This window comes from Pseudarthrobacter sp. 902506025, assembly GCF_040702325.1.
In the GTDB taxonomy this organism is placed as follows: domain Bacteria; phylum Actinomycetota; class Actinomycetes; order Actinomycetales; family Micrococcaceae; genus Arthrobacter.
Genome location: NZ_JBFBKW010000008.1, coordinates 57,086 through 172,428, shown reverse-complemented (window position 1 = coordinate 172,428; position 115,343 = coordinate 57,086). Strand labels below are relative to the sequence as shown.

Here is a 115,343-nt window from a genome sequence, read left to right as displayed (position 1 = left end):
CCTTGCGCTGGATGAGTTCCACGAACCGGCCGATGCCGTGCTGTTCGTGGACCACGTGGTCCCCTGCCACCAGCTGCAGGGGGTCGACGGCGTTGCGCCGCTTGGAGGGCATCCGCCGCATGTCCTTGGTGGACCCGGCAGAGGTACGGCCCAGCAGGTCGGCCTCGGTGAGCAGGCCAAGTTTGAGCCCGTCCAGGACAAAGCCGCGGCCGACGGCGGCGGTGGTCACTTCGATGATGCCGGCCTGGGGCTCGTGGTCCAGGCTGTCCACCCGGGCGCAGGGGATGTCGTTTTCGTGGAAGAGTTCCGCCAGGCGCTGCGCGGGCCCCGGGCCCTCGGTAGCCACCACGATCCGCCACTGGTCGCGGACGTGGGAGCCGATGAAGTCCATCATCTCCGCAACGTCGCCCTGGTAGCCGCGGGGTTCCCGGGCGTGCAGGTTCAGGACGTCGATCTCAGGCAGCAGCTCCGCATCCTGGGCCAGCGAGGTGATGGACCACCAGGAGACCCCGTGCGCCAGGGCTGAGCCGCGGGTTTCGGCCAGCGACCGGAAGCTCGCCGAATGCAGCGCGGCCGACGCCTGTGAGCTGAGATCCAGGGGTGCGGCCCCGCCGTCGGACGCGGTGGACCACGCCGCCTCAAGGAACTCCTCGTTGGTGGCAGCGAGGTCGTGCGCACGGGTCCGCACCTTCTCGGGTTCGATCACCACGGCGATGGAATCGGCCGGCAACTGGTCCACGAAGGGAACCATCGCGTCCACCAGGACAGGTGCCAGCGATTCCATGCCTTCCACCGCGATGCCGCCGGCGATCTTCTCCAGCATGTCGGCGGCGGCCGGAAGCTGGGATTTCAGCGTAGCCGCGCGGGACATCACCGAGGGGGTGATCAGGATTTCACGGCACGGCGGGGCGTGCAGTTCGGTGGGGTGGTGGATGCCGGGGGCGGACAGCGAGCGCTGGTCAGCCACCGCGAACCAGCGCATCTGGTCCACCTCGTCGCCGAAGAACTCCACCCGGATGGGGTGGTCCTCCGTGGGCGGGAAGACGTCGATGATGCCGCCGCGGACAGCGAACTCGCCGCGGTGCGTCACCATGTCCACCCTGGCGTAGGCGGCGTCCGCCAGGCTCTTCACCACGCTGCTGAACGGAACGTCCTGGCCAACCTTGAGGGTGACGGGGACCAGGTCGCCGAGGCCGGCCACCACGGGCTGGACCACGGCGCGGACGGGCGCGACGACGACGCGCAGCCGGGCCGCCGTCGAGCTTTCCGGGTGTGCCAGGCGGCGCAGCACGGACAGCCGGCGGCCCACCGTGTCCGAACGCGGCGAAAGCCGCTCGTGCGGCAGGGTCTCCCAGCTGGGAAACTCGGCCACCGAATCGGCAGGCAGGTAGGCGCGCAGGGCTGCGGACAGATCCTCCGCCTCACGGCCGGTGGCGGTGACGGCAAGCACGACGCCCGGCTCCACGGACTGTGCTGCTGCGGCCGCGGCGAGGCCGTCCGCCATCTCCGCCAGCAGCACGGGGCGCAGGCCCGCGGGCGCACTGATCTGGTAATCCTGGCCGCGGACGGCAAAGCCACGGGCGGCCTCGGCCTGGACCCGGGCGAACGTCTGGTCCGGTTCAAGGGCGCGGCGGAGTCCGTCCAGCGTCGGGAGCGCGGCGGACTTGCCTGTGCTGGATGTGCCGGCGGCGGACTGGCCGGGAAGACTCATGGCGGAAGCTCCTGTGGTGTTCATCGAAGACAAGCAGGCAACGCGAAAACCCGAAATTCGCTGCGAATCCCGGGTTCTCCCAGCCTACCGCGCAGGAACGACATGGCGGCACGGCGCCTATCACCGCGGGAATGGATCTAGGCTGGCAATGCCGATCCATTTCCGCAGCCTTTTCGCCGGGCAGCCGTCCTCATGGGCGGCCGCTGCGAATTGCTTGGGACGAACAGGAGCCAGCATGACCGCAATGAGTGCCCAGCCAACACCGAAGACCGTCCTCGTGACCGGTGCTACCGGCTACATCGGCGGGCGGCTGGTGCCCAGGCTGCTCGAGGCAGGCCACACCGTGAAGGTGCTGGTCCGCTCCCCCGAGAAAATCGCCGGGGTCCCGTGGCGGGACAACGTGGACGTCGTGCAAAGCAGCCTCGACGATGGCGATGCCCTCCGCGAAGCCCTGGCCGGCGTCGACGTCTTCTACTACCTGGTCCATTCCATGGCTGCCGGGGCCGGGTTCGAAGCGAAGGAAAAGGCCATGGCCAGGACCGCCGCGGACGCTGCCGCCGCCGCGGGAGTGCACAGGATCGTGTACCTGGGCGGCCTGCACCCGCAAGGGGTCGAGCTGTCCACCCACATGCGGTCCCGGGAGGCGGTGGGCAAGGTGTTCCTGGACAGCCCCGTGGACGCCGTGGTGTTCCAGGCAGGCGTGGTGATCGGTTCCGGCTCCGCGTCCTTCGAAATGATCCGCCATCTCTCCGAAACACTGCCGCTGATGCCGGCGCCCAGCTGGGTGCGCAACCGGATCGAAGCCATCGCCGTCCGCGACGTCCTGTACTACCTGGTGGCTGCCGCGTCCTTGGAGGGCACCATCAACAGGACGTTCGATATCGGCTGCCGGCAGGTGCTGACCTACGCCAGGATGATGCAGGAATACTCTGCGGAAGCAGGCCTGCCCTACCGGGTGGTGCTGGCGCTGCCCATCCCTGCGCCTAAGCTGGCAGGCATCTGGGTGGCGCTGACCACGCCCATCCCGTGGTCCATGGCGGTCCCGCTGGTCCAGTCGTTGCAGCATGACGCGGTGTCCAACGAGCACGACGTCGACGAGTACATCCCGCAGCCCGACGGCGGCCTGACCCCTTACCGGACAGCGGTGGCGCTGGCACTGGGCAAAGAGCGGGACGGCCAGGTGGAAACCACGTGGGCCAATGCCGGCGCCGACTCCGATCCGTTGCCCAGCGACCCCGACTGGGCCGGGCACAAGGTGTACATCGACGAGCGGACGTTCCACGGCGACGTGGATCCCGCCCATGTCTGGACCATCATCGAAGGCATCGGCGGACGCAACGGCTGGTATTCGCTGCCCCTGGCCTGGCAGGTCCGCGGCTGGCTGGACAAACTCACCGGCGGCGCAGGCCTGCTCCGCGGCCGCCGGCACCCGCACACGCTGGTGGCGGGGGAAGTAGTGGACTGGTGGCGGGTGGAGAAGATCGAACACGGCAGCCTCCTGCGGCTGCGGGCGGAGATGCGCGCGCCGGGACGGGCCTGGCTGGAACTGTCCGTTGAGCCCGACGGCGGTGGCAGCCGCTACCGGCAGCGCGCCATTTTCTTTCCCAAGGGCCTGAGCGGACGGCTCTACTGGCTCGCCGTCCTCCCCTTCCACAGCCTGATCTTCCCGGCCATGGCACGGAACATCACCACGGCCGCGCAGAAACTGGCCGATGCGGACCGCGCCCAGCTGACCCCGTAGGATGTTGGAGGCGTAAATCCTTTCCCGACGTCCCAGGAGGACCCATGGCGCTGAGCGCAACCACCACCCTTCCGCACTCCGTTGACAGCGTTGCCGCTGTGCTGGTGAACGAGGATTTCCAGCGCCACGTCAGCCAGCTGGTGGGCGGCACCCTGGAATCATTCACCGTGGACGGCGACATCGCAGGGGCCTTCAACGCCACCTCCGTACGCACCCTCCCCACCACCCGGCTGCCCGAAATCGCCCGCAAATTCGTGGGTGAGCACCTCAAGGTGACCCAGGTGGAGAACTGGGAAGCCCCCGCGGCGGACGGCTCCCGCCAGAGCAACATCTCGCTGAAGATTGCCGGCGCCCCGGTGGACGTCACCGCTGTCCAGCGCCTGGTGGCAGACGCCGGCGGAACCCGCGTTGAGCTGGAAGGCGCCGTGAAGTCTTCCGTACCCTTCCTCGGCGGAAAGATCGCCGACGCCGCCGAGCCCATGGTGGCCAAGGCACTGAACCTGCAGGCTGCCCAGGCGCAGGCCTGGCTGGAAAGCCACTAGCCCCATGCAGCTTCCCGTCTTCGCCGCGCTGGTCCTGATCATCGCCGGCGTCTGGTCCCTGGTAGTCTGGCCGCAGTTCCTTCGCCGGGTCATGAAGGATCCGCGCGCCAGGGATGCCGCCGGCAAGGCAACCAGGTTCCTGACCGTGCACGTGGTGCTGGTAAGCATCTCCATGGTGCTCGGACTGGCCACCGCCGTAATCGGCGTCCTCGGCCTGCTCGGCTAGGCTGCCGGACCACGCCAGGCGCCGTCTGCGCGAAACAGCCCAGGCCTTCCTCCTGCTGGAGGAAGGCCCGGGCTGTTTGCTGTCCGGCTCAGGCCGCCTGGTTGAGCGCGTCCTCGGCCGCCACCCAGGAAATCATGGCGCACTTCACCCGGGCTGCGTAGCGGGCCACTCCTTCGAACGCAGCGGCGTCCCCCAGCAGTTCGGGATCGGCGTGGACCTTGCCCCGGGAGCGCAGCACCTCCCGGAAGCTGTCGATGACTTCATGCAGCTCGGCCACTGTCATGCCTTCGGCGAGGTCGGTGAGGACGGATGCGGAGGCCATGGAGATGGAGCACCCGGCCCCGTCCCACGCAATCTGGGCCACCTTTCCCTCCTGGACGGCGAGCCGAAGGGTCACTTCGTCTCCGCACACCGGGTTGAGCTGGTGGGACTGCCCCGTGGACGTGCCTTCGGGCGCTTCCGTGGCGGCCAGCCCGCTGCCGTGGCGGGCCTTGGAATGATCCAGGATGATTTGCTGGTACAGCTGGTCAAGGCTCATGGTGTCACCTTTCGTCTTCTCCGCTAGGCGCGGAAGTAGGCCCGGACGCCCGCGACGGCTTCGAGGAAGCGGTCCACGTCGTCAGTGGTGTTGTAGAGGTAGGCGCTGGCGCGGGTGGTGGCTGTCAGGCCAAGCCTTCGGTGCAGCGGCTGGGCGCAGTGGTGCCCCACGCGGACGGCAATTCCCCGTGAGTCCAGGAACTGGCCGACGTCGTGGGCGTGGACACCTTCGACGTCGAACGCGGCAAGGCCGATCCGCTCCTGCCCGGCGGCCGGACCCAAGACCCTGATACCGGGAATGCCCTCCAGTCCCACCACCATGCGCTGGCCCAGCTCTGCCTCCCACCGGTGGATGCGGTCCAGCCCCGTCTCGGTGAGGTAGTTGGCGGCGGCGGCCAGGGCAACTGCCTGGGAGATGCGCTGCGTCCCGGCCTCGAAACGCTGCGGCGCCGGAAGGTACTCGGCCCGTTCCATGGTGACAGTGGTGATCATGGATCCGCCCGTCAGGAACGGCGGCAGGATGTCCAGGAGCTCCTGGCGCCCGTAGAGCACTCCGATCCCGGTGGGGGCAAGCATCTTGTGGCCGGAGAAGACCGCGAAATCCACGTCCAGCTCCTTGACATCCAAGGGCAGGTGCGGCGCGGACTGGCAGGCATCCAGGACAACCAAGGCGCCCACGGCATGTCCCAGGGCCGTCAGTTCCCGTACGGGGTTGATGATTCCCAGGACGTTCGACGCGTGGGTGAAAGCCAGGACTTTGGTGCGCGGGCCGATGATGCTTTCCGCCTGCTCCATGCGGAGGCTGCCGTCATCCCCAATGGGGATGTAGCGGAGCGTGGCCCCCGTGCGGAATGCCAGCTCCTGCCACGGAATCAGGTTGGCGTGGTGCTCCATTTCCGTCACCACGATTTCGTCTCCGGGCTTCAGGGCCAGCCCCCTGAGGGCTTGGTCGCCGCGCCCCTGGGCAGCCCACAGCCCGGCATTGGAGAGCGCATAGGACAGGAGGTTCAGTCCTTCTGTGGCGTTGGACGTCCAGATGGTTTCGGCGTAGTCGGCACCAATGAAGTCGGCAATGGTCTGCCGGGCGTCTTCGAAGACCTCCGTGGCCTCCACCGCAAGATGGTGGGCCCCGCGGTGCACCGCAGCATTGCGCTGCTCGTAGAACTCCTGCTCCGCTTCGATGACGCTCAAGGGATTCTGCGACGTGGCCCCGGAGTCGAGGTAGACCAGCGGCTGCCCGTTGACCAGCTGGTTAAGGACCGGGAAGTCATTGCGGATGCGCAGCACCTCGGCGTTGTCCATGACAGGGACGGCATGTTCCAGTGTGGCTGGCGTTGATACTACGGCCAAAACGAACTCCTTGGGCTGCCAATGTCTGACACCCAATTGTCCCACACACGGCTGTGGCGGCCGCCCGGGAGGGGCAGCCGCCACCGCTGCCCCGGGCTTCAGCCGAGGGAGCAGAGGGCCGGCGACGGCTGGGGGGAGAGTCTCGGTCTCAGAAGACTCTGACGTCGCCGGCCCCGTCTATGCCCGGCCCCGTGGGGACCGGAAGTTGAGAGGGCCTCAATGTCCTGTTCGGCCTGCTCCGCGGCTTCCAGCCGGCCGCTTTGCTTTGCCTCCTTAAGTAAAGCCTGCGGCGGCCTCCCGTACACGAGTAGGAAGTACTCGAATCCCCCGGGGAGAACTACCGGGGCGCGGCCCTCCTACGCGGCCGGCGACCCGTGGGCAGCGGGAACCTGCGTCCGGCGGGCAGCGGCTACCCGCACGAGGGCGCACAGGACCTGGGAACGGACAGCTATGCGGAAAACAGCGCGCGCGGCGGCCGGGACCTACTTGGGGAGGGCGGACTCCAGCTCATCGCGGCTTCGGACCCCAAGCTTGACGTAGGTGCGGTACAGGTGGCCCTCCACCGTCCGTACGGAGACCATCAGCCGCTGCGCAATCTCCCGGTCGGTCAGCCCCTGCACTGCCAGCTCCACGATGTCCTGTTCCCGCCGGGTGAGGCGGACGGCCGGCGCCGCTGCAATGAAGCGGCCTTCCCGGAACCGTTCCCCGAGTTCGTGGTCGCACTTCTCGCGCTGGGCAACGGCTTGCCGGGACCGGCGGCGTTCGCCGGCCTGTTCCAGTACCGTGCAGGCGCGGGCATACGCTTCCCGGGCCAGGTTGACAAAGCCTGCCTCCTCCAGCGAGCCAGCCGTTGCCATGAGGGTATCGCCGTCGGCGTTTTCCCAAGCGGTGGCCAGGGTCAGCAGGGCTTCCGCCCAGCGGCCTTCCACCCCGCGGGCGGCCGTCTGCACCATGGGGACAACCGAGGGGTCACCGAGGTCCCAGCACATGGCGAAGACTTCAAGGAGGTTTCCGGTCCGGGCGGACGCCTCCGTGGTGGTCATCAGCGTCTGTAAGGCGGCCAGGCCCTTGCCGTCCCGGGCAAGGTATTCGGCAGCCGCGGACACGTAGGCTTCAGCAAGGAGATCATGCGCGGGCCAGCCGGCACCGGCATCTTTGTGATCCTGTTCCAGGCGCTTTGCCTGTTCCGAGTCCCCCAGCCTGGCGGCAGCGTAGAAGCCCAGTGCGGTGCCGAACCGGTACAGCTGCAGCGGGTCATTGAGCCTCAGCGCCTCGACGGCGGGCAGCAGCACCTGGTAGGCGCGCTCCATTCTCCCCTGCCGCAGCAGCGAGTAGCCCTGGAGCAGCTCAAGGCTTCCGTTGAAGGTGGCGGCCCCGGGTGCATTTCCGGCGGCGTAGTGGTTGAGTTCCCGCTCAGCCGACTCCCATTCACCCATGGCCAGGTAGTCGGAGACCAGCCGCCCCAGCACGAACTCCGGGAAGAAAAAAAGGCTGCCCTGCAACGGGGGAAGCTCCGAGGCTGCCAGCAGGGCAGCCTCCAGGCCCTGTACGGGGCGTCCGGCGGAAGCCAGGGCATGGGCCAGCAGCCCCTCGGCCATGGCACGGAGGGGTTCGCCGCCGGAGCCTGCGCGGCGCTTCCGCATGGCGTCCACGTAGTCGTTCAACGCCTGGACGTTGACCTCGGCAGCCAGCTGCAGCAGGTGCAGGAGTTCTTCCTGCCAGCTCTTTTCGCCGCCGGAAGGTGCGGCGTGCTTTTCGACGTCCTCCGCCACCACGCCAAGGGGGTGGCCGAGGGCCTGGTGTGCCGAAACCCGGAGCAGCAGAACCGCCGGACCCTCGGTGTCCCCCGCCAGCGGGAGCCAGCAGGCGTCCAGGAGGGCCGCGGCCTCCGAATAGGAGCCTTCGTTGTACAGTGCCCGCGCCTGGATGGCCTGGGCCATCGGAACCAGCGGAGGATGGTGGATGCGTGCCGCGATGGAACGCGCACTGTGGTTGCGGAACCTCAGCAGGGCCTCTTTGGCTGCCGACAGCAGCTCGTCGTCACTGACCCGGAGTCCGCACTCCAGGGCCCACTCCACGGATCGCAGCCGGCCCTCCCCCTGCAGCAGGGTGGGGTCCTGGTGGGCCTTGACCTTCTCCAGCAGCTGGAGGCTGCGGGAGACGGAGACAGTATTCCTGATGGCGCCGGCAAAGAGCCCGTTCCAGATGGCAAGCTCGGCCGGGATGCCGGGCGCTTCAACGATCATTTGCTGGTCCAGCAGTGAACGGACCACCGCAGCCCCGCTGATGTCTTCGATGACTTTCCTGCCCACCGGCCCTGCGAGGGCGATGAGCTTCAGGGCTTCCTGTTCCTCGGGCCCGCGCCGGAGGTGGTCCTTGGCCACCACCGCTGCGAGGCGTGGCCCGTCCGCGGGCAGGGAGCCCAGCAGCATCCAGATTCCGTTGCGTTTAGCGAGGACGCCGGCCTCAGCAGAGTCATGGAGCAGGGCATCGAGTATCCGGGGGTTGCCTCCCGACGCATTCCAAATGGCGTCCACAGTCGCTCCAGGGACTGTCCCGTCAAGGGCGTGGGCCAGGACCTCTTCAATCTGTTCGCGGTTGAGGGGACGGAGGTCCACGCGCTCGGCAAGACCGTCGAACCACAGCTGGTCCAACGGCTGCGGCAGGCCGGGCCGGGGACGGGCGGCCGCCACCACGGTGGCCCAGCCGGCCGAGATCACCTCGGCCAGCACGCCTGCCGATGCGTCGTCCAGGTGGTGGGCATCGTCCACGGCAAGCAGGACAGGAGCTCCGTTGCCGCCCTTCAGCTTCTCGAAGTATGACCACATGGAACGGAGCACCGCGACGGGTGAGACGGACTCCTCCGCCGTGAGCTCCCCCGTATAGGGAGTCAGGACCCCGAACGGCACCCCTGCCAGGGCCGAGCTGGCGTGGATGCGCAGGATACTCATGCTCCCGGCGAGGCGCTCCGTCACGGCGTCAGTCACTGCCGACTTTCCAATGCCCGCGCCGGCCATGATGAAGACGGCCTGGTGGGTGCCGTTCCGCACCATGTTGCAGATCCGGTCCACCGGCTCCCGGCGGCCGGTCAGGAGCCGGTGCGCAGCCGGCGGCTTGTGGCCATTAGACGAGTCCAGTCAGATCACCCCTTGAAGTCACGCCCAGCTTAGTGAAGACCTGGTACAGATGGCCTTCAACGGTGCGGACTGACACACCCATTTCCATGGCGATGTCACGGTTTGAGGCGCCGCGGCCGGCCATGCGGGCAATTTGCCGTTCCCGGCTGGTCAGCAGCGGGCTCCCGCTGCTGGGCACGATCGGCAGGTTGGAGACTGTGGCGGCCAGGATGTCCAGCCGTGCCTGCGCCGTCCGTGCAGAGAGGGCGTCCCCCTCCTGGCGGGCGAAATCCACCGCAAGTGCCATGCATCGGGCTTCCACGGCGTCGAGTTCGAGCGTGGCCGCGAGTTCGCCGCCAGCGAGCAGGGCCTTGGCATCCTTTGTCCTGCTTCCGACGGCGATCAGCCGTGACACTTCCGCCAGCGGGCCCTGCCGGTGACCGGCGATGTCCTCCAGAAGACGGAAGTCGGTATCGCTGCCGTTCACGGTTGCTGCCAGCAGGTAGAGGCCGGCGATGGTGTGCCTGCCCGCCTCCAGGTTACGGCGGGCACCCTGCTTGAGGCCGGCCACCGCTTCCGAGTCTCCCAGCCACCGGCCGGCGACCAGCGCACAGAACTCGATGATGCTCTCCGTGGCAAATCCTGCCTTGCCGGAAGTCCGTTGCAGCTTGGTGAGGTACTTGCGGGCGAACGCAGCGTTGCCGGTCTGCGCATAAGCCAGCGCCGTGGCCGCGTACGCGGTTCGCAGCGCCGCCTGGACCGGTTGCAGCTCCAGCTGGGCTGCAGCGGAGATCAGGGGCTCCAGGGCGGCTTCGCCGCGGCCGGAAAAAGCAAAGGCCACCCCGGCAGCGAGCTCGGTGGCGGCGCTGCGGTACGGCAGCCGGTGGGGCTGGCCGGCGCTGAAGGGCGTGAGGAGATCGATGCAGCGCCGCCACTGCCCCGCCACCAGCAGGACGAAGTAGGCCTCCCTGATGTAGCGCTCACGGAGGCCGACGATGTGCGAGGCGTCGGTGAGCTGGCCGCCAAGCTGCCGCATAAGGCCCAGTGCGTCCATCTCGCGACCGGTCAGCGCGAGGGCGCCCATCAGGGTGATCGAGGACTGGAGCCGGAACTCGGTGTCCGGGTTGACGGCGGGATCGGCCGCACGTTCGAGCGCGGGGATCATGGCAGCGTACTCACCGGCATGGGCCTGGTATTCGAATTCACTCAAGGAGATGCGGTTCGCCGCCACTGCTGCCGGCGCGGGCCAGGAAGACCCCTGGGCCGTCCGGTCCAGCCGTTCCCGGGCGGAGGCGAGCAATTCCGGGACCTTGGCCGCCTGCTCCGGAAGGGAGCGCATGACCCGCGCTTTGGCGGCAACTACCTGGGCATATTCCTCAAAGTCCAGGGCCTCAAGTTCTGGCTGGGAAATATCCTCCAGGGCGGAGAGGGCCTGGACCGGCAGGTCCAACTGAAGATACGCCGCGGCCTTTTGCCGCTGCGCGGACGCCCACCCGGCGTCGGTCCTCTGCACCATATCCGCGTAGGTCAAAGCAAAACGGGGATCGAAGAGCTGGACCGCGGCCTGGGCCGCCGCCAGCGCCAGCGCCGGAGCCAGCTCGGCCTCGCACTCGTGGGTCCAGGCGGCAAAGGACATCAGTTCCTCCACCGTCATGGCTGCCGGATCCGGCTCCCGGCCGCCCAGCAAAACGTTGCGAAGCTCCCGCCGCCGGGAAATGCTCAGCCAGGTCCTCACGACGTCCCCGATGTATTTCTCCCGCAGCGACACCCAGCGGTGCTCGGAGTCATCAATCTCCAGCAGGCCGCCGTCTTCCATGTCAGCGACCACGTCCGCGCCGTAAATGGCGGTGAGGCTGGAGAGCTCCACCCGCCGGGCGCAGGAGAGCATCTCGATGACCTCGCGGGTTCCGGGTGTTTCCCGCGACCACCGGGAACGGACGATGTCATCAAGGCTGGCAGCGCCGTCGAGAACCACCTTGTCCCGCAGCGTCCAGACGGAATCAGACAGGACAAGGTTTCCGGAGAGCTGCTGTTCGGTGACCAGGGCTTTGAGCAGCAAGGGATTTCCACCCACCATCTGGTGGTAGGTGCTGACCAGTGAGGAAGCGACGCGGTGGCCCAGCAGGGACAGCAGGACCTGCCTGGTCTGCAGCTCGTTGAGGTTGCTGAGCCGTACTTCGGTCAGCTTCCGTTCCGTGAGCAGCCAGTGGAAATCCGCCGGCAAGTCACTGGAATTGGGGGCAACTGCAACAATTTTCGCCGTACCGGTCAGCAGGACGTTCAGCAGCACGCCGGCGCTCATGTCGTCGATGCTGGTGGAGGTGTCCAGCGTGATGACGCAGGGCCTTCCGGCGGCGTCGCTGCGGATAAGCGAGGTGATGCCGCGCAGGATGGCGGTGGGCGACCCCATGTAGGCCTGCGGCAGCCGGGCCAGCAGGAACGACAGGCAGCCGTACGGGGTGGTGGAGCCCGAAGGCCCGCTCCGGAGCTGCAATGACCAGACGTCCGGACCGAGGTCCGCAACTGCTGCGCGGGCCAAGGAGGACTTACCCACTCCCCTGGCACCGGTGATCACAACACCCAGGGAGTTTTCGCTGGTCAGGGCGGTGCGGACGGCGTCGAGGTTGGCGCTTCGTGCAGGCATGGACCATTGCTGGCCCTCCGGGGCCCCGGAGGTCGGCGTGGGCAGCCCGTCACCTTGCGGCGTTGACCCACGTCCCCAGCTGAGTGGCTCGATCGACATGAACTTTTCCCCTACATCCTGCAATAGCGGGATGTAGCCCCATTGCTCCCCCGCATAGGAAGAAGAGTACCCTGTGCCACAGACACGGAAACAGGGCCGGAGGGAACTTTTACGTTTCTGTCTGTGGTGAGGCCGCTTTGGCAGGGTGGAATTTCTGCTGGGCGGCAGTGAGCCCGTCACGGAGGAGGGACTCTACGGCATCGGCTGCGTCGTCCAGCAGGAAGGGCAGTTCCTTGAGCTCCGCGGTGCCAAAGTCTCGCAATACGTAGTCGGCGGTGTCCATCCTGCCGGGCGGACGGCCCACCCCTACACGGACCCGCAGGTAGTCCTTGGTGCCGAGCGCCTTGGAGATGTCCCGCAAACCGTTGTGGCCGCCTTCCCCGCCGCCGAGCTTGAGTTTGACCGTGTTGAACGGGATGTCGATCTCGTCGTGTACCGCGACCACATGGTCTGCGGCGATGCCATAGAAGTTGGCGAGGGCGGAGACCGGCCCACCGGAAACGTTCATGTAGCTCATCGGCTTCGCCAGGACCACCCTGGGCCCACCAATGCCCAGCCGGCCTTCAAGGACCTGGGCCCGGGCCTTATGGGTCTTGAAGCCGGCCCCGATGCGGCCCGCAATTTCATCGAGCACCATCTGGCCTACGTTGTGCCTGTTGCCTTGGTACTGCGCGCCGGGGTTGCCGAGGCCGACGATCAGCCAGGTGTCTGTCATGGGTTCAATCCTAGGGGGACGGCGTGGACAGGATGGCAGCGCATAGAAGGACGCGGCCTGCGGACATGGCAGTGGCCGGACCCCTGGAGGTCCGGCCACTGCGGGAAACGGCGGAGTGGTTACTCGGCTGCTTCTTCTTCGGCTGCGGGAGCTTCCTCTGCTGCGCCTTCTGCGGCAGCTTCGGTTTCTTCGCCTTCCTCGGCGATTTCGACGGCCTCGGAAATGTTCACCACGAGTGCCTCGGCGTCGGTCAGGAGGACGGTGCCCTTGGGCAGGACCAGGTCGGAGGCGTGGATGTGCTCGCCGGCGGCGCGGCCTTCGATGCTGACCTCGATGGCGGTGGGCAGGTGGGTGGCCTCGGCCTCGAGGGAGACGACCGTCAGTTCCAGGTTGTGGACGGTGCCGGGGGCCGATTCGCCTTCAACGTGGACCGGAACGTCAACCGTGACCTTCTCGCCCTGGCGGACGGTCAGGAGGTCGATGTGCTCGATGATCTGCTTTACGGGATCGCGCTGGACGTCCTTGACCAGGGCCAGGTGGCCTTCGCCGTTGATGTCCAGGGACAGCAGGGCGTTGGGGGTGCGGACGGCCAGGGTGGTGGCCTTCGCAGGCAGGGTCACGTGGATGGGGTCTGCGCCGTGGCCGTAGATGACGGCGGGGATCAGGTTGGCCATCCGGGCGCGGCGGGCGTAGCCCTTGCCGAATTCGGTGCGCAGTTCTGCTGCGAGCTTCTGCTCAGACATGGAAATCTCCTTGAAGACTAAACGGGGTTCAGCAAGGGCGGAGGTCTGGTGTGACCTTCAACGCCGGGCGGCCGGAAGGCGGCCCTTCAAGAAGGCAGTCCCCGTAGGAGGGACGCAGACCCAGTCGATAACGGAGGTTATGCCCTCCCTCGCCAAGGTATCGCCTAAAAGCCTACCAGTGCGGGGACCATTTCCTTTAATCCGCACCGCCCCCTGAGCTCGCAAGCTCAGGGGGCGGTGTGGGCCGAAACCCCGCCGGCTCCTGCCGGCGGGGTTTCGTGAAGTACTGTCCTAGGCCTTGCCGTCGAAGAGGCTGGTGACCGAACCGTCGTCGAACACCTCGCGGATGGCCCTGGCGATCAGTGGCGCGATCGAAAGGACCGTCAGCTGCGGGAAGCGCTGGGACGAACCGAGCGGGAGCGTGTTGGTGACCACCACTTCGCGCGCGCCGGACTCCGAGAGGCGGCGGGCGGCGGGGTCGGAGAAGACGGCGTGGGTGGCCGCGATGATGACATCCTTGGCGCCGGCGTTCTTCAGGACGGTGACGGCGCCGGAGATGGTTCCGCCGGTATCGATCATGTCGTCGATCAGGACGCAGGTGCGCCCCTCGATCTGGCCCACGACGGTCTTGGAGACGGCCTGGTTGGGGACGGTGAGGTCGCGGCTCTTGTGGACGAAGGCAAGGGGTGCCCCGCCCAGGCGTTCGGCCCACTGTTCGGCAACGCGGACGCGGCCGGTGTCCGGGGACACAACTGTGATGTTGTCCGAGCCCACGCGGGTCCGGATGTAGTCGGCCAGCAGCGGAATGGCCATCAGGTGGTCAACCGGGCCGTCGAAGAAGCCCTGGATCTGGGAGGTGTGCAGGTCCACGCTCATGATGCGGTCGGCGCCGGCGGTCTTGTAGAGATCCGCCACCAGCCGGGCGGAGATGGGTTCGCGGCCGCGGCCCTTCTTGTCCTGGCGGGCATACGGATAGAACGGCGAAACCACGGTGATCCGCTTGGCGGAGGCCCGCTTCAGCGAATCGATCATGATCAGCTGTTCCATCAGGTGGTTGTTCAGCGGGGCGGGGTGCGCCTGGATCACGAAGGCGTCGGTGCCGCGGACACTCTCGCCGGCGCGGACGTAGATCTCGCCGTTCGCGAAGTCGTAGGCATCCAGCGGGAGGAGTTCGGTGCCAAGCTCCTTGGCGATTTCCCGGGCCAGCTCCGGATGGGCCCGCCCGGAGGCAAGCACCAGCTTCTTCTCGCCGTGCGCCGTAATTTCGCTCATTGTTACTTGCCCTCTTCTGTAGATGCCGGGGTACTTGAGGAGTCGTTGGTGGCCGCCTGGGCCAGTTCGGCGGAGCGGGTTCCGGGGCGGTGCGCCGGAACCCAGCCTTCGGTGTTGCGCTGCGCGGCGATGCTCAACGCCAGGGCACCGGCCGGTACGTCTTTGCGGATCACCGCGCCGGCGCCGCTGTAGGCGCCGTCCCCCACGGTGACCGGGGCAACAAAGACCGTGTTGGAGCCTGTCCGGACACCCGAGCCGATCACCGTGCGGTGCTTCTTCTCGCCGTCGTAATTGGCCGTGATGTTGCCACAGCCGATGTTGGTGTCCTCGCCGATTTCGGCGTCCCCGGCATACCCCAGGTGGGACAGCTTGGAGCCACGGCCGATGGTGACGTTCTTGGTTTCGTAAAAGGCGCCGATCTTTCCCTTTTCGCCCAGGACGGTGCCGGGGCGAAGGTAGGTGAAGGGGCCGACGGCGGCGCGCGGGCCGATCACCGAGCCGGAGCCATGGGTGCGGACCACCGTGGCGCCCTCGCCGACCTCGACATCAGTCAGGGTGGTGTCGGGGCCCACGACGGCGTCCCTGGCCACCGTGGTGGTGCCGTGCAGCTGGGTGTTGGGCAGGAGCCGGACGTCCTCGTCCAGGGTGACGGAGGAATCGATCCAGGTGGTGGAGGGGTCCACGACAGTGACGCCGGCACGCATCCAGGCTTCCACCGTGCGGCGGTTCAGCTCGGCGCCGAGGGCGGCGAGCTGAACGCGGTCATTGGCGCCCTCCACCTGCCAGCGGTCAGCGGTGACGACGGCGGCAACGCGGCCGCCTGCCTCGCGTGCGAGTCCCAGCACGTCAGTGAGGTATTTCTCCCCCTGGGCGTTGTCGGTGGTCACCTTGGCCAGCGCCTCGCGGAGCACGGCGGCGTCGAAGGCGTAGATCCCGGAATTGACTTCCCGGATCAGCTTTTCGGCCTCAGAGGCGTCCTTGTGTTCGCGGATGCCGGTGACGGAGCCGTCCTCACCGCGAAGGATGCGGCCGTAGCCGGCGGCGTCGTCCAGGACCGCCGTGAGGACCGTGACGGCGTTGCCTTCGCGTTCGTGGGTGGCAACGAGTTCCTTCAGCAGGTCGCCGGACAGCAGGGGCACGTCACCGTAGGTGACCACCACGGTTCCAGCCAGGTCCTCATCCGCGTGCAGGGCATGCAGGGCGGCTTCCACGGCGCGGCCGGTGCCGGGCACGTCGTCCTGGTCTACAATGACGGCGTCGGGGTCGAGGGCCGATACGTGGCCGGCCACCAGGTCGCGTTCGTGGCGCACCACAATCGCAAGCCTTTGCGGGGCGATGCCGCGGGCCGCACGGAGGGCGTGGCCCACCATGGAGAGGCCGCCGATCTCATGCAGGATCTTGGGGGTACGCGACTTCATCCGGGTACCGGCGCCTGCTGCCAGAACGATTACAGCGGCCGGGCCGGCATTCTCGGGGATCACGTACGGGCTCTCCTTGCTTGATTGTGCTGGCGCTTGACGGCGTCCGGCGGGCCAGGCCGCCGGGCACCGGGTGCCATCCTCATGATCGCGCCCCGCGCAGCAGTTCCGCCCATAGGATTCGAACCTATACTCCACGGCTCCAAAGGCCGGGGTGCTGCCGTTACACCAGAGCGGACCGTGCCGGAGGACTCAAGGCCCGGGGCACAAGTCCCTATTTTGCCACGTGTTCAGGGCCCCGCGCGACACGGGGCGCTCCGCTCCCGCCCGCCCCGCTGAATACCGCCGCCGGCGGTGGGGCATGATGGGAAGGTGAGCAACAACCTTCCGCGGATGCGGATGACTGGCCTGCAGCGCCGGAGCCAGCTGATCGACGTCGGCCGCGGCCTTTTCGCCGTCCGCGGGCTGGACGGGACCACCATCGAGGAGATTGCAGCCTGCGCGGGAGTGTCCAAACCGGTCATCTATGAACACTTCGGTTCCAAAGAAGGCCTCTACACCGAAGTAGTGGACTGCGAATTCCACATCCTGCTGGACGCGGTCAACGGTGCCCTCACCGAGGAAGCCAAGCCCCGCGTCCTCGTGGAACGCGCCGCCCTGGCCCTGCTTACCTACATCGAGGAACGCACGGAGGGCTTCCGTATCCTGATGCGCGACGCTCCGCCCTCACAGCCCGAGGGCGCCTTCTCCACCCTGCTGTCCCACGTCACCGCCCGGGTGGAACACATCCTTTCCGACGAATTCTCCCGCCGCGGCCTCAGCGGCGAAGACGGCGCCATGTACGCCCAGATGCTCGTGGGCATGGTGGCGATGACGGGGCAATGGTGGCAGGACAGCCGCCAGCCCGACAAGCAGACCGTTGCCGCGCACCTGGTCAACCTCGCCTGGAACGGCCTGACCGGCCTCAAGAAGGACCCTGAGCTGCAGTCTGAACCCTAAGCCTTGCCGTGGTTCCGTCCGCGGCGAAGGGGGTCAGTCGCCCAGGAGTTCCGAGGACTCCAGCCACTCCAGTTCCAGGGCGTCCTTTTCGTCCGTGAGGTCTTTAAGCTGCTTGTTCTGGTCGGCGAGCTTGTCGAAGTCGCCGGCCTCGGTGGTTTTCACCATGGCGTCATGGAGTTTCTTTTCCTCCTGGTCGAGCTTCTTGAGCTGGCGCTCGATCCTGTTGAGGGCTTTGCGGGCGTCGCGCTTCTCGGCCTCGGAGGGGCCTGCACCGGTGCCCCCGGCAGCCTGCGCCTGCCCGGCGCTGGTGACTGGGTTTCCGCCGCCGGTCACGGTTGAGCCGGCCAAGGCTGACTCGCGCAGTTCCAGGTACTGGTCCACGCCCCCGGGCAGGCCGCGCAGCTTGCCGTCGCCGAGCAGTGCCATCTGGTGGTCGGTCACCCTTTCGAGCAGGTAGCGGTCGTGGCTGACCACCACCAGGGTGCCCGGCCAGCCGTCCAGGACGTCCTCGACGGCGGCGAGGGTATCGGTGTCGAGGTCGTTGGTGGGCTCGTCGAGCATCAGCACGTTGGGTTCGCCCACCAGCAGCCGGAGGAGCTGCAGGCGGCGGCGCTCACCGCCGGAGAGGTCCTTCACCGGCGTCCACTGCTTCTGGTTGGTGAACCCGAGCTGCTCCACCAGCTGGCCGGCCGTGAATTCCTTGCCGCCCACGTTGAAGGAACGCTTTTCCCGCTCAATGACCTCAATGACGCGCAGGTCAGCGACGTCGTCGAGCTCCTTGACCTCCTGGGTGAGGACCGCGGTGACCACTGTTTTGCCGCGCTTCAGCTTCCCGGCGTCGGGCGCGATCTCGCCGTTGAGCAGTTTCAGGAGGGTGGTCTTGCCGGCGCCGTTGACGCCCACCAGGCCCAGCCGCTCCCCCGGGGCCAGCCGGAGGGTGATGTTGTCGAAGAGCTTCCTGCCGTCGTCGCCGCCCTGGAAGTTCAGGGACACGTTCTCAAGGTCCAGGACGTCCTTGCCCTGGCGGGCGGTGGCCATCTTGCTCAGCGCCATGGAGTCACGCGGAGCCGGCACGTCGGCGATGAGCGCGTTGGCTGCCTCGATCCGGAACTTCGGCTTGGCGGTCCGGGCAGGGGCACCCCGGCGCAGCCAGGCGAGTTCTTTCTTGACCAGTTGCTGGCGCTTGCCCTCCACCACGGATGCCATCCGGTCCCGTTCGGCCCGGGCCAGGACGTAGGCGGCGTAACCGCCTTCAAAGGGGTCCACGATCCCGTCGTGGACCTCCCAGGTCTTGGTGCAGACTTCGTCGAGGAACCAACGGTCGTGGGTAACCACCAGGAAGGCGCCCTGGTTGGGCCGCCAGCGCGTCTTCAGGTGCCGGGCCAGCCAGGCAACGCCCTCGACGTCGAGGTGGTTGGTGGGTTCGTCGAGCATGATGACGTCGTGGTCCTCGATGAGCAGCTTGGCCAGGGCCACCCGCCGCTTCTGGCCGCCGGAGAGGGCGTGGACATTGGCGTGCCAGTCGACGTCGGACACCAGGCCGCCCATGATTTCCCGGATGCGGGGGTTGCGGGCCCATTCGTAGTCCGCCTGGTCCCCTACGATCGCAGCACCCACCGTGAGGTCGCCGTCGAGTACGTCGCTCTGGTCCAGGTATCCCACGTTGACGTCGCCGCGTTTGGTGACACGGCCGGAGTCCGGGGTGGAGCGCAGGGACAGCAGGCGCATCAGGGTGGACTTGCCGTCACCGTTGCGGCCCACCATGCCGATCCGGTCCCCCTCCTCCAGTCCCAGGGTGATGCCGTCCAGGACGGTGCGGGTTGCGTAGGAAACCGTGAGGTTTTCGCCGCCAAGAAGGTGTGCCAAAGGGAACTGCTTTCTGCTGCCGGACTGGAAGTATTAAAGGAGGGTGTCGGAGATGATGCGCGCGCCCGGGACCGGGCCGTGGACGGCGAGTGCTGTCAGGCCGTAGCGCTGCAGGTCCTCTGCGAGGGCAGCGGCTGCCACGGAATCCTCGGCCAGCAAAGCCACGGTGGGGCCGGATCCGGAGACCATGCCCGCCATGGCGCCGTGGGACTCGCCGATTCCCAGCGTATCGCGCAGCGCAGGCGAGAGTTCAATGGACGCCCTTTGCAGGTCGTTGACCAGCACGCGGCTCAGGGACTCCGCATCGCCGCCCCGCAGCGCCGCCAGGATCTTCGGGTCAACACCGGTGGGTTCCCCGGCGTCGATTCCCTCGGCGTCGCGCAACCGGTCCAGGGTCCGGTACACCTCGGGAGTGGAGAGGCCGTAGTCGGCCACCACCAGGACCCAGTGGGTCTGCGCCTTGGCCAGGGCCGGAGAGAGTTCGTCGCCCAGGCCAAGTCCGACGGCGGTTCCACCCAGGAGCGAGAAGGGGACGTCGGCACCCAGTTCCGCTGCAAGGTGTGCCAGTTCCTCGCGGGACAGCCCGCTGTTCCAGAGGGCGTCGCAGGCCAGGAGCGTGGCAGCGGCGTCGGCCGATCCGCCGCCCATGCCGCCTGCCACCGGGACCCGCTTGGTGATCTCCAGGTGCACGCCGGTGGCGTGTTCGGAGACGTCGGCCATGATGGCGGCCGCCTTGTACGCCAGGTTGCTGCTGTCCAGGGGGATGTCGACGGCGTCGAGGTCCAGGGTGCTTTCGGGGCTGAGGCTGATGGTGATTCCCGGGGCGGCGGTGCTGGTGGCTGCCACTTCCTCATAGAGGGACACTGCGAGGTAGACGCTGGCCACCGAGTGGTAGCCGTCGGGCCGCAGCGGCCCAACGGCCAGGGACACGTTGACCTTGCCGGGTGCCTTGACGCGCACCGTCCTGGCCGAGAACCGCCCCCTGGCCGCCCTCTCAAGTCCCGCGTTCACGGGCGGTTTTCCCTGGCTTCGGCGATCCTGGCGAATGCGGCGATGTCGATGACCTCGCCGCGTGCGGTGGGGTCGACGCCGGCTGCCAGCAGGCAACGCTCAGCTTCCGGCGCTCCCCCGGCCCAGCCTGCCAGGGCGGCCCGGAGCGTTTTGCGCCGCTGCGCAAACGCGGCGTCCACGACGGCAAACACCTGTTCGCGGGTGGCGGTGGTGGCGGGGGGTTCGCGGCGGGTGAAGGCCACAAGCCCGGAATGGATTTTGGGGGCCGGCCAAAAGACGTTCATGCCGATCACGCCGGCCTTGCGCATCTGGCTGTACCAGGCGGCCTTGACGGAGGGAACACCGTAGGTTTTGGATCCGGGTCCGGCTGCCAACCGGTCTGCCACCTCGTCCTGCACCATCACCAGGCCGTGCTGCAGGCTGGGGAAATGCTGCAGGAGGTGCAGCACCACGGGAACTGCCACGTTGTAGGGCAGGTTGGCTACGAGCGCTGTGGGTTGCACCGGCAGTTCGGTGACCTTCATGGCATCGGCGTGCACCAGGTGGAACGCGTTGGCGGCGGCGGGGCGCCATTCCTTCACGGTTTCGGGGAGCTTTGCGGCGAGGACCGGATCGATTTCGACGGCGACGACCGCCGCTGCCGCGTCGAGCAGCCCCAGCGTCAGGGAGCCCAGCCCCGGACCGACCTCGAGCACTGTTTCATCCGGCCCCACGCCTGCCGCGGCCACAATCCGGCGGATGGTATTGCCGTCAATGACAAAGTTCTGGCCCAGGGTCTTGGTGGGCCTGACCCCGATTTCCTCTGCCATCCGGCGTATGTCGGAAGCACCGAACAACGGTGCGGGAACGGCGGGGATCGGTTCAGTCACCTAGGTATCCTATCCCGCGCGGCACTTTGCCCTCCCCCGTTAACGGCTGTGGCCGGCCCCGGAGTACCCGGAGCCGGCCACAGCTGTTTTTTACGCTGATCAGCGGCTGGCGGCCCAGCCGCAGCCCCACGGTGACAGGCCACGCTGTGCGTAGACGCGGTTGGCGATGTCGATCTGCTGCGCCTTGGTGGCCAGGCTGGCGTTCGGCGCGTAGGCGCCGCCGCCGGCGCCGATCCAGGTCTGGATGTCGAACTGCAGGCCGCCGTAGTAGCCGTTGCCGCTGTTGATGCTCCAGTTTCCGGTGGACTCACACTGGGCAATCTTGTCCCACATGGCTTCGTTCATCATGGCCGGTGCTGCTGCGCCGGTGTTGGCGGCCGCGGGGGCTGCTGCGGCCTGGGGTGCAGGCTTGGCCTTGGTGCCCACGGTGACCTTCTCGGTGACCGGCTGGACCGCTACGTTTTCCGAAACCAGGGTGCGCGAAGCCTCCCGGCCGTCAACGAGCACCAGCTTGAAGGTGCGCTCGATCTTTCCGGCGGCCCCGGCCTGGGTCACTTCCTTCTCACCCTTGAGCATGTCCGCGCTTTCAGCGGTGACGGTGTCAAAGGGAACGTCTTCGCTGGTGACGGCGGTCTGGCCGGTGTCAACCCGGGAAACCTTGATGACCATGTTGTTCACCACGTTGGCGTTGGCCGGCTGGGAGGTGCGGTCGTTGGCGCCGAGGCTCACGCCGGAGTCTTCGAGGACCTTGCCGACCGTGGGGGCGGTGGTGGTGGCGGTGTTCACCTTGCCGTCGGCCACGATGCTGACGGTCTTGGGCGTGGAGATGGAGACGTAGGAACCGGCCAGCGAAAGGGTGGCATCCTTGGGCGCCGAAACCGACGAGGCGCTGGCCACACCGAGTTCAGTCACCAGGTCTTCGACGTCCTGCGCCGTGGTGTTGACCGTCTTTTCGGCCCCGTCAAGGCTGACCTTGACTTCTTTGGCTTGGTTGATGTTGATGACGGTGCCGTTCTGGACGGTGGCGTCAAGGGAGGGGGAAACGCGGTCGCCGGGCTTCAGGTCCAGGTTGGCGCTCTTGACCACCTGTTCCACTGTTCCACCAAAGGACTGCACGGACGACGCTTGGCCGTCCACGTTAAGCGTGATTGTTTTGTTATTGCCCACGAAGGCTACGAGGCCTGCGACCAGGCCGCAAAGCACCAGCAGCTGGGCGCCAACCTTTATAAAGCTGAACTTGCCGTCCGATGTGAAGAACTTGATCACGATTGCCCGTAACTCTCGGTCCATCCGGGCACGGGGAATGCGCAATAAAATGCCCGGAGCAACCTCAAAAAGGAGAGTCCGGGCACCAGTGCGCCACCACACTCCGCGCAGCGGCAAGGCCCGATGTTGGACAGACGGGCCCGGCTGCACGTGGAGTGAAATTACCCGTTGGCCTTCCCCGACCCCGGCTAATAGTTTCCCACTGTAACCGTAGCGTTATAAAGCAGCCAACATTTTTGCATACCAGGTATGCGATCGCGGGTGTCGCAGAAGGGTGGGATTAAGCCCAGGATCCGTATGCCCGCACGGTATTTTCGCTGATGGAGGTGCATAGTGCGGCGAGGTCGGAGCCTGTCAATTCTGCCATGGCCCGCACGGTGTACGGGACCATATAGCTCGCGTTCGGCCGCCCCCTGTGCGGGTGCGGCGTCAGGAAGGGAGCGTCCGTTTCCACCATGACCAGCTCCCGGTCCGCGACCGCGAGCGCGGCACGGAGGTTGGCGGCATTCCTGAACGTCAGGGTGCCGGCAAAAGACATCCACCAGCCCTGTTCGTTACACGTCCGTGCCAGGTCCTCGTCACCGGAGAAGCAGTGGAACACCACCCTTTCCGGTGCACCCTCCTCCCGGAGCACACGGACCACGTCGCTGTGCGCGTCCCGGTCATGGATCTGCAGGGTGAGGTCGAGGCGCTTGGCGATGTCGATGTGCCGCCTGAAGGAGTACTCCTGGTGCCGCAGCCCTTCGCCTTCGGTGCGGTAGAAGTCCAGCCCGGTTTCGCCGATGGCCCGGATGCGGGGATGCGCGGCCAGCTGTTCGATCTCGGCAAGGGCCGCTTCCAGTCCGCCCCGGGCGGCGTAGTGCGGAGCATCGTTGGGATGCAGTGCCACAGCTCCCAGGAGCCGTTGGTCCTGGTCCACCGCCTCCGCCGTGAACCGCGAGGACTCCAGGTCGCAGCCCACCTGCACCGCACCCTGCACGCCCACGGCCTCTGCCGCATCCAGTGCAGCTTTGATCCCGACGGGACCCTTTCCTTCCGGGAAGTCCAGGTGGGTGTGGTTGTCCATGACCGGTACTGGCAGGGGCTCCGGCGCAGGCGGGAAATCCTTCCGGCGCCCGGCGTCCGCTTCCGGTTCCGCGTCTGCGGCGGGCACCCGGTAGGCGGCGGGAATCGACGAATTGCACATCCAACCAGCCTAACGGCCCAAGGCTCCCCTATATTTGCCGGAACTCTCTGTCAGGCACGGCAGTTGTGTTAGTAGTCTGGAACGAAGACACGCGCACGCCCACCGAGGGGCGAAGGCAGGCTTGCTGTCACGTCCAGGTGAAACCCGGGCTGAAAGGTTGCCGATGGAACCCCACCGACGCACTGCCAACAACGCAGGCGCACCGAACCTGAACCTGGCCGGCGTCGCCGATTCCGTCAGCCACCTGAACGGCCACCGGCCTGCAGCCATGGATTCCGGTGCCTTCCACGCAGCAGCGCAACGCATCCTGACCACGGTCAATACCGTCATCGACGGCAAGTCCGATGCCGCCAAGCTGGCGCTCACCGTCCTCCTCGCCCAGGGCCACCTGTTGGTGGAGGACGTGCCCGGCGTCGGAAAGACCCTGCTGGCAAAAACCCTCGCGCGGACCATTGACTGCACCGTCAACCGCATCCAGTTCACCCCGGATCTCCTCCCCTCCGACGTGACCGGGGTGTCCATCTACAACCAGGCCTCCAGGCTCTTCGAATTCCGGCCCGGCGCGGTGTTCGCCAACATCGTCATCGGCGACGAAATCAACCGCGCGTCCGCCAAGACCCAGTCGGCCCTCCTGGAATGCATGGAGGAGCACCAGGTCACGGTGGACGGCACGTCCTACAAACTCGATGAGCCGTTCATGGTGGTGGCCACCCAGAACCCCATCGAAATGGAAGGGACATATCCGCTGCCGGAGGCGCAGCGGGACAGGTTCATGGCCCGGATTTCCATGGGCTACCCGGACAAGGACGCAGAGATCGAGATGCTGGAGACGCACCAGGCAGTCTCGCCGCTGGCCACCGTCACCCCCGTGGTCACCGCTTCCGATGTTGCCGCCATGATCGCCACCGTCCAGCAGGTTTACGTCTCGGATCCCGTGAAGGAATACACGGTCTCGATAGGGAGGGCCACGAGGGAAAGCCCGCTGCTGCGGCTGGGCGCGAGCCCCCGGTCCATGCTGCAGCTGCTGCGCGCCGCCAAGGCCACCGCCGCCTTGGACGGGCGCGATTTTGTGCTTCCGGACGACGTCGGTGATGTGGCCGAAGCCGTCCTGGCGCACCGGATCATCCTTGACCGGAAAGCTGCCGGCGCAGGCGAGACCCCGCACAGCATCCTGCGCAGCATCCTGTCCCGGCTGCCCGTGCCCCAGGCGGCCCCGGGGCAGCCCAACCGGGCAGCGGCGGCCGCCGGCAGCAGGAACCGCTAGGCGCACACCATGGCCTTCCTGCACAAGCTCCCGAAGCACCTGTTCACCAGGCGCGGATGGGGCATGCTGGCGGCCGGTGCCTTCACGCTGGCTGCAGCCCAGGTCATGGGCCGCCGCGACCTCCTGACGCTGGCCCTGCTGCTGCTGGTGCTTCCGCTCGTCTCCCTCGCAGGCGTTCGCCTGGTGAAACCCCGCTTCCGGGTCTACCGGGAATTCAACCCCTCCCCGGTGGAAACGTCGGCACCGGCCACGGTCAACCTTGCGGTGGCCAGGACCGGCCCGGGCAGCGGGCGGGTGGTCATGGAAGAGCGGCTGCCGGCACAGTTTGGCCAGGCACCCGCGTTCCGGTTCCCGTCCCGTTCCGCCACCGGCGGCACCAGCCGTTACGAATACCACCTGACGTCCAGGTATCGCGGGCAGTTCAGGATTGGGCCGGTAACGGCAGAGTTCACCGACCCCTTCGGCCTTTCGCTGCACCGGCGGCCCATTGACGACGGCGACGTCCTCACCGTGACGCCGGCCGCCGTCGCTCTGCCTGCCACCGGGCTGGGCGGAGCGCGGGGCAACGACGGCGTCACTGCCACCCGCGTGCGCGCGAATCCCAGCGACGACGATGTCATGACCCGCGAATACCGCCATGGGGACCCCATGCGGAGGGTCCATTGGGCGGCGACGGCCAGGCACGGGGCCCTGATGGTCCGGCAGGAGGAATCGGTCACCACGCCGGAAGCGACCATCATCCTTGACCATCGTTCCAGCGCGTTCGCCGGCGGCCTTGGAACATCCATGCCGGGGCTTCCCGGCCACGATGGGCATGCGCCCGCCACCAGCGACACCTTCGAGTGGTCCGTGGTTGCCGCCATGTCCGCCGGCGCCCACCTGGCTGAACGCAATTACAGCCTTCGACTGCTGGATGCCGGCGGCGACCCGGCATTCCTTCACTCGCCCTCCTCTCCGGAGCCTGGGGCGGAGGAGTACAGCGGCGCATCCGGCCTGCAGTCGATCGCCGAGAGCCTGGCGGCCATCCATCTCTCCGGCACGCTCCACCCGCGGCGGGACGGAGCGCACCCGGAGCTGCCCGGCAGGAACATAGAGCGGCGGGCTGCTGCCGGGGCGCGGACGCACGTGGGCAGCGACCAGGGGCCGCCGGCATTTGATGACCGATTGATGGACAAGCTGTCCGCGCACCGCATGCGGGGGCCGCTGATCGCAGTGTTGGGCCGGATTACCAAGGAGGAGGCAGCAGCCCTGGCACCGGCTGCCGCGTACGGGACCGATGCGTTCGCACTCCTCGCCGTGGAACGGCCCGCGGAGTTCCAGGATGTCCTCGACGTGCTGCGGCAGGGCGGCTGGCGGGCCGTAGCCGCGGCGCCGAAGACCCGGCTTGCTGCTGCCTGGGGCCAGTTCGCCCAGGACCCCGCCCTGCCCGTCGCGCCCGCAGCGGAGGTCCGCCGGGGAGCGGGGGTGGCGAAATGACCATCGCACCGGCCCGGACGACGGGTTCAGGACACCAGGCCCGGGACAACCCGCGGATTCCTGCGGGGCGCACCGGTGCCGGCGCCTATCCCTGGGCCATGGCGGCAGCAATCTCCTTGGCGGTCTGCGGAGCGGCCCTGTCCCTGAACGGTGTCCTTCGCGGCTGGAACTGGTACTGGCCCGCCATGACCACCGTGCTGGCGGTGGCCCTCACGCTTGCCGCGCTCCGTTCCGTCCGCGCCCAGCCGCTGCTGGTCACCGCCGGAGGGTTCGTGGCGCTGGGCGGCGTCCTGACCATGACCTTCTTCCGCGGTTCCAGCTTCCTTTGGGTGGTCCCCACCGGTGCCACGCTGCCTGAGCTGGACCGGCTGATCCAGCGCGCCAGCGAAACCGTGCTGGCGGAGACAGCGCCCGTGGCGCCCAACGCCGGAATTGTCATGGTGGTCTGTGCCGTGCTCGGCCTGGCGGTCATTCTGGTCGATGCCCTCGCGGTGCCCCTGGGGATGCCGGCCGCCTCCGGCACCGGCCTGCTGGCCCTGCTGGTGGTCCCGGCCATGATCAAACCCCAAAGCGTGGGAGTGGGGAGTTTCCTTGCCACCGCGGCGGGATACCTGCTGATCCTTGCCGTCAGCCAGTGGTTCGCCCCGGACGGCAGGCTGCAGGGCGGACCGGCACGCAGTCCCGGGCTGCTGCGCCGCGCCGCGCTGACCGGGGCCGTGGCCCTGGCCGCCACCCTGGTGCTGCCACTGGCCATTCCCGGCTTCGACCGCGGCACCTTCCCTCAGGGGTCCAGGCTGAATCCGTGGGGCGCTTCCACCGGCCTCAACCCGATGATCACGCTGGGCAACAGCCTACGCACCCCCGACGGAAGCGGCAGGATCACGTACGCCACCAATTCACCGACGCCCCTCTACCTGCGCTCGGTGACCGTGGACAATTTCGACGGCGACTCCTGGGGCCCCGACGACCGCAACGCATCCCGGGTCTCCCTTGACGGCCGGATCGACCCCGGCTATCAAGTTCTCACCGACGAGCAGGTGCGCCTGGTCACCGCCGTCGACGCCGGTTCCTTCACCAGCCCCTACCTGCCGGTCCCCTATGCCCCTGAAACCGTCCGTGGCCTGGGCGGCCAGTGGACCTGGGATCCGGCCACGCTGAGCATCAAGGGCACGGACACCACCACCCGGCGGCAGGAATACCTGGTGACCTCTGCCGTGCCCAAGCTCTCCGCAGCCCTGCTGGCCCAGTCCTCGGCCCCGGCGCGCGGCATCCCCGACGTCTTCACCAGGATTCCGGGCAATGTGCCGGACATCGTCAAAACCACTGCACAGACTGTGGCCGGATCCGCCGGGACGCCGTACCAGAAAGCCATGGCCATCCAGAAGTACCTGCGCTCGTCCGAGTTCACCTACTCGCTGCAGTCACCGGTGCAGGGCGGCTACGACGGCAACGGGCTCTCCGTCCTGGCCGATTTCCTGCAGCAGAAGAGCGGCTACTGCGTCCACTACGCCTCGGCAATGGCCGTGATGGCCAGGCTGGAAGGCATTCCGAGCAGGATTGCCGTGGGCTACGCCCCCGGCAGGCTCACAGGGGCCACCATAACGGTGGCCGGCCAGGGGTCCCTCCCTGAGTACGAGGCCGATGCCCGCGACGCCCACGCGTGGCCGGAACTGTACTTCCAGGGCCTGGGCTGGGTGCCCTTCGAACCGACCCCTTCGCGGGGAGTGGTCCCTGACTACGCCACGGAGACCTCCGCACCATCAGTGGCGGAATCGCTGGGCAACAACGACGGACTTATTCCCGACACCGTCCCGGTACCAGCACCGTCCCCCAGTGCAACGGCACAGGCCCTCCCTGGCGCAGGCGGAAGCGGCTCCGGCGGCGGCGTGCCCCTGATGCCTTGGCTCCTTGGGACGGCCGGAGCGGTGGGTCTGGTATTCCTGGCCGCCGCGCCGCACCTGGTACGCGCCGGCGCCCGGTCCCGGCGGCTGCACCCGAAGCGCCCGGACCTGGCCGTCCCGCTGGCATGGAGCGAACTCCGTGACCTCGGCACCGACTACGGGCTGCCCGCCGTGAACAGCGAGACGCCGCGGGCCTACGCGGCCCGGTTCCGCAGCACCCTGCTGGGCGAGCCCGGCGGTATGGACCAGGACGCCCACGGGGCGGTGGCCTCCCTCACCTCAGCCTTTGAGCACCACAGGTATGGACGTCCGGGCACCGCCAGTTCCGCCGACGCAGCAGTCCAGGACCTTGCAGCCGGCATTGCCGCCGTGGAGGCGTCACTGCGCGCCAATGCCCCGATGCCAAGGCGTTGGGCTGCTTCGTGGGTCCCGCCGTCGGTCACCCTGCGGCTGGGCCGGCTGCTCAGGATGCCGTTCAGCGCAGCCGGCCGTGCCATCCGGCGGCTGCCGCACGCCCGGGCACGCTTCAGGTCAGCGCCGGACGACGGCGGCGGCAGGGCAGGCGGGGGCTGAACACACAGGTGCCGGCCGGGAAAGTCCCGGCCGGCACGTGTGGTCTTGCGGACTGCCGGGGCTAGCCGGCGTAGGGGTCGGCGATGCCGATGTACTGCGTGTAGAGGTACTCCTCGATGCCTTCGAGGCCGCCTTCGCGTCCCAGGCCCGACTGCTTGACGCCACCGAAAGGTGCGGCAGCGTTGGAGATGACGCCGGCGTTCAGGCCCAGCATGCCGGTTTCAAGCTTTTCGCCCATCCGGATGCCGCGGTTGATGTCCTTGGTGAAGACGTACGCCACCAGGCCGTATTCGGTGTTGTTGGCCAGCCGGACGGCCTCGTCCTCGCTGCTGAAGGTGATGATCGGGGCCACCGGGCCGAAGATTTCCTCGGACAGGATCCGGGTCCCCTCGGAAACGCCGGACAGGATGGTGGGCTGGTAGAAGTAGCCCGGCCCCTCCACGGGAGCGCCGCCCAGGACTGCCTTGGCACCGGAGGCGAGGGCGTCGGAGACCAGCTCGTGCACCTTGTCCCGGCTCTTGCCGTCGATCAGCGGGCCCACCTTGGATTCGGGTTCGGTGCCCCGGGCGGTGGTCATTTCCTTCATCTTCGCGGCGAACTTCTCGGCGAATTCGGCCGCCACCGACTCATGGACGATGAACCGGTTGGCAGCGGTGCAGGCCTCGCCCATGTTGCGGAGCTTTGCGGCCATCGCGCCGGTGACGGCAGCATCCAGGTCGGCGTCTTCGAAGACCAGGAACGGGGCATTGCCGCCCAGCTCCATGGAGGTGCGCAGCACGTTTTCGGAGGCGTCGGCCAGCAGGCGGCGGCCCACCTCGGTGGAGCCGGTGAAGGACAGCTTGCGGAGGCGGGAATCCTTGATCAGCGGTCCCGTGGTGGCCCCGGCCGTGGAGGTGGGGATGACGTTGAGGACACCGGCGGGCAGGCCGGCCTCCTGCATGACGGCGGCGAACAGCTGGGACGTCAGCGGCGTGAGGTTCGCGGACTTCAGCACCATGGTGCAGCCGGCAGCGACGGCGGGCGCGATCTTGCGGGTGGCCATGGCCAGCGGGAAGTTCCACGGGGTGATCAGCAGGCAGGGGCCCACCGGCTTCTTGGCCACGAGGAGGCGGGATTTGCCGTCCGGAGACACCGAGTAACGCCCGAAGGCACGTACTGCTTCCTCAGAGAACCAGCGCAGGAACTCGGCCCCGTACGTCACTTCGCCGCGGGCTTCGGCCAGCGGCTTGCCCATTTCCAGGGTCATCAGGAGGGCGAAGTCTTCAGCCCGTTCCGTCACCAGGTCGAAGGCCCGGCGGAGGATTTCCCCCCGTTCGCGGGGCGGTACCTTCGCCCAGGACTCCTGGGCTGCCGCGGCAGCGTCCAGGGCCGCCGCACCATCTTCGGGGCCGGCGTCGGCAATGCTCAGCAGCACCTTCCCGGTGGCGGGATCCTCGACGTCGAACGTCTTGCCGGACGCGGCGTCGCGCCACTCACCGTTGATGAGCAGCCCAGTGGGAACGGAGGCCAAAAGCCGGGTTTCGCGCTCGGCGGTAACGGCCGGCTGTGCAGTGACAGTCACGATGACTCCCTCGTCGGTAGGGTTGTGGCAGCCCGTCGCCGCGGCCGGAGTGACCGGGATCATGGGGCTGATTAACTGCCAGACTACTGCGGGCCACCCCCATGGTCTACGCCGTTGCGCACTGCGGAATCGCCGCCGTGCTGTGCAGCTGCACAGCACGGGCGCAGCGCGTCACGAACGGCTTCGCTGCCCGCTACCGTGCGGCCAGGACCGCCGAGTAGAGCTCCCGCTTGCTGACCCGGGCATCTTCGGCGACGGCGGCTACGGCCTCCTTCAGCCGGATACCCTGGGCCACCAGTTCATTGACGGCCGCAACGTGGTCCTCCGGGGTGCCGGCTGCCTGTTCGGGGGCGCCGCCAAGCACCACGGCAATCTCGCCGCGGACCTCGTTGTCCTCAGCCCACTGCAGGAGCTCGCCCACGGTGCCGCGGATGACTTCCTCATACGTCTTGGTCAGTTCCCGGCACACTGCGATGGGCCGGTCCGGGCCGAACCTCTCCCGCAGGGCCCGCAGCATGGCTTCAAGCCGGTGCGGTGCCTCGAAGAACACCATGGTGCGCCGCTCCCCTGCAAGGTCCGCGAGGCGCGAGGCCCTCTCACCGGCCTTGCGGGGCAGGAACCCTTCAAAGCAGAACCGGTCAGTGGGCAGGCCGGACAGGGCCAGCGCCGTGAGGACCGCGGAGGGCCCGGGGACAGCGGTCACGGGAAGCCCCGCGGCGATGGCCCCCTCCACCAGCCGGAAACCGGGGTCGGACACCGCGGGCATCCCGGCGTCCGTAACCATGAGAAGGGTGCTGCCTGCACGGACCTGGTCCAGGAGCTCGGCCGTCCGGGTGGCCTCATTGTGCTCGTGGTAGCTGATGACGCGGCCCGCAACGGCGACACCCAGGCTTTGGACCAGGCGGTGCAGCCGCCGGGTGTCCTCTGCCGCCACGATATCCGCGGTGCCCAGCAGTTCCACCAGCCGGGCGGAGGCATCGCCGGTGTTCCCGATCGGAGTGGCGGCAAGGACGATCCGTCCCGCCGTCGAAGGGGCCGGCTCGGGAAGGGGGCTGGGGTTCGGGTCCACCCACCAAGCCTACTGCTGCCGGGTCTTCCAGCCGCAAAAGGTAGCATGGGGCTCGTGACGCAGACCTCGACGCGGCCCGCCGGGGCCGGGAAACCCAGCCCGGCGGCATCCCCAGCCGGCACCGGCGCCACTGCAGGGGAACCCGGGGGGAAAGCAGTCCGGCCCTGGATCAGCCGGCCGGACGAAGCGTTCACCGCCGAGGCGCTGACGACCCGGCTGATCGGTACCGGACTATCCTGGCGCGACTATCCGCCGTCGCTGCGGCTCTGGTACATCCTGGTCCCGGTGCTCACGGCGGTGGCCGGCGGCCTCCTCCGGTTCATCCGCCTCGAAGTGCCGCACAAGCTGGTGTTCGACGAGACGTACTACGTCAAGGATGCCTACTCCTACCTGATCAGCGGCTACGAACGCAGCTGGCCGGACAAAGCCAATGATTCCTTCAACGCCGGGAATCCCGACGTCCTGCTGAACACTCCGGAATATGTGGTCCATCCGCCGGTCGGCAAATGGATGATTGCGGCCGGCATGTGGCTGTTCGGGCCGGAGAACCCCTTTGGCTGGCGCTTCGCGGCAGCACTTATGGGCACGCTCACCGTGCTGCTGGTCTCCCTGATCGCCCTGAAACTGTTCCGCTCGCTTCCCCTGGCGGGCGCGGCGGGGCTGCTCCTCGCCGTCGACGGCCACCACCTGGTGATGTCCCGGACGTCGCTGCTGGACATCTTCCTCACGTTCTGGATCCTTGCCGCCTTCGGCGCCCTGCTGATGGACCGCGACGACGGGCGCCGCCGCCTGGCCGCACGGCTGGCACGCGCCGCTGCCGCGAACGGCGGACAGCCACCGGCCGGCACGCTGCTGGCCGGCCCATGGCTGGGGGTGCGCTGGTGGCGGGTTGCCGCCGGGGTCTGCATGGGCCTGGCGGTGGGCACCAAATGGTCGGGCCTGTTCTTCCTGGCCGGTTTTGGCCTCCTCACCGTGCTCTGGGACCTCAACGCCCGGCGGGTGGCGGGCATCCGGGGCTGGATCAGCGGCGGAGCCATCCGGGACGGCATCCCGGCGTTCCTCGGCATGGTCCCCGTGGCAGGGATCGTCTACTCGGCGACCTGGACAGGCTGGTTCCTGTCGGACAACGCCTACTTCCGCCATTGGGCGGAAAGCAACCCGTCGGCGGAATGGGGGTGGCTCCCCGACTCCGTCAGGTCCCTGGTCCACTACCACCTGGAGGCGTACAACTTCCATCAGGGCCTGAGTTCGGAGCACCCCTACCAGGCCAGCGCCTGGAGCTGGCTGGTAATGGGGCGGCCCACGTCGTTCTTCTATGAGTCCCCGCCCCAGGGCACCCCGGGCTGTGACGTGGAGAAGTGCACCTCCGCCATCCTGTCGGTCGGGAACCCGCTGATCTGGTGGCCGGCGGCCATCGCGCTGGTGGTCCTGCTGTTCTGGTGGGCGGGACGCCGGGACTGGCGCGCCGGGGCCGTGCTGGCCGGCGTGGCTGCGGGCTACCTGCCGTGGTTCATGTATCCGGAGCGGACCATGTTCTACTTCTACGCGGTCTCCTTTGAACCGTTCCTTGTCCTGGCCCTGGTGTACTGCCTGGGGCTGGTGCTGGGAAGGTCCTCGGATCCGCCGTGGCGCCGTCGCTCCGGACTGTACCTGGTGGTCCTGTTCCTTGCCGCGGTATTGCTGCTGTCGGCTTTCTTCTACCCGATCTGGACGGCCGAAGTGATCCCGTACGTCGACTGGAAAGTCCGGATGTGGATGCCATCCTGGATCTAGGGCAGGATGGCAACAGAGACCTGATGGAGCCGCTGCCGCGGCGTGGCAGCGGAAACGGAGACCTGCTGTGAGAGAAGCGAGTACCGAACTGCTGGTTGAGCTTGACGCCGACAGCAACGTAACGGACCTGCTGCTGGAGCAGCACGCCGCCAACCCGGCCCACGCCCTGTACCGGCGGAAGGGCCCCAACGGCTGGGTGGATGTCACCGCGCAGAAGTTCCTGCAGGACGTCAGCGCCCTGGCCAAAGGTCTCATCGCCGGCGGCCTGGAGCCCGGCGACACCGTGGCCGTCATGTCCCGCACCTCCTATGAGTGGACGCTGGTGGACTTTGCCATCTGGTTCGCCGGCGGCGTCACGGTACCCATTTACGAGACGTCCTCCGCAAGCCAGGTGCAGTGGATCATCCAGGACGCAGGAGTCCGCCGCGTCTTCGCCGGCGACCGCGCCACGGTGCAGCTGGTCACCGGCGTGGTGGCAGGTTCCGCCGAACTCAGCGACCGCCTGGTCAACGTGGTGCGGATGGATTACGACGGCGAGGCCCCGGACCTTGCCAGCCTCGCCGCTGCAGGCACCGGAGTCAGCGACGCCGAGCTGGAGCGGCAGCGCAGCCGCGCGGGGCTGGCCGACCTCGCCTCGCTGGTGTACACCTCGGGCACCACGGGAAAGCCCAAGGGCTGCGAGATCACGCATGGGAACTTCGCCCTGGTGGCCAGGAACATCGTTGCGTTCCTGCCCGAAATCCTGCAAAAGGACCAGGCCCGCACCTTGATGTTCCTGCCGCTGGCCCACGTGCTGGCCAGGGCCGTCCAGGTGGTCTGCCTGGCCGCAGGGGCAACCCTGGGACACACTCCGGGCGCGGCGCAGCTCCTGGAAGACCTCGGCACGTTCCGGCCCACCTTCCTGCTGGTGGTGCCGCGCATCTTCGAAAAGGTCCGGGCAACGGCGGCGCACAAGGCCGCCGTGGCAGGCAAGGGGAGGCTGTTCGATGCCGCGGCAGCAGCCGCGATCGCGTACTCCCGGGAACTGGACCGGCAGAGCCGGGGTGAGGGTCCGGGCCCCGGCCTGCTGGTCCGGGCCCGGCATGCGGTATATGACCGCCTGGTCTATCCGCGGCTGCGCCAGGCGCTGGGCGGAGAGGTGGGATATACCGTTTCCGGGGCCAGCCCGCTGGCGTCCGAGGATGCACACTTTTTCCGTGGCGTGGGGATTCCCGTCCTGGAGGGTTACGGGCTGACCGAGACCACGGCGCCCTGCACCGCCAACACGCCGTCCCGCACCAAGGTGGGAACTGTTGGGATCCCCATTCCGGGCACCACCATTCGCGTGGCTGAAGACGGCGAAATCCTGGTGAAGGGAATCGGCGTCTTCAGGGGCTACCACGGCAACCCGGCGGCGAACGCCGAGGCGTTCGTGGACGGCTTCTTCCGCACCGGTGACCTTGGCGTCCTGGACAAGGACGGCTTCCTCACCGTCACGGGCCGGAAGAAGGACCTGCTGGTCACTGCGGGCGGCAAGAACGTGGCGCCGGGTCCGCTGGAGGAAAAGATCCGCGCCCACCAGCTGGTGGGCCATGCGGTGGTGGTGGGCGACGGCAAGCCCTTCGTCTCGGCCCTGCTGACGCTGGACCCGGAAGGCGTTGCCGACTGGCGGTCCGAGCGTGGCCTGCCTCCGCTCCCCCTCAGTGAAGCTGCCGGCGACCCCCAGGTCCTGGCCGCCCTTCAGGAGGCAGTGGACCTTGCCAACCAGATGGTGTCCAAAGCCGAGTCGGTACGGACGTTCAGGCTCCTTGACGCCGAATTCAGCGTGGAGTCCGGGCACCTGACGCCGTCACTGAAACTGAAGCGGGCCGCCGTCGTCAAGGAGTTCCAGGCGGAGATCGCCAAGATCTACGGCTGATCCACCTTTTCCTGCTCCCCGTCCACGCGCTTTTCCTGCAGCGCAACACCGCGGCGGCGGCGGGTGGGCCACGTGAGCACCAGCGTCACGATGGATGCCAGGAGCACCAGTGCACCGATGCCGATGCCCGCGTCGATCCAGAACTGGCTGGGGAACAGCCTGATCAGGGTGTCGTCCAGGCTGAACGTCCAGGACCCGTCAGCGAAGAAGATCCGGTGGAACTCGGTGAAGAACTGCTGCCAGCCCAGTGCCGCCAGTGCTCCCAGGCCCAGGATGAGGACCAGCGTGATGATGGAGCCGGCGAAGAGGCCCCGCCGGACTCCCCCGGTGCTGCGCCTGCGCAGGTACAGGATTGCGATCAGCGCCAGGAGGAGCAGCAGCGCACCGGCGCCGAAGGTGGACAGGATGACCGTTTTGACGTCGGCCATGTGGCTGACTTCGCCGTCCTTGAAGAGCTTATCGCCGCCGCGCTGCACCAGATCGCCCAGGTACCTGGGGCCGGACCAGTTGAGGAGGTAGTCCACGGCGTAGGAGCCGTAGGTCATCCTGTCGTCGGTGCTGAAGCCGTAGCCATCGCCCGGGAAACCGGGACGGTTGTACTCCACCCAGAGGAAGAGCGGGGTGGTCACCGCCCGGACGGCAAGGATCAGGAGGATGAACGGGTAAATGATGGCCAGCAGGACCTGCATGACGCGGGGTGCCACAGGCTTGGCGTTCGCGGCGCTTTCACGCTGGGCGTTGCGGCGCTCCACTTCCTCCTCAGGGGGACGGACGTGCAGGGCCGAGGTGGGAAGGGGCTCCTTGAAAACCGGCGAGGCACTGCTGCCGGCATGCCCGTCCGTGGAGGCGGTGGCGGTCGACGGGCCGGAGCCGGGCCGGCCGGCAGCGGACGGGACGGGAGCGGGATTCCCCGTGGCGGAGGATTCGACGGCGGCTTCCGCAGCCCTGCGGTGGGCACGGCTTTCGGGTTGGACGGAGTTGCCTTCTGCCGCGGACTCCTGCCGGGCAGGCCTGTCCCCGAGCGGTTCTGCCCCGTCGGTCGTGTCGCCGCCGGGCTTCTCTCCGCCGGACTTGTCGCCGTCGGTGTTGTCGCCGTCGGACTTGCCGCCATCAGTGGGCGTCAGCCAGGAGAACGCGGGCTCGTCGGAATCCCTGGACGTATCCAGCAAAGGTTCCGGCTGCGGCGCAGCGCTTTTGGCGCGGACCGGTGTTTCGTCATTCACAGCAGCGTCACTTCCGTTGGGTTCCGCACCGGCCCCATGCCGCCGGTGCGATTGATTCTGCTGTCGAGCCTACCGTCAGGGACTTCCGCTGGGCGAGGAACCACCCCGGCAGGATTACAACGATTCAGGCAGCGATTTCCGTGTAGCCCGCGTCTTCCCGGCGGAGGTCCCCGCGTTCCCCGGCGAGGAATGCGCGCCTGCCCCCCACCAGGACGTAGATCCAGTACGCGGCGAGGACGGCCGCGCCGATGCCGATCCTGGCCCAGGCAGGCAGCGGGCTGGGCGTGACAAAGCCTTCCACCAGCCCCGAGACGAACAGTACGAGGACCAGCCCCAGGGCCACCGTGACCAGCGACCGGCCTTCTTCCGCGACCGCCCGCCCCCTGGTCCGCGGCCCGGGCGAGACCATGGCCCAGAAAATCCGCAGTCCCGCGGCCGAGGCAACAAAGACGGCGGTCAGCTCCATCAGCCCATGCGGCAGGATGTAGCTGAAGAAAACATCCGATTTGCCGGCGGACGCGAAGATTCCGGCGGCAATGCCCACTCCCTGGGCATTGCCGAACAGGATCATCGGCACCCAGACCCCGGTGATCCCCAGGGCCACGGCCTGAGCACTGATCCACGCGTTGTTGGTCCATACGGCTCCGGCGAAGGACGCTGCAGGGTTCTCCGAGTAGTAGTTGATGAAGTCCTGCTCCACATACTGGGCGGCATCGGTCTCGGAGGCTACGGCCCGGAGTGCCTCCGGTGACGTCCCGATCCATGCCGCATACGCCGCGGCGATGAGGACGAAGGCTGCTCCACACGCCAGCGTCAGCCAGGTCAGTCGGTACAGCGCAGCCGGCAGTGCCACCACGAAGAACCTGGCAAGGTCAGCCATGGCATTGGACCGTGCACCGGTAAAACGGGTCCTCGCCTGGGCCAGCGTGGCTGAGAGGGATGCCGACAGCCCGCTTTCCGGGGCCACGGAACGGACCAGCGACAGGTGGCCGGACGTCGACTGGTACAGCGCCAGCAGCTCGTCAGACTCGGCGCCGGTGAGCCTGCCTTTTCCCGCGAGCTCCTGCAGCCGCGCCCATTTGTCAGCGTTAACGGCGGCGAAGGCATCCATGTCCACGGCTACAGCCTAGCGCCCGGCATTAGACTTTGACCGTCCGCACCATCGGACGGTCCATACCAGCAGCTGCGAAGGGCGGGGACGCAGTGTGAGCCAGATCATCACCGGCGAGGCAGTAGTACTCGAGCTGCGGCCAGCGAGCTTCGCGGCCCGGGCCCTTGGCCTGGTCATCGACGTCGTCGTCCATGTGGCCCTGCTCGTGCTGATCATGATTGGCCTGTCCGCCGCCGGCGCTGACCTGGACGATGCTGCCGCGCGCGCCCTGGGCCTGGCCGCCGTCGTTTTTTGCCTGGTGGTGGTGCCGGTGGGGGTGGAAACACTCAGCCGGGGCCGGTCGCTCGGCAAACTGGCCACCGGCCTGCGGGTGGTGCGGGAGGACGGGGGCGCCATCCGGTTCCGGCACGCCGTGATCCGCGGGCTGACCGGATTCCTTGAGATTTACCTGACGTTTGGCGGCCTTGCCCTCGCCGTGGCGCTCTTCAACGACAAATCCCGGCGGCTCGGCGACCTGCTCGCCGGCACGTACGCTGTGCGCAGCCGGGTTCCAGCGGACGGGGCCGTCCGGGTTTTCGTGCCGCCGTACCTGCAGTCCTGGGCTGCCGCGGCGGACATTGGGCGCATCCCCGACGCCACGGCGCGCAGGGCCGCCCAGTTTATCCGCCAGGCCGGGCGGATGGCTCCGCTTTCCAGGGCAGGAATGGCCCAGGCGATCGCCGAGGAACTGTCGGCCCATGTGGCACCCGCCCCGCCGGCCGGGACCGGTCCCGATGACTACCTGGCCGCCGTCGTCGCTGAACGCCGGAACAGGGAGTACACCAGGTTGACGCAGTCACGCCGGCGGAACACGGAGACGGGACGGCGGCTGCAGCGCCTGCCCTTCGCCGAGTGACTTAGTTGTCGTACTCGCTCCAGGGAATGTTCCAGTCGCCATACCCGTCGGTGTTCGCCGCGTAGTCACCCTCTGTGTTGATGATCTGGACGACGTCGCCGGTTCCCATGTTGTCGAACACCCAGGCTGCCCCGTCCGGAAGGAACCCGATGCAGCCGTGGGACACATTGGTGTTCCCGATGTACGGATAGGCGGACTCGAGTGCCTGGTGGATGTAGGCGCCGCTCAGCGTGAGGCGGATGGTGTATTCGACGTCGGCCTCACCGTAATAGGCGGGGTCATCCGGTTTCAGGCCGATGCTGGCAGCCCTGAAGTGGTCGAACCGGTTCTTCTCCATCAGCACCGCGTATCCCTTCGCGGACGGGAAGCGCTTGTCCCCCATGCTGACGGGCAGCGTCTTGACGGGCTGGTCGTTGACGCTCAGCGTGAACGTGTGGGCTGTGGCGTCCGCGATGGCCACCTTCTTGTCCCCAATGTTGACGTTCACCTTCTTATTGAAGTTCGCGATCTGCCCGTTTCCAAGGTCGACGCCGAAGAGCTGCATGTCCATGGTGATGGTGGAGTTCGCCGCCCAGAAGTTTTCGGGCCGGTACCGGACCATCGTGTCGCTGTACCAGTGGAATGCCCCGGCCTGTCCTGCCGTGGTGGTGACCTTGATGGCCTTTTCGACGGCGGCACGGTTGGTTACGGGCTCGCTGAAGATAATCTGCAGGGGCTGGCCGACGCCAACCTTCATGCCGTTCAGCGGATAGATGGCGGCGTCCGCCTCATGCGAGCTGGAGACGGTATTGAAGGACTGGGTGGTGCTGGTCTCGCGCCCTGCAGAGTCCTTGACCACGTACGTGTAGCTGTACTCGGTGTTGAACTCCAAGGGAGCCGTGGCGGACCACGACGTCCCACTGGCGTCAATGCTGCCGTCAATGGTCTTCCCGGCGGTGCTGGCGAGGGTGACACGCTGGATGATCCCGTTGCCTACCTTCAGCGACACCGGGGCGGCGGGATTGACCTGCTTGGCACCGTTGGCCGGGGCCGCGTCAAGCTTGACCGGCGGCACAACGGGCGATGCAATGCCCGGCGATGTCCGCAGTGCGGAGCCTGCCTCGGATTCCAGGGGTCCGCCCGCAAGGCCTGGAGCGACGGCTGCGAAAACCCCGCCAACGGCAGCCAGGACACACACGGCGGCCACGGCAAGGACTTTCTTGGCGCTCCCCCTGCGGCGGGGCTTTACATCAGGCTCCATGTTTTCGATCCTACGTGCAGAAAATAACGGCCCGGGCGCTTGAACGCGCCCGGGCCCTTACGTCTCAGTAACGATAGTGCTCCGGCTTGTAAGGGCCGGCCACATCGATGTCCAGGTACTCCGCCTGGTCCTTGCTCAGCTCGGTGAGCTCCACGCCCAGGGCTTCCAGGTGCAGCCGCGCCACCTTTTCATCCAGGACCTTGGGCAGGACGTAGACCTTGTTCTCATACTCGTGCTGGTCCCGTTTGGTCCACAGCTCGATCTGGGCAATGGTCTGGTTGGCGAAGGAGTTGCTCATGACGAAGGACGGGTGGCCCGTGGCGTTGCCGAGGTTGAGCAGACGGCCTTCGGACAGGACAATGATGGACCGTTCGGTGGCGGTGCCTTCGTCGAAGACCCACTCGTGGACCTGCGGCTTGATTTCGACCTTTTTGACGCCCGGGATGCGTCCCAGCCCGGCAATGTCGATTTCGTTGTCGAAGTGGCCGATGTTGCCCACGATGGCCTTGTTCTTCATGCCGGCCATGTGCTCGGCCAGGATGACGTCCTTGTTGCCCGTGGTGGTGATGAAGATGTCGCCCTGCGCCAGGACGGATTCCAGCTTGGCCACCTGGTAGCCGTCCATGGCTGCCTGCAGCGCGCAGATGGGGTCGATCTCGGTGACGATCACGCGCGAACCCTGGCCGCGGAGGGCCTCGGCGGCGCCCTTGCCCACGTCGCCATAGCCGCATACGACGGCTACCTTGCCGCCCATGAGCACATCCGTGGCCCGGTTGATGCCGTCGGGCAGGGAGTGGCGGATGCCGTACTTGTTGTCGAACTTGCTCTTGGTCACGGAGTCGTTGACGTTGATGGCGGGGAAGAGCAGCTTGCCCTGGTCAGCCAGCTGGTAAAGGCGGTGGACGCCGGTGGTGGTTTCCTCGCTGACGCCCCTGATCGTGGCAGCGGTCCGGGTCCACTTCTTCGCGTCCGCGGCCAGGGAACGGCGCAGCACGTCGAGGAAGATGCCGTATTCCTCCGAATCCTCGGGATCCGCGGAGGGAACGTTGCCAACGGCTTCGAACTCGACACCCTTGTGCACCAGCATGGTGGCGTCGCCGCCGTCGTCCAGGATCATGTTGGGACCGAGCTCGGGGTTGGTCTCAGCTCCGGGCCAGGTGAGGATCTGCTCGGCCGTCCACCAGTATTCCTCAAGGGTTTCGCCCTTCCAGGCGAACACCGGCACGCCCTGCGGATCCTCAACGGTGCCCTTGCCTACCACCACAGCCGCGGCGGCTTCGTCCTGGGTGGAGAAGATGTTGCAGGAGGCCCAGCGGACCTCGGCGCCCAGTGCCGTGAGGGTTTCGATCAGCACGGCGGTCTGCACCGTCATGTGCAGGGAACCGGCAATGCGGGCGCCCTTGAGCGGCTGGGTGGGGCCGAACTCCTCGCGGAGGGACATCAGGCCGGGCATTTCGTGCTCGGCCAGGCGGATCTGGTGCCGCCCGGCTTCCGCCAGGGAGATGTCGGCAACTTTGTAGTCAAAAGTCATGGGTGGTCCTTTGCTTGGTCCGGGTCCTGGTCCAGTCCCCGTGCTGCTGTTTCTGTGCGTGCGGAGGCAGGTGAACTAGTGCCCTGCCGCAGCGGGATCGTGCTGGTCGGAACCTGCCGAGGCTGCTGCAGCCAGCAGCTCCGGAGGCAGCAGCAAAGGGATCCCGTCCTCGATGGCGTACCGGTTCCTGACGCCCGTATCCCCGGCGGCGGTGGCCACCAGCTCCTCCCCCTCCTGGACCAGGGGCGAGCCGGTCACGGGGCAACGCAGGACGGACAACAGCTCGGGACTGATCTTTGGCATTTGTTCATGCTCCCTGGCGGGCGCGCTCGCGCCGGTAGCGGAAAAGATGTGCAGCTTCCAGCCTACCGCCAGATGGGGCTCAGGAAGGTTCCCGGAGGACCCGCAGGTGCCCCCGACGTGCGCCTTCGGTGCCGGCCGGAGCTTCCAGGGCGGAATGGTGTGCCCGCTGGGCAGGCGCCTGGGGCTCCGGAGGGAGGGCTGCTGCGTCGCGAACAGCGTTGGCCAGCGCCAGCAGGTCATCGGGTCCAGGCTGCTGCGGGGTGGACGGCATGGCAAGGCGCAGCACCTCCCAGCCGCGGGGCACCGTCAAAGAATCAGCGTGCTGCTCGCAGAGGTCGTAGCAGTGCGGTTCGGCATAGGTGGCGAGCGGACCCAGGACGGCGGTGGAGTCCGCGTACACGTACGTCAGGGTGGCTACCGCCGACTGGCGGCAGGCAGACCTTGAACATTGACGGATAGCTCCCACGACATCACAGACTACCCCTTCGGCACCCAAAACCCGTGCATTGCGGGCAGGGCCCGACGCGCCCCCGGAGCAGAGGGGATGTATCGCGTAAATGCTCCCCCGGGTTTACAGTCGATGTATGCAGTCATCGAACCATGAATCAGGTTTTTCGGTCCGGTTGGCTGGCCCGGATGCCCCCGCGGCATCGGGCGTGGAAACCGCCGGCAGGAGCTTCTCCAGGCGGCGCCGGAACCGGCACGGCCGCGGCCTCCGCGGCGAGGTGATGCTGCCCACCCATCCCGGATACCGCACGCGCGCCGACCGCTTCGACGACATGGTGCTGGACTCAGCCCAGCGGCTGCACGACATCTGGGGCAAGACCCTGGACGGCGTACGGTTTGGCGTGGATGAAATCCCGCCGGACCTCGAGCAGCTGGCGGCGAATGCGTCCACGCCACCTATGGGCTCCTACACCCCCGCCGCAGGCGAGGACGGACCCATGATTACGGTGTACCGGCGCGTGGTGGAACAGGCGTGCTCCAGCGTCGAAGAGCTGCAGGACCTGGTCCACGACGTGGTGGTCGAACACACGGCGGAAATGCTTGGCGTGGCACCGGAGACCCTGGATCCCGTGTACCGCCGCCGCTACTGAACCGGCCCCACGCAGAACCCGGACCTCTGCCCCGGCCTTAGCAGCCGGGGCCGCCTTAGTAGCCCAGTGTGACCGGCACCGTTTCCTGGCCGGCAGCAGCAGCCAGGAAGGCCAGGGAGGAAACATCGTTGCGGCCATCCTGCCCCACGAGCACCGCTCCATAGGCGGCGTCACCGGAGGCGGAGACCACATAGCCAACGACGTCCGCGCCCTCGGCCTGGGCAGGAATGCTGATGGAGGCCGTGGTGCCGCCCGCTATGTCGGCGGAGGCCGCGGCACGCACCTTTCCGTCAGCCGTGATGGGGGCATAGGTAATGGTGGCCCTGGTATCCAGGACCCCGAACACCAGCTGGCGCTGGCCGCCCTTGGGGACGGGAACCACGTGCTGGCTGCCGAGCCGCACTGCCGATGCCGCCCACGCCACATCCGAGGCTTGTCCCGCCTGGAGCCCGCGGCTCATCCGTGCGGCGGCGAGGAAGGAGACGTCGGATGAGGCGGCAACCGTGTACTGCCCGGCGGGAACCCCGGCCAGCGACACCTCGGTGGTTGAACCGGCTTTTGCGGTGATGACCCCGCCGGAGGGAAGCGCGTGCTGGCCGTCCCGTCCGTACAGCTTGATTTCCACCACAGCATCGGAGGCGCCGGGAACGGTCAGTTCGAGGGCCGGCCCGGCGTCACGGTAGCCGGGCTGTGCCGTCAGGGCAGCGAGTCCGGCGGGGTCCTGGATGTCCACTCCTGTCATCACCTGGCGGACCGCGGGGGCAGTCCCGGGGCTGATGTAGTCCACCCCGCCCGGGGTAAGGCCGCGCAGGAAGCTTTGCTGGATGGAGGCTGCAACCGGTCCACCGGCGCTGCGGACGTGCACGCTGAGCTGGGACTCGTTGGGTGCGAGGCCGGCGAGGACTACGCTGCGTGTGGTGCCGGGTGCCACCAGCAGGCCCCGGCTGCCGGGCGCCTGGATTTGGCCGCCCGAACCGAACAGTTCAAGGCTCACCGTGGCTGGTGTGCTGGAGGCATTGGTCAGCGCGAGGATGGAGGTGCGGCCAACGGTGGTGCTGGCACCCGCCAGCCATTGGTCGTTCGAGGGTTGCACGCAGGTAGCCGCAGCACTGCCCTGCAGGTCGCCGTCGGTGGCCGTGTATTTCATGGCGCCCGCGGCGGACGCATTCTGGTTTGCCACGGCGTTGGCGCTCAGGACGTTCACCTGGTCCACGGTGCGGTCCGCCACCACTGCGGCACGGAGCTCCTGGGGGGCTCCGGGGGTGGGCGCCGGACCCGGGTCCTTGGCGATGTCGACGGCGGCTGTCCCATCCAGGTGCGCCAGCCGGCTCCCCGGCAACACACCTCCGGCGCTGAGCACTGCCGCACTCACCCGGGTTGCCGCAGTGGCCGACTCGGGCCGGAACTGGGCATCGGTGCCGGCCTCGGTGCCCTCCAGCAGCCGTGCAGGGCCCGGGCACACGCCGAGGCTGGCCCCCGCGGGAACAGCGGCTTCGGCCGCCGGTACCGTCCGGCTGGAGGCGGGCTCGGGCATCAGCGATCCGGCGGCCACTACAGCTCCGCCGCCGGCAAGAATCAGGACGCCTGCCGCCACTCCGGCGACGGAAGCGGCACGGCCTTTCCCGCCCGGCATGCGCGTGGAGCCGCGGCCGGACGGTTTCCGGCCCTGCCCGGCTCCGGTTTCCGCTACGGCAGGCTCAACGGCGGAAGCGGGTTTCCCTGCCGGTGCCGGCTGTTCAGCGGGCAGCGACGGTTCGGCAGCATCCGGTGCGCCGGCGCCTGCCCCCGCCTTGGCAGCCGGTGGGGTGTGCTCATGCATGTTGGTGTTCCTTACGCAGGGAGCCCTCGTCCCGTGAGAGGCCGGTCCGCGGCCGCCGGGCGGGCATGGGGATTGCGAGGATGACGGTGAGCCCTATCACCACGATTTGGCCGGCAGCAGCCCAGAACGACCACGGGTTCTCGTAGCGGACCGTCAACTGGCCGGCGGTTGCGGGGAGGGTGAAGGCCTGCGCCCAGCCGGAGGTGGTGGAGGTCAGCTTGCGCCCGTCGAGCCAGGCGCTCCACCCGGGATCCGCCCGCTCGGCAAGCACTGCCAGGCGGCCTTCGGGCCCCGCGGGGACAGCCGCATCGACGTCGTCGGTGCCGGAAGCGACCAGCGCTGTGGCCGAACCGCCGGCGTCAACAATACGGACACGGTGGGCCACGTCGGCAGCCTGGAGGTTCCGCTGGTTCAGCGGGCTGATCCGCCACAGCCAGCCGACGTCGGTCTGCCCCACGGCCACCAGGCCGGGGACTGCGTCCATCCGGCTTGCGGTCAACTGGGCTGCGGTATCCGCGGAGCGGAGCACCACGAAGCCAACACCGAGCTGTTCGAGGTCGGAACGGGGATCCACGCCCTGCCCCGCAACCATGGTGGCGACAACGCGTCGGACGGCTGCGGTGACATCGTCGTCGTCGCGCACTTTTTCAGCACCGGGGGCACCGATGATGTTTCGGGCTGAGGCGATGGCGGAGAGGCTGTCCAGCGTGGTGCCGGACCCGCGCATCAGCGATGCGCTGAAGGTGCCGTCGTCTCCGGTGCTGAGCAGGAGGGTGCGCGTCTGTTCCGGACCGGTTCCGCGGTCGATGGCGGTGGCGGGAAGGGAGCGTCCGGTCGCGGCCTCGACCAGTCGCGCAGCACCCAGCGCTCCCCCGTCCCCGGACGCCGCCGCGGATGGAGCGGGTGGGCCTGCCTGGGCTGCGGGTGCGGCAGTGGTGGCCGGACGCAGCAGGTTCTGCGCGGACCAGGCGGCCATGCCTGCCAACGGCCCGGCCAGCAGTACCACCAGGCCGAGCGCCAGGACGGTGCGGGCCGCCGTCGCGGTCTTCGCGCCATCGCCGGAGGCCCGGTCGGCCGCGGACAGCAGTTGTTCGGCACCGAGGAGGGCGGCTGCCAGGAGGGCAAAGGATGCGGCGGACACTGAGGGTCCGGGGAATGGCGTCACCATGACATCAGCGCTCAGCCCGGTGGCAACGTGGCCTGCCAGCCATCCACCGGCCAGGGCAATGATGGACCCGGTCCAGAACCATCTGGCTGTCCGGGCGCGGCGTCCGGCGCTGAAGAGTCCCACAATGGCAAGGATCACCACCGGCCCTGCAATGAGCACGGCCAGCAGCAGGGCCCAGGGCACGGTCCCGCCCGTGAAGACCGCCAGTCCCTGGAGGCCGCCGGCGGGGTCGAATGACAGGGGCTGGCCCAGGATCTGCTGCCACAGCGGAGCGGCGTCGAATCCCAGTGGGAGTCCCGGGTCGGCCAGGAGTGCACGCGGCCTGTCGAGTGTGGACAGGGCAAAGGGGACAAACAGGGCTGCGCTGGGCAGCAGCGCCCACCACACTGTCCGTCCGCGCCGTCCCAGCAGGAGGCCGCACAGCACAATGACCACGGTAGCGGGGATGAGTAGGGAGGGGGCCGACGCGGTGGTGACCGCCAGCGCCAGGCCGGCAGCTGCGGCCGCTGTCCACGACGGCACTCCGTTGATGCCCGCCTTGGCCGGGAGTTGCTCGCCAGCCGGATAGATGGACGCCGCGGTGGCGCTGAACCGTCCGTGTCCAACGGCCGATCCCGTAGCGCGCAGCAGACCCAGGACCACCAGCGGCAGCATGATGTGCGCGATCAACGCCCCTGCCCGGCCCTGGTTCAGCGCGGCCTGGAGCGCCGGTGCGGCAGCCCAGAAGATCGCGGCCGCGAAACGGAGCCGGCGGCGTTCGGTCACCCCGCCCGCGGCGAACCACGCGGTGAGTCCGGACAGCGGGGCACCGAGCAGAAGCAGCCAGGCCATGGCGGCGTTGGCATCGCCTCCGCCGGCGAGGCCGATGACCCACAGGACATAGTCGAAGGGATCGCCGCGGCCGGGAAGGCCCGCACCCAGGCTGATCCACCAGCTGTTGGCGTTGTGCCAGATGTCCCCCAGCCCCGCAGACACGGGGATCAGGGCGCCGCCGGTGACAGCCTGGGCCCGGAACAGTCCTGCCAGCGCCAGCAGCGAGGCCACTGATGCCATGATGACGGCGGCCAGGGCACCGTTGCCCACCCAGCCGCGCTTGCTGGTGGCGAGGGCGGCGAAGTCGTCCGCGGCGTCGCCGGTGGGCTGGTGCGCGAGCGGATCCTGCACGAGGTGGTCGGCGCCCGACCCGTCGGATCCCAGCGCCTCCATCAAGGACCGGCGGTGGCTCCACACCTCACGGCGCGGAGTCTGGAGCTTGCGGATGACGGAGCGGCGGATGCGCCGCGTACGTTTGGCTGCCCGCCGGGCCTTGGCCACGGCCCTGGGCCGGCCCAGGGCGGCGGACGTGGCAACAAGCTGGGAGATGCCGTGGCCGGGGTCTTTGACCACGATGCTCAGGACCAGCTTGAAGAGGCTGCCGAGCAATGCGCCGAGGCCATGGATGGGAACCATCCACAGCGGACTGTGCTTCAGGCGCAGGTGGACCTGCGCCTTGCGGGCTGCGGACGGGTTGCCCAGGGCGTGCGGCCGGTGCGCCACATGGAACATTCTGGCGGCGGGCACCACCACCACGCGGTGTCCTGCCAGGCGGTTCCGCCAGCAGAAGTCGACGTCGTCGCCGCTGCCCGGGAGGGCGGGATCGAAACCGCCCAGGTGTTCCCAGACGTCGCGGCGGACCAGCATGCCGGCGGAATTCACGGCGAAGGTGTCGGTGCGTCCGTCGTACTGGCCCTGGTCCATCTCATCGGCGTCGATGAGGGTAAGCCGCTCGGCCCACCTGCTGGTGGAAAGGCCCACGTCCATGAGTTTCCGCGGGGAATGCCAGTCCAGTTGCTTGCAGCCGGCAACAGTCACCGAGGGTGCGCGCTCCACGGCGCCCAGAAGTTCCGCGAGGGCTTCGGGCGCGGGCGCGGCGTCGTCGTGCAGCAGCCAGATCCACTCCGTGCGGCCACCGTCAGCGTTTCCGTCGAAGGGCACCAGCGCTGAAAGCGCGGCGGAGACGGCGGCACCCATGCCGCCTTTGCCCCGGGGTTGGCTGACAACGGCGGCGTCGCCCAGGGCCTCCCTGAGGAGGCTGCAGGAATCGTCGCCGGAGCCGGCGTCGACGCCAACGGTACGGTCAGCCGGGCGGGTTTGGGCCGCCAGGGCTGAAAGGGTTCTGGGCAGATAGGCACTGCCGTTGTGGGCAACCACAACGGCAGTGACATGGACATCCTGAAGAATTAGATTGCTCGCTTCCTTAGCCGCCGGCGCTCACGCTCGGAAAGGCCTCCCCAGATACCGAACCGTTCATCATTGGCCAACGCGTACTCAAGGCACTGGGACCTCACGTTGCAGGCGCCGCACACCTTCTTGGCATCGCGGGTGGAGCCGCCCTTTTCGGGGAAGAAGGCTTCCGGATCCGTCTGTGCGCACAGAGCGTCCGTCTGCCAGCCCAGTTCACCTTCGTCGTCGAAGTCCTGTTGGAGCGGCAGCCCGATCCAGACCGGCTGGGCCGTCCCGGCGGCAGCAATTTCCATGGGCGGATCGAGGTCGTCTTCCGGCTCCGCGCCGCCGTCCAGGAGGGCTTCATGCGCTGCAAGGAACGCCGTAGCCTGGTCTTCGAGGACGCTGGTGGAATTCCTGTTGTACCGCTCCGCAGCATCAGGATCGGCGGGATCCACGTACCAATCGCTGGGCACCCCCCGCGCACGGTACTTTGCCGTTGCCTGACCGGCCACGACGGCATCTTCCTGGATACGCTCTGCTTGCCCCACGGCGACCCTCCTGATGTTTCAGCCACTGCCTGGATACGTGGACACTCGGTTGTGTGCCGGTATTTACGCAATTGCTTTAGTTACCTAATTACACGTGTGTAACTAGGGCTAGTCAAGCCGTTGCCGGGATAATAGACAGTCCCGCTTCAGAAGTTTGCGCACGCCACGCCCGGGATTTTTCCCGGCCCCGGCGTGGCGTGGACGGCAGCCCGGCCTCCAGGGCCTAAAACCCCTCAAAAACACAAGGCTGGCGGGGAAAATACCCGGTCTTCGCTGAAATAGCAAGCACGCTTAGCAACCATAGTGATTAACATCACTTAAGGCTGCGTGCGAAGAAAAGGCAGCTGCCGCCGGATGACCGGGGCAAACCGGAGTGGCAGGATGAACCCATGAACACAACCCCCGCAATCGACCTGATGGGCACCCTTCGCTCGGGCAACTCCACGGCCCCACGCCTCACGTGGTACGGCCCAGACTCGGAGCGGGTGGAATTGTCCGGACGGGTCCTGGACAACTGGGTGGCAAAGACCAGCAACCTGCTGCAGGACGAACTGGATGCGGAGCCGGGCATGCGGCTGCGGCTTGCCCTTCCGGCGCACTGGAAAGCCATGGTGTGGGCGCTGGCCGGCTGGCAGCTTGGCCTGGAAACAGTATTCGACGGCAGCCCGGCCGACTTCCTCGCCACAGACGATCCCACTGCGGCGACCGGGCAGCACGACGCTGTCATCGCCGTGGCGCTCCCCGCACTCGCCATGCGGTGGGCCGGCGGTCTTCCCGCGGGTTGGATCGACTACGCGGCCGAAGTGCGTTCCCACGGGGACGTGTTCATGCCGCACACCGATCCGGATCCGGCAGACTGCGCCCTCCGGACCGCCGACGGGAATGCCATCCCCCACCGGGACTTGTTGACCGGTTTTGCCCTGCAGCATGAGGAGGGCGCCAGGGTTCATATCCCCGCAGACCGGGGACTCGAATCAGCGTTGTCCAGTGCGCTGGGTGCCTGGCTGCGGGACGGGTCGGTGGTGCTGACCCATCCCGAGGTGGCCCTCACTGACAAACTGCGCGCGGACGAACGCATCCACGGCAGCTAGCAGTGCTGAACGCTAGGCCTGCGGGCCGCCGTCGGCGGAAGTGGGCGCCGGACGCTCCGCCGCGCGTGCGGGCTCGCGGTGCGGGTGGGCTTCGATGATTTCGTGGTCGTGGGAGAATTCCGGCTCCTGGTCCAGTTCCTGGTTGAAGACCAGGAACCGGTACGCGAAGAAGCGGACAACCGTGGCCACCAGGATGCCGGCCACACCCGCCAGGAACAGCAGGTTCTTGTCGTCGATTCCCATCCAGTACTTGGCCAGTGCCGTAAACCCGGTGGAGATGCCGATGCCAATGCCGTTGATGATGACGAACATGATGAACTCGCGGAGCACGTTGGCCTGCCGGCGGTGCCGGAAGGTCCAGAAGCGGTTTGCCACCCACGAGAAGACCGTGGCAACGGTCGCGCCCACAAATCGCGCCTTCGCCTCGCTGTCCGACATGGGGCCGTGCATCAGGTAATAGGTCAGGCCGTTGTCAATGACGAACGCCACACCGCCCACCGCACCGAACTTGGCCACCTCGCGCCAGAAGAGTGAGGCGAGCCCCCGGATACGATCTGCAAGTGCACTAAACATGACCCTCCATGGCCGCGACGAACTGTGGGCCACTCGGCCAAAGGTCCATTTTAGCCCCCAAAGCTTTGAGCCGCCCCGCAGAAGCAGGTGACCTATGTCCTGCCCGTGGAAAATACCGTTCACCCGCCGGGACGTAAAAGCGGGATCGGGCCCGTCTTCGGTAGGCTGGCAGATGTGACTTTTCCAGTGATAGGCGTGGTTGGCGGCGGCCAGCTCGCGCGAATGATGGCCCCTGCCGCTACAGCACTCGGCTTTGAACTGCGTGTCCTCGCCGAAGGCGAGGACGTTTCGGCAGTGTCGGCCGTCCCCGCCACACCGGTGGGCGATTACAAGGACCTGCAGACACTCCTGGACTTCGCAGAAGGCCTGGATGTCATGACGTTCGACCACGAGCACGTGCCGACGGACCACCTCCGCGCCCTGCAGGATGCCGGAGTCAACGTCCAGCCCGGACCGGATGCCCTGGTCCATGCCCAGGACAAGCTGGTCATGCGGGCCGCCATCGACCGGCTGGAACTGCCCAATCCCGCGTGGGCGTCCGTGGCGGACGTTGACGCGCTGGTCCGCTTCGGCGACGAAACAGGCTGGCCCGTAGTGCTGAAAACCCCCCGCGGCGGCTACGACGGCAAGGGTGTGCGGATCGTCGCCTCAGCGGAAGAGGCCGCGGAAGCCGCCGACTGGTTTGCCGCCATGAGTCCCCTGCTGGCCGAGGCGAAGGTCGAGTTCACCCGCGAACTTTCCGCGCTCGTGGCCCGCACCCCCGATGGCGAGGCCCGCGCGTGGCCCGTGGTCCACACCATCCAGGTGGACGGCGTCTGCGACGAGGTGATCGCACCCGCGCTGGACATCCCGCTGGAGGTTGCTGCCGCAGCTGAGGACGCAGCATTGCGCATCGCCGCCGAGCTTGACGTCACCGGCGTCCTTGCCGTGGAACTGTTCGAAACCCCGGGTACGGGGGCCGGCTTCCTGATCAACGAACTGGCCATGCGCCCGCACAACACCGGCCACTGGACCCAGGACGGTTCCATCACCAGCCAGTTCGAACAGCACCTCCGCGCGGTCCTGAACCTGCCGTTGGGTGCCACCGACGCGCTGGCACCCGTGACTGTGATGAAGAACTTCCTGGGCGGAGACAACCAGGATCTGTACTCCGCCTACCCCATGGCGCTGGCCACCGAACCCGCTGCCAAGGTGCACTGCTACGGCAAGTCGGTGCGGCCCGGGCGCAAGATCGGCCACGTCAACCTGATGGGCAGTTCGACGACGGAGGTGGACTCCGTCCGCCGCCGGGCCACGGCCGTGGCGGGCATCATCCGCGACGGGCGGGTTACCACCGAAGAACCTTCCGCAATTTTCGAGGAGAACGCATGAGCGCCGAAGCCACCCCCGCCGCCGGTTCCGCCGCGGGCCCCCTGGTGGGCCTGGTCATGGGCTCCGACTCTGACTGGCCGGTCATGGAGGCTGCGGCGGACGCCCTGGCCGAATTCGGCATCCCATTTGAAGCGGACGTCGTCTCCGCCCACCGGATGCCCACCGAGATGATCCGGTACGGCCAAACCGCGCACGAGCGCGGGCTGCGCGTCATCATCGCCGGTGCCGGCGGCGCGGCCCACCTGCCGGGCATGCTTGCCAGTGTCACGCCCCTGCCGGTGATCGGGGTTCCCGTTCCCCTGAAAACCCTCGACGGGATGGACTCCCTGCTCTCCATCGTCCAGATGCCGGCAGGCGTGCCCGTGGCCACGGTCTCCATCGCCGGTGCCCGCAACGCAGGGCTCCTGGCCGTGCGGATGCTGGCGTCCGGCACCGATGAACTTGCCGCGTCCCTGCGCTCCGATCTCCTCGACTTCGCCGCGGACCTGAACGCCGTCGCCACCCGCAAGGGCGCGAACCTGCGGCAGAAAGTCAGCGAAGTCTTCCCCGGCGGCTCCAGCGCCCTTCGGGGCAGCCGTTAGGGCGCCGGGCATGGCCAGCAGCAGCAGCGTTCTCAATACCGGCCCCGGTCCGTCACTGACGGACCCGGTCCGCTATCCGGTCAGCGCTTCTCCCGCGGTCAGGACCAAGCGTGCCTTCGTCCTGGTCCTGCTGACCCTCCTGGTACCGGGCAGCGCCCAACTCGTGGCAGGCGACAGGAAGCTGGGACGGACTGCCCTGCGGGTAACGCTCTGTGTGTGGGCACTCCTGCTGCTGGCAGTGGTTCTCTTGCTGGTCAACCGGAGCCTGGTCATCAGCATCGCCACCAACCCGGTCACCTCGCTGCTGCTGGTGGTGGTGATGTCGGCGCTGGCCCTCGGCTGGGCCCTCCTGTTCCTGAATACCCTGCGCCTCATCCGCCCTGTCCTGCTGGCGCCGCGGGCCCGCCCCGCCGTCGGCATAGCCTTGGTGGTGGCCCTGGTCCTGGGCAGTGGCTCCATGGGGTATGCCGCCTACCTGCTGAACGTAGGCCGCAACGCCATCGGCAACATCTTTTCGTCCGGTCCCGCCATCGAGCCGGTGGACGGGCGCTACAACTTCCTCATGATGGGCGGCGACGCCGGCGATGACCGCACGGGCCGCCGGCCGGACAGCCTGTCGATCCTGAGCGTGGACGCCCAAACGGGCCAGACCGCCATTATTTCCGTCCCCAGGAACTTCCAGAACGCGCAGTTCAGCGAAGACTCCCCCATGCGGGCCCTCTACCCCGACGGCTACGACTGCGGCGACGAGTGCCTGATCAACGCCATCAACACCGAGGTCACCAATGAGCACGCGGACCTCTATCCCGGTGTGGCGGACCCCGGAGCGCAGGCAACCATGGAGGCCGTTTCCGGAACGCTGGGCATGAAAATCCAGGCTTACGTGCTCGTTGACATGGAGGGGTTCTCCACCCTGATCGACGCCATGGGCGGCATCCGGATCAAGGCCGGCGGCTGGGTTCCCATGAGCGGCTACTTCGACGAGGCCACCAAGACCCACGGGATGCCCCTCGGGTGGATTCCGGCCGGAGACCAGACGCTCAACGGCGCCCAGGCCCTCTGGTACGGACGCTCGCGCGAGTACGTGGACGACTACTCCCGCATCCAGCGCCAGCAGTGCGTGCAGCAGGCAATGCTGAAACAGCTTGACCCCGCCACCCTGCTGTCCAAGTTCGAGGACATCGCCGGCGCGGGAACCAAGGTGGTGGAATCAAACATCTCTTCCGCCCAGCTGGGCAGTTTCCTGGACCTCGCGATCAAGGCGCGAGGCAAGGACGTCAAACGGCTGACCATCGGCCCTCCGGACTTCGATGCGTCGTTCTCCACGAACCCCGACTTCGACCAGATCCACGAACGGGTGGACCAGCTGCTGGCATCCGCATCCGCCAAGGGTGCACAGTCGGCAGGAATTCCCGACGACGGCACGGCAGTTCCGCAGGCAGGCGCCGGACACGTCCAGGCGGCCGGGGCTGTCCCCGCCACCCTGCCCGCCGCGGGCAGCGCTGCCCGGCAGCCCTCGCCGTCGGACTTCACGCCGGTGACCACCACACCCGACGGCGAGCCGATCACCGAAGAGATGCTGACCCAACTCAAGCTGGAGGGCAACGAAGAGGCCATCCGCCAACTCGTGGCCACCAACGGTCAGTGCGCCCCGCTCTAGGGCCCACCCATCAGCTCCCACCCATCAAGGAACGGAACGGTTTTGTACGAGATTGACAACGTCCTGCGGGACTACGCCTGGGGTTCGACGACGGCGATCGCGTCGCTGCTGGGCCGTCCCGAGTCGGGGCGCCCGGAGGCTGAACTGTGGATCGGCGCGCACCCTGACTCGCCGTCCGTGGCGCACCTGCCGGAGGACGGGACCCGGAGCCCACTGGATTTCCTGATCTCCTCCGACCCCGAACATTTCCTGGGCGCGGAATCTGTGGCGGCCTTTGGCCCCCGGCTGCCGTTCCTGGCCAAGATCCTTGCGGCCGCGCAGCCGCTCTCCCTGCAGGTCCACCCGAGCCTGGACCAGGCCCGGGAAGGATTCGCCCGGGAAAACGCAGCCGGGCTGGATGCCCATGCTCCCAACCGGAACTACAAGGATGACAACCACAAGCCCGAGATGATCTTCGCGCTCACGCCGTTCGAGGCATTGTGCGGATTCCGGCCGGCGGCCGAGACCCGGAAGATCCTGCATCACGTTGCGGCTGCCTTCCCCGCGGGCGGCCAGTCCCCGGAGCTGGTCCAGGCCCTGATCGAGGATCTTGCCGCCCCGGATGAAAGCGCAGGACTGCGCCGGGCTTTTGAACGGCTGATCGCCGGCGGCCAGGGCGTGGCAGAGGACACCGCCCTGGTGGTGGCAGCCCTCCTGTCCGGGGCACCGCTTGAGCCCTACCAGGCCGAGCTGGGCACTGTCATCAGCCTCAACGAAAAGTATCCCGGTGATCCCGGCGTGCTGATCTCACTGCTGCTGAACCGGATCTCCCTGAAGCCCGGTGAGGCGGTCTACCTTCCCGCCGGAAACGTGCACGCCTACCTGCACGGGCTGGGCGTGGAGGTCATGGCGTCCTCCGACAACGTCCTGCGCGGCGGCCTGACGCCCAAATTCGTGGACGTCCCGGAACTCCTGAACACCATCGATTTCCATCCTGTAGCTGTTCCGATGCTCGGCGCGGAAAGGACGGTGATGGACCAGGAACTGTTCCGTCCCCCGTTCGGGGAGTTCCAGCTGCAGCGCATCGAACTAGGGCCGGACGCCGCTCCGGTCCCGCTGGCGCAGGCAGGCGCGGCAGTGGTCATTGTGGTGGCCGGCGCCGTCTACCTCGACTCCCCCAAGGGCGACCTGGAACTCGCACAGGGCGGCAGCGCGTTCATCGCCGCGGCCGAGGCACCGGTCAACGTCCACCGGGTAGCCGGCAGCACCGGGCCTGCGCTGGCCTTCGCCGTGACCACCGGTCTCTAGCACTTCCGGCAGCCCGCAACAGCAAAAGGGCGGCTGCGGCACTTTCGTAGGTGCCGCGGCCGCCTTTTTTGGCCTTGCCCGGGTTAGGCCCTGCGGCTAGCTGCCCGGACGCAGTTTCCGGACCAACGGGCGGACCTGCCCGGCGGCCCCTTTCAGCAGCCGGCGCGCCTGCTGGAGGCCCTTGCGGGCGAGCGGCATGGCCTTCGAGTAGGCGGGGTAGAACGGCGACAGCGGCCTTTCCCACGTTCCCATGAGCATGTTCTCGTGCTTGGCGAACTGCTTCTTGAAATCGGAAATGCCGTCGTTCAGGAGGCCGTTGAAGTCGTAGCGGCTGCAACCGTCTTCCCGCATGGCCTGCAGCGCGGCCCACTTCACGCCGTAGTTCACCCGCTGCTTCTGGCCTTCGGCGGAGACGCCGCCGTAGAGCTCGAAGGCGGTGGCGCCGCTGCGCGAAAGCCAGGTGAAGGCAAGCATCTGCTCGCCATCGAACGCGGCGATGATCGGTGAGGAGTCGCCGAGGTTCCGGAAGATGTCCCGGTAGTACTGGTCCTCGTGGATGCCGAAGCCTGCCCGCTCGGCAGTCTGGTGGTAGATGGCCAGCACCTGGTCCAGCTCGGAATCGTTTTTGACCTTGCGGAATTCAACGTCGCTGCGCATGGCCTTGCGGATGTTGGCCCGCGTGGACTTGGACATCTCGGCCATCAGCTCGTCGTCGGAGCGGCTGAGGTCCAGGATGAGCGTGCGCGGAATGAGGACGGTGTTGGTCGATTCGCGGAAGCCCGCGGCGGCCACGGCACCGGTGAATGCGGAATCCCGGTCCCAGTCCGGTTCGATGCTGAGGGCCACGCCCCGGTGGCAGAGGGCGGCGTGCTCGGCCAGCCGGTTCAGGACCACCTGCGCGTTCTCCACTGAGCACATGGGTCCCCGCGGAATGTAGACCAGGGCACGGAAGGGGACGGGCAGCCGGCGGACCAGGAGCTGGGCACAGCCGATAGTTTCGTCCCCGGCCTTGACCAGGACCCGGTCAACGGCCCAGCCGTGGGCGGCCTTGGTCTCGCCCCAGCCCCACAGCTGTTGCGGATGCCCCTGGAACCGGTCAACGTGCTCGTCCCAGAGGGCGCGGTCAGTACAGGGCACAACAGCAGGAATCATGGCTTAAACCCTATACCAAGGCCTTAACGCCAAAGCCCCCGGCGAGTGTGTGGCGCACCGGGGGCTTTGCAGTCAGCAGGACCTGGCGGTCAGTTCTTGCGGGCGTAGCCTTCCCACTTGCTGGCCTGGTGCTCGCCCTCCACGAAACGGATGGTTCCGGACTTGGAACGCATCACGATGGACTGGGTGAGGACCTTGTCCTTGGAGTAGCGCACGCCCTTGAGCAGGTCGCCGTCCGTGATGCCGGTGGCGGCGAAGTAGCAGTTGTCGCTGGAAACGAGGTCGTTGGTGGAAAGCACCCGTTCGAGATCGTGCCCGGCGTCGATGGCCTTCTGCTTCTCTTCGTCGCTGGTGGGCCACAGGCGGCCCTGGATGACGCCGCCCAGGGACTTGATGGCACAGGCTGCCACGATGCCCTCAGGGGTGCCGCCGATGCCCATGAGCGCGTCCACGCCGGTGCCGGAGCGGGCCGCGGCAATGGCGCCGGCGACGTCGCCGTCCATGATGAATTTGGTGCGGGCACCGGCTTCGCGGATCTCCTCCACCAGCGGGCGGTGGCGGTCGCGGTCGAGGATCATGACGTTGAGCTGGTTGACTTTCACGCCCTTGGCCTTGGCGATCAGGTGCAGGTTCTGCTTGACCGGCAGGCGCAGGTCCACCATGTCTGCGGCCTCGGGGCCGGTGACGAGCTTTTCCATGTAGAACACGGCGGAGGGATCAAACATGGAGCCACGCTCGGCAACAGCCAGGACGGCCAGCGCGTTGTTGATGCCCAGGGCGGTCAGGCGGGTTCCGTCGATCGGGTCGACGGCGACGTCCACCTCGGGGCCGGTGCCGTCGCCAACGCGCTCACCGTTGAACAGCATGGGCGCTTCGTCCTTCTCGCCCTCGCCGATGACCACGACGCCGTTGAAGTGGACGGTCTGCAGGAAGGAACGCATGGCGTCGACGGCGGCGCCGTCGGCGGTGTTCTTGTCACCGAAGCCAACCCAGTGGCCGCCGGCGATGGCCGCGGCTTCGGTGACGCGGACAAGTTCAAGGGCAAGGTTGCGGTCCGGCTCGTCGTGGCCCACCGCAAGGGACGGCGAAATCGTGGAGTACTTCTGGGTCATGGACGCTGGTGACACGTGAACCTCTTCTTCGAGTGGCGATCATTGAACCCGCCCGCCGGTGCAGCAGAACGGTGATTCCTCTGTTATCGATCATAGTCGTGGCGCCGCGCTGGGGGTGGCCCGTGACGCAACCCCGAAATGTGCCTGGCCGCCGGCCGGGGCCCGCGGACCAGCCCGAATGGAACTCCGGCTCCGGGATGGGCGACTATAGAGGGGTGAATGACATGCAGGAAGCCACCAGTCCCAGCTCCGGCCCGGCACAGCCCGATGGCCGTCCCGGCGCCGCGGGCAACAGTGCCGGCACCCCGGTGAAGCCCGTCATTCCGGCGGCCGCGGCCAAGCGCGCCAATGCTTCGGTGATCGGCATGATCATTGCCCTGGTGCTCAGCATCGCGGCGTTCCTGCCCGTTGTCCTCATGAATCCGCAGCCCAAGAGCGAGGGGTACCGCCCGGACATCGATGTGGCGTCGGTGGCCCGGAACGCCGCAGATGTGGCGGGATTCACACCCGTGGCACCGGACACCGGCAACGCCTTCCGGGCAAATTACGCCCGGTGGGAAGCGGGGACAGGCAGCGGGGTGCCTACCTGGGAGGTCGGCTACGTGACTCCCAAGACATCCTTCATCGCTTTGGTGCAGACCACGCAGGCCAACCCCACCTGGCTGCTCCAGCAGACCAAGAACGCTCCCGTTACCGGCTCGCGGAATGCCGGTGGCCGGGATTGGGAACTGCGGGACACCGGCAAGGGCGAAAAGTCGATGGTCCTGAACTACCGCGGCAGCACCGTTGTCCTCTCCGGCGCAGCGCAGCTGGAGGAATTCTCAACCCTCGCGGCCGCCGTCGTCACTTCTCTTGACGCCAACCCCGCCGTCACAGTTTCCCCTTCCGCCACTGCCGCGCCTTAACGTAGTAAGCATGGCTACTAACCTGACCCCTGCACTGGCCTGGCGCCGCCTGCGCGAAGGCAACGAACGTTTCGTAAACGGCGAATCCTCCCATCCCAACCAGAACGCTTCACGGCGCTCAGAACTGGTCGAGACGCAAAATCCCTTCGCCGTTATCTTCGGCTGCTCCGACTCCCGGCTCGCTGCCGAAATTATCTTCGACGTCGGCCTGGGCGACGTCTTCGTGGTCCGCACCGCCGGACAGGTGATTGACGACGCCGTCCTGGGCTCCCTGGAATACAGCGTCGCGGTGCTGGGGGTGCCGCTGATCGTGGTCCTTGGGCACGACAGCTGCGGCGCCGTAACCGCCACCCGGGACGCCGTGGAGACCGGTGAAATGCCCGCAGGCTTCATCCGCGACCTCGTGGAACGCATTACGCCTTCCGTCCTGACGTCCCTGCGGAACAACCAGCCCGAGGTCAACGACATGGTGGTGGAGAACGTCAAGCAGATGTCCCATCGCCTTGCGGACAGCTCGCGTGTGATTTCCACCGCAATCGAGGAGGGCCGGACCGCGGTCATCGGCCTGTCGTACCGTCTGGCAGAAGGCCGCGCCGACCTTGTTTCCGGAATCGGCGAGCTCTAGGAACCCTGCGCCGGCGGCCCAGCGGACCGCCGGCGATGCTCCCTTAACGGTTTTCGATGGGGCGCCCGGGAGCCATAAGCTAGCCCCATGACTTCCACTGAAGAGTTCCGCATTGAACATGACACGATGGGCGAAGTCCGCGTCCCCGTGAACGCACTGTACCGCGCGCAGACGCAGCGGGCAGTAGAGAATTTCCCCATCTCCGGCAAGACCCTGGAGCGCACCCACATCGAGGCGCTGGCACGGGTCAAGAAGGCTGCCGCCCAGGCCAACGCAGAACTGGGCGTGCTCGACGGCGAGCTGGCCAAGGCGATTGCCGATGCTGCCGATGAGGTGGCTGCCGGCAAGTACGACGGCGACTTCCCGATCGACGTTTTCCAGACCGGCTCCGGCACGTCCTCGAACATGAACACCAACGAGGTCCTGGCAGAGCTGGCCACGCGTGCGCTGAAGGCCGCAGGCAGCGACAAGGTGGTCCACCCCAACGACCACGTCAACGCCTCGCAGTCCTCCAACGACGTGTTCCCCACGTCCGTGCACGTTGCCGCCACGTCCGCCCTGATCAACGACCTCATTCCCGCCCTGGGCTACCTGGCAGAGTCGCTGGAACGCAAGGCCGTTGAGTTCAAGGACGTCGTCAAGTCCGGCCGCACCCACCTCATGGACGCCACCCCGGTCACCCTGGGCCAGGAATTCGGCGGCTACGCGGCGCAGGTCCGCTACGGCATCGAGCGCATCAACGCCTCGCTCCCCCGCGTGGCTGAGGTGCCCCTGGGAGGCACCGCCGTGGGCACCGGCATCAACACCCCCGCCGGCTTCCCCGAGCGCGTCATCGAGCTGCTCGCCACGGACACCGGCCTGCCGCTGACCGAAGCCCGCGACCACTTCGAGGCCCAGGCCAACCGCGACGGCCTGATTGAAGCGTCCAGCCAGCTGCGCAACATCGCCATCTCGTTCATGAAGATCAACAACGACCTCCGCTGGATGGGTTCGGGCCCCAACACGGGCCTCGGCGAAATCGCCATCCCCGACCTGCAGCCCGGCTCCTCGATCATGCCCGGCAAGGTGAACCCGGTCATCTGCGAGGCCTCCATCATGGTGGCCGCCCAGGTCATCGGCAACGACACCGCCATCGCCTGGTCCGGCACCAACGGCGCCTTCGAACTCAACGTGGGCATCCCCGTCATGGCCGCCAACCTGCTGGAGTCCATCCGCCTGCTGGCCAACACCAGCCGCGTCATGGCGGACAAGATGATCGACGGCATCACCGCCAACGTGGAGCGCGCCCGCTTCCTGGCCGAGGCTTCCCCGTCCATCGTCACCCCGCTGAACAAGTACATCGGCTACGAGAACGCCGCCAAGATCGCCAAGACCGCCGTCAAGGAGGGCCTGACCATCCGCCAGGCCACCGAGAAGCTCGGCTTCGTCGGCGAGGGCGACGGCAAGGTCTCCGAAGCTGATCTCGACAAGGCCCTGGACGTCACCACCATGACGGCCCCGGCCCACAAGGCCTGACAAGCCAAACAAGGCCCAACAGGCCAAAACGTCCGGCGGCCGGCACCTTTCGCACGAAAGGCGCCGGCCGCCGTCGTACTTTAAGGCAACTGCAGGTCGGCAACTGAAGTTTGCACTCCAGATGCTTTAGTGCAAAAATTTACTTTGTGACTGATAGTGCAACTTCTGACGGCCTGCGTGAGCGCAAGCGCGCAGCCACCCGCGGCGCCATCACCTCGGCTGCCCGGACCCTGACGGCTGAACGCGGACTCAACGGATATACCGTGGAGGAAGTGTGCGAGGCCGCGGGCATCTCCCGCCGGACCTTCTTCAACTACTTCCCCACCAAGGAAGACGCCATCATCGGCCACGCGGACGACGACATCCCGTCCGACATCATCGAGGAGTTCGTTGCCGGCGGAGCCGGATCACCGGCAGGACAGATCTCCCCCACCCTCTTCCGGGACCTGGTGACACTCTCCCTGCGCCTGGCCGAGGACATGTCGGCCTCGGAGGAAGACACCCGGCAGCTCATCGGGGTGGTCCGCAAGGAACCGCAGCTCATCCTCAGGATCATCGGCGTCACGGAGCAGCGCGAGGCCCAGTTCGCCCGGGACGTTGCCCGGCGTGAAGGAGTAGCCGCCGACCACCCGGTGGTGCAGATGGCCGTGGTGCTGCTCAGCACCATCGCCCGCAAGAGCAGCATGGCCTACTTCTCCGACGGCAACACCCGCAGCTACCCGGACCTGCTGCTGGAGAACATTTCCGCCGCCAGCGTCCTGTTTTCACAACCGTTCAACACCCCTGACACCACCGCAGCAGAAGGACAATCATGAGTACCGCCACCACCACGGCGCCGGCAGGGCCCCTGCTGTTGACGCAAAAACGCATCTGGATCATCTTCTCCGCGCTGATCGCCGGAATGCTGCTCTCCAGCCTGGACCAGACCATCGTCTCCACGGCCATGCCCACCATCGTGGGCAAGCTTGGCGGCGTGGAGCACCAGGCCTGGATCACCACCGCATACCTCCTGGCCACCACCATCGTGATGCCGATCTACGGCAAGTTCGGTGACATCCTGGGCCGACGCAACCTCTTCCTCGTGGCCATCGCGCTCTTCACGCTCGCGTCGGTGGGCTGCGCCCTGGCCACCGATTTCTGGGGATTCGTCATCTTCCGCGCCATCCAGGGCCTGGGCGGCGGCGGGCTCATGATCCTCTCCCAGGCGATCATCGCCGACATCGTTCCCGCCAAGGAGCGCGGCAAGTACATGGGTCCGCTCGGTGCCATCTTCGGCCTCTCGGCCGTGGCCGGCCCGCTGCTGGGCGGCTTCTTCGTGGACCACCTCACCTGGGAATGGGCCTTCTACATCAACATCCCGGTTGGCCTGGCCGCCTTCGCCATCGCCTGGTTCGCCCTGACCCTGCCCAACAAGAAGGCGGAAAAGCGGATCGACATCCTTGGCGTCGTCCTGCTGTCCGCCGCCACCACGTGCCTGATCTTCTTCACCGACTTCGGCGGCAAGAAGGACCAGGGCTGGGATTCGCCCCTCACCTGGGCCTTTGGAGTGGGCCTGCTCGTGTCCGCGGCCGCCTTCATCATGGTTGAGCGGCGCGCCGAGGACCCCATCATCCCGCTGAGCCTGTTCCGGAACCGGATCTTCATCAACGCCACGGCCATCGGCTTCACCCTGGGCCTGGGCATGTTCTCCGCCATCGCATTCGTCCCCACGTTCCTGCAGATGTCCTCCGGCACGTCCGCCGCGGAATCCGGCCTCCTCATGCTCCCCATGATGGCCGGCCTCATGGGCACCTCCATCTACTCCGGCATCCGGATCTCCAAGACCGGAAAGTACAGGATGTTCCCCATCCTGGGCGCCGTCTTCACCATGGCCGCCATGCTCTGGATGACCACCCTTGCCGCCAGCACCCCCATCTGGGTCATCTGCCTGCAGCTGTTCGTCTTCGGCGCCGGCCTGGGCCTGATCATGCAAGTGGTGGTCCTGGTGGTCCAGAACTCCGTACCGGCCGACCAAATCGGCACCGCCACCAGCACCAACAACTACTTCCGCGAAGTGGGAGCCGCCATGGGCGTGGCCGTGTTCGGCTCGATCTTCACCACCCGGTTGTCCGAGGCCCTCACCAGCGCGTTCACCGGCGCTGGCGCCTCCGCCGAGCAGGCCGGGCAGTCCACCCGGACCCTGGATCCGCAGGCACTCAGCCAACTCCCGGAACAGCTGCGCGACGCCATCGTGAACGCCTACGCCGATTCCCTGGCGCCCGTGTTCTGGTACCTGCTCCCCTTCATCGCCGTGGCCCTGCTGCTGGCCCTCACGCTGAAGCAGATCCCGCTGTCCGACACCGCCGGTATGGTGGCCCGCGGTGAGGCCGTGGGCGGCGAGGAGGCAGAGCGGCTCGCCGCCGGGCTTCCCGCCGCCGCTGCCGGGAACGTGGACGCCGGACGTGGCGTGGCCAGTGTGAAGGACGACGACGGCGAGCTGGTTTCCCAAGGCCGCTGACGGCCGTCGCGGCAGCCTCTAGGGCTCGAAGTGGACGGCGGCGGAGGGTGCCAACGCCTGGCGGATGCTGGTGAGGTGCCCGGGCATCAGGTCGGGAAGGTCATCAAGGGTAAACCAGCCGACAGCCAGGGATTCGTCGTCATTGACCCTGGCTTCGCCGGAGACGTAGCGGCACAGGAACACGACGTCCAGGAATTCGCAGACGTCACCGTTGGGATACGTGACCGGACCCACAGCGCCAACCGACACCACGCGCTCTGCCTCGGCCACCACAGCCGTTTCCTCGAAGATCTCACGGATCAGCCCGCGGGCCGGCTGCTCGCCGGGGTCCAGCATGCCGCTGACCAGCGCCCACTGGCCGTTGTCAGCCCGCTGGGCCAGCAGGATCCGGCCGGCGTCATCCACCACCACGCCCCGCACACCGGGAACCCAGATGGGATCGTTACCGATCTTCTTGCGGAGCTTCAGGACGTATTCGGGTGCAGGCATAGCGCCAGCCTATCCAACCACCAAGCGAACGCCCCGCCGCTCAGGCGGGAAGCAGCATGGCGGCTGCGGCCCCGGCGAGCATGAACGGCCCGAACGGGATGGAGGATTTCAAAGTCCCCCGCCGTGCTGCAAGAAGGGCTACGGACCACAGGCCGCCCAGCAGGAAGGCCAGGAAGGTCCCCGCGAACAGGTGTCCCCAGCTGAGATAGCCAAGGTACATGCCCAGCACTCCCGCGAGTTTGACGTCGCCGAACCCCATGCCCGGCGGGTACACAAAGCGGAGGACGAAGTAGAACAGCCACAGGATCCCGGCTCCGGCCACCACGCGGAGGGCAGGGGCCGACAGGATCCCAGTGGTGTCACCGGCCGCCGAAAATGGGCTGGCCCAGGCAACGGCAGCTGCCGCCAGCAAAAGCACGCCGGCCACCGCATAAGAGGGAAAGACGATCCGGTTGGGCAGGAGGTGGTGCCGGACGTCGATGATGGTCAGCCGCACCGCCATCACCGCAAAGTAGAGGCAGGCCGCCAGCACCAGCCAGAAGGCAAGCGGGGTGTGCTGCCAGAGTTCACCGAGTCGTCCGATCACCCCTCGGATGCTACTGGATCCACCCATTCCCGCCGTAGCGCCCCCGCGTAAAATGTGGATATGTCGACCTGGGACTCCCGGCGCAGCCCGGTTCCGGAATCACCTGCCTCCCCGGCGGACCTGGCCGCCGTGTTCCGGAACCTCTGCCGCTCCTCCCCCTGGAAGTGGCAGTCAATGCGGTTTGAGTACTGGGACCAGGCCTTTTCGTCGGCCCCCGCCCCGGGCGCCCCGTTCGTCCGCGCCTGGCTGCGCCGTCCGGGGGCGCTCCGGCTCGAGAGCCCCGAGCGCCTGGTCCTGCACAGCACTACGGGGATCAACGATTCCCGGGACGTCTTCTATGTGAGCGCCACGCGCAAGTCCTGGCTCCTCCCCCCGCACCTGGTCACCCCCGTCTATGACGACGCCGGACTGGTACGCCGCCGCCCCGAGGCCGCCTACGGCGAGCCCGGATTCGGCAACGGCCGCTTCTCGGCTGCGCTGGATCCCGTGGAGCTCGCAGGCAACGCCCCGGTGCCCATCGAGTTTCCCGGCAGCAACGCGCTGGATATCCGGGAGGTGCGGTATTCCGACCACGAGGGCCGGACAGTCCTTGAAGCCGTGGTGGTCCCCAACGCCGCGTACCGCCCCGCCGATCCTGCCGCCCCCTTGTGCCTGCCCGGCCGGTCCCTGCTGCGCGTGGACGTGAACACCGGTGTCTGCGTGTCCAGCCAGTCGCTGGAAGCGGAAACGGAAGGATATGGCCACTGGATCCGGATCATCGCCGTGGACGAGTACATGCTGGATGACCTGTTCCTGGCCCAGTCCATGAACCTCACCGACGTCCGCCGGCACATCAGCTGGGACATTCCCGCCTGAACGTGACAGGTCCTCCCGGTCCCGGTCGGCTAGGCTTCGCGGATGACGACGATGAGCTCCATCTGGCCCCTGTTCGACCTCAGGCTGACCACGCCCCGTCTGGAGCTCCGGCCCATCACCGACCAGGACATCCCGGCGGCTGTCGACGCCGCCCGCAGCGGAATCCACGAGCCCACCAGGAACCCGTTCAGCACGCCGTGGACCGAGCTGCCCGGCGACGAACTCGGCCCCAACATGGCCCGCTGGTACTGGCGCTGCCGCGGGGAGTTCGCGCCGGAGCACTGGACGCTGCTCCTGGGGATCTGGCATGAAGGGCAGTTCATCGGGTGCCAGGACGTTGGTGCCAGGGACTTCGCGGTGCTGAAGACTGTCACCACCGGCTCCTGGCTCAAAAAGTCAGTCCAGGGCCGGGGACTGGGCACGGAGATGCGTGCCGCCGTCGTCCTGTGGGCCTTTGACTGGCTCGGCGCGGAGGTCGCCGAGTCGGAGGCCGCCGCGTGGAACAGCGCCTCCCTGGGCGTCTCCCGTTCCCTCGGCTACGAACTGAACGGCACCAGCCGCAAAGCCTGGGGCACCAAGGTCGAAACACTCCAGCACGTCCGCCTCACCCCCGAAACCTTCAACCGCCCGGGCTGGACATTGCAGGTCGAGGGCCACGAGGCGGCAGCAAAGTTCCTCAAGGTGACTTGACTGTACAAGGCCGGCCCAAGTCCTTCGCGTAGGAGCGCATCGCCGACCAGAGCGTTGCGCAGGTCGCCCAGCGACCGAAGCAGCGCGCCGGGAGGTGTCTAAGCGACGGCGAAGGGCTTGGGGCGGACGTACCCAGCCACCGAAACGCACGAAGGGCCGTGGCCCGGCGAACCGGGCCACGGCCCCTTGCGTAGGTAAGGTCAGCCCTCCAGGAGTTCCGTCACCAGGGCTGCGATGGGCGAGCGCTCGGAGCGGGTCAGCGTGATGTGGCCGAAGAGCGGGTGTCCTTTCAGGGTTTCGACGACGGCGGCGATTCCGTCGTGGCGCCCCACGCGGAGGTTGTCACGCTGGGCGACGTCGTGGGTGAGCACGATCTTGGAGTTCTGGCCCATGCGGCTCATAACGGTGAGGAGGACGTTCTTTTCGAGGGACTGGGCCTCGTCGACGATCACGAAGGCATCGTGGAGGGAACGTCCGCGGATGTGGGTGAGGGGCATGACTTCGAGCATGCCCCGGTCCATGACCTCTTCCACTACTTCCTGGCTGACCAGGGCGCCCAGGGTGTCAAAGACTGCCTGTGCCCAGGGGTTCATCTTCTCGGACTCCGAACCCGGCAGGTAGCCGAGTTCCTGGCCGCCCACCGCGAAGAGGGGCCGGAAGACGATCACTTTGCGGTGTTCGCGGCGTTCCAGCACAGCCTCGAGGCCCGCGCAGAGGGCCAGTGCCGACTTGCCGGTGCCGGCGCGGCCGCCGATGGATACGATGCCCACGCCCGGGTCCATCAGCATGTCGATGGCCAGCCGCTGTTCGGCGGAACGGCCGTGGAGGCCGAACACGTCACGGTCGCCCTTGACCAGGCGGACCTGCTTGTCGGCGCCCACCCGGCCCAGTGCGGAGCCGCGGTTGGAGAGCAGCACCAGCCCGGTGTTGACGGGCAGTTCCGCGGCGGCGGGGATGAAGACCGGTTCGTGGCCGTAGAGGGTGGCGATGTCCTGTTCGTCCGCCTCGACTTCGGCAACGCCGGTCCAGCCGGAGTCCTTGACCAGTTCGTTGCGGTACTCGTCGGCGGTAAGCCCCATGGCGGAGGCTTTGACGCGCATGGGCAGGTCCTTGGAGACCACCGTGACGTTGCGCCCCTCGTTGGCCAGGTTCTTGGCGACGGCGAGGATGCGGCTGTCATTGTCCCCGCTGCGGAAGCCCAGCGGGAGCACCTCTGCGGAGATGTGGTTCAGTTCCACCATGAGGGTGCCGCCCTCATCCCCGATGGGAAGGGGCTGGTTCAGGCCGCCATGCTTGACCCGGAGGTCGTCAAGGAGCCGCAGGGCATTCCGGGCGAAATAACCCAGTTCCGGATCGTGCCGTTTGGCTTCGAGTTCGGTGATGACCACGACGGGGACCACCACCTCATGTTCGGCGAACCGCAGGAGTGCCCGCGGGTCGGAGAGCAGGACGGAGGTGTCGATGACGAAGGTGTGGATGTCGGCTTCCCTTCCGGAGACAGCAAAACCGGCCGCAGCATCAGTTGCTGCGCCGGTCACAGAGGTGGCTCGCTCGGCGCGAGAGGTAGCTTTTCCGCCCTGGCCAACCAGGACCTCGGGCAGTTGTTCAGAAGTAGCCACATCGACTCCAGCCCCGGGCGCCAGCCCGGAATTGTTATTGGTGAGGCGGCTCGGCCACGAGGCCGGATCCGGCCTCCCATACACCCGGTGCGATGTTTCGCTCCATGTACTGGCCTCCCCGATCAGCCGGCGGTTTTGCCTGCTGATGGATATAACGTAAATCCACTCCGGGTGATTTCCGCAACTATTTGGCGGCGATTTCTCCGGCGGATGTATGAACTCGTGATGAACCGCGGGTTTCAGGTGCCGAAGCGCCGCTGCCGCCCGGCGTAGTCCCGCAGGGCGCGGAGGAAGTCGACCTTCCGGAAGGCGGGCCACAGGGCCTCGCAAAAGTAGAACTCGCTATAGGCGCTCTGCCACATCAGGAAGCCGGAGAGGCGCTGCTCCCCCGACGTCCTGATTACCAGGTCCGGATCCGGCTGGCCCCGCGTGTACAGGTACCGGGAGATGTCGTCGACGCACAGGTCATCGGCAAGCTTGGAAATATCCATGCCCTTGGCGACGGCGTCATGCAGGAGTTCACGGACGGCGTCGACAATCTCCCTGCGGCCCCCGTACCCCACCGCCACATTGACGTGGATCTTTTCCCGGACAGGAGTCCTGGCCGTGAGTTTGTTCAGCCGCTCGGCCAGGTAGTCCGGAAGCAGTTCAGGGGCACCCATGGCATGCACGGAGATGTTCGCGTCTTCGTCCAGCCGGTCCAGGGTGTTGGCGATGATCCCCATCAGGAGGTCCAGTTCCTCGCTGGAGCGGTTCATGTTGTCCGTGGAGAGCATGTACAGCGTCACCACCTTGACGCCGAGCTCCTGGCACCAGCCCAGGAACTCGTGGATCTTGTCCGCACCCGCCTGGTGGCCCTGGGCAGTGGGGGCATTGAACTGCTTGGCCCAGCGCCGGTTTCCGTCCACCATGACACCAATGTGCCGGGGAATGCGGTCGCGCGGGAGGTCCTTGAGCAGCCGGCGCTCGTAATAGCCATAGAGGAACCCGGGCAACTCCACGCGTCCACTCACCTGACTTTCCCGCCGTACGTACTTCCACATCCTAGGCTACCGCCCGGGACGCCCCGGGACGGGCAGGACCTCAGGACCGGTCCCGAAGGGATGTTACTGAGCGGTAACTTACCGGCCCGTAAGTTATTCTGGTGCCATGAACAGCGACTCCCCGCAGGCCTCCCCGGCACCCCGGCCCGAGGACCGGAACCCCGGCCCGGATGCGGAGCCCAGCGCGGTGGATGATGCCGCGGTCCGCCTCGCGGAACTACTGATGATCAAGCCCAAGTGGCGCGGCTGGATCCACACCGTCACGGCCCCGCTGGCACTTGCCGCAGGGATCATCCTGGTTGTCCTCGCACCCACGGTTGACCGCCGGGTCACCTCTGCCGTCTATGCCGCCACCGGTGTTCTGCTGTTCGGTGTCAGCGCCGTCTACCATCGCGGCAACTGGTCCCCGCGGGTCAAGCTCGTCCTGAAGCGGCTGGACCATACCAACATCATGCTGGTGATCGCCGGCACGTACACGCCACTGGCATGGACCCTGCTGGAACGCCAGCAGGCAGTAGTGCTCCTGTGGGTCATCTGGGCCGGGGCCATCCTCGGAGTGCTGTTCCGGCTGCTCTGGACTGATGCGCCGCGCTGGCTCTACGTGCCGATCTACATCGCGCTGGGCTGCGGCGCGCTGTTCTACCTGCCGCAGTTCTTCCAGGCCAGCATTCCGGCAGCAGTGCTGATCTGCGTGGGCGGCGTCCTCTACATCACGGGCGCTGTCTTTTACGCCCTCAAGAAGCCGAACTTCAGCTATTACCACTTCGGTTTCCACGAACTGTTCCACGCGTTCACCGTGTTTGCCTTCGCGGCCCACTTCGTGGCGATCGCGCTGGCGGTCCTTGCCTAAAGCCGCCCCGGCGGCGGGACCCTCTTATTCGCGGGGCCGCGGAAGCCCGTTTGCCGGGCCGTTTCCGTTGGCGTCCGGCGCTGCCTGGCGGGTGCCGTCGTCGAGCCCGTCCTGGGCGTCTGCGGCGTCCACGTCTGCCGCGGCAGCGGCGGCCAGGCGCTCTTCCTCCACCTGGGCGCGGTAGCGGACCCTGCGGATCCGCCGCACCATGTCCACAATGAGCAGGGCGGTGGCCACAACAAAGAAGGCCGTCATGATGAACCCCAGAAGGCCCGGCGTTACCTGGTCCTCGGATATTCCGTCCCGGAGCGTCGGAGTGGGCAGCGGGCTCGGCGTGGTGGCGAGGCTGAGGAGCAGAGAATGCACGGTTAATACCTTCTGGTGGAACGGATGCAGCAGGATGCGGACGGAACGGCCCGTCGCCGCACCTGTTTTCTACGCAAGATAGAAATGGCCTGCCTGTCTATCTTAGCCCGGCGAACAGATCCTTCTCGGGGAGCTCGGACGGCACCCGGGAGTGGATCAGGGAGTAGTCTTCCCAGGGCCAGACCCGGCGCTGCATGTCCGGGGAAACCGCGAAGAAGAACCCCAGCGGGTCCACCTGCGTGCGGTGGGCGCGCAGTGCATCGTCGCGCATTTCGAAGAAGTCGCCGCAGTCCACCTGGGTGGTGGTGGGGTGCGCGGCAGGAGGTGGCGTGTGCCCCTCCGCATCGGACTCCAGCCACGCGGCCAGGCGCTCGGCATACGGGGACTGCAGACCCGCCTCTTCGAGCGCAAAGTGCAGTGCCCGGAACCTCTCCGGGCTGAAGGCACGGTCGTAATAGAGCTTGCTGGGCTCCCAGGCGTCCCCCGCGTCCGGGTACCGTTCCGGATCCCCCGCTGCCTCGAACGCTTCCACGGCTACCCGGTGGGCCATGATGTGGTCCGGATGGGGGTAGCCGCCGTTCTCGTCATAACTGAGGATGACGTGCGGCTTGAAGGACCGGACCAGCCGGACCAGGGGCGCGGCCGCCTGCTGCAGGGGCAGGGTGGCGAAGGAGCCGGCCGGAAGCGGCGGAAGCGGGTCGCCCTCGGGGAGGCCGGAGTCCACAAAGCCCAGCCAGCGCTGGCGGATGCCCAGGATGGCGGCGGCCCGCTGCATCTCCAGCCTGCGCGCGCCGGCCATGTCCCGCTTGGGATGCGCCTCACCTTCAACTGCCGGGTTCTGGATGTCACCGCGGGAGCCGTCCGTGCAGGTTGCCACCAGGACGTCCACGCCGGTGGATGCATACATGGCCATAGTCGCAGCACCCTTGCTGGATTCGTCATCCGGGTGGGCGTGGACCGCGAGCAGCCGGAGCGGCACCTGGGATTTGCTGGGCGCTGTCATGGAGGGGACGGCTCCTTAATTTGTCTTTCGCGGCTCTGGGGCAGCTTACGGGTGGTGCGGTAGGCGCAGCGCCTTGCCGGCAGCTGGTGCCACCGCGAAAGCGCCGGCGGAAAGGGCACTAAACTGGTCTGGTGACTTCCCCGGACCAGCCGGCCCAATCCGCGCCCGCAGACACTAGCCTAGCCAATCGGTATGGTGCTAAAAAGCGCCGGCTCTCCCCCAGGGCCGCCCGGCTGGCCATCGGCGTCGCGCTGGCCGTGGGGATCGGGTTCCTGGCCTGGGTGACCACGTCCAATTCGCTGTCCGGGGTGACGTTCAAGGACGTGGGTTACAGCACCGCCGATGCCACCCTCGCCGAGGTCGACTTCCAGGTGACCCGGGAACCGGCCAAGCCCGTCAAGTGCGCCGTGAAGGCGCTGGACGCCAAGTTTGCCGTGGTGGGCTGGAAGGTAGTGGACATCCCGCCGTCGGCGGCTGACTCAACGCCTGACGGCGGCAGGACAGTCGCCCAGCGCGTCACGTTGCGCACGGAGTCGGCGTCCGTGTCCGGAGTGGTCGACAGCTGCTGGATTCCCGGCGGAGAGTCCTAAGGGATGTGATGCGCGACGCTTGATTGTTGGGTTATCTCCAAGGGATTGACTACAATGGAGAGATACCTTTACCCCGCTGAGCTGGTTACTGTTCCACAAGTGGCCACCGTGGCGGGGTCTTTTGCATGTAAGACCACTAGAGGAGAAGTCCGTGTCTACCACCAACAGCGCATCTGCAGCCTGGCTTACCCAGGAAGCTTTTGACCGCCTGAAGGCAGAGCTGGACCACCTTTCCGGCGCAGGCCGGGCGGAGATCGTCCAGAAGATTGAAGCAGCGCGGCAAGAGGGGGACCTCAAGGAAAACGGGGGCTACCACGCGGCCAAGGAGGAGCAGGGCAAGATTGAAGCCCGCATCCGCCAGCTGACCGTCCTGCTCCGGGACGCCCATGTGGGTGAAGCGCCTGCCGATGACGGCATCGTTGAGCCCGGCATGCTCGTGGTTGCCAGGATCGCCGGGGATGAGGAGACCTTCCTGCTGGGATCGCGCGAAATCGCCGGCGACTCGGACCTGGATGTCTTCAGCGAGAAGTCCCCCCTTGGTGCCGCCATCCTGGGGCACAAGGAGGGCGAGACCCTCAGCTACGTTGCGCCGAACGGCAAGGACATCAAGGTGGAGATCCTCTCCGCCAAGCCCTACGCCGGGTAACGCCAGGACAAGCAGCAAGCCGGTCCGGCCAAAGCGGCGGCCGTCCCCACGGGGACGGCCGCCGCTTTTCTGTCTGCGCCGCAAGGACCGCCCGGGCGCGCCGCCGGGGAGGACCGGCGGTCAGGACTGGCGCGGGAGCGCAGGGAGGCGCGGACGAAGCAGCAGGGCCGCCACTACCCCGCCCGCGGCGCCGCCCAGGTGCGCCTGCCAGCTCACGTAGCCTGCCACGAAGGGCAGGGCACCGAGCAGGATGCTCCCGTACCCCATGAAGAGGACCACCGCGAGCAGGATCTGCCGCCAGCTGCGGTTGAAGAAGCCACGCACCAGAAGGAACGCGAAGAGCCCGAAGACCAGGCCGGACGCGCCCACCGTGACGCCGTTGCCGATAAGCCAGACGGTGACCCCGCTGCCGAGCCAACTGAAGGCCAGCGCGGTGAGGAACACGCGGAGCCCCGAGAGGAACACGAGGAAGCCGAAGATGACCAGGGGCAGGCTGTTGGACAGCAGATGGTTCAGATTGGCATGCAGGAGCGGGAAGGTGAAGATGTCCAGCAGCCCGTCGGCGCTCCTGGGCCGCAGGCCGAAGGTCCGCGTGAGGGCGCCCATCATCAGCGTGTTGACCACCTCGATGGCGAACAGCAGGGCCACGAAGCCGCCCAGAACCACCAGACCGCCCCTTGCGCGCGCGGCGATGGTTTGCCGCGCCGGGCCGCCTCCGTTACCCGTCAGTCCGCTGCCCAGTCCGGCCATGGCCGCTCCTAGTGCACAACGATGGGCTGGAAGCCCTCGGCACGGAGGGCACTGAGGACCTGCTCACCGTGCTGGTGGCCCTTGGTCTCCAGGTTCACGGTGATCGAGACATCACCCATGCTGATGGATCCCCCCACCCGGGTGTGGTCCAGGCCGGTGACGTTGGCATCATTTTCGGCGATGATACGGGCAATGGTTGCCAGGGAGCCGGGGCGGTCATCAAGCATCATCCGAACGGTCATGTAGCGCCCTGCGGCGGAGAGGCCGCGCTGGATGACCTTGAGCATCAGCATGGGATCGATGTTTCCGCCGGAGAGGACCACCACCGTGGAACCCGGGTTCTCGATCTTGCCGTCCATGAGGGCCGCCACACCCACCGCGCCGGCGGGTTCCACCACCATCTTGGCCCGCTCGAGCAGGAAGATCAGCGCGCGGGCCAGCGAGTCCTCGCTGACGGTGACCACGTCATCCACCAGCTCGCGGATGATACTGAAAGGCAGCTGTCCCGGGCGTCCCACGGCAATGCCGTCCGCCATGGTGGAGACCCGCTTCAGCGGTACCAGGGCGTCAGCGGCAAGCGAGGGCGGGTACGCGGCGGCGTTCTCCGCCTGGACGCCGATGATGCGGATCTCCCGGCCGAGTTCCCGTGCGCGGGCCTTGATGGCGACGGCGACCCCCGCCAGGAGCCCGCCGCCGCCCACGCCCATGAGGACGGTGTCGACGTTGGGGACCTGCTCAAGGATTTCCAGGCCTACGGTCCCCTGGCCTGCCACCACGTCCACATTGTCGAACGGATGGACGAAGACCATCCCGGTTTCATCGCTGTAGCGCTGGGCTTCAGCGAGCGCCTCGTCCACGTTGTGCCCGTGCAGGATGACTTCGGCACCGTGGCTGCGGGTGGCGGCAAGCTTGGGCAGTGCTACGCCCAGCGGCATGTAGATCCGGGCCTTGATGCCAAGGCTTTTGGCGGCAACGGCAACGCCCTGCGCATGGTTGCCGGCCGACGCCGCCACCACGCCCCGCTTTTTCTCTTCCGGCGAGAGCCGGGCCATCCGTACGTAGGCACCGCGGACCTTGAACGAGCCGGCGCGCTGCAGGTTTTCGCATTTGAAATGGACGTCGCCGCCCACCATGCCCCCCAGCGCCCGGGACGATTCCACGGGCGTGCGCGCAATGATCCCGTCAAGCAGCTTCTGCGCCTCAAGGACATCGTCCAGTGTGACGGGAAGGGTTTCAAGGATCTTCACGGACTACTCTCCTTTGGGTTCTGCCCCGGCGCCCTCCGGAGAGGCGGTGCGGGCATCACGGTGTTCGGATGAAGTGCCTGCCGCCCGGCCGTTCCCGGCGTCGGATGCAGACGGCGGCTCAACGTCCTCGATGGTGTTGTCCCCGCCCGCTCCGGCTGTGATGGGCCTTCCGGCAATAACCGGCACCTGTTCATGTTCCCACGTTCTGGCCGCAATGTAGCGAACGGCCGAGTTTGCTACGGCCAGGATGGGTACCGAGAACAGCGCCCCGGGGATGCCGGCGAGGTAGGAACCGGCCGCAACGCTGAGGATTACTGCCACCGGGTGGAGCGAGACTGCCTTGCCCATGACCAGGGGCTGCAGGATGTGGCCCTCGAGCTGCTGGACCAGCAGGACGATGCCCAGCATGATCAGGGCGTTCACGGGACCGTTGGCCACCAGTGCCAGAAGGACGGCAACGACGCCGGTCACCAGGGCGCCCACCACCGGGATGAAGGAGCCGAGGAAGACCAGCACGCCCAGGGGAAGCGCGAGCGGTACGCCAATGATGGCGGCACCGACGCCGATGCCCAGCGCATCGACAGCTGCGACGAACATCTGGATGCGCGCGTAGCTGACCATCGATGCCCAGCCTTTGTGGCCGGCGCCGAACGTGGCGGCCCGGGCTTTGCGGGGAAGCATCCTGACCAGGAAGGCCCAGATCCGGTCTCCCTCCAGGAGGAAGAAGATGAGGATGAACAGCGAGAGGAGCATCCCGGCTGCGAAGTGTCCGGCGGTGCTCCCGAAGGACAGGGCGCCGCTGAGGATGCTGCTGCTGTTGTTCTGGAGGGCGTCGGTGGCTTCCTTGACGTACTGGTCAATCTGGGTGGCGGTCAGGTGCAGGGGCCCGGCGGACAGCCAGTCCTGGACCTGCCGGACGCCCTCAAGCGCCTGGGAATACAGTTCGCCGAAACCGACCACCAGTTGCCTGCCCACCAGGGCCAGTGCACCGGCGATGACGCCGATGAAGCCAAGGACTGTCACTGCGACGGCCAGTCCCGCGGGAAGCCCCCGCCTCTTCAGCCATGCCGTGACCGGGCTGAGCAGTCCGGCGAGGAGTGCGGCCACCATGATCGGAATGATCAGGAGGGTGATGTGGCTAAGCAGCCACACCAGGGTTCCCGCCATCAGGAGGATCAGGCCGAGCCGCCATGACCAGGAAGCTGCGATGCGGATGCCGTACGGGATGTCCTTGTCCAGCTCACGGTCCGTCAGAACCCTCAGGGGTGCGGCCGCGGCCGCTGCCGGCGCGGGAGCCGGTTGGACCGGTGCTGTGTGGGCAAGGGTAACGTCGTCCTCTTTTGGCGTCATATCCCCATACTTCCCCAGCGGTGGCCCAATGCAAACTACCGTGCCGCGCCGGGTGCGTAATCGATCCCCCATTCCATGCTGAAGGACTCCCCTGCAGGCAGCCACCGGAGGCCGTCACCGGAGTTGAACGCATTGGCCGGCCCCGTCATTGGCTCCACCGCCACGGCCCGGGTCCGGCCTGGATACACAGTGCTGACGAAGATGTGGACGTACCGGCAAGATTCGTCCTGCCAGAGCGACACCGCGCTGCCGTCACCGGCCGCAAGGGTGTGCCGGGCCACGCCGCCCTCAAACCGGAGGTCCGTCAGGGCCACGTCCACTGCCAGGTCCGCGACGTGCCGGCCGGAACGGAAGTCAACGTCCCCCTCGACAGGGGCCGAACTGCGCGGAATCAAGCGCTCATCGGTCACCAGCCGGGTGTCGGCGGCAACGGTCAGCTTCAGTTCCTCGACCGGAGTGTCACCGACCCGCAGGTAGGGGTGCGCGCCGAGGACGAAAGGCCCTGCCGCCGTACCGTCATTGGTGAGGGTCTGCCGGACGCGCAGCCCGAGGTCCTCGGAAAGCTGGTAGTCCACCCGGTGCCGCACCAGAAAGGGATAGCCGTGCTGCGGGAAGACGACCGCTTCCAGCGCCACGGCGTGCGGGGACTTCCCCACCAGGGCATAGCCGGCGTTTCGAAGCAGGCCGTGGCTGGCGTTGTTGCGGGACACTTCGGTGATGTCCAGCTGCTGTTTCCTGCCGTCGAGGAACCATTGCCCGTCCTCCACCCTGTTGGCCCAGGGGGCGAGCGTGATGCCGGCGCCGCCCGGGGAGATCTCGTCGTCCCCATAAGTCTCGGTCAGCAGGACCCCGCCACGGCTGAACGAGCGCAGCCCCGCGGCGAGCTCGGTGACTACGGCCACGGCATCGCCCCGGCGCAGTTCGTGTTGCCGGCCGGTGGCGCAGGTCCGGGTGGATGCAACGGAGGTTTCCTGTGGGGAAGAGGCAGTCATGGGGATTACCGTACAACGGGCGGCGCCTCACCTCCATCCCGAACCTTGTTACTTTTTGTTGTTAACTATTCTTTTCTGATCGCTTGTGCCAAACTTTTTGCATGACAGGGATTACCAGCACCAGACTCTCCGACGGCCGGGAGCTGATGTATTTCGACGACGCCGGCACCAGCACCTCCCGCGCCGGGCACCTCACCACCGATCACCGCGGCCTGCCGCCGCGGGGCGAACCGGGCGAGGTCCGCTTCGATGCGCTGACGGATGAATGGGTGGCCGTTGCCGCGCACCGCCAGGCCCGGACCCACCTTCCGCCGGCAGACCAGTGCCCCATCTGTCCCACCACTCCCGGGAATGCTTCCGAGATTCCTGCCGCGGACTATGACGTGGTGGTCTTCGAGAACCGGTTCCCCTCCCTGGGACCGGCGCTCGGGCCGGTCCCCGAGCATGCCGGATGGGGAACGAAGGGACCCGCATACGGCCGCTGCGAGGTGGTGTCGTTCACCCCGGACCACACCGGTTCCTTCAGCGGGCTGAGCCAGGAGCGGTCCCGGACCGTGATCGAAGCCTGGTCGCACCGCACGGCTGCCCTCAGTGCCATGACGGGGATCAAGCAGGTCTTCCCGTTCGAAAACCGCGGCGCCGACATCGGCGTCACGCTGCACCACCCGCACGGCCAGATCTATGCCTACCCCTACGTCACGCCCCGCGCCGGCGTCCTGGGTGCGGCGGCCCGGAAGTATTACGACGCAACGGACGGCAGGGAAACCCTGACCGGTTCGCTGCTGCGGGCCGAGCGGGAGGACGGCAGCAGAATGGTGTTGGAAGGAACGCACTTCAGCGCCTACGTGCCCTTCGCAGCCCGGTGGCCCCTGGAAATCCACCTGGTGCCGCACCGCCAGGTCGCCGACCTCGCGGCCTTGGACGGGGAGGAGAAGGATGAGTTGGCGCATGTCTACCTGGACCTGCTCAAGCGGGTTGACGCGCTGTACCCCACGCCGACTCCCTACATCTCCGCGTGGCACCAGGCCCCGCTGGATGACGTCCTGCGGCCGGCTGGATACCTCCACCTGCAGCTGACCTCCCCGCGCAGGGCAGCCGACAAGCTGAAGTACCTGGCAGGGTCGGAGGCAGCCATGGGCGCTTTCATCAATGACACCACTCCCGAAAGCGTGGCGGAACGGCTCCGCAATGTTGCCGTCCCACCGTCGTCCACGCCTGCTGCCGCCCTCGCGGCCACCCCGGAAGGAGCCTCCGCGTGACCACCCGGAACCAGGACAACAGCCAGGCCGCAGGTGCCACACCGCAGGACCTGGGCGCCCGCTTTGAGCAGGAGTTCGGCCGCGCTCCCGACGGCTTGTGGCAGGCGCCCGGGCGGGTCAACCTTATCGGCGAACACACGGACTACAACGAAGGCTTCGTTCTGCCCTTCGCCATCGACCGCACCGCGCGGGTGGCCGTCGCCGTACGCCAGGACGCCACCATGCGGCTGCTGTCCACGTATGGCGACCAGGGGGTGGTCAGCACCAATCTCGAGACCCTGCAGCCGGGAACGGCAAAGGGCTGGACCAAGTACCCCCTGGGCGTCGTGTGGGCGCTGCGGCAACGGGGCATCGACGTCCCCGGACTGGACCTGCTCCTGGACTCAAACGTTCCGCTCGGCGCCGGCCTGTCGTCGTCGCACGCCATTGAATGTGCCGTCATCACCGCACTGAACGACCTCACGGGCGCTGGACTGGAGGCCGAGGACATGGTGCTGGCCACCCAGCGGGCCGAAAATGACTTCGTCGGGGCACCCACCGGCATCATGGACCAGTCCGCGTCCCTGCGCGGTTCACAAGGCCACGCAGTTTTCCTGGACTGCCGGGACCAGACGGCCCGCCTGGTCCCGTTTGAGACCGGGCCCGCCCGCCTGGTGCTCCTGGTGATCGACACCAAGGTGTCGCACTCCCACGCCGACGGGGGCTACGCCTCGCGGCGCGCATCCTGCGAGCTGGGCGCGGAGGTCATGGGGGTCAAGGCCTTGCGGGACCTGGAGGTGGCGGACCTTGAGGAAGCCAGCGGGCTGCTGGACGAGGTCACGTTCCGTCGCGTCCGGCACGTCGTCACCGAGAACGACCGGGTGCTCCAGACCGTGGATCTGCTGGACGGCCCGGGCCCCGACGCCATCGGCCCCCTGCTGGACGCCAGCCACGCCTCCATGCGCGACGACTTCGAAATCTCGTGCCCGGAACTGGACCTTGCCGTGGACACCTCCCGTGCCAACGGGGCAATCGGCGCACGCATGACGGGGGGCGGCTTCGGCGGGGCGGCTATTGCGCTTACGCCGCTGGACGCCGAACAGAAGGTGCGTGACGCCGTCGTCAAGGCTTTCGCAGACGCGGGCTTCGCGGCGCCGGACATCTTCACCGTCTCCCCCGCCGCCGGCGCCATGCGGATCGCCTAGGCAGGCGCGGTCCGTCTGGAGCGCTTTAACGGCTGTGGGCCCCACCAGTTTGGTGGGGCCCACAGTTGGTTAACGTACGACGGCGGGAGGTTGCCGGAGTGCCTAGTCGTCGCCGCGCAGGATGGCCAGCAGGCGGATGATCTCCACGTACAGCCAGACCAGCGTGACGGTCAGGCCGAAGGCCGCCGTCCAGGAGAAGCGCTGCGGGGCACCGTTGCGGACGCCCTCTTCGATGCTGGTGAAGTCCATGATCAGCGAGAAGGCTGCGAGGCCGATGGCGAGCAGTCCGATGAAGACGCCCAGCGGGATGCCGAAGATCTCAATGCTGCGCATGCCGAAGGGTTGCTGCAGGACGCCTGTCCACATCATCACCATGTTGACCAGGGAGAACACGGCATAGCCGATGATGGCGATCATAAAGAACCGCATGGCCTTCGGGGTGGCGCGGACCTTCCCGCTCTTGAACAGCAGCAGGGTCACGGCGAACACCGAAAGCGTGCCGACAACTGCCTGCAGCCCGACGCCGGGGAACATGCCATCCAGGATCCGGGTCAGGCCGCCGAGGAAGAGACCTTCCAATGCGGCGTAGGCTAGGATCAGCGCCGGCGACGGCTGCTTCTTGAAGGTGTTCACCAATGCCAGGACGAAGCCGCCCAGGGCGCCGACGATCATCAGCATGGAAGCCAGGCCCGGCGCCACCACCAGGGTGACTGCTGCGCCGGCAATCACCGCGGCGAGGCAGGCAGCGGTCTTCATGATGACGTCGTCGAACGTCATCCGGCCAGTATCCGCGGGGCCCGCCGAGGGCTGGCTGTACATCTGCCGCAGCTGTTCGTCGGTCATGCTCTGGGGCTGCGTGCCCCAGCCCTGCTGAGCGTACGGTTGCTGGCCGTAAGGCTGCTGGCCGTAAGGCTGCTGGCCATAGGGCTGCTGGCCGTACGACGCCTGGCCGTAGGGAGCGCCGTAGGGAGCCTGCGGGACAGGCGGTGCCTGGGTGGCTCCACGGAAATTCTTTCCGTTGAAGATCGGGTTGCCGCCAAGTGCCATTGCGGGATTCCTCCATGTGGGTGTGGGTGATGAGCTTGTGGTTACGCTACCAATTCCCACGTGGGGGCCGCCGCGAAAGTTCCCAAGGGGCCCGGTTGCAACCGAACCGTGACCGTTGCCGCCGGTCCGGTACCGGGCCCCATCAGGCGAATTAGCCCACGCCCAGGTAGGCCTCCTTGATGGAGGGATCTTCCAGCAGTTGCTTGCCGGTGCCGCTGTGGGTGATTGCCCCCGTCTCCAGAACGAAGGCGCGGTGGGCTCCGGCCAGGGCCTGGTTGGCGTTCTGCTCCACCACCAGGACCGTGGTGCCCTGGTTGTTGATTTCCTTGATGATCTTGAAAATCTGGCGGATGAACTGTGGGGCGAGGCCCATGGAGGGCTCGTCGAGCAGCAGCAGTCTCGGATTGGACATCAGGGCACGTCCGATCGCCAGCATCTGCTGCTCACCGCCGGACATGGTTCCCCCAAACTGCTTTTCCCGCTCCTTCAACCGGGGAAACAAGTCAAAGACGCGGTCCAGGTCCTTGCCCACACCGCTTCTGTCCTTGCGCCCGAACGTTCCCATGTCGAGGTTCTCCATGACGGTCATGCCAGGGAAGATGCCGCGCCCTTCGGGGGCCTGGGAGATTCCGTGCACCACGCGGATGTGGGCCTTCATCTTGGTGATGTCCTGGCCCTCGAAGGTGATCCTGCCCTCGGAGCAGTTCAGCAGGCCGGAGATGGTCCGCATGGTGGTGGTCTTGCCGGCACCGTTGGCCCCGATCAGCGCCACCACTTCGCCTTCGTCGACGGTGAAGGAGATGTCCCGCAGGGCCTGGATTCGGCCGTAGTGGACGGACACTCCCTCAAGTTCAAGCAACGTCATCTTCAGGCTCCCCTAGGTAAGCAGCAATAACACGCGGGTCTTCGCGGATCTCCCGCGGCAGTCCGTCCGCGATCTTCTTCCCGAATTCCAGTACGACAATCCGGTCTGTCACACCCATGACCAGCTTCATGTCGTGCTCGATCAGTAGCACGGTGTAGCCCTCATCCCTGATGGTGCGGATCAGCGCCATCAGTTCCTCCTTTTCGGCCGGGTTGAAGCCGGCTGCCGGTTCGTCCAGGCAGAGGACCTTTGGATCAGTGGCCAGGGCGCGCGCAATCTCAAGCCGGCGCTGGTAGCCGTACGGCAGTTGCCGGGACAGGACGTGGGCATGGCTGCCGATGCCCACGAAGTCCAGCAGGGCCATGCCGCGCTCGATGGCCGACTTTTCCTCCTTGATATGGGTGGGCAGGCGCAGCAGCGCCCCGCCGACGCTGGTCCGGTGCCGCGCGTCCAGGCCCACCACCACGTTCTCCAGGGCGGTCATCTCACCGAACAGGCGGATGTTCTGGAACGTGCGGGACAGGCCCAGCCGGGTGATCTTGTGCTGCTTGATGCCGTTCAGGACCTGCCCCTCCAGCACCACTTTTCCGCTGGTGGGCTTGTACACGCCGGTCATCGCATTGAAGCACGTGGTCTTCCCGGCGCCGTTGGGCCCGATGAGGCCAAGGATCTCGCCGCGCTTGATGTTGAAGCTGATGTTGTCCAGTGCCACCAGGCCGCCGAACTTGATGGTCAGGTTTTGCACCTCGACAATGTTGTCGCCCACCTTGACCGCAATATCGCGGTCCGGGGCCACCTTCTCGGCCAGTTCCTGGTCCACTCCAGCTTCGGCGAGGGCCTCCATGTCCAGCTCCGGCGCGACGGGAGCCGCCGAGCCGTCCTGGACCGTGCTGTCCTGGGCAGCGCCGTCCTGGGCCGGCTGCTCCTCCACACTGCTGGAGCCCGCGTGCCTTTCCTCGGAGCTCATGCCTCCGCTCCTCTCTGTCCGGCCGCCTGGGTCCCGGTGCCGGCTGGTGGATTGTTCGAGTCTTTCGGCTCCGTGCCATCGCGGCTGGTGACCTTGTTGAGTGCCGTCCTGCCGTACGCCAGCAGCCGCTGCCGTGCGGGCAGGAGTCCCTGGGAACGGAAGATCATGATCAGCACCAGCGCAATCCCGAAGATCAGGTACTTGTATTCGGCGATGGCCGTGAACCTCAACGGGATGTAGCTGACCAGGGCCCCACCAAGGATGGCGCCCACCTTGTTGCCGGCACCTCCCAGCACCACTGCGGCGAGGAACAGGATGGATGTGGTGACGTCGAACTTCTGGTTGTTGACGAACCCCACCTGCCCGGCGAAGAGTGCACCGGAAAGGCCGCCGACGGCAGCGCCGATGGCGAAGGCCCACACCTTGTACTTGAAGGTGGGAACACCCATGATTTCCGCAGCGTCCTCATCTTCGCGGATGGCAATCCAGGCGCGGCCCACCCGGCTGCGTTCCAGGTTGCCCACCAGGAGGGTGACGATGATGATGATGGTCAGGGTCAGCCAGTACCAGGGCACACCGTTTGAGTTGGAGAAGATCGGCGTCCCGTCAGCCCCGTCACCCGGCGGGTGGCCGACGTTCTGGAAACCCACCTGGCCCTTCATGGCAGGAATGATGGTGGCCAGGATACGGATGATCTCGCCGAAGCCGAGCGTCACGATGGCGAGATAGTCCCCCCTGAGCCGGAGTGTGGGCACGCCCAGCATGACGCCGAAGAACATGGTGACTGCCATGGCCACCGGAAGCGTCCACAGGTAAGGGATGTGCAGGTAGGGCGAATCCGGGCTGGTCAGCATGGCGGCGACGTACGAACCCACCGCAAAGAAGGCGACATAGCCAAGGTCCAGCAGGCCGGCGTACCCCACCACGATGTTGAGGCCAACGGCGATCAGCGCAAAGCGTGCCATGTCGAAACATGCCAGGGCGAAGTTGTTGCCGGGTTCGGTGGTGATGATCGGCGGGTTGAGCAGCGGCAGCAGGTAGGCCAGGACCACCACGATGACCAGGAAGGCCCACTGCTGTTGGCGGGACAGGGCGTGCCAGCGGTCGGAGAAGTAGCCGGGCTTGCGTTTGCCCTGCTGCCGGAGTGCGCTCCTGCCCGGGGCTTTCGGCGATGCTTCGCGGTCCTCTGCTGCCTGCTCGGCGGCCGCTGTCTGCAGCGGCGTGGGGCCGTCCGTCATACTCATGCTTTGCTCCTTCCAAGGGAGGTTCCCAGGATGCCCTCGGGCCGCAGCAGCAGCACGAGCACCAGCACCACGAACGCCACGACGTCGGTCCACTGCGAATTGCCCAGCAGGATCTGGCCGTAGTTGCCGATCAGGCCAAGGAGCAGTCCGCCCAGCAGTGCCCCGCGCACGTTGCCGATGCCGCCAAGCACCGCGGCAGCGAACGCCTTGATGCCCAGGACGAAACCACCGCTGTACTGGACACCGGACGGGATTTTCATGACGTAGAACAAGGCGGCGGCTCCTGCGAGCAGGCCTCCGATGACGAAGGTGGTAATAATGATGCGCTCTTTGTTGACGCCCATCAACGTGGCGGTGTCGGGGTCCTGGGCGACCGCCCGGATGCCGCGGCCTGTGCGCGACTTGCTGATGAACCTGTCGATGCCCACCATCATGATCACGGCGGCGATGATGATCACCAGCTGCTGCGAATCGATGATGGTGCCGAAGACGTCGAAAATGGGGGTGGGCCGGAACATGGTCAGGGCCAGTTCAGGGCTGGGACCGCGCCACAGGTAAATGAGGTACTGGATGGTGAAGGAAGCACCAATGGCGGTGATCAGGAAGACCAGGCGGGGTGCGTTCCGTTGCCGCAGGGGTTTGTAGGCGATCCGCTCCAGCAGGAACGCTGTCACGGCTGACGCCACCATGGCCAGGACCAGCGCCAGCAGCAGGTTCAGAATGATGGCCCAGATGTCGAGCCGGGGAGCTGAGGGGCCGAAGCCAAGGCTGCTGAGGGTAAAGAAGACTGCGTAGCAGCCAACGATGAACACTTCCGAGTGGGCGAAGTTGATCAGGTTCAGGACGCCGTAAACCAGGGTGTAGCCCAGTGCTACGAGCGCATAGATGGCCCCGAACGTGAGGCCGTCAAACGTGGCACTCCAGAAGTTCTGGGCCAGGGACGGTATGTCGAAGGTGATCCAGTCGTTTTCCATCGGGAGTAGTGGGACAAGAGAGGGAAGCATGGGAACATCCTGATCCAGTTGCACGCGGCCTTGTGGGCCCGGCCGTGGGACTTGTGTCTATTGACGTTGCTTGGTCCTGGGCTGCTGCCAAGCGAAGAAAAGGCTGTGGGGGCCCGCTGATGCTGGCCCCCACAGCCGGTTCGTGCTGGTTGCTACTCCCCGATGGGGCCGATGGGAACGATCTTTCCGTTCTCCACCTTGTAGCCGTAGACGGTCGGGGCCTGGAGCTCGCCCTTGGCATCCCACTTGTAGTGCTTGCTCAGGCCGTCCTTGTCGTAGGCCTTGACCCAGGCCAGCAGGTCCGCACGGCTCTGCTTGCCTGCGTCAATGCCGGAGAGGAGGACGGTTGCGGCGTCGTAGCCCTCGATGGAGTACGTTCCGGGTTCCGCTCCCTTGGAGACGTCCTTGTAGGCCGAGGCGAAGTCGGGGATGAGCTCACCCGGCAGGCAGGGGCAGGTGAAGTAGGCGTTGTTGGAAGCGTCGCCTGCCTGCTTGATGAACTGGTCATCCTTGACACCGTCAGGTGCCACGAACGTTCCGGTGAATCCCTTGCCAACCAGCTGCTGGTCGAACGGTGCGCCTTCGGCGTAGTAGCCGGCGTAGAAGACGGCGTCGGCCTTGGCGTTCATGATCTTGGAGATCACGGCGGAGAAGTCCTTCTGCCCTGTGGTCACCTTCTCCGTTCCGGCCAGGGCGCTGCCCAGGCCCGCGGAGGTGGAGGTTCCCAGGCCAATGCCGTAGTCGGAGTCATCCTGGACCAGGTACACCTTCTTGGCGCCGAGCTTGCCGGTGAGGAACTTGGCGGCTGCGGGGCCCTGGACGGCGTCATTGCCGAGGCCGCGGAAGAAGGTGGTCCAGCCGTTTTCGGTCAGCGTGGGGTTGGTGGCCGACGGGGTGATGTGGACCAGGCCCTTCTGCTCGAAGATGTTGCCCGTGGCCTTGGATTCGCCGGAGAACGGAAGGCCGATCACGCCCACGATGTCCGACTCGCTCACCAGCTGGGTGACGGGGCCGGTGGCCTTGTTGGGGTCGCCTTCAGTGTCGAACTTCTTGAACTGGACCTGGCAGCCCGGGTTGGACTTGTTGTGCTGGTCAATGGCCAGCTGGATGCCGTTGAAGATGTTGACGCCAAGCTGGGCGTTGGGGCCGGTCTGCGCGCCTGCGTAGGCGAGCGTGGTGGTCGCGGGGCAGGTCGCCTTGCCGTCCCCGGCGGGCTTAACCGCGCCGGCAGGGACGTCGACTTTCGAAATGGCGGGGATATTCACCTTGCTGGACGATCCCGAGCTTTCGGTGGTGCCGGGGCCTGCCTGGTTGGCACAGGCCGACAGCAGCATGCTGAATGTGGCTGCCGCTGCCAACGAGGTGAGGACTTTCTTTCGGTACATTTGTCTGCCTTCCGAAACAGGGCCATGCGATGCGCGTGCGGATCAATGGGGCGCTTCGGCGCCCGGAATGGGACCAGGTATTCCTGATTTAGGTTCAAGCTAGTGCATAGACAGCGGCGAAACTAAGTGACTGAGGTCACAGCCTTATAACAGTCGTTGCATATGCGGAATTAAACGCCGGAAGCCGCCTGCTGTGCAGGCGGCTTCCTGGTGTCCAGACCCCGGCGGGCGCCGGAAGGGACAGGTTGTACCCCAGGTGGGACTCGAACCCACAACACGCGGATTTTAAGTCCGCTGCCTCTGCCAATTGGGCTACTGGGGCGCCGGGTCAATGGTACCTGCCCGGGACGCGTTGGCTGGAAACGCCGACGGCGGCCGCCCCCGCAAAGGGGACAGCCGCCGTCGAACGCCCTGAAGCGTGGTGGAACAGGCGCGCTACTTGGCGTTGGCCGCTACCGTTTCCTTGGGAGCGGCGGCGGTGGCGCTGGAGCCGGCAGCCGGCACCGCTGCGGGAGCGGCGGCAGGCTTCGGTGCCGGGGTGGCTGCTGAGACGAAGGCGCCGCGGGGGTTGTCCAGGTCCATCAGCTGCGTGGTGTCGCGTCCGGCGAAGAAGCCGATGATCCAGTTCAGGATGACGCGGAACTTGCGCTCCACCGTGGGCATGGCCATGCCGTGGTAGCCGCGGTGGGCCAGCCAGGCGAGTCCGCCCTTGAGGCCGATGCGGCCCAGGAGGTTGATGTTGGCAACGCCCTTCCATTCGCCGAAGCCTGCTACGGCACCAAGGTTCTTGTGCTTGTAGTCGGCCAGCGGCTTGTCCCAGCGGGAAGCCCACAGGTTCTTGGCCAGGCGCTTGGCCTGGCGCAGGGCGTGCTGGGCGTTGGGGACGCAGGTGCCGTCCGGGAGGCCCTTGCCGGTGAGGTCCGGAACAGCGGCGATGTCGCCGGCGGCCCAGGCGTTCTCCACGATGCCTTCATCGCCTGCGATGCGCAGGTCCGGCAGGACGCGGACGCGGCCACGGGGTTCGAGCGGGAAGTCGGTGGAGCGGACCATCGGGTTGGCCTGCACGCCGGCCGTCCACACCAGGGTGTCTGCCTCGAACTCCTGGGCAGGAGTCTTGTCCGGGAGGTTGATGAGCTTCAGGGTGCCTTCGGCGCTGTCCAGCGAGGTGTTCAGCAGGACCTCGATGCCGCGGCTGCGCAGGTGCTCAACCACCCAGTCAGCCTGCTTGGCCGTGACCTCGGGCATGATGCGGCCCATGGCTTCGACCAGGACGAAGCGGACTTCCTCCTGCTTGATGCGGGGATTGTTACGCACGGCGGCGCGGGCGAGGTCTTCCATTTCGGTGATGCACTCGATGCCGGCGAAGCCGCCGCCGACCACCACGAAGGTGAGGGCCCTGGCGCGGGCTGCGGGGTCCGTCATGGTGGAGGCAACCTCGATGCGCTCCAGCAGCTTGTTGCGCAGGGCCACGGCTTCCTCGATGGTCTTCAGGCCGATGCCCTTGTCCGCCAGCCCCTTGATGGGGAAGGTGCGGGTGATGGCGCCGGCTGCGAGCACGACGTCGAAGTAGGGAACCTCAAAGTTCTCGCCGCCGTCGGCAGGAGCCACCACGGCCGTCCGGTTGACGTGGTCGATCGACGTGACGCGGCCCTGGATGAGTTCCGTCTGCTTGAGGTGCTGGCGGTGGGAGACCACTGCGTGGCGGGCTTCGATGTTGCCACCTGCCACCTCGGGGAGGAAGGGCTGGTAAGTCATGTAGGGCAGGGGATCGACGACGGTGACGATGCCACCGGCATTCGCGATCTTCTTCTGCAGTTTCAGTGCTACGTACAGGCCGACGTACCCGCCGCCGACGACGAGTACCCTGGGACGGTCCTGGAGCTGTGGGGTGGTTGCCATTGTTCAAGGATACAGGAGTTTGTGAAAATCTTCACTAGCCGTACGGAGCCTCCGTAACCTAGGAATCCGGGCGGGATTTGACCCTTTCCATCACGCCCGTGTCGGGTTCTTCCACGGCAAGGGAAGGGTTGCGGGCAGCCCGTCGGAGCTGGACGGCAGCGGCGGCGATGATGGCCACGAACAGGGCGGCAAAACCGATGACGACGGCGGCGCCGATGGCACTGTCGCGCTGGGACGGCGCCTTCGCGGCGGGAACGGTGGCTTCGGGCAGCGTGGGTGCCGCACTTGGCACTGAGGTTGCGGTGGGCAGCGGCGTTGCCGGGGCGGCATTGCCGCGCCTGTGCACGCGGATCCACTCGGCGATGGTGCCCAGCGGATTGACTGAAACCTCCGGGACGTCAGCCTTGAGCGCTGCCTCGGCGTTGAGGATGCCGTAGCCGTACAGCGGATCCTTGCCCGGGGCTCCTGCGTCCTTCGCCGTGGAGACGATCCTGTTGATCACCTGTTCGGCGCTCATGTCCGGCCACTTGGACCGGATCAGGGCAGCAACGCCTGCGACGATGGGCGTGGACCCCGAGGTTCCGGCCCATTCGGCATAGCCTCCGGCCGGAAGGCCGCCCAGGAGGTTCTCGGCCGGTGCAGCCACCCCAATGCTGATGCCCTGCGAGGAAGCGTCCACGCTGGCCACGTTCTTGCGGTCCAGGCCGGCGACGGTGAGCACGCCCGGGATGGTGGCAGGGGCGCCCACCTGGGTATTGCCTCCCACCCGGTTCCCGGCGGCGGCGACGATGACCACGTCCTTCTGTTCGGCGTACAGGAAGGCGGCGTCCCAGCTCTGCGGCCACTGCGGCGTGGTGCTGCCGAGCGAGATGTTGATGACCTTGGCGCCGTTGTCCACCGCCCAGCGGACCGCCTCGGGAATCTGGTCCTGGTCGCTTTTGCCCGACGGATTGGCCGAGCCCAGCCAGGTGGAGACGGAGAGGAGCTGCGCTTCGGGCGCGACGCCGATGATGCCATCCGGGGGAACAGCCGGCCCGGGGCTGGGGCTGGGGCTCGCGCTGGCGGGCTGGTGTCCGCGGCCTGCGAGCATGGTGGCTACCAGGGTGCCGTGTTCAGGCTTGGAGCCGACGCTTTTCTGGCCGTCCGGCTGGCCTGAGCCGGAGGCATCGTAACCGCCGACAACGGCGCCTTTGAGGTCCGGGTGCTGGGCATCGATGCCGCTGTCGATGACGGCCACCTTGACGCCGGCGCCCTTTGACACTTCCCAGGCCTTGGTGATGCCCGAGTCCGCGAGCCAGTATTCCTTGTCGCGCCACTCGTCGGTGTGTGCGGCGGGGGCCGTGAACAGGCCGGCGAACAGGCAGCACGCGGCCAGCATGACGGCCATTGCGGCGGCCGCGGCACGGGACACGAGCGGGGTTGAAGCTGGGGTGGGATGCATGGGCTACCCGATGCTCAGCGCGATGCCGTCAAGGATGTCGTGCTCGCTTGCGGTAGCCGCGGCGACTTTCCCGCCGGTCAGCTCCCCCATCCGTTCCAGGATGCGGCGCCACACCAGTCCCCCGGCGCCGATGACGTCCACGCGGCCCGGATGCATGTACGGCAGCGCAGCCCGCCCGGCCCGGGTCATCCCCAGCAGGTCGGTGGCGGCGTCGCGGATGTCCCCGATGGGCAGCGAGGCCCCGTGGATGGCATCGGGCGAGTATTCGGGCAGGCGGAGCGCGTGCGCGGTGATGGTGGTGACGGACCCGGCAACACCGACGACGGCGGTGGCGCGTTCCAGGGGCACGTCGCGTCCGGCGCGGGCCATGGCTTCGTCCACGTCGGCTTCCGCGGCGGCAATCTGTTCGGCAGTGGGCGGATCGTTGCGCAGGTGGCGTTCAGTCAGCCGGACGCAGCCGATGTCCACGGACTTGGCAGCGGTCACGCCGGCCGCGGTGCCCAGGACGAATTCGGTGCTTCCCCCGCCGAGGTCCACCACGAGCACCTGCTGGCCGTCAAGGACGGGCAGCACGCTGCTGGCCCCGGCAAAGGACAACGCCGCTTCCTCGTCCCCGGAGATGACCTCAGGTTCCACTCCCAGCAGCTCCCTGACGCCGTCCACGAAGACGTCCCGGTTGCGTGCATCGCGGCTCGCGGAGGTGGCAACAAACCGGATCCGCTCTGCGCCATGCTCCTTGATCAGGCGGGCGTAATCGGCCGTGGCGCCAAGCGTGCGTTCCAGCGCCTCCGGAGCCAGTTCGCCGGTGGCGTCCACGCCCTGGCCCAGCCGGACCACGCGCATCTCCCGGACCACGTCGGTGAGCTTTGTGCCGCCGTTACTGCGGTCAATGTCGGCGATGAGGAGCCGGATGGAGTTGGTGCCGCAGTCGATGGCGGCGACGCGGGTCATTCGGATGCCTCTGCGGCTCCGGCGGATTTCCGGACCGGGGCGGGGCGGCCCACAATGTCCGGGAGCCCTTGGGGCCCGTGGCGGCTGAGGTCCCGGGATGGTGCCTCGCCGGTGGTGTCCCAGGCGCCGTCGCAGTAGCACTTGTCAGCAGTCCACCATTCGCTGATCATGTCCAGGGCCTGGTCCCCCAGGGGGTTGACGCCGCTGCCCGCTGCAAGGGAGTGGCCCACCAGGACATGCAGGCATTTGACGCGGGTGGGCATCCCGCCGGCGGACACGCCGTCAATTTCGGGGACCGGACCGATTCCGGAACGCCGGCCGATGGCGTCGCGGGCGGCAAGGTACTCCCCGTGGGCTGCCCGGTAGGCAGCGGCAAGCCCGGCGTCCGCGGCCAGTTGCTCGTTCATGTTGTTCATGACCCCAGCGGCTTCAAGCCTGGAAACCGCGGACGTGATCACCGGGTGCGTCAGGTAGAAGGTGGTGGGAAACGGCGTACCGTTGCTCAGCCGGGGCGCGGTGGCGGCCACGAGGGGGTTGCCACAGACGCAGCGGGCCGGAATCTCCACGACGTCGCGGACGGGTCGTCCCAGCTGCCTGCTCAGTACTTCAAGGTCGTGTGCTGTCGGTTGGCGGGATTCGTCCCGGGCGGCTGCCGTGTTGTGTTCCACTGTCGCGGGCCGTCCTTCCTGTGCGGTTCAGTCTGTGGCCGCGCGCCTGATGGACTCCCACAGGGAATCCACCCACGGCAGATCGGCGGGGTCTTGTGCTGCTGCGCCGGCGGGGCTACTGCTTTCTCCGGCCGGCTCATCGCTGCCAAAAACCCAGTAGCCGGTTTCGCCCGGCATAACCATGTTAATGCGGTCGCGGGCCTGCTGCTTGACGTAGTTGGGGTCCTGCCAGCGCGACACCTGCTGGCGGAGGGCGTCGCCTTCAGCCTGGCGTGCGGCGATATCCGCGTTCAGGGCGTCTATTTCGGCCTTCTTGTCGAAGAAGATCTTGACCGTGGGGGCCAGCATGACGGTGATGGCGATCATCACCACGGCCAGCGCGAGCATGCGGCCGGAAAAGGCCTTGGCGGGGACAGGATGCTGCTCCTCTTCGGGGCTGCGGGCGTCCTTGCCGTCAACGGGGCTGCTTCCTTTGCGCCCGGCGGTTGGCCTGGCCGCCTTGGCCTCCCCCGCTTTCCCGGGCCGGCCTGCAGCAGTTCCGCCCGCGTGGTTGTCCTTCGCAGGTGCGGCGCCTGCCGCGGCGCCCTTGGCCGGCCGAAAATCCGCCCGGATGACCTCGGCACCGCCGGAGGATCCGTCGTCGTCCGTTGCCTTGGTTGGACGGGCGGGGGCGACCTTGGGAACTTTGGGGCGGCGGGTAGCCATGACACTCCTGAAACGCAGCCTGCCGGGGCCGCCACTATCTGTGCTGGACGTTCACTGCTGAAGAAATGCTGCTGGAAACAACAGCGGTGGCTATGGTCTTTCAACCATAGCCACCGCGGATGGGTTTAGGCGGTTACTAGCCCTTGAAACGCGGGAAGGCGCTGCGGCCGGCGTAGCGTGCGGCGTCGTCCAGTTCCTCTTCGATGCGCAGCAGCTGGTTGTACTTGGCTACGCGCTCGGAGCGGGCCGGTGCACCGGTCTTGATCTGGCCGGCGTTGGTGGCCACGGCGATGTCGGCGATGGTGGTGTCCTCGGTTTCGCCGGAGCGGTGCGAGGTGATAGTGGTGTAGCCGGCACGCTGGGCCAGGCTGACGGCGTCCAGGGTCTCGGTCAGCGAACCGATCTGGTTGACCTTGACCAGCAGGGAGTTGGCGGTCCTGGTGTCGATGCCACGCTGCAGGATGGAGGGGTTGGTGACGAAGAGGTCGTCACCCACCAGCTGGACCTTGTCGCCGATGGCGTCGGTGAGGGTCTTCCAGCCGTCCCAGTCGTTCTCGTCCAGCGGGTCCTCGATGGAAACCAGCGGGTAGTCGGCAACGAGTTCGCCGTAGTAGGCGCTCATTTCGCTGGCGGACAGGGACTTGCCTTCGAACTGGTAGGCGCCGTCCTTGTAGAACTCGGAGGAGGCAACGTCCAGGGCCAGGGCGATGTCCTTGCCCGGGGTGTAGCCGGCGTTCTTGATGGCTTCGGTGATGAGGTCCAGGGCTGCGCGGTTGGACGGCAGGTTGGGCGCGAAGCCGCCTTCGTCGCCGAGGCCGGTGGACAGGCCCTTCTGCTGCAGCACGGACTTGAGGTTGTGGTAGACCTCAACGCCCCAGCGCAGGCCTTCGGAGAAGGTCTCTGCGCCGATGGGGGCGATCATGAATTCCTGGATGTCGACGTCGGAGTCGGCGTGGGAGCCACCGTTGAGGATGTTCATCAGCGGCACGGGCAGGACGTGGGCGTTCGGGCCGCCCAGGTACTTGTAGAGCGGCAGGTCGGCGGAGGCTGCGGCTGCGTTGGCGACTGCCAGGGAGACGCCCAGGATGGCGTTGGCGCCCAGCTTGCCCTTGTTGGGGGTACCGTCCAGGTCCAGCATGGCCTGGTCGATGCTGCGCTGGTCGGTGGCGTCGAACCCGGTCAGGGCGGGGGCGATCTGGTCGATCACGGCGTCGACGGCCTTCTGCACGCCCTTGCCCAGGTAGCGGCCCTTGTCGCCGTCACGCAGTTCAACGGCCTCGTGCTCACCGGTGGAGGCGCCGGAGGGAACCGCGGCGCGGCCAATCTGGCCGTCCGACAGCAGGACTTCAACTTCAACGGTGGGGTTGCCGCGGGAATCGAGGATCTCGCGGGCGTGGATGGCATCGATAAGCGCCATGAATTTGCTCCTTATGGGCGATTAACGGGGGGAATCAGGCAGAAAACTCGACGTACTCGTCACGGTCCAGCCTAGTCGAGAGTGCTCCGGGTTACTCAAACCGGTCAAGGCCGGGACGTCATGATGGCGCTTGGTCGCTTTGGTCACTCTGGTCACTCTGGTAGCGGCGGACGGCGGCATGGAGGGCGCGCTCTGCGTCCATGCCGTTGTCCCGCGCAGAACGGACGACGGCGAGCAGCAGGTTTCCGAGCTCCTCCTCGCCCTCGGGGACGGGAGTGCCCGCGGGGAGCCCAAGGCCCGCGCGTGCTGCACGGGCCAGGGACTTCTGCGCCCTGGCCAGCGCCGGGAGGGCCTGCGGGATGCCGTCGAAGGGGTCCTGCCGTTCCGGCTTTTCGGCCCGCTTGACGGCATCCCACTTCTGCTCGATCTCCGCCACGGTGGCCGGGAAGCTGTCCTGCAGGGAGCCGTCAGGCCGGAAGACGTGGGGATTCCGCCGGATCATTTTGGCAGCCAGCCCGCGCGCCACGTCGTCGAACGTGAAGGCGCCGCGCTCCTCAGCCAGGCGGGCATGCAGCACAACCTGGAGCAGCACGTCACCGAGCTCGCCCTGCAGCTCGGCGTCGGGGTGGCCTTCCTCGATGGTCTCGGCCACTTCGTAGGCCTCTTCCAGGAGGTATTCCACCAGCGACGCGTGCGTCAGGCCGCCCATCCAGGGGCAGTGCACGCGCAGCTGGGCGATCAGGCCCAGCAGTTCGGCTGTTGCAGAACTGCCGGGCCGGGATTCCGGATCAGCCAAGGTTGGCGTAGGCGTCGTTGATGTACTCCACCAGCGCCTCCTTTTCCTCCAGGGGCAGGAAGGATGCCTCGGCGGCGTTGAGGGTCAGCTCCAGCAGGTCATCGAGGTCGTAGTCGAAGGTTTCCACCAGCAGGTTGAACTCGTCGGTGAGGGTAACGCCGCTCATCAGGCGGTTATCGGTGTTGATGGTGACGTTGAAGCCCAGCTGGTAGAGCATGTCCAGGGGGTGGCTTTCGATGCCTTCGCCGAACTCCGCGATGGCGCCGGTCTGCAGGTTGGAGGAAGGGCAGATCTCCAGGGCGATGCCGCGGTCGCGGACCCAGCTGGAGAGGTCGCCCAGGGTAACCAGGCCAACGGTGTCCCCGGCTTCCTCGTCGTCGTCGAATTCCACCATGATGTCCTCGGCGATGCGGACGCCGTGTCCCAGCCGGAGGGCGCGGCCGTCCACCAGCGCGGACTGGATGCTCTCCAGCCCGGCAGCCTCGCCTGCGTGCACGGTGGCGGGGAAATTGTGCTGTGCGAGGTACGTGAAGGCATCCCTGAAGCGGCTGGGCAGGAATCCGTCCTCGGCACCGGCAATGTCGAAGCCCACTGCGCCCTGGTTGCGGTGGCGGACGGCGAGTTCGGCGATCTCCTGGCCGCGGTCGGCGTGGCGCATGGCGGTGATCAGCTGGCCCACCTGGATCTCGCGTCCGGTCTCGGAGACGGCCTCGACGCCGGCTTCCAGTCCGTCCTGGACTGCCTCCACGGCTTCGTCAAGGCTGAGTCCCTTCTGGAGGTGCTGTTCCGGCGCCCAGCGCACTTCGCCGTACACCACGCCGTCGTCCGCGAGGTCCTCGACGAACTCCTTGGCCACGCGGAACAGGCCGTCGTAGGTCTGCATGACGGCGACCGTGTGGTCGAACGTTTCCAGGTAGCGGACCAGGGATCCGGAGTCGGCTGATTCGCGGAACCACTGTCCCAGGGCCACGGGGTCCGTTGAGGGAAGGGTGTGGCCAACGGCCTCCGCCAGTTCGATGATGGTGGCCGGACGGAGTCCTCCGTCCAGGTGGTCGTGGAGGGAAACCTTAGGCAGGCTCTTCAGGTCAAAATCGATGGCAGGGGCAGCGTCAACAATGGGCTCAGTCACGTTCCCACCTTAGGGTGGGCCGCAGTTCAAAGCCAGCCGCTACTTGGCCGCGGGTCCGGCCTCTGCCGAGGGCACCACGAGGGCCTGCATGCCGGGCCGGTCTTCCTGCCCGGAACCGGAGGACCCTTCGGCCCACTCGTCCGCCTCGGGGGCGTCATGCCGGCCCAGCCGTTTGTGCCACCAGCGGAGCAGGTGGTCGATGAGCACACCCAGGACAATGGCGAAGACGACGGCGATGCCAGCGCTCAGCAGCGGGTTGTGGTGCAGCCACGGGAACGAGCTGGCCAACAGGCCGATGCCAAGGGAGTAGCCCACCCAGGTCACACAGGCAAAGGCGTCGAAGACGAAGAACCTGCGGTGCGAGAAGCCGGTGCTTCCGGCCACGTAGTTGACCGCCACCCGGCCCCAGGGGATGTAGCGGGCGGTGAAGATCAGTACCGCGCCGCGTTTCTCAAGTTCATAGCGGGCCCAGGCGAAGACTTTCCGGACCTTGGGCCGGCGCATCCATCCCCACCGCTCCAGGCCGATCTTGCGACCGAGCATGTACGCCATGTTGTCACCGGCAATGGCGCCGACCAGTGCAGTGAGCCCCAGGAGCCAGAGATTGGGTTCGCCGCTGTGCCGCGAGAAGGCTGCGAGCGCCACGATGAGGGTCTCGCTGGGGACCACCATGGCGAAGCCGTCCACGAAGAAGAACACCAGCAGAACCGGGTAAATCCACCACTGGCCCGCTGCATGGAGCACGGCCTCATTAATAAACTCCACGCGGTGTTGCTCCTGTATAAAAATGACACAGCCAAAGTGCCGCAGCCAAAGCGGAAATCGTTCCTAAGTGTCCCACGCTCCGGGCCCTGTCCGCTACGCCCCAATGCCCGGAATTATCCCTTAAACGCGCTGGTCAGGCGCCGGGTTCCCGGATCCGTTCCACCACGTTGGGTTTGCCCCGGAATTTGTTGATGACCAGGTCCACCACGATGCCCAGCGCTACCGCGCAGACTATGGCAATCGCTGCGCCGAGGACGTGGTTGTTCTCGAACCACTGGCCGAAAAACAGCCCGATCGCCACCGAGTAGCCGGCCCACAGGCTGGCAGAAAGGATGGTCAGGCCTACGAACCGCAGGTGCGGGTAGTGCGTGACCCCGGCGGTCAGGTTCACCGCCACCCGGCCGATCGGGACGAAGCGGGCCACCAGGATCAGCGATGCCGGCCGCTTGTGCAGCTCCCGGCCCGCCCAGCGGAACGCGCTTTGCATCCGCGGCCCGCGCATCCACGCCCAGCGCCTGGTGCCCACCCGGCGGCCCAGCAGGTACGCGATGTTGTCCCCGAGGAATGCACCCGCCGCCGCGACAAGGACCAGGAGCAGCGGGTTGGGAACATCCGCGGTGGCGGCCACGGCGGCGAGGCCCACCACCACGGACTCACTGGGAACGGGCGGGAAGAAGCCGTCAATGATGCAGCACGCCAGCACCAGGACCAGCACCCACGGCTGTCCGGCTGCGGCGAGGATGAAGTCATTGATGGCCTGCATGGGTCCCTATGATATTCGGTCGATGATGAGCTGCTGGGCGGGGCGCGAACCTTCCGGAGCGATGACCACTGCGTGTTCCAGGGCTTCCCGGGCACGGGCGAACCGCTCCGGAGTGTCGGTGAGCAGCGTCATCAGGGGCTCCCCTGCCCGCACGGTGGCACCGGGCTTGGCGTGCATGCGCACCCCGGCCCCCGCCTGCACGGTGTCCTCCTTGCGGGCCCGGCCGGCACCCAGCCGCCATGCAGCCACACCGACAGCGAGCGCGTCCAGTTCCACCAGCACCCCGTCGGCAGGGGCATAGACGACGTCGGATTCCCTGGCCTCCGGGAGCGCCGCGCGGGGGTCGCCGCCCTGGGCGGTGATCATCCGGTTCCAGACGTCCATGGCCCGGCCGTCCTTGAGGGCGGCGGCGGGGTCGGCGTCGTGGACCCCTGCACAGGCGAGCATCTCCTCGGCGAGCCGGACGGTCAGTTCCACCACGTCCTCCGGGCCGCCGCCCGCCAGCACCTCCACCGATTCCTCGACTTCGATGGCATTGCCGGCCGTGAGCCCCAGGGGGGTGTTCATGTTGGTCAGCAGCGCAACGGTGTTGACCCCCGCGTCCTTGCCGAGCGCCACCATGGTCTCCGCCAGTTCGCGGGCTTTGGCTTCATCCTTCATGAAGGCTCCGCTGCCCACCTTGACGTCCAGGACCAGGGAGCCGGTGCCCTCGGCGATCTTCTTGCTCATGATGGAGGAGGCGATCAGCGGGATGGCCTCAACCGTTCCCGTGACGTCGCGCAGCGCATAGAGCTTCTTGTCGGCCGGGGCCAGGCCGGCACCGGCGGCGCAGATGACCGCCCCGACGTCCTGGAGCTGGGCCAGGATTTCGTCGTTTCCCAGGTTGGCCCGCCATCCCGGAATGGACTCCAGCTTGTCCAGGGTGCCCCCGGTGTGCCCCAGGCCGCGGCCGGACAGCTGCGGGACGGCCACGCCGAACACTGCCACGAGCGGGGCCAGCGGCAGGGTGATCTTGTCCCCCACGCCACCGGTGGAATGTTTGTCGGAGGTGTATTTCAGGCCGCCGTCTGGTCGACGGAGGCTGGAGAAATCCATCCGCTCCCCCGAGGCGATCATGGCGGCCGTCCACCGGGCGATTTCGGCGCGGTCCATGCCGTTGAGCAGGATGGCCATGTTCAGGGCAGCCATCTGCTCGTCCGCGATGGCCCCGCGTGTGTACGCGTCGATGGTCCAGTCAATCTGCTCGGGGCTCAGCGTCCCCTTGTCACGCTTGGTGCGGATGATGTCTACGGCGTCGAACGCCTCTGCTTTGCTGTCGGTCACCGGGTCTCCTCCAGGTGTTCGGGACCAAAGGCGTCGGGCAGCACCTGGTCCATGGTCTTGATGCCGCGGCTGGTCATGAGCTGCATGCCGGGGGCGCTGAATTCGTACAGCAGCTGCCGGCAGCGGCCGCAGGGCATGAGGACGGTGCCCTCACCGTCCACGCAGTAGAACGCCCGCAGCAGTCCCCCGCCGGTCATCTGCAGTTCCCCCACCAGGACGCACTCCGCGCAGAGGGTCAGCCCGTAGCTGGCATTTTCCACGTTGCAGCCGCTGACGATCCGGCCGTCCCCCGTCAGGGCAGCGGCTCCCACCGGAAACTTTGAATACGGGGCGTACGCATTCTTCATGGCGGCGGCGGCGGCAGCCTCCAGGGCTGCCCAGTCCACCTGCTGTGTGTTGTCCACGGCGGTCATCCCTTGACGTAGGGTATGCCGTCGGCCGCGGGCGGCCTGGACCGTCCCACCAGGCCCGCCACCGCGACGACGGTCAGGGCGTAGGGCAGCATCGCCATGAACTGGCTGGGGACGGGAGAACCGATGATGGTGATGATGCTTTGCAGGTTGTCGGCGAAGCCAAACAGCAGCGCCGCCAGGAACGCGCCGATGGGATTCCACCGCCCGAAGATCATGGCTGCAAGGGCAATGTAGCCGCGGCCGCCGGACATGTCCTTGCTGAACGCATCCACCGACACCAGGGTGAAGAAGGAGCCGCCGATTCCGGCGATAGCCCCGCCCATGAGGACGTTGATGAAGCGGGTCCGGTTGACGTTGATGCCCACGGTGTCGGCCGCCTGGGGGTGTTCGCCCACGGCGCGCACGCGCAGGCCCCACTTGGTGTGGAAAAGGCCCACGTAGACCACGATCACGGCGACGTACATGAGGTAGCCCACCAGGGACTGGCGGAACAGAATGGGGCCGATGATCGGGATGTCGGCGAGGAACGGGATATCCACGGCCTGCAGCCGGCCGGGCTTGTTGAGGTGTTCGGGGTCCGCCGTGAGCAGGGTGGAGAAGAGGAAGCTGGTGAGGCCGCTGATCAGGACATTGAGGACCACGCCGACGATGATCTGGTTGACGAGGTACTTGATGCTCACGATGGCCAGGACCAGGGACACGAGCGCACCGGCGACTGCGGCCGAGATGAGCCCAACATAGACGTTGCCGGTCACGGTGGCGACGACGGCAGCGGAGAACGCACCGAGCAGCAACTGGCCCTCGATGGCGATATTAACCACGCCGGCCCGTTCGCACAGCACACCGGAGAGTGAGCCAAACACCAGCGGTACGGCCAGGGTCACGGCACCGGCCATGAGGCCGCCGAGGGAGATGGAGGGTTCGGGGTCACGGCCGCCGGCGACGATCCAGATCATGAAGCCGACGAGGAAGACCACTGCGAAAATGCCGCCCAGCCATCCGGGAGTGCGCCGCCGCTGCACGGTCAGGAAACAGGCGGACCCTGCCAGTGCGAGCAGCACGACGGAGCAGATCCAGCCCAGCGCCATCGAAGGCACAGTAATCTTTTCAACCCGGGCGACGCCGAGGGCGGCCAGGCCCAGGACGGCGACGGCAGCGATGGTGGTGGCGGGTATCCAGCGGTCTACTCCCCCGCCCTCCCGCCGCTGGCTGACCCAGCGGTAACCGACGTAGGCCGCGGCGGCCAGCGCCACGGCCAGGGTGACCCACGCCGCCGTAGAGGAGGCGTTCGGATCGCGGGCCTCGGCAATGCGGAAGCCGGCAGATTTTGGGTTGGCCAGGAAACCGAACAGCACGGTTCCCAGGATGGCGAGCAGGCCAAGGCCAACGCCGGCTTTCCAGCTCACCAGTTCGGTTGTGCCTGTCCGGCCTCCGGCGCGGGTGGCTCCGCTGGTGCTGCTGGTTCCCTTACCGGTGCCCGGCTGTTTGCCGGTAGGAGATTGTGTGGTGGCGCTCATGCTGCCGCTCCGCTCTTGACGCCGCCGGCACGCGAACCTGCGGTCCCACTCGTAGTGGTCTTCTTCTTACGGGGGTTGAGTCCGAATATCGCACGGACCAGCGGCGGTGCTGCGATGAACAGCACAATCAGGGACTGGATGACGAGCACAATGTCGATCGGCGTCTGTGTCTGGGCCTGCATTGCCACGCCGCCGGCGCGGAAGGCGCCGAACAGCAGGCCGGCGAAGAAGGTTCCCCACGGCGTCGAACGTCCCAGCAGTGCCACCGTGATGGCATCAAAACCGATGGAGGCAGCGACACCGCCGGAGAGGTACTTTTCCGTGCCGGACACCTGGGCCACGCCGGCCAAGCCGGCCAGCGCACCGGCGATCGCCATCACCAGGATGGTGCTGCGGGCTACGTTGATGCCAGCGGTGCGGGCCGCGCTGGGGTTCGCACCGACGGCGCGGAACTCAAAACCGATCGTTGAGCGGTTCAGCAGCCACCACACGAAGGCGGTGGCCGCTATCGCGGCCAGGAAGCCGGCGTGCAGGCGGAATTGCGGTCCGAGCAGTTCGGGGAACAACGCGGTGGAATCAAGGAATGGCGAGATCGGGTTCGTGGAACCCTTGCGCTGGAAAGCCGGGGTGGTGAGCAGGAACAGCAGCAGGAAGTTGGCGATGTAGTTGAGCATGATGGTCACGATCACCTCGTGCGCGCCGGTCCGTGCCTTCAGCAGGCCTACGACGCCGCCCCAGACCGCGCCGCCGACGAGGCCGGCCAGGATAACGACCAGCAGGTGCAGGCCGATGGGCAGGTGCCAAGCGAACCCTACGTAGGCTGCGAAGAGCGCGCCGAAGATGATCTGGCCTTGGGCGCCGATGTTGAACAGGCCGGCGCGGAACGCCAGCGCGACGCCGAGCCCGGCGCAGATCAGCGGGGTTGCGACGGTGAGGGTCTCGGTGATCGGGTACAGCTGGGCTGCCAGGTCGGCGCCGGCCCAGTTGAAGATGGACCCCTGTACCAGGGCAGTGTAGGGACGGATGACCTCGGTCAGGAGGTCCCCGGGCTGGGCGAAGAAGTAACCGGCCGTGACGGCGACCTTGGGGTTGGTCACTGCCATCAGGATGCCGCCGAGCACGATCGCCAGCAGCACGGAGAGGAAGGAGACCATGGCGTTGCCGGTGAAGATCTGGTGCAGGACGGAACCGCTTCCATCCCGGTCATGGTCCCGGCCGCGCCGCTGGGTGGCTGCCGGAACGGCAGACGGCGGCATCTGGCCACCGGCGGTGTCAAGGACGACGTCGGAGGCCACAGCCTCGGAGGTGGTGCCGCCGGGCTCCGGGGTGTCGACGGGCTCCGGGGCGCCGTTGCGGCCGGTGGGCCGCGGTTCCGGGGTTGTCTTTTCAGACATGGGATTCTCCTTCGTGGCCGGCAGGCTCCGATACCGCCGCTGTGGTGGTGGCGCCGGAAACAGGGGCGGCGGCGCTGGCTTCGGCTTCGGTGGCCGGGACACCGGCCATCATCAGGCCCAGAACGTCGCGGGACGTGGTGGCGGGTACGATTCCCACTAGCCGGCCGCGGTAGAGCACGGCGATCCGGCCGGCCAGCTGAAGTACTTCGTCCAGTTCTGTGGACACGATCATGACCGGTGTCCCGTGGTCGCGTTCGGCGATGACCCGCTTGTGCACAAACTCAATCGAGCCGACGTCGAGACCCCGTGTGGGCTGCGAGGCGATGAACAGCCGCAGCGGACGGGAGAGCTCACGGGCCAGGACCACCTTCTGCTGGTTGCCGCCGGAAAGGGTGCCCACCGCGGCGGACACGGAGGGCGTGCGGACGTCGAATTCCTCGACCTTCCTGGCTGCGTTCTCCGCGATCACGCCCGGCTTCATCCCCACGCCGCGTGCGAAGGGCGCTTTGTCGTAGAGGTCCAGGATCATGTTTTCGGAGATGGTGAACGTGCCCACCAGACCGTCAATGGTGCGGTCCTCGGGGACGAAGCCCACACCGGCACCGAGGACGTGCTTGACGCTCCTGCCCAGCAGTTCCTCGCCGTCGAGCGTGATGGACCCGGCCACGTGCGGCTGCACGCCAAGGATCGCCTCGGTCAGTTCAGTCTGGCCGTTGCCTTGCACTCCGGCGATGGCCAGCACTTCGCCCTTGGCGATGTCGAAGGACAGGTCATTGACCACGTGCTGGCCGTTGTGGTCCGTCACTGTCAGGTTGCGGACCTTGAAGGTCACGTCACCGGGCTTGGCGGGCGCCTTGTCGAGGGTCAGGCTCACCGTGCGGCCAACCATGGCGGACGCCAGTTCAGTGGGGGAAGCCGTGGGATCCGCCTGCCCCACCACCTTGCCGCGGCGGATGACCGTGATGGTGTCTGAGATGGCTTTAACTTCACGCAGTTTGTGGGAGATGAAGACGATCGACTTACCGTCGCGCTTCAGCTGCCGGATGATGTCCAGGAGCTCATCGGTTTCCTGCGGCGTCAGCACGGCGGTGGGTTCATCGAGAATGAGTACCTCGGCATCACGCACCAGCGCCTTGATGATCTCGACCCGCTGCTGGACGCCGACGGGCAGGTCCTCCACCATGGCGTCGGGGTCGACGTCGAACCCGTACTGGTCCGAGATGCGGCGGATCTTTTCGCGCGTGGCTTCCAGGTTGAGCAGGCCGGCGGCTTTGGTGGCTTCATTGCCCAGCGCCACATTCTCGGCCACGGTGAAGACCGGGATGAGCATGAAGTGCTGGTGGACCATCCCGATGCCGGCCGCCATGGCCTCGCCGGGGTCTTTGAAGACGACGGGCTTGCCATCAACCAGGATTTCACCTTCGGTCGGATCGTACAGGCCGTAGAGCACGTTCATCAGGGTGGATTTCCCTGCGCCGTTCTCGCCCAGGAGGCAGTGCACCTGCCCGGGTTCAACGACCAAATCAATGTGGTCATTGGCTACCAGGGACCCGAATCTCTTCGTGATCCCTTTCAGTTCGAGTTTCAAGACCCCAACCAATCTGTGTGTGTATGGATCTGCTCCGGCGCGCTGTCGGCGGCGAGGCAGCGGGTAGTCCCAGCCTAGTGTCACGGGTGGTTCCTGGGCAGGGCAGGAAGGCGGCAATGGGCACCGCCTGCATGGTGCCGGCGACCGTCTGTTGCCGGCAAAACAGAACGCGCTGCCCTTCGGCCGGGGTAACGGCGGAAGGGCAGCGCGCCCCGCGGTTCGGTGCTTACTTGGTGGGGCTGGACTTCGACTCGACCTTGACGGTGCCGGAGATGATGTCCTTCTTGAGCTGGTCCAGGTCGCTCTTCAGGTCTGCCGGCACGGCGGAATCCAGATCGTGGAACGGCGCCAAGGCCACGCCGCCGTTTGCCAGGGTTCCAATGTAGGGCGACGCGTCGAACTTGCCGTCCTTGTCGTCCTTGATGACTGTCTCCACAGCGGTGGACATGGTCTTCTGGACGGAGGAGAGGATCACGGACTTGTAATCCGGGGCAGTCAGGTAGCCATCGGAGTCAACCCAGATGAGCTTGGCGTCCTTGCCTTTGGACTTGGCATCGAGGATCGCGCTGCCCGCGCCGCCGCCAACGGGTCCGGCCACCGGAAGAACAATGTCTGCGCCCTGGTCAAGGAACCCCTGGGTCAGGACCTTGCCCTTGTCCACCTGCTTGAAGTCACCAACGAAGGTGCCGTCCTGCTTGTCCTTGTCCCAGCCGATGAGCTGGACGCTCTTGCCCTTCTTCTCGTTGTAGTACTTCACGCCATCGGCAAAGCCGTCCATGAAGATGGTGACGGTGGGAATGTTGATGCCGCCGAAGGTTGCAACCTTCCCCGTCTTGGAGGTGCCTGCTGCCAGGTAGCCGGCCAGGAACGCGGCCTGGGCAGTGTCATAGACGATCGGCTTGACGTTCTTGGGGAACGTGGGGTCGTTGTAGTCAATGATGGCGAAGTGGCTGTTCGGGTTGGCCGTCGCGATGGACTTGGTGGCGTCGCCGAGCAAGAAGCCAACAGTCACGGTCAGCTTGCAGCCCTGCTGGACCATGGAGCGGAGGTTGGGATCGTAGTCCGTGTCAGCCTTGGACTGGACGTGCTTTTCCTTGATGCCGAGGTCCTTCACGGCGCTCTGCAGGCCCTCGTAGCCGGACTGGTTGAACGACTTGTCGTCGAATCCTCCGGAGTCGGACACCATGCATGCGGTGTAGTCCGAGGCGGTCGCTGAACCGGAGGGCCCGGACGCAGACGGGGCGGCTCCGCAACCAGTGAGCAGCAAGGCGGACGCACCGAGGGTGGCCACACCGGCCATTGAACCGCGCTTGAAGCCGGCACGCAGTGATTTCTTCAATTTTCCTCCAGGGATGATGCGAGTGGCACTACGGGCGGAATTCAATGAGTGTCCGTTTCGGCGCTGAAATTCTGTTTTCACTGAAGGCACGCAGCACTGCGCCGGAGCGCACTGATGGCAATCACTTTAGTGGCCTGCGCCACGTCCCCATAGCACGGTGGGAGCTGACCCCGGATATTGTTTACAAGTTGTTACCAAGCAGTAGGGGCGCCTCCAAAGGAGGCGCCCCTACTGCTTATGGTTCTTCGGTTGGATCAGTGCTTGGGCTACAGCCGGACCAGCATCTTGCCGGTGTTTGCCCCGTCCAGGAGGTCCATGAACGCCTGCGGCGCGTTCTCCAGGCCATCCACGATCGTCTCGTCGTAGCGCACGGTGCCGTCCCCAAGCCAGCCGGCCATCTTCTCCGCGAACTCAGCCGCGTGCTGCCGCTGGCCGCCCACCAGGAAGCCGCGCAGGGTCAGCTGCTTGCCGATTGCCTGCATGAGGTTGTGCGGTGCGGGAGTCGGTTCGGTGGAGTTGTACTGTGCGATCGCGCCGCACATTGCCACCCGGCCGCCCACATTGAGGACCGCCAGGGCGGCCTCCAGGTGCTCGCCGCCCACGTTGTCGAAGTAGACGTCGATCCCCGCGGGGCCTGCTGCCTTCTGCAGCTGTTCCACCACGGGACCATCGTGGTAGTCGAACGCGGCGTCGAAGCCCAGCTCCAGGAGGCGTGCCACCTTGGCGGGCGAACCTGCAGAGCCGATGACCCGCGAGGCGCCCATGGCCTTGGCGATCTGGCCCACCAGGGAGCCCACCGCACCTGCGGCGCCGGAGACGAACACGGCGTCCCCCGGCTTGAATTCCGCTACCTTCAACAGGCCGGTGTAGGCCGTCAGCCCGGTCATGCCCAGGGCACCGAGGAAAGCCGACGCCGGGGCCAGATCAGTGCGGGCAGGGGTGGCAGCATCGCCGTCCACCACCGCATACTCCCGCCAACCCAGGGAATGGACGACGACGTCGCCCTCCTTGTGTGCCGACGAACGGGACGCGATCACCTCACCCACCGCACCGCCGTCGAGCGCTTTGCCCACGGCGAAGGGGGCGGAGTAGGACTTGACGTCGTTCATGCGGCCCCGCATGTAGGGGTCCACGGACATGAAGAGGTTACGCACCAGGATCTGGCCGTCTTCAAGTGCGGGCAGCGGTGACTCTGCGAGTTCGAAGTTCTCACCGGACGGGCGCCCCATGGGGCGGGAAGCGAGCCGGATTTCACGGGTGGTGGTTGCGAGGGCTGTGCTCATGCTGCGTACTCCAGAATCTTGAGGTCGACGTTGATGTTGCCGCGGGTGGCATTCGAATAGGGGCAGACCTGGTGTGCCTTGGCCACCAGGTCCTCTGCGGTGGCCAGGTCCAGGGCGGGAAGGGCGATTTCCAGTTCGGCCGCCAGCCCGAAGCCGGCGCCGCCGTCCAGCTGCCCAAGGTGGATTTTTGCCGCGACGGCCGAGTCCGTGAGGTCTGCGCCTGCCTTGCGGCCGACCAGGCGCAGTGCGGAGTGGAAGCAGGCGGCGTAGCCGGCGGCAAAGAGCTGTTCAGGGTTGGTGCCCTGGCCGCTGCCACCGAGTTCCAGGGGGCTGGCCAGGTCCACGGCCAGCCGGCCGTCGTTGCTGCGTGCGGTGCCGTCACGCCCTTCGCCCGAGGCCAGTGCCTCGGCGGTGTAGAGGGTTTTCACGAAATAAGTCCGTCCTGTAGATGGGATGGTGCCGGATTCAGCGTTCAGAGTGATTCATGCAGCGCTGCCGTGAGTTTGCCCAGGGTGGTCCGCAGCTGTTCGAGTTCATCCAGGGAGAGCCCCGCGGCGTCGGCCAGCCGTTGCGGGATGGCGCTGGCCGGGCCGCTGAGGCTCCGCCCGGCGGGCGTCAGGTGGACCGCGACGCGGCGTTCGTCCTCGCCGGACCGCCGGCGTTCCACGAAGCCGAGGGCTTCCAGGCGCTTGAGCAGGGGCGACAGGGTGCCTGAGTCAAGGCCGAGTTCCCCGCCGAGTTCCTTGACTCCCCGGGGTTCGCTTTCCCACAGCACGAGCATGACCAGATACTGCGGGTAGGTGAGGCCCAGCTCGTCCAGGACCGGCCGGTAGACGGCGGTGGCGGCCCGGGACGCCGAATAGAGCGCAAAACATACTTGCCGGTCCAGGCGGGGTGCTTCGCTCATGGAACTACCGTAGCGCACAACTAAGTTGTGCACAACTTACTGCAGCGCAGGCCGCCCACGGTTGAACCGCCGTCGTGCGTTCCCGCCGCCGGATCCGCACCTCCCGGCCGGCCCCGCGGCGGGACGCGGCTAGGAAAGGGGCGCCTGCTCCAGGTCCCGGATGGTGCGCAGGGCTGCTGCCGTGAGCACCCTGATGCCCAGGCCCAGGGACCGTTCGTCCAGGATGTAGTCGCCGCGGTGCAGGTCGTAGTCCTCGCCGCCGGGCGTTTTGGTGCCCAGCCGCATCATCGCGCCCGGAAGTTCGGCCAGGAACCAGGCGAAGTCCTCGCCACCCATGGACTGGGGTGTCAGCACCACTGCGCTTTCCCCGATCTCAGCGCGGGCAGCAGCCTCGATGATCGCCGTCTCATGCTCGGAGTTCACCACCGGCGGCACTCCCCTGGTGTGTTCAAGGTGGACGTCCACGCCGTAGGGCGCGGCCACCTGGTGCACCACCTCGTCGAGCAGTTCACCGGCGGCATGCCAGGCATCCCGGTCCAGGCAGCGCATGGTTCCCGCCATGTAGCCGCTGCCGGGGATCGCGTTGGGCGCCGAGCCTGCGGTGATCTGGCCCCACACCACGGAAACGCCGCTGCGGACGTCCACCCTGCGGGACAGCACGGCCGGCACGTTGACCGCAATCTGCGCCAGCGCGAACACGAGGTCCTCAGTGAGGTGCGGGCGGGAGGTGTGGCCGCCACGCCCGGACAGTTCGATCCGGATGGTGTCCGAAGCCGATGTGATGGCACCGATCCTGGTGCCCACCTTGCCCACTTCGATCCGCGGGTCGCAGTGCAGGGCAAGGATCCGGGGCACGCCGTCCAGGACACCCTGCTCGATGCAGGCATGTGCGCCGCCGGGCATGGTTTCCTCGGCAGGCTGGAAGATGATGCGGACGGTGGCGCCGAGGGGTGCTTCCTGGTGCATCCGGTGCAGGACCAGGGCAATGCCCAGCATGGTGGTGGTGTGCACATCATGGCCGCAGGCGTGGGTCACGCCGTGGTTTTTCGACGCGAACGGCAGGCCTGTCTCCTCGATGATGGGCAGGGCGTCGATGTCACCGCGCAGGGCCGTGGCAATGGGGCCTTCGCCCACGTCCACCGTCAGGCCGGTGCCTTCCAGGCGGCGGGGGCTCAGGCCTGCGGCTTCGAGCCGTTCGGCGAGCTTGTCCGTGGTGCGGAACTCCTTGAAGGACAGTTCCGGGTGCGCATGCAGGTCCCGGCGGAATTCGATCAGTTCCGGCAGGAGCGGTTCGAGCCAGGGAGCCACCAGGGCGGTGGGCTCGGCTTCAGTAGTGTAGTTGCGCACTGTTTCACTCTAGCGAGGGTGGCGGCATTAGCGCCCATTCACTGAGCCGCGTTACATCCCGGCCCTGCCGGCACGCGGAGTGCCGGCAGGTTCCCGGTCAGAGGACGTCCGTGTCCCCGCTTGCCTTGAGGGCGTCCACGGCAGCCTTCACGCGCTGGGAATTGGCCATGGTGGTCACCAACAGGGCGTCCGGCGTGTCCACGATGACAACGTCCTGGATTCCGATCAGGGCGATGACACGCTTGGTGTCGGTGACAACGACGCCGCTGGAGTTCTCGGTGAACACGCGGGCGCCATCACCGAGGACGGTGACGTCATCCACTTCCTTGGCGCTGTTGAGGCGGCCGACCGAGGCGAAGTCGCCGACGTCGTCCCAGCGGAAGGAACCGGGCACGACGGCGACGTCCCCGGCTTCGGCGGCGGGTTCGGCCACCGCGTAATCGATGGCGATCTTGGGCAGGGTGGGCCAGATGCGGGCAGTGACCTCGTCACGCTGGGGGGTGTCCCAGGCACGGGCGATTTCCTGCAGGCCCTGGAACAGTTCGGGCTGGTTGGCCTCGAGGTGCTTGAGCATCAGCGACACGGGCGCCACGAACATGCCGGCGTTCCACACGTAGTCGCCGCTGTCCACGTACTGCTGGGCCACCGTCTCGTCCGGCTTTTCAACGAATTCCACGACGTCGTGGGCGCTGGGGGCGCCTTCGATGTGGAGGGCCTTGCCGGAACGGATGTAACCGAAACCGGTGGACGGGTGGGTGGGCTTGATGCCGATGGTCACGATCTTGCCGGCAGCAGCGGTATGGATGGCTTCCCGGACGGCCTCCTGGAAGAGGTTGTCCGGGCTGATCACCTGGTCGGCGGCGAAGGAACCCATGATGGTGTCGGGATCGCGTTCGTGCAGGATTGCCGCTGCAAGGCCGATTGCTGCACCGGAGTCCTTGGGCTCGGACTCCAGAACAAGGTCGGAGTCGCGCACCTCAGGAAGCTGGCGGCACACGGCTTCACGGTGCGCCTGGCCGGTCACCACCAGCATCCGGTTGCCCGCGAGGGGGTGCAGCCGGTCGTAGGTGGCGCGCAGCAACGTGCTGCCCGATCCGGTGAGATCGTGAAGGAACTTGGGAGCTGCTGCTCGTGACAGAGGCCAGAGGCGGGTCCCCACTCCGCCTGCCGGAATCACCGCAATGAAGCGGTCAAGGGGTGAAGCCGGGCTTGTCACTTTGTCTGTACTCATCACGGCTACTTTAGCTGAAGGGCCGCGGGCGGCTCCTGTGGCGGCGCATGGGCCCGCGTTTTGGCCTCCGCCCCGGCCTTTGGGCCCGCACGGATGTGGTGTTTGTCTCATTTCCCCGGAAAATCCGCTCCAGCACTGGGCACCAACAAACGTCTAAATTGAATAAGCTGTTAGCGAAGCCTAGATTTAGGCCTGAGCTACGAGTGCTCTCGCAGCAGGCGTTCCCCCCGCATGGATCTCATGCCAGCGCCGCTGTGTTGCAGGGAGGTTTATCAGTGCCGACAAAACCAGCTGGCACCTTGTACCGCGGCCGTGAAGGCATGTGGTCCTGGGTAGGACACCGTATTACCGGTGTAGTGATCTTTTTCTTCTTGTTGGTCCACGTCCTGGACACCTCCTTGGTGCGTGTGTCACCGGAGGCCTACACCGCCGTGATCGGCGCCTACAAGAATCCGCTGATGGCGCTGGGTGAGACCGGCCTTGTGGCTGCCATCGTTTTCCACGCCTTCAATGGCCTGCGGATCATCGCGGTCGACTTCTGGAAGAAGGGCGCCAAGTACCAGCGGCAGATGCTGTGGGCAGTCCTGGCCCTCTGGGTCGTGACCATGGTCGCCTTCTCCATCCGCCACCTGTCCCTCGCCCTCGGAGGTCACTAAGCCATGACTGCAACCATCGAGAGCCCCCGCAGCGGCCGGATCGCTCCCCAGTACCGCCGCAGCGGCGGGTCCAAGGGCAACTTCGAGATGATCGCCTGGCTGTTCATGCGCCTTTCCGGCGTGGTGCTGGTGGTCCTGATCTTCGGCCATCTGTTCGTGAACCTGATGGTCGGCGAAGGCATCCACGCCATTGACTTCGGCTTCGTGGCCGGCAAGTGGGCCGACCCGTTCTGGCAGTTCTGGGACCTGGCCATGCTGTGGCTGGCCATGCTGCACGGCAGCAACGGCGTGCGGACCATCATCAACGACTACGCCGAGAAGACGTCCACCCGCCGCTGGCTGAAGACCGTTCTCTACGCGGCCGCCGTGGTCATCATCCTCCTGGGCACCCTGGTCATCTTCACCTTCAACCCGTGCCCCGTAGTGAACGGCGTTGCCCTTCCGGGCGGCTTCTGCCCTGCCTAGCACTGGCACGACCCTGGGCCCGCGGGCTTGTCCGCGGGCCCTGTTTTGCGGAGCAGGCAAAGCCGCCCCGTTGTTTTATAGCGAATTTTGAGAGAAAGAGCGTCTGGTATGCAGGTCCATAAGTACGACGTCGTCATCGTCGGTGCCGGTGGCGCTGGCATGCGCGCCGCGATCGAGTCCGGTCAGCGCGCGCGCACAGCAGTACTGACCAAGCTCTACCCCACCCGCTCGCACACGGGTGCGGCACAGGGTGGCATGTGTGCAGCCCTTGCCAATGTCGAGGAAGACAACTGGGAATGGCACACCTTCGACACCGTCAAGGGCGGCGACTACCTGGTTGACCAGGACGCCGCCGAGGTCATGGCCAAGGAAGCCATCGACGCCGTGCTGGACTTGGAAAAGATGGGCCTGCCCTTCAACCGCACCCCCGAGGGCCGCATCGACCAGCGCCGCTTCGGTGGCCACACCCGTGACCACGGCAAGGCTCCCGTCCGCCGTGCATGCTACGCCGCGGACCGTACCGGCCACATGATCCTGCAGACCCTGTACCAAAACTGCGTCAAGCACAACGTTGAGTTCTACAACGAGTACTACGTCCTGGACCTGCTGACGGTTGAAGAGGACGCAGTCCGCGAAGACGGCACTGCCTACAAGCAGAAGCGCGTGGCCGGCGTCGTCTCCTACGACCTCGCCTCCGGTGAACTGCACGTGTTCCAGGCCAAGTCCGTGGTGTTCGCCTCCGGTGGTGCCGGCAAGGTCTTCAAGACCACCTCCAACGCCCACACCCTGACCGGTGACGGCATGGGCATCGCCTTCCGCCGCGGCATCCCGCTGGAAGACATGGAATTCTTCCAGTTCCACCCCACCGGCCTGGCCGGCCTGGGCATCCTGCTGTCCGAGGCCGCCCGCGGTGAAGGTGCAATCCTCCGCAACTCCGAGGGTGAGCGCTTCATGGAGCGCTACGCCCCCACCATCAAGGACCTGGCGCCGCGTGACATCGTGGCCCGTTCCATGGCCAACGAGGTGCGCGAAGGCCGCGGCTGCGGCCCGAACAAGGATTACGTCCTCCTGGACCTGACCCACCTGGAGCCGGCGCACATCGACGCCAAGCTCCCGGACATCACCGAGTTCGCCCGCACCTACCTGGGCGTGGAACCGTACACCGAGCCGGTGCCGGTATTCCCCACCGCGCACTACGCCATGGGTGGCATTCCCACGAACATCCAGACCGAGGTGCTGCAGGACAACGACACCGTAATCCCCGGGCTCTACGCCGCTGGTGAAGTTGCCTGCGTCTCCGTCCACGGCTCCAACCGCCTGGGCACCAACTCGCTGCTGGACATCAACGTCTTCGGTAAGCGCGCCGGCATCGCCGCCGCGGAGTACGCAAAGACCGCGCCTTACGTGGAACTGCCGGAGAACCCGCTGGCCTACACCACCGAGCTGCTGGACATTGCCCGCAACGGCACCGGCGACGAGAAAGTGGCGCAGATCCGCAAGGAACTGCAGGACACGATGGACGCGAACATGCAGGTGTTCCGTACGGCAGACACCCTGAACCAGGTGCTGCGCGACATCGAATCCTTCGAGGAGCGCTACAAGCGCATCAACGTCCAGGACAAGGGCAAGCGCTTCAACCTGGACCTGCTCGAGGCCGTGGAACTCGGCTTCCTGCTGGAACTGGCCAAGGTCATGACCGTGGCCGCCCTGCACCGTGAGGAATCCCGCGGCGGACACTTCCGCGAGGACTTCCCCGAGCGTGACGACGAGAAATTCATGAAGCACTCCATGGCGTACAAGGATGACCATGCGCCGGCTGACGGATCGGCGGAATCAATCGCCGGCATCCGCCTGGCCACCAAGCCGGTTGTCTTTACCCGCTACGAGCCGATGGTGAGGAAGTACTAAGATGACCGCTGAAATCGCTGAGCCAGCCTCAAAGGTTGAACTTCCTGCCGGCGTTGGCGGGGGCGGGGAAATCCCCACGTTCGACGTCCACCTGCGGGTCCGCCGGTACAACCCGGAGGTCTCCGGGGAATCAACCTGGGACGATTTCCACCTGACCATGTACGGCACGGACCGTGTCCTGGACGCCCTGCACAAGGTGAAGTGGGAGATGGACGGCACCCTGTCGTTCCGCCGCTCCTGCGCCCACGGCGTGTGCGGCTCGGACGCCATGCGCATCAACGGCCGCAACCGCCTTGCCTGCAAGACCCTCCTGAAGGACCTGGACACGTCCAAGCCCATCACGGTGGAGCCCATCAAGGGCCTGCCGGTGGAAAAGGACCTGATCGTGGACATGGAGCCGTTCTTCCAGTCGTACCGCGAAGTCATGCCCTTCCTGATCAACAAGGGCCACGAGCCCACCCGGGAGCGCCTGCAGTCCGCAGAGGACCGTGAGCGCTTTGATGACACCACCAAGTGCATCCTGTGTGCTGCGTGCACGTCCTCCTGCCCCGTGTTCTGGACCGACGGGCAGTACTTCGGCCCCGCCGCCATCGTGAACGCGCACCGCTTCATCTTCGACTCCCGCGATGATGCCGGCGACATGCGCCTGGAGATCCTCAACGACAAGGAAGGCGTGTGGCGCTGCCGCACCACCTTCAACTGCTCGGAGGCATGCCCCCGCGGCATCCAGGTCACGCAGGCCATCGCGGAGGTCAAGCAGGCCATCCTGGCCCGCAGGATCTAGGCGCGTTCAAGAACAGACACAACGGCCGACGGCGTCACCCACCACACGTGGTGGAGGGCGCCGTCGTTCGTTTCCGCACAGCCTTTCCGCGCAGAAAGGGGACAGCATGTCCCGCTCCGAAAAAGTGTCCTTCGCCGGCTCCACAGGAGAGATGCTCTCCGGCATCATCGATGTTCCCGAGGGCCCCGTCAAAGGCTGGGGCGTCTTTTCGCACGGCTTCACGCTGGGCAAGGACAGCCCCTCCGCGGCACGGATGTGCAAGGCCCTGGCTGACAGCGGCATCGGCATGCTGCGTTTCGACAACGTGGGCCTGGGCGGCTCCGCCGGGGAATGGTCTGCCGGATCCTTCAGCCACAAGGTTGCGGACACGGTGAAGGCGGCGGAATTCATGCGCAGCGAGGGGAAGGAAATCTCGCTGCTGGTGGGCCATTCGTTCGGCGGCGCTGCGGTCCTCGCCGCTGCCCGGGAAATTCCCGAACTGGACGCCGTTGCCACCGTGGGAGCGCCCTTCTCCCCCAAACACGTGGCCCATGTGTTCGATGCCGCACTGGACCGGATCCTGAGTGAGGGCAGCGCCGAGGTGGACCTGGGCGGCAAACGCGTGGAAATCCGCCGGCATTTCGTGGAGGACCTGGAGAACGCGGACCTCACGGACTGCATCAGGCAGCTGCACAAGCCGCTGATGGTGCTCCACTCCCCTACCGACAACACCGTGGGGATTGAGAATGCCAGCACCATCTTCCAGACCGCACGGCACCCGCGGAACTTCGTCTCGCTCGAGGGAAGCGACCACCTCCTGACCGGCAAGGGCCAGGCCGCACGGGCCGCGCGGATTATCGCCGCCTGGGCTGACCAGTACCTGGACGCAACCCCCGCCTGATCCGGCCGCGCCGCCTGTGGCGGGAACCCTACTTGCCGATGGCTGCCTTGCTCTCGCTGATCCACTGTTCGGCCGCCTTCTCCGGTGTGAGCCGCTTGAACAGGACGTCGGTGTTGATCCGGGCGGAGATGGTGTAGAACTGCGAGGACTGGAGCCAGATTCCCGGAGTGGGTTTTTCGCCGGGAAGCTTGAGCAGCAACAGGTCTGCGCCGGAAGCCTGAGTAATCGAAGTAGTCCCGCACCGTCTCCTTGCCCAGTCCCAGTTGGCCGTCTTGGGTGTAGAGCGATTCTCCACGCTGGCGGAGGACGGTCGCCGTTCCGTAGGTCCCCTTCGGGCTCTTGGCCGTGATGTCGCCGGCAATCCGGGCAAAGTCATCCCAGCTCCAGGTGCTTTCTTACCGCCGGAGATGGTGACTGTATTCCGCGCGGCGGCGCGGGCCTTTCCCGGGTGGCCGGAAAGGCGGGCGCAAGCACTCCGCTGCCTCCCGGCGCCGGGCATCCGATGGGGCTCCTCCTGGCTGCCACGGCGGATCCCCGGGCCGCTGAGCTGGAACGGCGCATCGTGCTGTCCCAATACCTCACGGCCGTCAACTGTTCAGGGTCGCTGCCGCCGCAGGAAACCGGGCTGGTCTGCAATTCCTGGCGCGGACGTTTCCACCTGGAGATGCACTGGTGGCACGCCGCCCACTTTGCGCACTGGAACCGGGTGGAGCTCCTCCTGCCGTCCCTGCGCTGGTACGCCACGGTGCTGGAGGGCGCACGGGAAACGGCCCGGGGACAAGGGTTCGACGGCGCCCGCTGGCCAAAGCAGACAGGTCCGGACGGAAGGGAGAGCCCCAGCCCGATCGGCACCTTCCTTATCTGGCAGCAGCCGCATCCCATCCACATGGCGGAACTGGTGTACCGGAGCCGTCCGGGCCGGGAGGTGCTGGAGGAATTTGCGGACATCGTCTTCGAATCCGCCCACTTCATGGCCGGCTTCGCCCACCCCACACCGCGCGGATTTGAGCTGGGCCCGCCCCTCATTCCCGCGCAGGAATGCTACGGTTCCCTCCGCGGGACGGTCACCAACCCCACCTTTGAACTCGCGTACTGGCAGTGGGGCCTGCGCACGGCCGCCGCCTGGCGGGAGCGGCTGGGGCTGGAACCCGTGCAGTCCTGGCTCACGGTGGCGGACGGCCTGGTGCCCCCGCGCGTGCTCAACGGCGTCTACGCGGCCATGGACGTGGAACCCTTCACCATCAGGACAGACCACCCCTCAATGCTGTGCGCGCTCGGCGTCCTTCCGCTGACGGACCTGATCGACGAAGGCATCATGAACGCCACGCTGGAGGATGTCCTGGCGGACTGGGACTGGGACAGCACGTGGGGCTGGGACTATCCGGTCATGGCCATGACCGCTGCGCGCCTGGGCCGCCCCGAGGCCGCAGTCAACGCGCTCCTGCAGGAGGCCGGAAAGAATACGGTGCTGTCCAACGGGCACAACCGCCAGACGGACTCGCTGCCCCTGTACCTGCCGGGCAACGGCGGCCTGCTTGCCGCCGTCGCCCTGATGGCAGCCGGCTGGGACAACGGCCCGGACCGGCACGCCCCCGGCTTTCCAGCGGGCTGGACGGTGGCGTGGGAGGGGCTGGTGCCGGCGCCGTAGAACAGCCGGCCACGGCCCGATATCCCTGCCGGCCTCACCCGGCACGGCAGGTCAGGTCTGGGGCGTGGCCCGCCGCGCGCCGAGGATGGTTTTCCGCGGAGCGCCGCCGGACTCCAAATCAGCCTCACGGATCGCCGACCACCCGGCTGAGACAAGGTAGACCTGGCTGACCAGGTTGAACCAGATCAGCAGGCCGATGATGATGGCGAATGAGGCCAGGATTGGGTTCCGGCTGGCCCCTGCCAGCAGCTCAGTGCTGAAGATCTGCAGAACGGTGGTGCCTACGGCGGCGAGGAGGGTGCCTTCGAGCAGCGCCTGCCGGGACAGTTTCAGTCCGGCGGCGAGCCGGAACATGATCAGCGCGGTGACCCAGTTCAGGACCAGCGGCACCACGATCTTGACGGACGTGGTGAGGGGACCGGCCACGGCGTCGCTGAGATGCAGGAAACCCACCACCCAACCCGCCGCCGTGCCGAAGACAAGGGAGGCGCCCGCGCTGATCACCAGGGCCAGCCCCAGCAGCAGCAGGGTACCGGCATCGCGCAGCCGCACCAGGATGGGGTTGACCACAAGCGGAGGAAGTTGCAGCACGCCGCGCAGCCCGTCCCTCATCCCGTTGATCCAGCCCAGCGAGGTGATGATGGTGACCACAGCGGCAATAACCGCCGTCCAGCCGAGGCCGCCCGGGTTCAGGAGGTCCTTCGGGTCCACCAGTCCGTCCCCGTTGCCGACTTTCAGGAGGCCGGGGGCGCTGTGCGCCACCGTGGCAACAATGGTGTCGAGGAGGGCCGGCTGTCCGCTGAGGACAAGCCCGGCTATCGAAAACCCGGTGGTGAGGAGGCCGGTGATGGAGAAGAACATCCGGAAGCCAATGCCGGCGCTCAGCAGGGGCCCGTGCTGGAGGTTGTAGTGCTGGAAGGCCCGCATGGGGCGCAAGGTGTTGAGTTTGGCCAGCAGCCACTGGATCAGTGCCATCAGGCCCGGTACCACGCCGCCGCCCGCTCTCCTGGCTTTTCCCCATTCCATCCGCTTTTGGATGACGGCCAGCTTCAGCTGGGCATGCTGCGTGGGCAGCGGCGGCCGGTCAGCCGCCTTCGGTTGTGGTGTCCGCGGCAGCGTCCGTGAAGCTGGTGCCGGCGTGGTTGTCAGTTTCGGTCCCAAAGTCCAGCTCTTCCCGTAGCTGCCAGATGCCGTCGGCATCATGCTCATAGAGTCCCATGCTAACCACGGGGAAGGTGGCCCTGTAGTTCTTCAGCACCGTTTCGGCTTCATCCAGGCTTTCAGGGGCGACATCATGGGCGATGGTGACGTGGGGATGGTAGGCAAAGGGCAGTTCCCGGTGAAGGGGACCCTGCTGCAGCTTGCGATGCAGGTCCACGCACTCCTCGAAGCCGTCCTCCACGTTGATGAACACCACCGGCGAAACCGGCCGGAAAGTTCCGGTTCCGGCGATGGTCACCATGAAGGGGCTCTGGCAGCGGGCCACCTCGCGGACGTGCCGGCGGGTGGCCTCCCAGTCCTGGGTGGGAGTGGTGGTGACCAGCGTGATGTGCGCGGGCACCACCCCGGCCAGGGGATCGCCAAAGGACGCGCGCCAGCGCTGCAGTTCGTCAGCTATCTCGGCGGGAAAGCCCAGGATGACGCCCACACTGATTTCGTCGCTGCGGGGCATCTCACGGTCCGTTGCCGCGTTGTGGCCGGACTGGTCTTCGAAGCGGTCAGCCAGGTTCCGCTCCGCCTGGCCGGCGGAGAAGGCACCTC

General features: G+C 66.9%; 100 protein-coding genes, 2 tRNA genes and 2 pseudogenes (1 of these 104 cut by a window edge). 34 read left to right on the top strand and 70 right to left on the bottom strand.

The annotated features are described in order from the left end of the window. On the bottom strand, window positions 1–1,711 hold the beginning of the coding sequence (gene mfd / locus AB0280_RS15355) for a transcription-repair coupling factor (protein ID WP_307488534.1). 1,976 nt of this gene lie to the left of the window's left edge; only the first 1,711 of its 3,687 coding nucleotides appear in the window; its start codon is at window positions 1,709–1,711; its stop codon lies off the left edge, out of view. A 235-nt stretch (window positions 1,712–1,946) separates the two neighbouring features. Between mfd and AB0280_RS15350 the strand changes: the two genes are divergently transcribed. The 3 genes from AB0280_RS15350 to AB0280_RS15340 are packed head-to-tail and all read left to right on the top strand — an operon-like array spanning window position 1,947 to window position 4,220. Then, the gene (locus tag AB0280_RS15350) at window positions 1,947–3,452 is read left to right on the top strand and encodes an SDR family oxidoreductase (protein ID WP_224025482.1); all 1,506 of its coding nucleotides are present in this window, start codon (window positions 1,947–1,949) and stop codon (window positions 3,450–3,452) included. 44 nt (window positions 3,453–3,496) lie between these two features. Beyond that, window positions 3,497–3,994: a DUF2505 domain-containing protein gene (locus AB0280_RS15345; protein ID WP_159632486.1), complete on the top strand. Its 498-nt coding sequence runs from the start codon at window positions 3,497–3,499 to the stop codon at window positions 3,992–3,994. A gap of 4 nt (window positions 3,995–3,998) precedes the next feature. Continuing rightward, window positions 3,999–4,220 carry an SCO4848 family membrane protein gene (locus AB0280_RS15340; protein WP_159632487.1) on the top strand — a complete coding sequence of 74 codons (222 nt, stop codon included), beginning with the start codon at window positions 3,999–4,001 and terminating at the stop codon, window positions 4,218–4,220. 88 nt (window positions 4,221–4,308) lie between these two features. Here AB0280_RS15340 and sufU read toward each other — a convergent pair whose 3' ends face one another. From sufU to AB0280_RS15295, 9 genes are all read right to left on the bottom strand, one after another. After that, window positions 4,309–4,758, bottom strand: coding sequence for a Fe-S cluster assembly sulfur transfer protein SufU (sufU, locus tag AB0280_RS15335; RefSeq protein WP_159632488.1), 450 nt, complete (start codon window positions 4,756–4,758; stop codon window positions 4,309–4,311). A gap of 23 nt (window positions 4,759–4,781) precedes the next feature. Continuing rightward, window positions 4,782–6,107 (bottom strand): SufS family cysteine desulfurase, encoded by a 1,326-nt coding sequence (locus tag AB0280_RS15330; RefSeq protein WP_224025481.1) that lies wholly within the window; start codon window positions 6,105–6,107, stop codon window positions 4,782–4,784. Between the two features lie 482 nt (window positions 6,108–6,589). After that, the gene (locus AB0280_RS15325) at window positions 6,590–9,160 is read right to left on the bottom strand and encodes a LuxR family transcriptional regulator (RefSeq protein ID WP_307488535.1); all 2,571 of its coding nucleotides are present in this window, start codon (window positions 9,158–9,160) and stop codon (window positions 6,590–6,592) included. Window positions 9,161–9,230: 70 nt separating this feature from the next. Then, window positions 9,231–11,867 carry a helix-turn-helix transcriptional regulator gene (locus tag AB0280_RS15320; RefSeq protein ID WP_224025479.1) on the bottom strand — a complete coding sequence of 879 codons (2,637 nt, stop codon included), beginning with the start codon at window positions 11,865–11,867 and terminating at the stop codon, window positions 9,231–9,233. 208 nt (window positions 11,868–12,075) lie between these two features. Next, window positions 12,076–12,681 carry an aminoacyl-tRNA hydrolase gene (gene pth, locus AB0280_RS15315; RefSeq protein ID WP_224025478.1) on the bottom strand — a complete coding sequence of 202 codons (606 nt, stop codon included), beginning with the start codon at window positions 12,679–12,681 and terminating at the stop codon, window positions 12,076–12,078. Window positions 12,682–12,800: 119 nt separating this feature from the next. After that, the gene (locus AB0280_RS15310) at window positions 12,801–13,424 is read right to left on the bottom strand and encodes a 50S ribosomal protein L25/general stress protein Ctc (protein ID WP_159632493.1); all 624 of its coding nucleotides are present in this window, start codon (window positions 13,422–13,424) and stop codon (window positions 12,801–12,803) included. Between the two features lie 291 nt (window positions 13,425–13,715). Continuing rightward, on the bottom strand, window positions 13,716–14,696 hold the full coding sequence (locus AB0280_RS15305; protein ID WP_159632494.1) for a ribose-phosphate diphosphokinase: 981 nt from the start codon (window positions 14,694–14,696) through the stop codon (window positions 13,716–13,718). 2 nt (window positions 14,697–14,698) lie between these two features. After that, window positions 14,699–16,177: a bifunctional UDP-N-acetylglucosamine diphosphorylase/glucosamine-1-phosphate N-acetyltransferase GlmU gene (glmU, locus tag AB0280_RS15300; protein WP_307488536.1), complete on the bottom strand. Its 1,479-nt coding sequence runs from the start codon at window positions 16,175–16,177 to the stop codon at window positions 14,699–14,701. 103 nt (window positions 16,178–16,280) lie between these two features. Then, window positions 16,281–16,352: transfer RNA gene (locus tag AB0280_RS15295), tRNA-Gln, on the bottom strand. Window positions 16,353–16,486: 134 nt separating this feature from the next. On the opposite strand from AB0280_RS15295, the gene AB0280_RS15290 reads away from it, so the two are divergent. Next, complete coding sequence (locus AB0280_RS15290; protein WP_307488537.1) at window positions 16,487–17,113, top strand: TetR/AcrR family transcriptional regulator; 627 nt, start codon at window positions 16,487–16,489, stop codon at window positions 17,111–17,113. A gap of 33 nt (window positions 17,114–17,146) precedes the next feature. Here the strand turns inward: AB0280_RS15290 and AB0280_RS15285 are convergent, their stop codons facing one another. The 5 genes from AB0280_RS15285 to AB0280_RS15265 all read right to left on the bottom strand — a co-directional run bounded on the left by AB0280_RS15285 (window position 17,147) and on the right by AB0280_RS15265 (window position 23,311). Beyond that, window positions 17,147–18,979 carry an ABC-F family ATP-binding cassette domain-containing protein gene (locus AB0280_RS15285; protein WP_224025476.1) on the bottom strand — a complete coding sequence of 611 codons (1,833 nt, stop codon included), beginning with the start codon at window positions 18,977–18,979 and terminating at the stop codon, window positions 17,147–17,149. 33 nt (window positions 18,980–19,012) lie between these two features. Then, complete coding sequence (locus AB0280_RS15280; RefSeq protein ID WP_307488538.1) at window positions 19,013–19,990, bottom strand: 4-(cytidine 5'-diphospho)-2-C-methyl-D-erythritol kinase; 978 nt, start codon at window positions 19,988–19,990, stop codon at window positions 19,013–19,015. Beyond that, window positions 19,987–20,859, bottom strand: a complete 873-nt coding sequence (gene rsmA / locus AB0280_RS15275; protein ID WP_159632499.1) for a 16S rRNA (adenine(1518)-N(6)/adenine(1519)-N(6))-dimethyltransferase RsmA — start codon at window positions 20,857–20,859, stop codon at window positions 19,987–19,989. Before rsmA ends, AB0280_RS15280 begins: the two co-directional genes overlap by 4 nt. Window positions 20,860–20,958: 99 nt before the next feature. Then, window positions 20,959–22,149 (bottom strand): resuscitation-promoting factor, encoded by a 1,191-nt coding sequence (locus AB0280_RS15270; RefSeq protein WP_307488539.1) that lies wholly within the window; start codon window positions 22,147–22,149, stop codon window positions 20,959–20,961. 256 nt (window positions 22,150–22,405) lie between these two features. Beyond that, complete coding sequence (locus tag AB0280_RS15265; RefSeq protein ID WP_159632500.1) at window positions 22,406–23,311, bottom strand: TatD family hydrolase; 906 nt, start codon at window positions 23,309–23,311, stop codon at window positions 22,406–22,408. A 163-nt stretch (window positions 23,312–23,474) separates the two neighbouring features. Here AB0280_RS15265 and AB0280_RS15260 point away from each other — a divergent pair, with 163 nt between their 5' ends. The 3 genes from AB0280_RS15260 to AB0280_RS15250 are packed head-to-tail and all read left to right on the top strand — an operon-like array spanning window position 23,475 to window position 28,525. Next, window positions 23,475–24,575, top strand: a complete 1,101-nt coding sequence (locus AB0280_RS15260; RefSeq protein ID WP_159632501.1) for an AAA family ATPase — start codon at window positions 23,475–23,477, stop codon at window positions 24,573–24,575. 9 nt (window positions 24,576–24,584) lie between these two features. Continuing rightward, window positions 24,585–26,051 (top strand): DUF58 domain-containing protein, encoded by a 1,467-nt coding sequence (locus AB0280_RS15255; RefSeq protein WP_307488540.1) that lies wholly within the window; start codon window positions 24,585–24,587, stop codon window positions 26,049–26,051. Further along, window positions 26,048–28,525 (top strand): transglutaminase TgpA family protein, encoded by a 2,478-nt coding sequence (locus tag AB0280_RS15250; protein ID WP_307488541.1) that lies wholly within the window; start codon window positions 26,048–26,050, stop codon window positions 28,523–28,525. The genes AB0280_RS15255 and AB0280_RS15250 overlap by 4 nt, the downstream gene beginning before the upstream one ends. Before the next feature lie 61 nt (window positions 28,526–28,586). On the opposite strand, the gene AB0280_RS15245 is transcribed toward AB0280_RS15250, so the two are convergent. Together AB0280_RS15245 and rsmI are read right to left on the bottom strand one after the other, a co-directional pair. Then, window positions 28,587–30,086 carry an NAD-dependent succinate-semialdehyde dehydrogenase gene (locus AB0280_RS15245; RefSeq protein WP_366367705.1) on the bottom strand — a complete coding sequence of 500 codons (1,500 nt, stop codon included), beginning with the start codon at window positions 30,084–30,086 and terminating at the stop codon, window positions 28,587–28,589. A gap of 193 nt (window positions 30,087–30,279) precedes the next feature. Further along, on the bottom strand, window positions 30,280–31,155 hold the full coding sequence (rsmI, locus tag AB0280_RS15240) for a 16S rRNA (cytidine(1402)-2'-O)-methyltransferase (protein WP_159632505.1): 876 nt from the start codon (window positions 31,153–31,155) through the stop codon (window positions 30,280–30,282). Window positions 31,156–31,200: 45 nt separating this feature from the next. Between rsmI and AB0280_RS15235 the strand changes: the two genes are divergently transcribed. Together AB0280_RS15235 and AB0280_RS15230 are read left to right on the top strand one after the other, a co-directional pair. Then, window positions 31,201–32,928 (top strand): dolichyl-phosphate-mannose--protein mannosyltransferase, encoded by a 1,728-nt coding sequence (locus AB0280_RS15235; protein ID WP_307488543.1) that lies wholly within the window; start codon window positions 31,201–31,203, stop codon window positions 32,926–32,928. 67 nt (window positions 32,929–32,995) lie between these two features. Further along, entirely contained in the window at window positions 32,996–34,825 is a 1,830-nt protein-coding gene (locus tag AB0280_RS15230; protein WP_307488544.1) for an AMP-dependent synthetase/ligase, read from the top strand. On the opposite strand, the gene AB0280_RS15225 is transcribed toward AB0280_RS15230, so the two are convergent. Together AB0280_RS15225 and AB0280_RS15220 are read right to left on the bottom strand one after the other, a co-directional pair. Further along, a complete protein-coding gene (locus AB0280_RS15225) occupies window positions 34,816–36,048 on the bottom strand; it encodes a TIGR01906 family membrane protein (protein WP_307488545.1) in 1,233 nt (410 codons plus the stop codon). The genes AB0280_RS15230 and AB0280_RS15225 overlap by 10 nt on opposite strands. A 124-nt stretch (window positions 36,049–36,172) precedes the next feature. Further along, complete coding sequence (locus tag AB0280_RS15220) at window positions 36,173–37,165, bottom strand: stage II sporulation protein M (protein WP_307488546.1); 993 nt, start codon at window positions 37,163–37,165, stop codon at window positions 36,173–36,175. A gap of 88 nt (window positions 37,166–37,253) precedes the next feature. Here AB0280_RS15220 and AB0280_RS15215 point away from each other — a divergent pair, with 88 nt between their 5' ends. Then, window positions 37,254–38,054, top strand: a complete 801-nt coding sequence (locus AB0280_RS15215; RefSeq protein WP_307488547.1) for an RDD family protein — start codon at window positions 37,254–37,256, stop codon at window positions 38,052–38,054. Between the two features lies 1 nt (window position 38,055). Here AB0280_RS15215 and AB0280_RS15210 read toward each other — a convergent pair whose 3' ends face one another. From AB0280_RS15210 to AB0280_RS15195, 4 genes are all read right to left on the bottom strand, one after another. Beyond that, window positions 38,056–39,294, bottom strand: a complete 1,239-nt coding sequence (locus AB0280_RS15210; protein ID WP_159632510.1) for a L,D-transpeptidase — start codon at window positions 39,292–39,294, stop codon at window positions 38,056–38,058. A gap of 64 nt (window positions 39,295–39,358) precedes the next feature. Further along, window positions 39,359–40,825: an adenosylhomocysteinase gene (gene ahcY, locus AB0280_RS15205; RefSeq protein ID WP_307488548.1), complete on the bottom strand. Its 1,467-nt coding sequence runs from the start codon at window positions 40,823–40,825 to the stop codon at window positions 39,359–39,361. A 75-nt stretch (window positions 40,826–40,900) separates the two neighbouring features. Continuing rightward, on the bottom strand, window positions 40,901–41,128 hold the full coding sequence (locus AB0280_RS15200) for a Trm112 family protein (protein ID WP_159632512.1): 228 nt from the start codon (window positions 41,126–41,128) through the stop codon (window positions 40,901–40,903). Between the two features lie 79 nt (window positions 41,129–41,207). Then, window positions 41,208–41,594, bottom strand: a complete 387-nt coding sequence (locus AB0280_RS15195) for a DUF3499 domain-containing protein (RefSeq protein WP_159632513.1) — start codon at window positions 41,592–41,594, stop codon at window positions 41,208–41,210. A 118-nt stretch (window positions 41,595–41,712) separates the two neighbouring features. Here AB0280_RS15195 and AB0280_RS15190 point away from each other — a divergent pair, with 118 nt between their 5' ends. After that, a complete protein-coding gene (locus tag AB0280_RS15190; RefSeq protein WP_307488549.1) occupies window positions 41,713–42,225 on the top strand; it encodes a metallopeptidase family protein in 513 nt (170 codons plus the stop codon). Window positions 42,226–42,280: 55 nt separating this feature from the next. Here the strand turns inward: AB0280_RS15190 and AB0280_RS15185 are convergent, their stop codons facing one another. The 3 genes from AB0280_RS15185 to AB0280_RS15175 are packed head-to-tail and all read right to left on the bottom strand — an operon-like array spanning window position 42,281 to window position 47,965. After that, a complete protein-coding gene (locus AB0280_RS15185; protein ID WP_275180407.1) occupies window positions 42,281–44,044 on the bottom strand; it encodes a DUF5719 family protein in 1,764 nt (587 codons plus the stop codon). After that, the gene (locus tag AB0280_RS15180) at window positions 44,037–47,402 is read right to left on the bottom strand and encodes a glycosyltransferase family 2 protein (RefSeq protein WP_370871748.1); all 3,366 of its coding nucleotides are present in this window, start codon (window positions 47,400–47,402) and stop codon (window positions 44,037–44,039) included. Before AB0280_RS15180 ends, AB0280_RS15185 begins: the two co-directional genes overlap by 8 nt. A 29-nt stretch (window positions 47,403–47,431) precedes the next feature. Then, window positions 47,432–47,965, bottom strand: a complete 534-nt coding sequence (locus AB0280_RS15175) for a WhiB family transcriptional regulator (RefSeq protein WP_159632517.1) — start codon at window positions 47,963–47,965, stop codon at window positions 47,432–47,434. A gap of 389 nt (window positions 47,966–48,354) precedes the next feature. Here AB0280_RS15175 and AB0280_RS15170 point away from each other — a divergent pair, with 389 nt between their 5' ends. Next, window positions 48,355–49,056, top strand: a complete 702-nt coding sequence (locus tag AB0280_RS15170; RefSeq protein ID WP_307488550.1) for a TIGR03089 family protein — start codon at window positions 48,355–48,357, stop codon at window positions 49,054–49,056. A 12-nt stretch (window positions 49,057–49,068) separates the two neighbouring features. Here AB0280_RS15170 and AB0280_RS15165 read toward each other — a convergent pair whose 3' ends face one another. Beyond that, complete coding sequence (locus tag AB0280_RS15165; RefSeq protein WP_159632519.1) at window positions 49,069–49,629, bottom strand: GtrA family protein; 561 nt, start codon at window positions 49,627–49,629, stop codon at window positions 49,069–49,071. 174 nt (window positions 49,630–49,803) lie between these two features. Here AB0280_RS15165 and AB0280_RS15160 point away from each other — a divergent pair, with 174 nt between their 5' ends. Genes AB0280_RS15160 through manA form a run of 4 tightly spaced genes read left to right on the top strand, consistent with a single transcriptional unit; the run spans window position 49,804 to window position 54,528 of the window. Further along, window positions 49,804–51,000 carry a 5-(carboxyamino)imidazole ribonucleotide synthase gene (locus AB0280_RS15160; protein ID WP_224025459.1) on the top strand — a complete coding sequence of 399 codons (1,197 nt, stop codon included), beginning with the start codon at window positions 49,804–49,806 and terminating at the stop codon, window positions 50,998–51,000. Then, window positions 50,997–51,581, top strand: a complete 585-nt coding sequence (purE, locus tag AB0280_RS15155) for a 5-(carboxyamino)imidazole ribonucleotide mutase (RefSeq protein WP_159632521.1) — start codon at window positions 50,997–50,999, stop codon at window positions 51,579–51,581. Before AB0280_RS15160 ends, purE begins: the two co-directional genes overlap by 4 nt. A gap of 10 nt (window positions 51,582–51,591) precedes the next feature. Further along, entirely contained in the window at window positions 51,592–53,241 is a 1,650-nt protein-coding gene (locus AB0280_RS15150) for an LCP family protein (RefSeq protein ID WP_307488551.1), read from the top strand. 42 nt (window positions 53,242–53,283) lie between these two features. After that, window positions 53,284–54,528, top strand: a complete 1,245-nt coding sequence (gene manA, locus AB0280_RS15145; protein WP_224025457.1) for a mannose-6-phosphate isomerase, class I — start codon at window positions 53,284–53,286, stop codon at window positions 54,526–54,528. Window positions 54,529–54,624: 96 nt separating this feature from the next. On the opposite strand, the gene AB0280_RS15140 is transcribed toward manA, so the two are convergent. After that, the gene (locus AB0280_RS15140) at window positions 54,625–55,680 is read right to left on the bottom strand and encodes a lipid II:glycine glycyltransferase FemX (protein ID WP_307488552.1); all 1,056 of its coding nucleotides are present in this window, start codon (window positions 55,678–55,680) and stop codon (window positions 54,625–54,627) included. Between the two features lie 89 nt (window positions 55,681–55,769). Next, window positions 55,770–56,792 (bottom strand): class II fructose-bisphosphatase, encoded by a 1,023-nt coding sequence (gene glpX, locus AB0280_RS15135; RefSeq protein ID WP_200830737.1) that lies wholly within the window; start codon window positions 56,790–56,792, stop codon window positions 55,770–55,772. A 224-nt stretch (window positions 56,793–57,016) separates the two neighbouring features. Between glpX and AB0280_RS15130 the strand changes: the two genes are divergently transcribed. The 5 genes from AB0280_RS15130 (at window position 57,017) to AB0280_RS15110 (ending at window position 62,334) form a co-directional block, all read left to right on the top strand. Beyond that, window positions 57,017–57,697 (top strand): DUF4245 domain-containing protein, encoded by a 681-nt coding sequence (locus AB0280_RS15130; protein WP_224027291.1) that lies wholly within the window; start codon window positions 57,017–57,019, stop codon window positions 57,695–57,697. Window positions 57,698–57,707: 10 nt separating this feature from the next. Continuing rightward, window positions 57,708–58,322, top strand: a complete 615-nt coding sequence (locus tag AB0280_RS15125; RefSeq protein WP_159632526.1) for a carbonic anhydrase — start codon at window positions 57,708–57,710, stop codon at window positions 58,320–58,322. Between the two features lie 87 nt (window positions 58,323–58,409). Next, complete coding sequence (locus tag AB0280_RS15120) at window positions 58,410–59,837, top strand: class II fumarate hydratase (protein ID WP_159632527.1); 1,428 nt, start codon at window positions 58,410–58,412, stop codon at window positions 59,835–59,837. Window positions 59,838–59,983: 146 nt separating this feature from the next. Beyond that, the gene (locus tag AB0280_RS15115) at window positions 59,984–60,652 is read left to right on the top strand and encodes a TetR/AcrR family transcriptional regulator (RefSeq protein WP_366367697.1); all 669 of its coding nucleotides are present in this window, start codon (window positions 59,984–59,986) and stop codon (window positions 60,650–60,652) included. Further along, window positions 60,649–62,334, top strand: coding sequence for an MDR family MFS transporter (locus tag AB0280_RS15110; RefSeq protein WP_307488554.1), 1,686 nt, complete (start codon window positions 60,649–60,651; stop codon window positions 62,332–62,334). The genes AB0280_RS15115 and AB0280_RS15110 overlap by 4 nt, the downstream gene beginning before the upstream one ends. A gap of 18 nt (window positions 62,335–62,352) precedes the next feature. Here the strand turns inward: AB0280_RS15110 and AB0280_RS15105 are convergent, their stop codons facing one another. Both AB0280_RS15105 and AB0280_RS15100 read right to left on the bottom strand, forming a co-directional pair. After that, window positions 62,353–62,823, bottom strand: a complete 471-nt coding sequence (locus AB0280_RS15105; protein ID WP_159632530.1) for an NUDIX hydrolase — start codon at window positions 62,821–62,823, stop codon at window positions 62,353–62,355. Window positions 62,824–62,863: 40 nt separating this feature from the next. Continuing rightward, a complete protein-coding gene (locus AB0280_RS15100; protein WP_307488555.1) occupies window positions 62,864–63,409 on the bottom strand; it encodes a prepilin peptidase in 546 nt (181 codons plus the stop codon). A gap of 60 nt (window positions 63,410–63,469) precedes the next feature. On the opposite strand from AB0280_RS15100, the gene AB0280_RS15095 reads away from it, so the two are divergent. After that, a complete protein-coding gene (locus tag AB0280_RS15095) occupies window positions 63,470–64,264 on the top strand; it encodes a hypothetical protein (RefSeq protein ID WP_307488556.1) in 795 nt (264 codons plus the stop codon). 42 nt (window positions 64,265–64,306) lie between these two features. Then, complete coding sequence (locus AB0280_RS15090) at window positions 64,307–64,954, top strand: GNAT family N-acetyltransferase (RefSeq protein WP_307488557.1); 648 nt, start codon at window positions 64,307–64,309, stop codon at window positions 64,952–64,954. A gap of 200 nt (window positions 64,955–65,154) precedes the next feature. Here the strand turns inward: AB0280_RS15090 and AB0280_RS15085 are convergent, their stop codons facing one another. Together AB0280_RS15085 and AB0280_RS15080 are read right to left on the bottom strand one after the other, a co-directional pair. After that, entirely contained in the window at window positions 65,155–66,573 is a 1,419-nt protein-coding gene (locus tag AB0280_RS15085; protein ID WP_159632534.1) for a PhoH family protein, read from the bottom strand. Window positions 66,574–66,812: 239 nt separating this feature from the next. Further along, window positions 66,813–67,574: an isoprenyl transferase gene (locus AB0280_RS15080; protein ID WP_159635666.1), complete on the bottom strand. Its 762-nt coding sequence runs from the start codon at window positions 67,572–67,574 to the stop codon at window positions 66,813–66,815. Window positions 67,575–67,722: 148 nt separating this feature from the next. Between AB0280_RS15080 and trhA the strand changes: the two genes are divergently transcribed. Then, complete coding sequence (gene trhA / locus AB0280_RS15075) at window positions 67,723–68,466, top strand: PAQR family membrane homeostasis protein TrhA (protein ID WP_307488558.1); 744 nt, start codon at window positions 67,723–67,725, stop codon at window positions 68,464–68,466. A gap of 24 nt (window positions 68,467–68,490) precedes the next feature. On the opposite strand, the gene AB0280_RS15070 is transcribed toward trhA, so the two are convergent. Next, entirely contained in the window at window positions 68,491–68,832 is a 342-nt protein-coding gene (locus AB0280_RS15070) for a hypothetical protein (RefSeq protein ID WP_159632535.1), read from the bottom strand. Between the two features lie 97 nt (window positions 68,833–68,929). After that, window positions 68,930–69,835: a mycothiol conjugate amidase Mca gene (gene mca, locus AB0280_RS15065; protein WP_307488559.1), complete on the bottom strand. Its 906-nt coding sequence runs from the start codon at window positions 69,833–69,835 to the stop codon at window positions 68,930–68,932. A 131-nt stretch (window positions 69,836–69,966) separates the two neighbouring features. Here mca and AB0280_RS15060 point away from each other — a divergent pair, with 131 nt between their 5' ends. Both AB0280_RS15060 and greA read left to right on the top strand, forming a co-directional pair. Then, window positions 69,967–70,425 carry a DUF4307 domain-containing protein gene (locus AB0280_RS15060; protein ID WP_307488560.1) on the top strand — a complete coding sequence of 153 codons (459 nt, stop codon included), beginning with the start codon at window positions 69,967–69,969 and terminating at the stop codon, window positions 70,423–70,425. 151 nt (window positions 70,426–70,576) lie between these two features. Further along, window positions 70,577–71,071, top strand: coding sequence for a transcription elongation factor GreA (greA, locus tag AB0280_RS15055; protein WP_159632538.1), 495 nt, complete (start codon window positions 70,577–70,579; stop codon window positions 71,069–71,071). Between the two features lie 120 nt (window positions 71,072–71,191). Here greA and AB0280_RS15050 read toward each other — a convergent pair whose 3' ends face one another. Genes AB0280_RS15050 through AB0280_RS15035 form a run of 4 tightly spaced genes read right to left on the bottom strand, consistent with a single transcriptional unit; the run spans window position 71,192 to window position 75,410 of the window. Further along, complete coding sequence (locus tag AB0280_RS15050; RefSeq protein ID WP_307488561.1) at window positions 71,192–71,821, bottom strand: rhomboid family intramembrane serine protease; 630 nt, start codon at window positions 71,819–71,821, stop codon at window positions 71,192–71,194. An 8-nt stretch (window positions 71,822–71,829) separates the two neighbouring features. Beyond that, window positions 71,830–73,068 (bottom strand): threonine ammonia-lyase, encoded by a 1,239-nt coding sequence (gene ilvA / locus AB0280_RS15045; RefSeq protein WP_159632540.1) that lies wholly within the window; start codon window positions 73,066–73,068, stop codon window positions 71,830–71,832. A 3-nt stretch (window positions 73,069–73,071) separates the two neighbouring features. Beyond that, entirely contained in the window at window positions 73,072–74,418 is a 1,347-nt protein-coding gene (locus AB0280_RS15040) for an AI-2E family transporter (protein ID WP_307488562.1), read from the bottom strand. Window positions 74,419–74,453: 35 nt separating this feature from the next. Further along, entirely contained in the window at window positions 74,454–75,410 is a 957-nt protein-coding gene (locus tag AB0280_RS15035) for an aldose 1-epimerase family protein (protein WP_366367693.1), read from the bottom strand. A gap of 101 nt (window positions 75,411–75,511) precedes the next feature. Here AB0280_RS15035 and galT point away from each other — a divergent pair, with 101 nt between their 5' ends. Beyond that, window positions 75,512–76,669 carry a galactose-1-phosphate uridylyltransferase gene (gene galT, locus AB0280_RS15030; protein WP_307488564.1) on the top strand — a complete coding sequence of 386 codons (1,158 nt, stop codon included), beginning with the start codon at window positions 75,512–75,514 and terminating at the stop codon, window positions 76,667–76,669. Then, window positions 76,666–77,853 carry a galactokinase gene (galK, locus tag AB0280_RS15025; RefSeq protein ID WP_307488565.1) on the top strand — a complete coding sequence of 396 codons (1,188 nt, stop codon included), beginning with the start codon at window positions 76,666–76,668 and terminating at the stop codon, window positions 77,851–77,853. The genes galT and galK overlap by 4 nt, the downstream gene beginning before the upstream one ends. Before the next feature lie 102 nt (window positions 77,854–77,955). On the opposite strand, the gene AB0280_RS15020 is transcribed toward galK, so the two are convergent. The 28 genes from AB0280_RS15020 to AB0280_RS14885 all read right to left on the bottom strand — a co-directional run bounded on the left by AB0280_RS15020 (window position 77,956) and on the right by AB0280_RS14885 (window position 107,241). Continuing rightward, window positions 77,956–78,900: a Bax inhibitor-1/YccA family protein gene (locus AB0280_RS15020; protein WP_307488566.1), complete on the bottom strand. Its 945-nt coding sequence runs from the start codon at window positions 78,898–78,900 to the stop codon at window positions 77,956–77,958. Between the two features lie 151 nt (window positions 78,901–79,051). Then, on the bottom strand, window positions 79,052–79,765 hold the full coding sequence (locus AB0280_RS15015; RefSeq protein WP_159632545.1) for an ABC transporter ATP-binding protein: 714 nt from the start codon (window positions 79,763–79,765) through the stop codon (window positions 79,052–79,054). Next, the gene (locus tag AB0280_RS15010) at window positions 79,752–80,732 is read right to left on the bottom strand and encodes an ABC transporter ATP-binding protein (RefSeq protein WP_366367692.1); all 981 of its coding nucleotides are present in this window, start codon (window positions 80,730–80,732) and stop codon (window positions 79,752–79,754) included. The genes AB0280_RS15015 and AB0280_RS15010 overlap by 14 nt, the downstream gene beginning before the upstream one ends. Then, window positions 80,729–81,976 carry a branched-chain amino acid ABC transporter permease gene (locus AB0280_RS15005; RefSeq protein ID WP_307488568.1) on the bottom strand — a complete coding sequence of 416 codons (1,248 nt, stop codon included), beginning with the start codon at window positions 81,974–81,976 and terminating at the stop codon, window positions 80,729–80,731. Before AB0280_RS15005 ends, AB0280_RS15010 begins: the two co-directional genes overlap by 4 nt. Then, complete coding sequence (locus tag AB0280_RS15000) at window positions 81,973–82,980, bottom strand: branched-chain amino acid ABC transporter permease (protein WP_159632548.1); 1,008 nt, start codon at window positions 82,978–82,980, stop codon at window positions 81,973–81,975. Before AB0280_RS15000 ends, AB0280_RS15005 begins: the two co-directional genes overlap by 4 nt. A gap of 152 nt (window positions 82,981–83,132) precedes the next feature. Then, entirely contained in the window at window positions 83,133–84,365 is a 1,233-nt protein-coding gene (locus AB0280_RS14995; protein WP_159632549.1) for a branched-chain amino acid ABC transporter substrate-binding protein, read from the bottom strand. Between the two features lie 248 nt (window positions 84,366–84,613). After that, window positions 84,614–84,687 (bottom strand) — tRNA-Leu (locus AB0280_RS14990). Between the two features lie 113 nt (window positions 84,688–84,800). Then, a complete protein-coding gene (locus tag AB0280_RS14985; protein WP_307488569.1) occupies window positions 84,801–86,264 on the bottom strand; it encodes an NAD(P)/FAD-dependent oxidoreductase in 1,464 nt (487 codons plus the stop codon). Between the two features lie 58 nt (window positions 86,265–86,322). Continuing rightward, entirely contained in the window at window positions 86,323–87,705 is a 1,383-nt protein-coding gene (locus AB0280_RS14980) for a S8 family serine peptidase (RefSeq protein ID WP_307488570.1), read from the bottom strand. 3 nt (window positions 87,706–87,708) lie between these two features. Continuing rightward, entirely contained in the window at window positions 87,709–88,656 is a 948-nt protein-coding gene (locus AB0280_RS14975) for a Ppx/GppA phosphatase family protein (protein ID WP_307488571.1), read from the bottom strand. Beyond that, window positions 88,653–89,324 (bottom strand): DUF501 domain-containing protein, encoded by a 672-nt coding sequence (locus tag AB0280_RS14970; RefSeq protein WP_307488572.1) that lies wholly within the window; start codon window positions 89,322–89,324, stop codon window positions 88,653–88,655. The genes AB0280_RS14975 and AB0280_RS14970 overlap by 4 nt, the downstream gene beginning before the upstream one ends. A gap of 27 nt (window positions 89,325–89,351) precedes the next feature. Beyond that, window positions 89,352–90,029, bottom strand: a complete 678-nt coding sequence (locus tag AB0280_RS14965) for an FtsB family cell division protein (protein WP_307488573.1) — start codon at window positions 90,027–90,029, stop codon at window positions 89,352–89,354. A gap of 136 nt (window positions 90,030–90,165) precedes the next feature. Beyond that, window positions 90,166–91,446: a phosphopyruvate hydratase gene (eno, locus tag AB0280_RS14960; RefSeq protein WP_307488574.1), complete on the bottom strand. Its 1,281-nt coding sequence runs from the start codon at window positions 91,444–91,446 to the stop codon at window positions 90,166–90,168. A 118-nt stretch (window positions 91,447–91,564) separates the two neighbouring features. Next, window positions 91,565–92,155 carry a MazG nucleotide pyrophosphohydrolase domain-containing protein gene (locus tag AB0280_RS14955; protein WP_307488788.1) on the bottom strand — a complete coding sequence of 197 codons (591 nt, stop codon included), beginning with the start codon at window positions 92,153–92,155 and terminating at the stop codon, window positions 91,565–91,567. Between the two features lie 79 nt (window positions 92,156–92,234). Further along, window positions 92,235–93,371 (bottom strand): adenosine deaminase, encoded by a 1,137-nt coding sequence (locus AB0280_RS14950; protein WP_159632554.1) that lies wholly within the window; start codon window positions 93,369–93,371, stop codon window positions 92,235–92,237. Between the two features lie 39 nt (window positions 93,372–93,410). Further along, window positions 93,411–94,136, bottom strand: a complete 726-nt coding sequence (locus tag AB0280_RS14945; RefSeq protein ID WP_307488575.1) for a DedA family protein — start codon at window positions 94,134–94,136, stop codon at window positions 93,411–93,413. A gap of 133 nt (window positions 94,137–94,269) precedes the next feature. Continuing rightward, entirely contained in the window at window positions 94,270–94,899 is a 630-nt protein-coding gene (locus tag AB0280_RS14940) for a DedA family protein (protein WP_307488576.1), read from the bottom strand. A gap of 6 nt (window positions 94,900–94,905) precedes the next feature. After that, a complete protein-coding gene (locus AB0280_RS14935; RefSeq protein ID WP_307488577.1) occupies window positions 94,906–96,222 on the bottom strand; it encodes a thymidine phosphorylase in 1,317 nt (438 codons plus the stop codon). Further along, window positions 96,219–96,635 carry a cytidine deaminase gene (locus AB0280_RS14930; RefSeq protein WP_364400921.1) on the bottom strand — a complete coding sequence of 139 codons (417 nt, stop codon included), beginning with the start codon at window positions 96,633–96,635 and terminating at the stop codon, window positions 96,219–96,221. The genes AB0280_RS14935 and AB0280_RS14930 overlap by 4 nt, the downstream gene beginning before the upstream one ends. Continuing rightward, entirely contained in the window at window positions 96,632–98,152 is a 1,521-nt protein-coding gene (locus AB0280_RS14925; protein ID WP_159632559.1) for an ABC transporter permease, read from the bottom strand. The genes AB0280_RS14930 and AB0280_RS14925 overlap by 4 nt, the downstream gene beginning before the upstream one ends. Continuing rightward, complete coding sequence (locus AB0280_RS14920; RefSeq protein ID WP_307488579.1) at window positions 98,149–99,546, bottom strand: ABC transporter permease; 1,398 nt, start codon at window positions 99,544–99,546, stop codon at window positions 98,149–98,151. Before AB0280_RS14920 ends, AB0280_RS14925 begins: the two co-directional genes overlap by 4 nt. Further along, window positions 99,539–101,134 (bottom strand): ABC transporter ATP-binding protein, encoded by a 1,596-nt coding sequence (locus AB0280_RS14915; protein ID WP_366367687.1) that lies wholly within the window; start codon window positions 101,132–101,134, stop codon window positions 99,539–99,541. Before AB0280_RS14915 ends, AB0280_RS14920 begins: the two co-directional genes overlap by 8 nt. Window positions 101,135–101,360: 226 nt before the next feature. Further along, complete coding sequence (locus AB0280_RS14910) at window positions 101,361–102,473, bottom strand: BMP family lipoprotein (protein ID WP_159632562.1); 1,113 nt, start codon at window positions 102,471–102,473, stop codon at window positions 101,361–101,363. Between the two features lie 266 nt (window positions 102,474–102,739). Then, window positions 102,740–103,756, bottom strand: coding sequence for an NADP-dependent oxidoreductase (locus AB0280_RS14905; RefSeq protein ID WP_366367684.1), 1,017 nt, complete (start codon window positions 103,754–103,756; stop codon window positions 102,740–102,742). Beyond that, a complete protein-coding gene (locus AB0280_RS14900) occupies window positions 103,753–104,184 on the bottom strand; it encodes an organic hydroperoxide resistance protein (RefSeq protein WP_366367683.1) in 432 nt (143 codons plus the stop codon). Before AB0280_RS14900 ends, AB0280_RS14905 begins: the two co-directional genes overlap by 4 nt. A gap of 44 nt (window positions 104,185–104,228) precedes the next feature. Beyond that, entirely contained in the window at window positions 104,229–104,663 is a 435-nt protein-coding gene (locus tag AB0280_RS14895) for a MarR family winged helix-turn-helix transcriptional regulator (RefSeq protein WP_366367681.1), read from the bottom strand. 129 nt (window positions 104,664–104,792) lie between these two features. Next, on the bottom strand, window positions 104,793–106,010 hold the full coding sequence (locus tag AB0280_RS14890; RefSeq protein WP_159632566.1) for an amidohydrolase: 1,218 nt from the start codon (window positions 106,008–106,010) through the stop codon (window positions 104,793–104,795). 97 nt (window positions 106,011–106,107) lie between these two features. Continuing rightward, entirely contained in the window at window positions 106,108–107,241 is a 1,134-nt protein-coding gene (locus AB0280_RS14885; RefSeq protein ID WP_307488582.1) for a mannose-1-phosphate guanylyltransferase, read from the bottom strand. 275 nt (window positions 107,242–107,516) lie between these two features. Between AB0280_RS14885 and sdhC the strand changes: the two genes are divergently transcribed. The 5 genes from sdhC (at window position 107,517) to AB0280_RS14860 (ending at window position 111,934) form a co-directional block, all read left to right on the top strand. Then, window positions 107,517–107,897 (top strand): succinate dehydrogenase, cytochrome b556 subunit, encoded by a 381-nt coding sequence (sdhC, locus tag AB0280_RS14880; protein WP_081620212.1) that lies wholly within the window; start codon window positions 107,517–107,519, stop codon window positions 107,895–107,897. A gap of 3 nt (window positions 107,898–107,900) precedes the next feature. Continuing rightward, the gene (locus AB0280_RS14875; RefSeq protein ID WP_224025431.1) at window positions 107,901–108,362 is read left to right on the top strand and encodes a succinate dehydrogenase hydrophobic membrane anchor subunit; all 462 of its coding nucleotides are present in this window, start codon (window positions 107,901–107,903) and stop codon (window positions 108,360–108,362) included. Between the two features lie 108 nt (window positions 108,363–108,470). After that, window positions 108,471–110,270 (top strand): succinate dehydrogenase flavoprotein subunit, encoded by a 1,800-nt coding sequence (gene sdhA, locus AB0280_RS14870; RefSeq protein WP_159632569.1) that lies wholly within the window; start codon window positions 108,471–108,473, stop codon window positions 110,268–110,270. Between the two features lies 1 nt (window position 110,271). Further along, the gene (locus AB0280_RS14865; protein ID WP_159632570.1) at window positions 110,272–111,054 is read left to right on the top strand and encodes a succinate dehydrogenase iron-sulfur subunit; all 783 of its coding nucleotides are present in this window, start codon (window positions 110,272–110,274) and stop codon (window positions 111,052–111,054) included. A 106-nt stretch (window positions 111,055–111,160) separates the two neighbouring features. Next, entirely contained in the window at window positions 111,161–111,934 is a 774-nt protein-coding gene (locus tag AB0280_RS14860) for an alpha/beta hydrolase family protein (protein ID WP_159632571.1), read from the top strand. A gap of 28 nt (window positions 111,935–111,962) precedes the next feature. Here the strand turns inward: AB0280_RS14860 and AB0280_RS14855 are convergent. Continuing rightward, a pseudogene (locus AB0280_RS14855) lies at window positions 111,963–112,329 on the bottom strand (hypothetical protein); the annotation flags it as partial. 119 nt (window positions 112,330–112,448) lie between these two features. Here AB0280_RS14855 and AB0280_RS14850 point away from each other — a divergent pair. Then, window positions 112,449–113,582, top strand: a pseudogene (locus AB0280_RS14850) (hypothetical protein); the annotation flags it as partial. Between the two features lie 51 nt (window positions 113,583–113,633). Here AB0280_RS14850 and AB0280_RS14845 read toward each other — a convergent pair. Beyond that, window positions 113,634–114,608, bottom strand: a complete 975-nt coding sequence (locus AB0280_RS14845; protein ID WP_275180433.1) for a YihY/virulence factor BrkB family protein — start codon at window positions 114,606–114,608, stop codon at window positions 113,634–113,636. Between the two features lie 58 nt (window positions 114,609–114,666). Beyond that, window positions 114,667–115,254, bottom strand: a complete 588-nt coding sequence (locus AB0280_RS14840) for a 2'-5' RNA ligase family protein (RefSeq protein WP_224027288.1) — start codon at window positions 115,252–115,254, stop codon at window positions 114,667–114,669. Window positions 115,255–115,343: the final 89 nt, after the last annotated feature.

Coding starts and splice junctions, on each gene's coding strand:
- AB0280_RS14920 (WP_307488579.1), bottom strand. CDS start 99,546: ATGTCTGAAAAGACAACCCCGGAACCGCGGCCCACCGGCCGCAACGGC.
- AB0280_RS15005 (WP_307488568.1), bottom strand. CDS start 81,976: ATGAGTATGACGGACGGCCCCACGCCGCTGCAGACAGCGGCCGCCGAG.
- AB0280_RS15270 (WP_307488539.1), bottom strand. CDS start 22,149: ATGGACCGAGAGTTACGGGCAATCGTGATCAAGTTCTTCACATCGGAC.
- AB0280_RS15015 (WP_159632545.1), bottom strand. CDS start 79,765: ATGACGTTGCTTGAACTTGAGGGAGTGTCCGTCCACTACGGCCGAATC.
- AB0280_RS15340 (WP_159632487.1), top strand. CDS start 3,999: ATGCAGCTTCCCGTCTTCGCCGCGCTGGTCCTGATCATCGCCGGCGTC.
- AB0280_RS15105 (WP_159632530.1), bottom strand. CDS start 62,823: ATGCCTGCACCCGAATACGTCCTGAAGCTCCGCAAGAAGATCGGTAAC.
- AB0280_RS15130 (WP_224027291.1), top strand. CDS start 57,017: ATGCAGGAAGCCACCAGTCCCAGCTCCGGCCCGGCACAGCCCGATGGC.
- sdhA (WP_159632569.1), top strand. CDS start 108,471: ATGCAGGTCCATAAGTACGACGTCGTCATCGTCGGTGCCGGTGGCGCT.
- AB0280_RS14905 (WP_366367684.1), bottom strand. CDS start 103,756: ATGAGCACAGCCCTCGCAACCACCACCCGTGAAATCCGGCTCGCTTCC.
- AB0280_RS15110 (WP_307488554.1), top strand. CDS start 60,649: ATGAGTACCGCCACCACCACGGCGCCGGCAGGGCCCCTGCTGTTGACG.
- glpX (WP_200830737.1), bottom strand. CDS start 56,792: ATGACCCAGAAGTACTCCACGATTTCGCCGTCCCTTGCGGTGGGCCAC.
- eno (WP_307488574.1), bottom strand. CDS start 91,446: ATGGCGCTTATCGATGCCATCCACGCCCGCGAGATCCTCGATTCCCGC.
- AB0280_RS15165 (WP_159632519.1), bottom strand. CDS start 49,629: ATGTTTAGTGCACTTGCAGATCGTATCCGGGGGCTCGCCTCACTCTTC.
- AB0280_RS14985 (WP_307488569.1), bottom strand. CDS start 86,264: ATGGCAACCACCCCACAGCTCCAGGACCGTCCCAGGGTACTCGTCGTC.
- AB0280_RS14840 (WP_224027288.1), bottom strand. CDS start 115,254: ATGCCCCGCAGCGACGAAATCAGTGTGGGCGTCATCCTGGGCTTTCCC.
- AB0280_RS15095 (WP_307488556.1), top strand. CDS start 63,470: ATGTCGACCTGGGACTCCCGGCGCAGCCCGGTTCCGGAATCACCTGCC.
- AB0280_RS15040 (WP_307488562.1), bottom strand. CDS start 74,418: ATGACGCCAAAAGAGGACGACGTTACCCTTGCCCACACAGCACCGGTC.
- AB0280_RS15250 (WP_307488541.1), top strand. CDS start 26,048: ATGACCATCGCACCGGCCCGGACGACGGGTTCAGGACACCAGGCCCGG.
- AB0280_RS15325 (WP_307488535.1), bottom strand. CDS start 9,160: ATGGTGCGGAACGGCACCCACCAGGCCGTCTTCATCATGGCCGGCGCG.
- purE (WP_159632521.1), top strand. CDS start 50,997: ATGAGCGCCGAAGCCACCCCCGCCGCCGGTTCCGCCGCGGGCCCCCTG.
- AB0280_RS15170 (WP_307488550.1), top strand. CDS start 48,355: ATGAACACAACCCCCGCAATCGACCTGATGGGCACCCTTCGCTCGGGC.
- AB0280_RS15035 (WP_366367693.1), bottom strand. CDS start 75,410: ATGACTGCCTCTTCCCCACAGGAAACCTCCGTTGCATCCACCCGGACC.
- AB0280_RS15185 (WP_275180407.1), bottom strand. CDS start 44,044: ATGCATGAGCACACCCCACCGGCTGCCAAGGCGGGGGCAGGCGCCGGC.
- AB0280_RS15210 (WP_159632510.1), bottom strand. CDS start 39,294: ATGGAGCCTGATGTAAAGCCCCGCCGCAGGGGGAGCGCCAAGAAAGTC.
- AB0280_RS15310 (WP_159632493.1), bottom strand. CDS start 13,424: ATGTCTGAGCAGAAGCTCGCAGCAGAACTGCGCACCGAATTCGGCAAG.
- AB0280_RS15265 (WP_159632500.1), bottom strand. CDS start 23,311: ATGTGCAATTCGTCGATTCCCGCCGCCTACCGGGTGCCCGCCGCAGAC.
- AB0280_RS15125 (WP_159632526.1), top strand. CDS start 57,708: ATGGCTACTAACCTGACCCCTGCACTGGCCTGGCGCCGCCTGCGCGAA.
- AB0280_RS15345 (WP_159632486.1), top strand. CDS start 3,497: ATGGCGCTGAGCGCAACCACCACCCTTCCGCACTCCGTTGACAGCGTT.
- ahcY (WP_307488548.1), bottom strand. CDS start 40,825: ATGACTTTTGACTACAAAGTTGCCGACATCTCCCTGGCGGAAGCCGGG.
- AB0280_RS14845 (WP_275180433.1), bottom strand. CDS start 114,608: ATGGAATGGGGAAAAGCCAGGAGAGCGGGCGGCGGCGTGGTACCGGGC.
- AB0280_RS15010 (WP_366367692.1), bottom strand. CDS start 80,732: ATGAGCTCCGAGGAAAGGCACGCGGGCTCCAGCAGTGTGGAGGAGCAG.
- AB0280_RS15200 (WP_159632512.1), bottom strand. CDS start 41,128: ATGCCAAAGATCAGTCCCGAGCTGTTGTCCGTCCTGCGTTGCCCCGTG.
- AB0280_RS14955 (WP_307488788.1), bottom strand. CDS start 92,155: ATGGGCGGCCTGACGCACGCGTCGCTGGTGGAATACCTCCTGGAAGAG.
- AB0280_RS15050 (WP_307488561.1), bottom strand. CDS start 71,821: ATGGCCGGACTGGGCAGCGGACTGACGGGTAACGGAGGCGGCCCGGCG.
- AB0280_RS14965 (WP_307488573.1), bottom strand. CDS start 90,029: ATGGCTACCCGCCGCCCCAAAGTTCCCAAGGTCGCCCCCGCCCGTCCA.
- sufU (WP_159632488.1), bottom strand. CDS start 4,758: ATGAGCCTTGACCAGCTGTACCAGCAAATCATCCTGGATCATTCCAAG.
- AB0280_RS15305 (WP_159632494.1), bottom strand. CDS start 14,696: ATGAGCGAAATTACGGCGCACGGCGAGAAGAAGCTGGTGCTTGCCTCC.
- AB0280_RS15320 (WP_224025479.1), bottom strand. CDS start 11,867: ATGCCTGCACGAAGCGCCAACCTCGACGCCGTCCGCACCGCCCTGACC.
- AB0280_RS14980 (WP_307488570.1), bottom strand. CDS start 87,705: ATGCATCCCACCCCAGCTTCAACCCCGCTCGTGTCCCGTGCCGCGGCC.
- AB0280_RS14930 (WP_364400921.1), bottom strand. CDS start 96,635: ATGACCGCCGTGGACAACACACAGCAGGTGGACTGGGCAGCCCTGGAG.
- AB0280_RS14940 (WP_307488576.1), bottom strand. CDS start 94,899: ATGCAGGCCATCAATGACTTCATCCTCGCCGCAGCCGGACAGCCGTGG.
- trhA (WP_307488558.1), top strand. CDS start 67,723: ATGAACAGCGACTCCCCGCAGGCCTCCCCGGCACCCCGGCCCGAGGAC.
- AB0280_RS14885 (WP_307488582.1), bottom strand. CDS start 107,241: ATGAGTACAGACAAAGTGACAAGCCCGGCTTCACCCCTTGACCGCTTC.
- AB0280_RS15190 (WP_307488549.1), top strand. CDS start 41,713: ATGCAGTCATCGAACCATGAATCAGGTTTTTCGGTCCGGTTGGCTGGC.
- AB0280_RS15255 (WP_307488540.1), top strand. CDS start 24,585: ATGGCCTTCCTGCACAAGCTCCCGAAGCACCTGTTCACCAGGCGCGGA.
- AB0280_RS14865 (WP_159632570.1), top strand. CDS start 110,272: ATGACCGCTGAAATCGCTGAGCCAGCCTCAAAGGTTGAACTTCCTGCC.
- AB0280_RS15350 (WP_224025482.1), top strand. CDS start 1,947: ATGACCGCAATGAGTGCCCAGCCAACACCGAAGACCGTCCTCGTGACC.
- AB0280_RS14975 (WP_307488571.1), bottom strand. CDS start 88,656: ATGACCCGCGTCGCCGCCATCGACTGCGGCACCAACTCCATCCGGCTC.
- AB0280_RS14895 (WP_366367681.1), bottom strand. CDS start 104,663: ATGAGCGAAGCACCCCGCCTGGACCGGCAAGTATGTTTTGCGCTCTAT.
- AB0280_RS15090 (WP_307488557.1), top strand. CDS start 64,307: ATGACGACGATGAGCTCCATCTGGCCCCTGTTCGACCTCAGGCTGACC.
- AB0280_RS15235 (WP_307488543.1), top strand. CDS start 31,201: ATGGGGCTCGTGACGCAGACCTCGACGCGGCCCGCCGGGGCCGGGAAA.
- AB0280_RS14925 (WP_159632559.1), bottom strand. CDS start 98,152: ATGAGCGCCACCACACAATCTCCTACCGGCAAACAGCCGGGCACCGGT.
- AB0280_RS15150 (WP_307488551.1), top strand. CDS start 51,592: ATGGCCAGCAGCAGCAGCGTTCTCAATACCGGCCCCGGTCCGTCACTG.
- AB0280_RS15260 (WP_159632501.1), top strand. CDS start 23,475: ATGGAACCCCACCGACGCACTGCCAACAACGCAGGCGCACCGAACCTG.
- AB0280_RS15020 (WP_307488566.1), bottom strand. CDS start 78,900: ATGGCACTTGGCGGCAACCCGATCTTCAACGGAAAGAATTTCCGTGGA.
- galT (WP_307488564.1), top strand. CDS start 75,512: ATGACAGGGATTACCAGCACCAGACTCTCCGACGGCCGGGAGCTGATG.
- pth (WP_224025478.1), bottom strand. CDS start 12,681: ATGACAGACACCTGGCTGATCGTCGGCCTCGGCAACCCCGGCGCGCAG.
- AB0280_RS14995 (WP_159632549.1), bottom strand. CDS start 84,365: ATGTACCGAAAGAAAGTCCTCACCTCGTTGGCAGCGGCAGCCACATTC.
- AB0280_RS14875 (WP_224025431.1), top strand. CDS start 107,901: ATGACTGCAACCATCGAGAGCCCCCGCAGCGGCCGGATCGCTCCCCAG.
- mca (WP_307488559.1), bottom strand. CDS start 69,835: ATGACAGCGCCCAGCAAATCCCAGGTGCCGCTCCGGCTGCTCGCGGTC.
- AB0280_RS15000 (WP_159632548.1), bottom strand. CDS start 82,980: ATGCTTCCCTCTCTTGTCCCACTACTCCCGATGGAAAACGACTGGATC.
- AB0280_RS15120 (WP_159632527.1), top strand. CDS start 58,410: ATGACTTCCACTGAAGAGTTCCGCATTGAACATGACACGATGGGCGAA.
- AB0280_RS15140 (WP_307488552.1), bottom strand. CDS start 55,680: ATGATTCCTGCTGTTGTGCCCTGTACTGACCGCGCCCTCTGGGACGAG.
- AB0280_RS14860 (WP_159632571.1), top strand. CDS start 111,161: ATGTCCCGCTCCGAAAAAGTGTCCTTCGCCGGCTCCACAGGAGAGATG.